The sequence below is a fragment of the Sphingomonas eleionomae genome, assembly GCF_049889035.1.
Classification (GTDB): Bacteria; Pseudomonadota; Alphaproteobacteria; order Sphingomonadales; family Sphingomonadaceae; genus Sphingomonas.
Window position 1 is genome coordinate 114334 of sequence record NZ_JBLTWP010000001.1, and the last position, 115343, is coordinate 229676.

At 65.6% G+C, this 115343-nt stretch carries 96 protein-coding genes and 2 tRNA genes (2 of these 98 only partly in view); 38 read left to right on the forward strand and 60 right to left on the reverse strand.

Translation table 11 applies throughout. The features are described from left to right. The 3 genes from ACNI3Q_RS00525 to ACNI3Q_RS00535 form a co-directional block, all read right to left on the reverse strand. Positions 1-28 carry the 5' portion of a helix-turn-helix transcriptional regulator gene (locus ACNI3Q_RS00525; RefSeq protein WP_426273247.1) on the reverse strand. Its footprint begins 728 nt before the window's first position, so only the first 28 of its 756 coding nucleotides appear in the window; it begins with the start codon at positions 26-28; its stop codon lies off the left edge, out of view. Between the two features lie 266 nt (positions 29-294). Next, positions 295-1512 carry a tyrosine-type recombinase/integrase gene (locus tag ACNI3Q_RS00530; RefSeq protein WP_426273249.1) on the reverse strand — a complete coding sequence of 406 codons (1218 nt, stop codon included), beginning with the start codon at positions 1510-1512 and terminating at the stop codon, positions 295-297. A gap of 151 nt (positions 1513-1663) precedes the next feature. Beyond that, a tRNA-Thr gene (locus ACNI3Q_RS00535) sits at positions 1664-1739 on the reverse strand. Between the two features lie 174 nt (positions 1740-1913). On the opposite strand from ACNI3Q_RS00535, the gene ACNI3Q_RS00540 reads away from it, so the two are divergent. Both ACNI3Q_RS00540 and ACNI3Q_RS00545 read left to right on the forward strand, forming a co-directional pair. After that, positions 1914-3197, forward strand: coding sequence for a PAS domain-containing protein (locus ACNI3Q_RS00540; RefSeq protein ID WP_426273251.1), 1284 nt, complete (start codon positions 1914-1916; stop codon positions 3195-3197). Positions 3198-3285: 88 nt separating this feature from the next. Beyond that, the gene (locus ACNI3Q_RS00545) at positions 3286-7920 is read left to right on the forward strand and encodes an NAD-glutamate dehydrogenase (RefSeq protein WP_426273253.1); all 4635 of its coding nucleotides are present in this window, start codon (positions 3286-3288) and stop codon (positions 7918-7920) included. Positions 7921-7980: 60 nt separating this feature from the next. On the opposite strand, the gene ACNI3Q_RS00550 is transcribed toward ACNI3Q_RS00545, so the two are convergent. Genes ACNI3Q_RS00550 through ACNI3Q_RS00560 form a run of 3 tightly spaced genes read right to left on the reverse strand, consistent with a single transcriptional unit; the run spans position 7981 to position 12026 of the window. Beyond that, complete coding sequence (locus tag ACNI3Q_RS00550; RefSeq protein ID WP_426273255.1) at positions 7981-9132, reverse strand: PepSY-associated TM helix domain-containing protein; 1152 nt, start codon at positions 9130-9132, stop codon at positions 7981-7983. A gap of 11 nt (positions 9133-9143) precedes the next feature. Further along, a complete protein-coding gene (locus ACNI3Q_RS00555; RefSeq protein WP_426273257.1) occupies positions 9144-9827 on the reverse strand; it encodes a Fe2+-dependent dioxygenase in 684 nt (227 codons plus the stop codon). A gap of 9 nt (positions 9828-9836) precedes the next feature. Further along, positions 9837-12026 carry a TonB-dependent receptor gene (locus tag ACNI3Q_RS00560; RefSeq protein ID WP_426273259.1) on the reverse strand — a complete coding sequence of 730 codons (2190 nt, stop codon included), beginning with the start codon at positions 12024-12026 and terminating at the stop codon, positions 9837-9839. Positions 12027-12136: 110 nt separating this feature from the next. Here ACNI3Q_RS00560 and ACNI3Q_RS00565 point away from each other — a divergent pair, with 110 nt between their 5' ends. Further along, complete coding sequence (locus tag ACNI3Q_RS00565) at positions 12137-12856, forward strand: c-type cytochrome (RefSeq protein ID WP_426273261.1); 720 nt, start codon at positions 12137-12139, stop codon at positions 12854-12856. 333 nt (positions 12857-13189) lie between these two features. On the opposite strand, the gene hemA is transcribed toward ACNI3Q_RS00565, so the two are convergent. The 14 genes from hemA to bchF are packed head-to-tail and all read right to left on the reverse strand — an operon-like array spanning position 13190 to position 28425. Beyond that, positions 13190-14410: a 5-aminolevulinate synthase gene (gene hemA / locus ACNI3Q_RS00570; protein WP_426273262.1), complete on the reverse strand. Its 1221-nt coding sequence runs from the start codon at positions 14408-14410 to the stop codon at positions 13190-13192. Beyond that, positions 14410-15213, reverse strand: a complete 804-nt coding sequence (puhE, locus tag ACNI3Q_RS00575) for a putative photosynthetic complex assembly protein PuhE (RefSeq protein ID WP_426273264.1) — start codon at positions 15211-15213, stop codon at positions 14410-14412. The genes hemA and puhE overlap by 1 nt, the downstream gene beginning before the upstream one ends. Then, positions 15207-16283: a magnesium-protoporphyrin IX monomethyl ester (oxidative) cyclase gene (gene acsF, locus ACNI3Q_RS00580; protein ID WP_426273266.1), complete on the reverse strand. Its 1077-nt coding sequence runs from the start codon at positions 16281-16283 to the stop codon at positions 15207-15209. Before acsF ends, puhE begins: the two co-directional genes overlap by 7 nt. Further along, the gene (locus tag ACNI3Q_RS00585; RefSeq protein WP_260019893.1) at positions 16280-16579 is read right to left on the reverse strand and encodes a hypothetical protein; all 300 of its coding nucleotides are present in this window, start codon (positions 16577-16579) and stop codon (positions 16280-16282) included. The genes acsF and ACNI3Q_RS00585 overlap by 4 nt, the downstream gene beginning before the upstream one ends. Further along, a complete protein-coding gene (puhC, locus tag ACNI3Q_RS00590; RefSeq protein WP_426273268.1) occupies positions 16576-17055 on the reverse strand; it encodes a photosynthetic complex assembly protein PuhC in 480 nt (159 codons plus the stop codon). The genes ACNI3Q_RS00585 and puhC overlap by 4 nt, the downstream gene beginning before the upstream one ends. Further along, the gene (gene puhB, locus ACNI3Q_RS00595; RefSeq protein WP_426273269.1) at positions 17052-17669 is read right to left on the reverse strand and encodes a photosynthetic complex putative assembly protein PuhB; all 618 of its coding nucleotides are present in this window, start codon (positions 17667-17669) and stop codon (positions 17052-17054) included. Before puhB ends, puhC begins: the two co-directional genes overlap by 4 nt. Next, positions 17666-18436 (reverse strand): photosynthetic reaction center subunit H, encoded by a 771-nt coding sequence (gene puhA, locus ACNI3Q_RS00600; protein ID WP_260019890.1) that lies wholly within the window; start codon positions 18434-18436, stop codon positions 17666-17668. The genes puhB and puhA overlap by 4 nt, the downstream gene beginning before the upstream one ends. Before the next feature lie 20 nt (positions 18437-18456). Next, the gene (locus tag ACNI3Q_RS00605) at positions 18457-19887 is read right to left on the reverse strand and encodes a BCD family MFS transporter (RefSeq protein WP_426273271.1); all 1431 of its coding nucleotides are present in this window, start codon (positions 19885-19887) and stop codon (positions 18457-18459) included. After that, positions 19887-20582: a magnesium protoporphyrin IX methyltransferase gene (bchM, locus tag ACNI3Q_RS00610; protein ID WP_426273273.1), complete on the reverse strand. Its 696-nt coding sequence runs from the start codon at positions 20580-20582 to the stop codon at positions 19887-19889. Before bchM ends, ACNI3Q_RS00605 begins: the two co-directional genes overlap by 1 nt. After that, the gene (gene bchL / locus ACNI3Q_RS00615) at positions 20579-21475 is read right to left on the reverse strand and encodes a ferredoxin:protochlorophyllide reductase (ATP-dependent) iron-sulfur ATP-binding protein (RefSeq protein WP_426273275.1); all 897 of its coding nucleotides are present in this window, start codon (positions 21473-21475) and stop codon (positions 20579-20581) included. The genes bchM and bchL overlap by 4 nt, the downstream gene beginning before the upstream one ends. Before the next feature lie 13 nt (positions 21476-21488). Then, entirely contained in the window at positions 21489-25085 is a 3597-nt protein-coding gene (locus ACNI3Q_RS00620) for a magnesium chelatase subunit H (protein ID WP_426273277.1), read from the reverse strand. Further along, entirely contained in the window at positions 25075-26610 is a 1536-nt protein-coding gene (bchB, locus tag ACNI3Q_RS00625) for a ferredoxin:protochlorophyllide reductase (ATP-dependent) subunit B (protein WP_426273279.1), read from the reverse strand. The genes ACNI3Q_RS00620 and bchB overlap by 11 nt, the downstream gene beginning before the upstream one ends. A 4-nt stretch (positions 26611-26614) precedes the next feature. Then, positions 26615-27904, reverse strand: coding sequence for a ferredoxin:protochlorophyllide reductase (ATP-dependent) subunit N (locus ACNI3Q_RS00630; RefSeq protein ID WP_426273281.1), 1290 nt, complete (start codon positions 27902-27904; stop codon positions 26615-26617). Further along, positions 27901-28425, reverse strand: a complete 525-nt coding sequence (bchF, locus tag ACNI3Q_RS00635; protein WP_426274157.1) for a 2-vinyl bacteriochlorophyllide hydratase — start codon at positions 28423-28425, stop codon at positions 27901-27903. Before bchF ends, ACNI3Q_RS00630 begins: the two co-directional genes overlap by 4 nt. 217 nt (positions 28426-28642) lie before the next feature. Between bchF and ACNI3Q_RS00640 the strand changes: the two genes are divergently transcribed. The 7 genes from ACNI3Q_RS00640 (at position 28643) to ACNI3Q_RS00670 (ending at position 35290) form a co-directional block, all read left to right on the forward strand. Then, positions 28643-29590: a cobalamin B12-binding domain-containing protein gene (locus tag ACNI3Q_RS00640; RefSeq protein WP_426273283.1), complete on the forward strand. Its 948-nt coding sequence runs from the start codon at positions 28643-28645 to the stop codon at positions 29588-29590. Between the two features lie 16 nt (positions 29591-29606). Further along, a complete protein-coding gene (gene ppsR, locus ACNI3Q_RS00645; protein WP_426273285.1) occupies positions 29607-31022 on the forward strand; it encodes a transcriptional regulator PpsR in 1416 nt (471 codons plus the stop codon). 84 nt (positions 31023-31106) lie between these two features. Continuing rightward, positions 31107-32009 carry a chlorophyll synthase ChlG gene (gene chlG, locus ACNI3Q_RS00650; RefSeq protein WP_426273286.1) on the forward strand — a complete coding sequence of 301 codons (903 nt, stop codon included), beginning with the start codon at positions 31107-31109 and terminating at the stop codon, positions 32007-32009. Next, positions 32009-33328 carry a BCD family MFS transporter gene (locus ACNI3Q_RS00655; RefSeq protein ID WP_426273288.1) on the forward strand — a complete coding sequence of 440 codons (1320 nt, stop codon included), beginning with the start codon at positions 32009-32011 and terminating at the stop codon, positions 33326-33328. The genes chlG and ACNI3Q_RS00655 overlap by 1 nt, the downstream gene beginning before the upstream one ends. Then, positions 33325-34527 (forward strand): geranylgeranyl diphosphate reductase, encoded by a 1203-nt coding sequence (locus tag ACNI3Q_RS00660; protein WP_426273290.1) that lies wholly within the window; start codon positions 33325-33327, stop codon positions 34525-34527. Before ACNI3Q_RS00655 ends, ACNI3Q_RS00660 begins: the two co-directional genes overlap by 4 nt. Positions 34528-34533: 6 nt before the next feature. Further along, positions 34534-35016, forward strand: coding sequence for a TspO/MBR family protein (locus tag ACNI3Q_RS00665; RefSeq protein ID WP_426273292.1), 483 nt, complete (start codon positions 34534-34536; stop codon positions 35014-35016). Further along, on the forward strand, positions 35009-35290 hold the full coding sequence (locus tag ACNI3Q_RS00670; protein WP_426273294.1) for a hypothetical protein: 282 nt from the start codon (positions 35009-35011) through the stop codon (positions 35288-35290). Before ACNI3Q_RS00665 ends, ACNI3Q_RS00670 begins: the two co-directional genes overlap by 8 nt. A gap of 133 nt (positions 35291-35423) precedes the next feature. On the opposite strand, the gene pufM is transcribed toward ACNI3Q_RS00670, so the two are convergent. The 9 genes from pufM to ACNI3Q_RS00715 form a co-directional block, all read right to left on the reverse strand. Continuing rightward, the gene (pufM, locus tag ACNI3Q_RS00675) at positions 35424-36350 is read right to left on the reverse strand and encodes a photosynthetic reaction center subunit M (protein ID WP_426273296.1); all 927 of its coding nucleotides are present in this window, start codon (positions 36348-36350) and stop codon (positions 35424-35426) included. A gap of 16 nt (positions 36351-36366) precedes the next feature. Further along, complete coding sequence (gene pufL / locus ACNI3Q_RS00680; protein WP_426273298.1) at positions 36367-37191, reverse strand: photosynthetic reaction center subunit L; 825 nt, start codon at positions 37189-37191, stop codon at positions 36367-36369. Between the two features lie 108 nt (positions 37192-37299). Beyond that, a complete protein-coding gene (gene pufA / locus ACNI3Q_RS00685; protein ID WP_260019874.1) occupies positions 37300-37473 on the reverse strand; it encodes a light-harvesting antenna LH1, alpha subunit in 174 nt (57 codons plus the stop codon). A 14-nt stretch (positions 37474-37487) separates the two neighbouring features. Beyond that, positions 37488-37715 carry a light-harvesting antenna LH1, beta subunit gene (gene pufB / locus ACNI3Q_RS00690; RefSeq protein ID WP_260019873.1) on the reverse strand — a complete coding sequence of 76 codons (228 nt, stop codon included), beginning with the start codon at positions 37713-37715 and terminating at the stop codon, positions 37488-37490. Between the two features lie 142 nt (positions 37716-37857). Beyond that, positions 37858-39303 (reverse strand): chlorophyllide a reductase subunit Z, encoded by a 1446-nt coding sequence (gene bchZ / locus ACNI3Q_RS00695; RefSeq protein WP_426273301.1) that lies wholly within the window; start codon positions 39301-39303, stop codon positions 37858-37860. Further along, positions 39300-40808 carry a chlorophyllide a reductase subunit Y gene (gene bchY / locus ACNI3Q_RS00700; RefSeq protein ID WP_426273302.1) on the reverse strand — a complete coding sequence of 503 codons (1509 nt, stop codon included), beginning with the start codon at positions 40806-40808 and terminating at the stop codon, positions 39300-39302. The genes bchZ and bchY overlap by 4 nt, the downstream gene beginning before the upstream one ends. A 3-nt stretch (positions 40809-40811) precedes the next feature. After that, positions 40812-41789 (reverse strand): chlorophyllide a reductase iron protein subunit X, encoded by a 978-nt coding sequence (locus tag ACNI3Q_RS00705; protein ID WP_426274159.1) that lies wholly within the window; start codon positions 41787-41789, stop codon positions 40812-40814. A gap of 2 nt (positions 41790-41791) precedes the next feature. Then, positions 41792-42727, reverse strand: a complete 936-nt coding sequence (gene bchC, locus ACNI3Q_RS00710) for a chlorophyll synthesis pathway protein BchC (RefSeq protein WP_426273304.1) — start codon at positions 42725-42727, stop codon at positions 41792-41794. Positions 42728-42836: 109 nt separating this feature from the next. Beyond that, entirely contained in the window at positions 42837-43964 is a 1128-nt protein-coding gene (locus ACNI3Q_RS00715; RefSeq protein WP_426273306.1) for a methyltransferase, read from the reverse strand. Positions 43965-44042: 78 nt separating this feature from the next. Here ACNI3Q_RS00715 and crtD point away from each other — a divergent pair, with 78 nt between their 5' ends. Further along, entirely contained in the window at positions 44043-45605 is a 1563-nt protein-coding gene (crtD, locus tag ACNI3Q_RS00720) for a 1-hydroxycarotenoid 3,4-desaturase CrtD (RefSeq protein ID WP_426273308.1), read from the forward strand. After that, the gene (locus ACNI3Q_RS00725; protein ID WP_426273310.1) at positions 45536-46444 is read left to right on the forward strand and encodes a hypothetical protein; all 909 of its coding nucleotides are present in this window, start codon (positions 45536-45538) and stop codon (positions 46442-46444) included. Before crtD ends, ACNI3Q_RS00725 begins: the two co-directional genes overlap by 70 nt. A gap of 3 nt (positions 46445-46447) precedes the next feature. Here the strand turns inward: ACNI3Q_RS00725 and ACNI3Q_RS00730 are convergent, their stop codons facing one another. From ACNI3Q_RS00730 to bchI, 4 genes are read right to left on the reverse strand one after another with little or no spacing between them, the layout of a single operon-like run. Next, on the reverse strand, positions 46448-46600 hold the full coding sequence (locus ACNI3Q_RS00730; protein WP_426273312.1) for a hypothetical protein: 153 nt from the start codon (positions 46598-46600) through the stop codon (positions 46448-46450). Positions 46601-46626: 26 nt separating this feature from the next. After that, positions 46627-47511 carry an alpha/beta fold hydrolase BchO gene (gene bchO, locus ACNI3Q_RS00735; protein WP_426273314.1) on the reverse strand — a complete coding sequence of 295 codons (885 nt, stop codon included), beginning with the start codon at positions 47509-47511 and terminating at the stop codon, positions 46627-46629. Beyond that, positions 47508-49238 carry a VWA domain-containing protein gene (locus tag ACNI3Q_RS00740; protein WP_426273316.1) on the reverse strand — a complete coding sequence of 577 codons (1731 nt, stop codon included), beginning with the start codon at positions 49236-49238 and terminating at the stop codon, positions 47508-47510. Before ACNI3Q_RS00740 ends, bchO begins: the two co-directional genes overlap by 4 nt. Beyond that, on the reverse strand, positions 49235-50236 hold the full coding sequence (gene bchI, locus ACNI3Q_RS00745; protein ID WP_426273317.1) for a magnesium chelatase ATPase subunit I: 1002 nt from the start codon (positions 50234-50236) through the stop codon (positions 49235-49237). The genes ACNI3Q_RS00740 and bchI overlap by 4 nt, the downstream gene beginning before the upstream one ends. Before the next feature lie 181 nt (positions 50237-50417). On the opposite strand from bchI, the gene ACNI3Q_RS00750 reads away from it, so the two are divergent. Then, positions 50418-51776, forward strand: a complete 1359-nt coding sequence (locus ACNI3Q_RS00750) for an amino acid permease (RefSeq protein WP_426273319.1) — start codon at positions 50418-50420, stop codon at positions 51774-51776. Here the strand turns inward: ACNI3Q_RS00750 and purL are convergent, their stop codons facing one another. Further along, the gene (gene purL, locus ACNI3Q_RS00755) at positions 51777-53981 is read right to left on the reverse strand and encodes a phosphoribosylformylglycinamidine synthase subunit PurL (RefSeq protein WP_426273321.1); all 2205 of its coding nucleotides are present in this window, start codon (positions 53979-53981) and stop codon (positions 51777-51779) included. Between the two features lie 152 nt (positions 53982-54133). Here purL and ACNI3Q_RS00760 point away from each other — a divergent pair, with 152 nt between their 5' ends. After that, positions 54134-54520 (forward strand): PAS domain-containing protein, encoded by a 387-nt coding sequence (locus ACNI3Q_RS00760; protein ID WP_426273323.1) that lies wholly within the window; start codon positions 54134-54136, stop codon positions 54518-54520. Here the strand turns inward: ACNI3Q_RS00760 and ACNI3Q_RS00765 are convergent. The 7 genes from ACNI3Q_RS00765 to aroQ form a co-directional block, all read right to left on the reverse strand. Continuing rightward, complete coding sequence (locus ACNI3Q_RS00765) at positions 54459-55964, reverse strand: phospholipase D-like domain-containing protein (RefSeq protein ID WP_426273325.1); 1506 nt, start codon at positions 55962-55964, stop codon at positions 54459-54461. The genes ACNI3Q_RS00760 and ACNI3Q_RS00765 overlap by 62 nt on opposite strands. A gap of 10 nt (positions 55965-55974) precedes the next feature. Continuing rightward, on the reverse strand, positions 55975-56331 hold the full coding sequence (gene arsC / locus ACNI3Q_RS00770; RefSeq protein ID WP_426273327.1) for an arsenate reductase (glutaredoxin): 357 nt from the start codon (positions 56329-56331) through the stop codon (positions 55975-55977). Beyond that, positions 56328-58304, reverse strand: coding sequence for a S9 family peptidase (locus tag ACNI3Q_RS00775; RefSeq protein ID WP_426273329.1), 1977 nt, complete (start codon positions 58302-58304; stop codon positions 56328-56330). The genes arsC and ACNI3Q_RS00775 overlap by 4 nt, the downstream gene beginning before the upstream one ends. 87 nt (positions 58305-58391) lie before the next feature. After that, positions 58392-58688 (reverse strand): TM2 domain-containing protein, encoded by a 297-nt coding sequence (locus ACNI3Q_RS00780; RefSeq protein WP_426273331.1) that lies wholly within the window; start codon positions 58686-58688, stop codon positions 58392-58394. Between the two features lie 64 nt (positions 58689-58752). Beyond that, positions 58753-60105 (reverse strand): acetyl-CoA carboxylase biotin carboxylase subunit, encoded by a 1353-nt coding sequence (gene accC, locus ACNI3Q_RS00785; RefSeq protein ID WP_426273333.1) that lies wholly within the window; start codon positions 60103-60105, stop codon positions 58753-58755. 4 nt (positions 60106-60109) lie between these two features. Further along, complete coding sequence (accB, locus tag ACNI3Q_RS00790) at positions 60110-60592, reverse strand: acetyl-CoA carboxylase biotin carboxyl carrier protein (RefSeq protein ID WP_426273335.1); 483 nt, start codon at positions 60590-60592, stop codon at positions 60110-60112. A 44-nt stretch (positions 60593-60636) separates the two neighbouring features. Beyond that, entirely contained in the window at positions 60637-61071 is a 435-nt protein-coding gene (gene aroQ, locus ACNI3Q_RS00795; RefSeq protein ID WP_426273337.1) for a type II 3-dehydroquinate dehydratase, read from the reverse strand. A 201-nt stretch (positions 61072-61272) separates the two neighbouring features. Here aroQ and thiS point away from each other — a divergent pair, with 201 nt between their 5' ends. Beyond that, positions 61273-62277: a sulfur carrier protein ThiS gene (thiS, locus tag ACNI3Q_RS00800; protein ID WP_426273339.1), complete on the forward strand. Its 1005-nt coding sequence runs from the start codon at positions 61273-61275 to the stop codon at positions 62275-62277. Positions 62278-62394: 117 nt separating this feature from the next. Then, entirely contained in the window at positions 62395-63270 is an 876-nt protein-coding gene (locus ACNI3Q_RS00805; protein WP_426273341.1) for a UTP--glucose-1-phosphate uridylyltransferase, read from the forward strand. A gap of 136 nt (positions 63271-63406) precedes the next feature. Here the strand turns inward: ACNI3Q_RS00805 and ACNI3Q_RS00810 are convergent, their stop codons facing one another. Both ACNI3Q_RS00810 and map read right to left on the reverse strand, forming a co-directional pair. After that, positions 63407-64192 (reverse strand): metallophosphoesterase family protein, encoded by a 786-nt coding sequence (locus ACNI3Q_RS00810; protein ID WP_426273343.1) that lies wholly within the window; start codon positions 64190-64192, stop codon positions 63407-63409. Positions 64193-64213: 21 nt separating this feature from the next. Beyond that, positions 64214-65038, reverse strand: a complete 825-nt coding sequence (gene map / locus ACNI3Q_RS00815) for a type I methionyl aminopeptidase (protein ID WP_426273345.1) — start codon at positions 65036-65038, stop codon at positions 64214-64216. 65 nt (positions 65039-65103) lie between these two features. On the opposite strand from map, the gene ACNI3Q_RS00820 reads away from it, so the two are divergent. The 3 genes from ACNI3Q_RS00820 (at position 65104) to ACNI3Q_RS00830 (ending at position 70505) form a co-directional block, all read left to right on the forward strand. Further along, positions 65104-65859, forward strand: a complete 756-nt coding sequence (locus ACNI3Q_RS00820) for a competence/damage-inducible protein A (RefSeq protein ID WP_426273347.1) — start codon at positions 65104-65106, stop codon at positions 65857-65859. 5 nt (positions 65860-65864) lie between these two features. Further along, positions 65865-67046 (forward strand): FAD-binding domain-containing protein, encoded by a 1182-nt coding sequence (locus ACNI3Q_RS00825; RefSeq protein WP_426273349.1) that lies wholly within the window; start codon positions 65865-65867, stop codon positions 67044-67046. A 387-nt stretch (positions 67047-67433) separates the two neighbouring features. Continuing rightward, positions 67434-70505 carry a TonB-dependent receptor plug domain-containing protein gene (locus ACNI3Q_RS00830; RefSeq protein ID WP_426273351.1) on the forward strand — a complete coding sequence of 1024 codons (3072 nt, stop codon included), beginning with the start codon at positions 67434-67436 and terminating at the stop codon, positions 70503-70505. A gap of 333 nt (positions 70506-70838) precedes the next feature. Here the strand turns inward: ACNI3Q_RS00830 and ACNI3Q_RS00835 are convergent. Beyond that, positions 70839-70912: transfer RNA gene (locus tag ACNI3Q_RS00835), tRNA-Gly, on the reverse strand. A gap of 146 nt (positions 70913-71058) precedes the next feature. Between ACNI3Q_RS00835 and ACNI3Q_RS00840 the strand changes: the two genes are divergently transcribed. Next, positions 71059-73701, forward strand: a complete 2643-nt coding sequence (locus ACNI3Q_RS00840) for a M14 family zinc carboxypeptidase (RefSeq protein WP_426273353.1) — start codon at positions 71059-71061, stop codon at positions 73699-73701. Positions 73702-73823: 122 nt separating this feature from the next. On the opposite strand, the gene ACNI3Q_RS00845 is transcribed toward ACNI3Q_RS00840, so the two are convergent. After that, positions 73824-74891, reverse strand: a complete 1068-nt coding sequence (locus tag ACNI3Q_RS00845; protein ID WP_426273355.1) for a phytase — start codon at positions 74889-74891, stop codon at positions 73824-73826. 66 nt (positions 74892-74957) lie between these two features. Between ACNI3Q_RS00845 and ACNI3Q_RS00850 the strand changes: the two genes are divergently transcribed. After that, the gene (locus ACNI3Q_RS00850) at positions 74958-77210 is read left to right on the forward strand and encodes a TonB-dependent receptor plug domain-containing protein (protein WP_426273357.1); all 2253 of its coding nucleotides are present in this window, start codon (positions 74958-74960) and stop codon (positions 77208-77210) included. A 244-nt stretch (positions 77211-77454) separates the two neighbouring features. Here the strand turns inward: ACNI3Q_RS00850 and ACNI3Q_RS00855 are convergent, their stop codons facing one another. Then, positions 77455-77664, reverse strand: a complete 210-nt coding sequence (locus ACNI3Q_RS00855) for a hypothetical protein (RefSeq protein WP_260019812.1) — start codon at positions 77662-77664, stop codon at positions 77455-77457. A gap of 136 nt (positions 77665-77800) precedes the next feature. Further along, complete coding sequence (locus ACNI3Q_RS00860) at positions 77801-79171, reverse strand: M28 family peptidase (protein WP_426273359.1); 1371 nt, start codon at positions 79169-79171, stop codon at positions 77801-77803. A 107-nt stretch (positions 79172-79278) separates the two neighbouring features. On the opposite strand from ACNI3Q_RS00860, the gene ettA reads away from it, so the two are divergent. Together ettA and ACNI3Q_RS00870 are read left to right on the forward strand one after the other, a co-directional pair. Next, on the forward strand, positions 79279-80958 hold the full coding sequence (ettA, locus tag ACNI3Q_RS00865) for an energy-dependent translational throttle protein EttA (RefSeq protein ID WP_426273361.1): 1680 nt from the start codon (positions 79279-79281) through the stop codon (positions 80956-80958). Between the two features lie 4 nt (positions 80959-80962). Continuing rightward, a complete protein-coding gene (locus ACNI3Q_RS00870) occupies positions 80963-81403 on the forward strand; it encodes a ribose-phosphate pyrophosphokinase (protein ID WP_426273363.1) in 441 nt (146 codons plus the stop codon). A gap of 213 nt (positions 81404-81616) precedes the next feature. On the opposite strand, the gene ACNI3Q_RS00875 is transcribed toward ACNI3Q_RS00870, so the two are convergent. From ACNI3Q_RS00875 to ACNI3Q_RS00900, 6 genes are all read right to left on the reverse strand, one after another. After that, positions 81617-82777 (reverse strand): pyridoxal phosphate-dependent aminotransferase, encoded by a 1161-nt coding sequence (locus tag ACNI3Q_RS00875; protein ID WP_426273364.1) that lies wholly within the window; start codon positions 82775-82777, stop codon positions 81617-81619. A gap of 223 nt (positions 82778-83000) precedes the next feature. Further along, positions 83001-84491, reverse strand: coding sequence for a M48 family metalloprotease (locus ACNI3Q_RS00880; RefSeq protein ID WP_426273366.1), 1491 nt, complete (start codon positions 84489-84491; stop codon positions 83001-83003). A gap of 87 nt (positions 84492-84578) precedes the next feature. Next, a complete protein-coding gene (locus tag ACNI3Q_RS00885) occupies positions 84579-84854 on the reverse strand; it encodes an acylphosphatase (protein ID WP_426273368.1) in 276 nt (91 codons plus the stop codon). A gap of 2 nt (positions 84855-84856) precedes the next feature. Further along, positions 84857-85591, reverse strand: coding sequence for an NYN domain-containing protein (locus ACNI3Q_RS00890; protein WP_426273370.1), 735 nt, complete (start codon positions 85589-85591; stop codon positions 84857-84859). Between the two features lie 94 nt (positions 85592-85685). Continuing rightward, positions 85686-86174, reverse strand: a complete 489-nt coding sequence (gene greB, locus ACNI3Q_RS00895; protein ID WP_426273372.1) for a transcription elongation factor GreB — start codon at positions 86172-86174, stop codon at positions 85686-85688. Positions 86175-86228: 54 nt separating this feature from the next. After that, positions 86229-88211 carry a lytic transglycosylase domain-containing protein gene (locus ACNI3Q_RS00900; RefSeq protein ID WP_426273373.1) on the reverse strand — a complete coding sequence of 661 codons (1983 nt, stop codon included), beginning with the start codon at positions 88209-88211 and terminating at the stop codon, positions 86229-86231. Positions 88212-88280: 69 nt separating this feature from the next. Here ACNI3Q_RS00900 and dapA point away from each other — a divergent pair, with 69 nt between their 5' ends. The 11 genes from dapA to alaS all read left to right on the forward strand — a co-directional run bounded on the left by dapA (position 88281) and on the right by alaS (position 103728). Then, the gene (gene dapA, locus ACNI3Q_RS00905) at positions 88281-89162 is read left to right on the forward strand and encodes a 4-hydroxy-tetrahydrodipicolinate synthase (protein WP_426273375.1); all 882 of its coding nucleotides are present in this window, start codon (positions 88281-88283) and stop codon (positions 89160-89162) included. Between the two features lie 235 nt (positions 89163-89397). Continuing rightward, the gene (gene smpB, locus ACNI3Q_RS00910; protein WP_260019802.1) at positions 89398-89880 is read left to right on the forward strand and encodes an SsrA-binding protein SmpB; all 483 of its coding nucleotides are present in this window, start codon (positions 89398-89400) and stop codon (positions 89878-89880) included. A gap of 4 nt (positions 89881-89884) precedes the next feature. After that, positions 89885-90463 (forward strand): DUF2062 domain-containing protein, encoded by a 579-nt coding sequence (locus ACNI3Q_RS00915; protein WP_426273377.1) that lies wholly within the window; start codon positions 89885-89887, stop codon positions 90461-90463. A 58-nt stretch (positions 90464-90521) separates the two neighbouring features. Then, entirely contained in the window at positions 90522-92588 is a 2067-nt protein-coding gene (locus ACNI3Q_RS00920; RefSeq protein WP_426273379.1) for a M13 family metallopeptidase, read from the forward strand. 98 nt (positions 92589-92686) lie between these two features. Beyond that, on the forward strand, positions 92687-95134 hold the full coding sequence (locus tag ACNI3Q_RS00925) for a hybrid sensor histidine kinase/response regulator (RefSeq protein ID WP_426273381.1): 2448 nt from the start codon (positions 92687-92689) through the stop codon (positions 95132-95134). A gap of 39 nt (positions 95135-95173) precedes the next feature. Then, positions 95174-95533 carry a response regulator gene (locus ACNI3Q_RS00930; protein WP_426273383.1) on the forward strand — a complete coding sequence of 120 codons (360 nt, stop codon included), beginning with the start codon at positions 95174-95176 and terminating at the stop codon, positions 95531-95533. A 139-nt stretch (positions 95534-95672) separates the two neighbouring features. Next, positions 95673-96752, forward strand: coding sequence for a recombinase RecA (recA, locus tag ACNI3Q_RS00935; RefSeq protein ID WP_279338667.1), 1080 nt, complete (start codon positions 95673-95675; stop codon positions 96750-96752). Between the two features lie 178 nt (positions 96753-96930). Beyond that, positions 96931-97557, forward strand: a complete 627-nt coding sequence (locus ACNI3Q_RS00940; protein WP_426273385.1) for a glutathione S-transferase family protein — start codon at positions 96931-96933, stop codon at positions 97555-97557. Between the two features lie 251 nt (positions 97558-97808). Further along, entirely contained in the window at positions 97809-99119 is a 1311-nt protein-coding gene (locus tag ACNI3Q_RS00945; protein ID WP_426273387.1) for a dicarboxylate/amino acid:cation symporter, read from the forward strand. A 106-nt stretch (positions 99120-99225) separates the two neighbouring features. Further along, on the forward strand, positions 99226-100482 hold the full coding sequence (locus ACNI3Q_RS00950) for a M24 family metallopeptidase (RefSeq protein WP_426273390.1): 1257 nt from the start codon (positions 99226-99228) through the stop codon (positions 100480-100482). 585 nt (positions 100483-101067) lie between these two features. After that, entirely contained in the window at positions 101068-103728 is a 2661-nt protein-coding gene (alaS, locus tag ACNI3Q_RS00955) for an alanine--tRNA ligase (RefSeq protein WP_426273391.1), read from the forward strand. 9 nt (positions 103729-103737) lie between these two features. On the opposite strand, the gene ACNI3Q_RS00960 is transcribed toward alaS, so the two are convergent. The 5 genes from ACNI3Q_RS00960 to ACNI3Q_RS00980 are packed head-to-tail and all read right to left on the reverse strand — an operon-like array spanning position 103738 to position 109479. Then, a complete protein-coding gene (locus tag ACNI3Q_RS00960) occupies positions 103738-104136 on the reverse strand; it encodes a DUF4174 domain-containing protein (protein WP_426273393.1) in 399 nt (132 codons plus the stop codon). A 15-nt stretch (positions 104137-104151) separates the two neighbouring features. Continuing rightward, positions 104152-105054 carry an acyl-CoA thioesterase gene (locus ACNI3Q_RS00965; RefSeq protein WP_426273395.1) on the reverse strand — a complete coding sequence of 301 codons (903 nt, stop codon included), beginning with the start codon at positions 105052-105054 and terminating at the stop codon, positions 104152-104154. 13 nt (positions 105055-105067) lie between these two features. Next, positions 105068-106180: an acyl-CoA dehydrogenase family protein gene (locus ACNI3Q_RS00970; protein ID WP_426273396.1), complete on the reverse strand. Its 1113-nt coding sequence runs from the start codon at positions 106178-106180 to the stop codon at positions 105068-105070. A gap of 31 nt (positions 106181-106211) precedes the next feature. After that, complete coding sequence (locus ACNI3Q_RS00975) at positions 106212-107396, reverse strand: acyl-CoA dehydrogenase family protein (RefSeq protein WP_426273398.1); 1185 nt, start codon at positions 107394-107396, stop codon at positions 106212-106214. A 43-nt stretch (positions 107397-107439) separates the two neighbouring features. Continuing rightward, entirely contained in the window at positions 107440-109479 is a 2040-nt protein-coding gene (locus ACNI3Q_RS00980; protein WP_426273400.1) for a 3-hydroxyacyl-CoA dehydrogenase NAD-binding domain-containing protein, read from the reverse strand. Between the two features lie 237 nt (positions 109480-109716). Here ACNI3Q_RS00980 and ACNI3Q_RS00985 point away from each other — a divergent pair, with 237 nt between their 5' ends. Next, on the forward strand, positions 109717-111417 hold the full coding sequence (locus ACNI3Q_RS00985; protein ID WP_426274161.1) for a class I adenylate-forming enzyme family protein: 1701 nt from the start codon (positions 109717-109719) through the stop codon (positions 111415-111417). Here the strand turns inward: ACNI3Q_RS00985 and ACNI3Q_RS00990 are convergent. Together ACNI3Q_RS00990 and ACNI3Q_RS00995 are read right to left on the reverse strand one after the other, a co-directional pair. After that, positions 111414-113468 (reverse strand): TonB-dependent receptor, encoded by a 2055-nt coding sequence (locus ACNI3Q_RS00990; protein ID WP_426273402.1) that lies wholly within the window; start codon positions 113466-113468, stop codon positions 111414-111416. The two genes, ACNI3Q_RS00985 and ACNI3Q_RS00990, sit on opposite strands and share 4 nt — an antisense overlap. A 98-nt stretch (positions 113469-113566) precedes the next feature. Continuing rightward, complete coding sequence (locus ACNI3Q_RS00995) at positions 113567-114097, reverse strand: cytochrome b (protein WP_426274163.1); 531 nt, start codon at positions 114095-114097, stop codon at positions 113567-113569. An 82-nt stretch (positions 114098-114179) separates the two neighbouring features. Between ACNI3Q_RS00995 and ACNI3Q_RS01000 the strand changes: the two genes are divergently transcribed. From ACNI3Q_RS01000 to ACNI3Q_RS01010, 3 genes are all read left to right on the forward strand, one after another. Further along, on the forward strand, positions 114180-114623 hold the full coding sequence (locus ACNI3Q_RS01000; RefSeq protein ID WP_426273404.1) for a hypothetical protein: 444 nt from the start codon (positions 114180-114182) through the stop codon (positions 114621-114623). Positions 114624-114683: 60 nt separating this feature from the next. Beyond that, a complete protein-coding gene (locus tag ACNI3Q_RS01005) occupies positions 114684-115034 on the forward strand; it encodes an arsenate reductase (RefSeq protein WP_426273406.1) in 351 nt (116 codons plus the stop codon). Between the two features lie 79 nt (positions 115035-115113). Continuing rightward, positions 115114-115343: the 5' portion of a sugar transporter gene (locus tag ACNI3Q_RS01010; protein ID WP_426273408.1), read on the forward strand. 208 nt of this gene lie beyond the right edge of the window; only the first 230 of its 438 coding nucleotides appear in the window; its start codon is at positions 115114-115116; the stop codon falls past the right edge of the window.

The window sequence follows — 115343 nt, forward strand, 5'->3', positions numbered from 1 at the left end:
CGAGCTGCTCAATGTGCTTTAAACGCATGCAGGTTAGCACGCTTTCGCAGACGCCGTGCCCAGCCGACGCCTGCGAAAGTCCCAGCCATCGGAAAGCCGCGCCGCTCTCACGCCTGGCGCGACTCTCCATTTCAGGGATGTTGCCAGCGGCATGCACCGCTCGGGCTTGATTTAGGTGCCTGGAGGAGCGGCATGCACTCCTCGATCAAACGGTCTGGCTTGCATCCGTAACGATTGAGCGAGAGAGAGCCGTCCCAGTCGATTGCCCTTGGGGTGCAAGGATTGCCGGATGTCTCAGGCTCGCCGCTTGAACCGGGCCTTGATCACCTTCCCGCCCATCTTCAGCTGGTCGAGATAATCCGACCACCATTGCGCCATCCGGACACGCTCCTGCCAATGGGTGCCGCGATGATATGCTGCTCGCACCTTGTTTGGTTCACCATGGGCCAAGGCCCGTTCGATGGCATCCGGGTGCCAGAGCCCGGATTCATTGAGAAGGGTACTGGCAATTGCCCGGAACCCATGACTGGTCATTTCGTCGGGACCATAGCCCATCCGGCGAAGCGCGGTGTTCAACGTGTTCTCGCACATCGGTCTGTGCGTCGTGTGAAGCGAGGGGAACAGGAACTCGCTGGTGCGCGCCTGAAGCCTCAGCTGTTGCAGAAGGAACAGGGACTGTTTTGACAAAGGCACCGTGTGAGGCTGCTTCATCTTCATGCGTTCTGCCGGCACCTTCCAGACCTTCTCGGCAAAATCGATTTCGCTCCATTTCGCCTGGCGCAGTTCCCCCGGTCGTAGAAAGACATGCGGCGCCAGTTTCAGGGCAAACTGGGTTTCCGGCCGACCGCTATAATCGTCGATCGCTCGCATAAGTGCCCCGACCTGCACAGGGTCGAGAATTGCCGCATGATGTTTCACAACCGGCGTGATCAGGGCGCCGCGCAGGATATCCGCAGGATTGGTTTCGGTGCGAAGCGTTGCAAAGGCATAGCGGAATACCCGGCCAGCGAATGCCCGAAGCCTGCCGGCAGTTTCATGATGACCGCGGCGCTCAATCCGTTTCAGATTGTCGAGCAGCTCGTGCGGGGTGATCGCAGCAATCGGTCGTTTTGCGATGGGCTCAAGCAGTTCGAGGAACCATTCGGCCTTCTTCAACGTGGCGGGCGATTTTCCCTCCGCCCGCATCTTGGCGATATATTCGGTGGCGACCAGCGCAAAGGTTGTCTGAGCCGATTGTTCGGCAGCGAGCCGGCGCTGACGCTTTTGCTCAACCGGATCGATCCCGTCCTCAAGCTGTGCCCTCACGGCATCGCGTTTTTTCCGAGCTTCAGCCAGCGTGATCTTGGGGAAGGCTCCCAGCGAAAGCTTTCGTTCCTGGCCGAGGATTTTGTACCGGTACCGCCACAGCAGCGCTCCAGATGGCTGCACCAGGAGAAACAGACCGTCCGAATCGGCAACTTTGTAGGGCCGGTCTTTCGGACGGAGCGATTTGATGCCGACGACTGAAAGCATGGTGGACCACGACCTCTCGAAAACACGTGGTCCACCGTTTCGTGGTCCACTTTCGATGGGTCTTGGCGGAACATAACGAGAAAATATGAGACCCAACACCCTCAATATATCGCAGATTTCTGCGGTTTTCTAGGCTGTTCTCTTTATGTACTGGTGCCGCCTACAGGACTCGAACCTGTGACCCCCGCATTACGAATGCGATGCTCTACCAACTGAGCTAAGGCGGCGTGGCGCTGATGCGCTGCCAATGCGGCGGCGCTTAACAGGATGACGCATGGCTGGCAAGCATTGACGAAGGGTTGAGCGACGATCCTTTGTCGGCTTCCTTTACCCGCTGTTTACCACAGCCGGCGCACACATGGGTCATCAGGGTTCACAGGCCCGTGCTTGAGGATGATTCCATGGACACCGTTCGCGGTACCGAAGACCGGATCGAGGAACATGACGGCGTCGAGGACGCTGCCCATGCCGCCAACGCCCAAATCGGGACGGACGAGCGCCGCATGCACGTGCGCGCCTATAATTACTGGGTGTCGCTGCTGAACGGCCGGGCCTATCCGTCGATCGAGGACCTGGATCCGCAAAGCCTTGCCGATTTTGGGCCGCACAGCGTACTTCTGGATTTTTCCAGCGGCATCGACGATCCGTCCATCCGGTTCCTGGGCGACCGCCTGAGCGCCGAATGCGGCGTTTCCAGGGATATCGCCAGCATTGCCGAAGTTCCCGGCCGGTCGCTGCTCTCGCGGCTGACCGACCATTATCTGCAGATCATCGCCAATCGCGCGCCAATCGGGTTCGAGGCGGAATTTGTCAGCCATCGGGGGCTGAACACCCTGTATCGCGGCATTCTGATGCCCTTTTCCTCGGGTAGCGATTCGATTGATTACATTTACGGCGTCATCAACTGGAAGGAGATGGTCGACAGCGACACTCAGGCACGCCTGAATGCCGAGATCGAGGCCGCGCGCCGTGCAGCGCCGCCGCCGCCGCCGACCGAGCCGGTCTGGGCCGATGGCCCCAGCGGCGATGTGGCGTCGCCGTCGATCGCGGTAGAGGCGGCCGATGTGGATGAGGCTGCGCCACCACCGCCCGCCTTGCCCGGCACGCTGAGCGAGCGACTGATGCTGGCCCGCGAGAGCGCCGCTGCGGTCCGCGCCGCCGATACGCGCAGCCGTGCTGCCCTCTATCGTGCGCTGGGCCGCGCCTATGACGTGGCGCTGGCGGCCGGGGCGGATCAGGAACGCTATGCCAGGTTGCTGGCCGAAAGCGGCATCAAGGAACAGGCACGTGCCCCGATGACGCCGGTCGTGAAGCTGGTGTTCGGAAGCGACTATGACAAGGCGCGCGTGACCGAGTTTGCGGCGGTGCTGTCGCAGGCACGGCGGATGGACGTTGCGGCGGGCGGCCTGGCCGATCTGCTGGAGCGGACTGAAGGCGGCATCAAGGCGCTGGTCAAGGCGGAGCGCAGTGCGCGTGCCCCGGCGCCGCGCCCGGATCGCTACAGCAGCGCGCTCAAGTCATTGCGCAGCGCACCGGCACTGGGATCGCTGAACATCGATCCGGCGGGTGAGGAGTTCGTCCTGCTGGTCGCGCGGGCGACGGGCAAGGATCAGGTCGAGGTTGTCGGACAGGTGGGCAATGCGCCGGCACTGGTCCGCCAGGCGGTTGTGCGCGCTATCATGTGACGATTGCGGCCAAACCGGGCATGAAATCCGGTTTTTGCATTGCCACAAGCCTTGAGCCTGTCATCCGGGCGGCGCATAGCCGGTTGTCATGACGACACAGATCGAACCCTCGCTGGTCGAGGTGCTTGCCAGCCGTCTCACTGAAGGCGCGCTACCCGGAGAGACTGAAGGATTTGACGACGCCGCGCGGGCCGATGCCGCGCGATTCGTGGCGGAGGCGGCGCTGAGCCGACCCGGCACCGGCGCCGCCATCCGGATCGAGCCGATGGCGGGGGAGGGGCAGTCCGGGATGCGGATTGCCATCATCAACCCCGACATGCCGTTCATCATCGATTCGGTGGCCGGGGCCATTGCGGCGCACGACATCGCCATTGATCGCATCATCCACCCCGTGTTGCCGGTCGTCCGCGACGAAAGCGGCCGGATGACCGCAATCCGCGCCGGTGGTGCGCCGGAATCGATGGTCTATGTCGAAACCGAACGGGCCGAGGCAAAGGTACGCCGCGCGATTGAGGCGGAGCTGGCCCGCGTCCTTGACCATGTTCGCCATGCCGTTGCCGCATGGGGGCCGTTGCAGGCCGCGATGCTGGACGATGCCAAGCGGATTGCCGATCCGGAGGGCGCGGCGCTGCTGCGCTGGTTCGTCGATCGCAACCTGACGCTGCTGGCCCATGAAAGCTGGGACCGGGATGGCGGCACGCAATCCGCGCTGGGCATTGCGCGCGGCAAGCTGGACTGTTCGCTGCTGGCCGAGGCGTCGCGCCGCCGCGCGGTGGAATGGTTCGAGGCAGGCAACAAGCCGCCGCTTCTGCTGAAATCGAACTGCATGTCGCCCGTGCATCGGCGCGTGCCGCTGGACCTTGTGCTGGTTCCGATCATGTCGGGCGACCGGATCACGGGTCTGTCCATCCATGCCGGATTGTGGACCAGCGCCGCATTGTCGGCCGCGCCGGGCGACGTGCCGGTGCTGCGCCGGTCGATGGTCCAGCTGCAGGAAAAGTTCGGGTTCGATCCCAAGGGGCATACCGGCAAGGCGCTGGCCCATGCGCTGACGCAGATGCCCTATGACCTGACCATCGCATTTGCGCCCGACGATCTGGAAACGGTCGCGCTGACCGCAATGTCGATTGCGGATCGGCCGCGTTCGCGCCTGGTGCTGGTGAAAAGCCCGCTGGGCCGTCACCTGTTCGCCTTTGTCTGGCTGCCGCGCGACGAGGTGTCGACGCTGCGCCGGACGGCGATCGGGCGGATGCTGGAAGAGGCGGCTAATGCCAATGTCCTAAGCTGGTCGATCGAGCTGGAGGACGGGGTGGCGGCGCTGATCCGCTTTACGCTGGACCTGCGCGCCGACGGGCGAATGCCGGATTCCGATGACCTCAACGAACGCATCCGGCGGATGGTGCGCGGCTGGCGCCCGGCCGTTGCGGCCGCGCTGGAGGAGCGGGTGGGCAACCGCGCGACCCGGCTGGCGCTGCGCTGGGGCAATGCCTTTCCCGCCGCCTATCGCAGCCTGCATGAACCGGAAGAGGCGGCCGACGATATCGTCGCGCTGGCTGATCTGGAGGACGAACGCGGCCGGGCCGTACGCATCATTCCGGGCGATCCGGATGGCGACGGGCTGCTGCAGCTCAAGGTCTATCACGTCGGCGGCCCGTTGCCGCTGTCCGAAGTGGTGCCGGTGCTGGAAAATTTCGGCCTGACCGTCATCGAGGAACGGCCGACCGAACTGGACGACGAAAGACGCCTCTACATTCACGACTTTCAGGTCGCGCTGGCGTCCGGTTCGCCCGCCAACGCACCATTCGAACCCGCCGTGGCAGAGGCCGCGATCCAGGCGGTGCTGGAGGGGCGTGCTGAAAATGACCGGTTCAACCGCCTGATCATGGAGGTCGGGCTGGCCCCCGCGTCGGTCGTCCTGCTGCGTGCCTGGTTCGCCTATCTGCACCAGACGGGCATGAACTATTCCAAGGCGACGGTGGTCGATGCCCTGACCCGCGCGCCGCAGATCGGCCAGGCGCTGATCGAGCGGTTCTATGCGCTGCACGACCCGCAGCGTCGCAGGGTGCCGGAAACCGGCGACCAGGCGGCAGCCGCGGCGCTGGAGGTGATCGAGGCGGGGCTGGCCAAGGTGGCGGCGATCGACGATGACCGCATCCTGCGCGCCTATCGCGGCGTGATCGACGCGACGCTGCGCACCAATGCCTTTGCCCCCGCAGCCGAAGAGGCGCTGGCGTTCAAGCTGGACAGCGCCCGTGTGCCCGGCCTGCCCAAGCCGCTGCCGTGGCGCGAAATCTTTGTCTATTCCCCGCGGGTGGAGGGTATTCACCTGCGCGCCGGGCCGGTGGCGCGCGGCGGCCTTCGCTGGTCCGACCGGCGCGACGATTTCCGTACCGAAATCCTGGGCCTGATGAAGGCGCAGCGGGTGAAGAACGCGGTCATCGTGCCGACTGGCGCGAAAGGCGGTTTCTATCCAAAGCAGCTGCCGGCCCCGTCCAACCGAGAGGCGTGGCTGACCGAGGGGACGGAAAGCTATCGCATCTTCATCCGCACGTTGTTGTCGGTCACGGACAATATCGTCGACGGCGCAGTGGTGCATCCCGAAGGCGTGGTGATCCATGACGGAGAGGACCCGTATTTCGTGGTCGCCGCCGACAAGGGCACGGCGACGTTCAGCGATGTCGCCAATGCCATCGCGCTCGAACGCGGCTTCTGGCTGGGCGACGCGTTCGCCAGCGGCGGGTCCAACGGATATGACCACAAGGCGATGGGCATCACCGCGCGCGGCGGATGGGTGTCGGTTCAGCGGCACTTCCTGGAAATGGGCGTCGATGTGCAGACCGACCCGGTCCGCGTCGTCGGGTGCGGCGACATGTCCGGCGACGTGTTCGGCAACGGGATGCTCTTGTCCAAGTCGCTGAAACTGGTTGCCGCGTTCGATCACCGGCACATCTTCCTTGATCCCGACCCCGATCCCGCGGCCAGCTGGACGGAGCGTCTGCGGCTGTTCAACCTGTCCCGGTCAAGCTGGGACGATTATGACAAGTCGCTGATTTCGGCCGGCGGTGGCGTGTTCCCCCGCACCGAAAAGTCGATCCCGCTGTCGCCGGAGGTTCGCGCCGCGCTGGACGTGACGGTAGAGGCGATGGAGCCATCGGAACTGATCACCGCCATCCTGAAGGCACCGGTGGACCTGATCTGGTTCGGCGGCATCGGCACCTATCTGAAGGCGGCGGCGGAGAGCAATCTGGACGTTGGCGATCCGGCGAATGATCGCAACCGCGTCAATGCCGAACAGCTGCGCGCGAAAGTGGTGGGCGAGGGGGCCAATCTGGGCGTGACCCAGGCGGCGCGCATCGCCTTTGCCGCGCGGGGCGGGCGGATCAACACCGATTTCATCGACAATTCGGCGGGCGTCGATTGTTCGGATAACGAGGTGAACATCAAGATCGCCCTGAATGGCGAGATGACGTCCGGGCGGCTGGCGCTGGCCGATCGCAACGTCCTGCTGGCCGAGATGACCGACGATGTCGGGCATCTGGTGCTGGAGGATAACCGGCTGCAGACGCTGGCGCTGTCGTTGATGGAGGCGGATGGCCCGCTTGCGCTGCCCAGCTATGTCCGGACCATCGAGATTCTGGAGGCATCCGGTCGCCTGGACCGGGCGGTCGAGGGGCTGGCCCCGAACGACGAACTGCTGCGCCGGGCGCAGGACGGGCGGGGGCTGACCCGGCCGGAACTGGCCGTGTTGCTGGCGACGGCAAAGCTGGCCATGCAGGATGCGATTGAGACGCGCGGACTGGGGCATGACGCGGCCCTGACGCCTGACCTGTTCGCGGCATTCCCGGCCGCGATGCGCGAGCGGTTTGCCGATGCGATTAAGGGGCATCGCCTGCGCGGCGAAATCGTGGCGACCAAGATCGCCAACCGCATCGTCAACCGGCTGGGCGTGTTGCACCCGTTCGAACTGGCGGAGGAAGAGGGCGCATCGCTGGGCGACATCGCCGCGATGTTCGTGGCGGCAGAACAGTTGTTCGGCGTCCCCGCCCTGTGGCAGGCGATCGAGACCGAGGCGATGCCGGAGGCGGCGCGCCTTGCCCTGCTGGACGAGGTGGCGGTTGCCGTCCGGTCGCAGATCGCCGACCTGCTGCGCGTCAGCCGGTCGGGCGATTCCCCCGCGACCATCGTCGAGCGGTTGCGCCCCGGCATCGTGGCGCTGGACGAACAGACCAAGGCGCTGTTGCTGGCCGAGGCGCAGGCACAAAGCGACCGGATCAGCACGCGGCTGGCCGAATCCGGTGCGCCGAGCGGTCTGATCGAGCGGGTCGTTCGCCTGTTCCAGATGGACGGTGCGGTCGGCCTGGCCGAACTGGGCCAGAAGCGCGGTATTGACGAGGTGGTGCTGACCCGCGCCTTTACCCGATTGGGTCAGCAGCTTGGGCTGGATTGGGCACAGGCCAATGCAGCGCGCATCACCGCGGGCGATCCATGGGAACGGCTGCTGATCGCCGGGCTGGCCCGGGATTTCCAGCAGCTGCGGCTTGATTTCCTGACGCGGACCAGCGGCGACGATCCGCAGGTGGCGGTCGATGCCTGGCTGGCGGAAAACCGGGCGCGGGTGGATCAGTTCAATGCGCTGGTCGCCCGCGCGCGGCAGGCACCACAGCCCAGCGCCGCCATGCTTGCCCAGATTGCGGGCCAGGCGCGCGTCCTGCTGGGACGGTAATCGTCGCGCAGCCGTAAAAATGGGGGGCGCCGGAACGGACCGGCGCCCCCCTTTTTTTGCTTATTCGGCCGGGGCGAGCCGGGCGCGCTGACGCTGGGCCAGCTGCTTGCGCCACTTGCGTGCCCGCGCCCACATGATGATCCCCGTCACCGCCAGGATCGCGGGCAGCACGCCGCCCAGGAACACGATGACCTGCCACCAGAAGGGCATGCCCGAACCATCATGGATCTGGCGCATCAGCCGCGCGGTAGTCGGCTGGGGCTGACCTGCGCCGGGGCCGCGTGCTGCATCGATTGCCGCCTGGCCGGTTGCATCGGTGACCTTGACCGTGGCGGGTCGGCCACCCGGCGGTGACATCTGCACTGTCCATTCCGGCTGGATGTCCGTCGGCCACTGAACCGACGCAATGCTGCCGGGGGCAACCGTGCTGGCCGCGTCAATCGCTGCGGTCAGCGGGGTTGCCGGGGCGGGCAGCGGCTTTGCCCGCATCAGCGCGGCGCGATCCGGACCCTTCGGCCGGGACTGGGCCTGAGCCGGCTTTGCATCAAAGCTGCTGAACACCGACGGAAAGCTGATCCACACGCCGGTCAGGGACAGCACCGCCAGCGGTACTGCGATCCAGAACCCAAGCAGATTGTGCAGGTTGTAATCGGTATTCTTCGGATGCCGTTTCCAGCGCAGCCCGCGCACGAAGCCGCCCACCGTCGGCCACCACAGCCAGATGCCGGTCAGCGCGGACACCAGCATGGCAACGCCGATCCAGCCGACAATCTGTCGCCCGACCTCCGGGATGAACAGCGATCCGTGCAGGACGTGCATGAACCGGATCGCACCACCATCGCTGGCCGATACCTCGATCACCCGCGCATCGGCCGGGTCCAGATAGACGAGCGTGCGCACCGGCCGGCCCTTGCTGCCGCCGGGCCGGGCCGCCGAAACCTCGACCGGCTCGCCGCTTTCGGTGGGCAGTGCGATGCGCGCAATGCGTTCCCCGGGGGCCAGCCGGGCAGCGGCGGCATCGGCATAGGCGGCGACGGGCAGCTTGGCCGTCCCCGTCACCGCATATCGGTCGGGATGCAGCCAGCGTTCCAGCCCGTCATGCCACACCAGCGCCGCGCCAGTGACCGAAATGGGAATGATTGCCACGGCCAGCAGCAATCCGATCCATTTGTGGAATTGCAGCCACAGGTTGCGCCATTGTCCCCGCGTCATTCGTCTTGCCCCTAAACGTCCGCCCAGCGGCGGATCAGATTGTGATAAAGCCCGGTCAGTTCGATGACCGAGCGGTCGTCCTGGCCCAGCTGACCGCCCAGCCGCTGAACCGATTGATCGAGATCGAACAGCATCCGGCGCGCAGCATCGTCGCGCACCATCGATTGCAGCCAGAAAAAGCTGGCGATGCGGACGCCGCGCGTCACCGGTTCCACCCGGTGGATGCTGCTGGCCGGATACAGGACCATGTGCCCGGCGGGCAGCTTGATCCGCTGTTCCCCGAACCGTTCCTCGATCACCAGTTCGCCGCCGTCATAGGCATCGGGATCTTCGAGGAAGAGGGTGCAGGACAGGTCGCTGCGAATGCGGAAATCGGTCCCGCGCCGCATCCGGATGGCATTGTCGATATGCGCGCCAAATGCCTGGCCCCGGCCATAGCGGTTGAACAGCGGGGGAAAGATGCGGGCGGGCAGGGCGGCGGCGATGAACAGCGGTGAACGGCCCAGCGCCTCCAGCACCATTGCACCCGCCGTCCGTGCCGCCTCGCTTGCCTCGTCCAGCTGCTCGTTGCGCTTGGCAAGCGCGGATTGCGCGCCAGAGGTTGCGTTGCCGTCCACCCATGATCCGGCATCAACCGTGGCGCGCACCCGCGCCACGGTCGCTTTGTCCAGAACATCGGGAATGATGATCAGCATTGCCGCAATTTACATCCGCACACGCAGGGTGGCCATGACCGTGCGGCCCTCGCCCGGCACAGCAATGACATAGCTGTCGTTCGCGCGGATGCGGTTGATATAGGCCGCATCCAGGATGTTGTTCGCATTCACCTGAACCGAAATGCGCGGGCTGAATTCATAGGCGACCATCGCATTGGCCAGGACATAATCGTCCAGTGCCCAGGCATCCTGTGCCGCGGTCGAATTGCGGGTTACTCGCTCGCCCATGTAATTGACGCCGCCGCCGATCTGGAACGGCCCCGTCTTGTAACTGGTCCACAGCGTGCCGGAATGATTGGGGGTCAGCGCCAGCACCTCGCCCAGCGTCAGTTCGCTGCCCGTCGCCGCGCGCAGGATTTCGCTGTCGAGATAGGCATAGGCCGCAAACAGCTGCCATCCCGTCGCCAGCTGACCGGTCGCGCTGAGTTCGACGCCCTGCACCCGCTGACGCCCGGCCAGCAGCACATCGGGGCCGACCGTGATCGGCTGATTGACCCGCTCGGTCCGGAACAGCGCGGCGGTCAGGCTGAGCTTTTCGGCCAGCACGTCCCACTTTGCGCCGATCTCGTAATTCTCGTTCTTCAGCGCGGGCAGGGCCAGGTTGGCCGTGGTGACGGCGCCGGTCGATGTTGCGGACAGCGCCTGGGGCTGCTTCGCGTTGGAGTAGGTGAAGTAAATCGAGGCAGTCTCGCTGGGCTTGGCAACCAGCCCGGCCTGCCAGCTGAACAGGTTTTCGGCATAGCTGCGATCGGCAAGCGCGGCATAGGCGGTGCCGCCCAGCTCGACCTCGAACCGTTCGTAGCGGCCGCCGACATTCAGCTGAACCGCATCGCCCAGCAGCTTCAGCGTGTCGAACGCCGACAGGGCGTACCGCGTTGCCGAGGTATCATATTGGCCGGTCGTCACCGTCTGGCTGAATGGACCGGTGAAATCCGGGGTGGGGGCAAACAGGTTGCGGGCCGTGCCTGCGATGCCGGTGGTGGTGATCGTGTTGCGCTGAAAATCCTCGCGGCTCACTTCGCCGCCGATGACCAGCGTGTTGCCGATGCCGCCATCCGTGGCTGGCAGATCGACGGTCAGTGCGGTGCGATTGGTCAGCACCGTGTTGCTTGCCACGCGGCCCAGCCCCTGCGGACCGCCGACGATATAGTTGCCATCCTGCGGCCGTCCCGCCGCAATCGCTGCCGCCGCAGCGTTCAGCGATGGGGCGTCGATCGGGCGGGGGGTGGACCACACCGCGGTGCGATCAACCTTACCCCAGCGGGTGGCATTGAGCAGCTGAACCCGGTCGCTGAACTCATGCTCGATCTGAAGCGTGGCGAGCATGACCGTCTGATCCTCCCGGTCGATGTTGCGCCAGCCATAGTAATTGCGGATCGGCGCCGGACGAACCCCGGTGGTAAGAAGCGGAATGCCGTAATCGGGCAGGTTTTCATCCTGTTGCCAGAACAGGCTGACTGTCGCACGGGTCGGGCCGTTCATGCCGATCGAAAAGGACGGGGCAACGCCGAACCGGGTCTGCGTGATCTGATCCCGCCGGGCCACATCCTGATCATGCGCCATCAGGTTGAGGCGGAATGCAGAGCCGCCCAGCGCCGCCTGCTGCACATTGGCGTCGAGCGTCAGCCGCTTCCATTCGCGATTGCCAAGGCTGGCATCGACATTGAGGAACGACGCCATCTGGGGTGCCTTGCTGACCAGGTTGATCTGGCCCGCCGCACCGCCCGCGCCGGACAGCGCGGTATTCGGCCCCTTGTAAACCTCGATCTGTTCGACGTTGAACACGTCGGAACGGCTGTACTGCAACCGGTCGGCAAAACCGTCGATGGCGATGTCGTTGCTGGCATCGAACCCGCGCAGGTTGATGAAATCGCCAGAGCCTGCACCGCCCTCGCCCTGGCCCAGGGTGATGCCGGGCACGTTGCGCAGCGCGTCCGAAAACGTGACCGCGCCGGTGTCGGCCAGGAACTGCTTGTCCAGCACGGTGACCGTACGCGGGGTGTCGCGGGGTTTTTCGGTCAGCGCCGGATTGGTCGGCTTCTTGTTCTGCGCGCCTTCGACGACGATGGTCTGCGCATCTTCGCCGATCGGCTCTTCCCCGGCATAGGCCGGAGCCGTCATCAAAAACCCGACCGCCGACAGCGCCAGATACGCCGGTGCGCCAATTCCTTCACTCACTGAACTCGCCCCTTGTATTGCGAACCATTTGCATCCGCTTATTGCGAGCGATTTGCAGAGTCAACGCTTTTGAGAATGATTTTCAACATTGTCGCAAGGGGCGAAACGGCGTGGGCGACGCCAACGGCTCGACGCTGAAAAAGGACGGATTGCCGGGGAATGGAACGGCCGCAATAATCGCAGCGGAACCAATGGTCTGCGCTTTCATTTCCAGTTCATCTCCGTTACAAGCGTGGCTGGAGGGGACCGTTTCTCTGAGGCCATTGCGGCGATTTTGGATTGGAGTGGACATGAAGGCAGCTGGAACTTTTGCGAGTGTGATCGTGCTTTCTACCCTGCTTGCTGCGTGCGGCGGCGGCGGATCGGAACCCAAGAAGACTGAAACTGCGGCGGCCCCGGCCGCTGAAGCGCCCGCCGCCCCGGCACCCGCTGCGGCCCCGGCTGCTGCGCCCGCGGCTGCTCCGGCCGGTGCGCCCCCTGCGGCCGATACCGCGACCGTCGACGGCACGCAGTTCGCCAGCTTCACCGGCACGGCCGCGGCCGGCAAGACCGTGTTTGCTCAGTGCCAGACCTGCCACGCCGTGCAGGATGGCGTGAACAAGGTCGGCCCTTCGCTGCACAAGATCGTCGGCCGCGCCGCCGGCACGGTCGCAGGCTACAACTATTCGAACGCCAACAAGAACAGCGGCATCACCTGGACCAAGGAAAAGCTGTTCCAGTATCTGGAAAAGCCGCAGCGCGTGGTTCCCGGCACCAAGATGGCGTTTGGCGGCATCGCCGACGCGCAGAAGCGCGCCGACCTGATCGCGTATCTCGAAAATCCGAGCTGATCGGATCGGACAGATCGAAAGGACAAAAGGCCGGGGGAAACCCCGGCCTTTTTCTTGTGCGCTGCCGCTGTGAAGGCATGTTGCCTAGTGACGTGTGGATCGGTGCATCCGGACCTGCATCAGCGGGGCGATCGTTAACGCGTGACCCCGCCCAGCCGAACAGGCTCGCGCAACAAGCCTAGTGGATTGCCAACATTCCTTTGCACGGCGGGGAGGGCGTCAGCCTGATCGGTCATCGAGGTGCCAGGCAGCGATGCCCGATTTCACGCGCATCGCTGCCTCGCTCCGGCCTTTTGCGGGAAGCGGCTGTGGTTGGCGCACCGCCGCGCCGGATCAGGCGGCCATTTCGCGCCGTGCCAGTTCGCAATGCGACCAGATTTCGCTGAGCGCGGTCAGCAGCCGGTCGATATCCGCATCGCTGTGCACGGGCGACGGGGTGATGCGCAGCCGTTCCGTCCCGCGCGGCACGGTGGGGTAATTGATCGGCTGAACATAAATGCCGTGATGTTCCATCAGCCAGTCGCTGATCAGTTTGCACTTGCGTGCATCGCCGACCATCACCGGGATGATGTGGCTGGGGTTGGGCAGGTGGGGGATGCCCATCCGGTCCAAGGCGCCGCGTACGCGGGCCACGCGATCCTGCTGGCGCTCGCGTTCGGCATCGCTGTCCTTCAGGTGCCGGATGCTGGCGCACGCGCCCGCCGCGACGGCGGGGGGCAGGGCGGTGGTGAAGATGAAGCCGCTGGCAAAGGTGCGCACGAAATCGCACAGGTCGCGCGATGCGGCAATATATCCGCCCATCACGCCATAGGCCTTGCCCAGCGTACCTTCGATCACCGTGATCCGGTCCATCAATCCTTCGCGTTCGGCCACGCCGCCGCCGCGCGGACCATACAGGCCGACGGCATGAACCTCGTCGATATAGGACAGGGCGTTATGCTTCTCGCACACCTCCACGATCTCAGCGATCGGGGCGATGTCGCCGTCCATCGAATAGACGCTTTCGAACGCAACCAGCTTGGCCCGGTCGGGGTCGAGGTCGGACAGCTTGCGGTCCAGATCCTCGGGCGAGTTGTGTTCAAAGATCATCCGGTCGGCGCGGCTGTGGCGAATCCCCTCGATCATCGATGCGTGATTCAGCGCGTCGGACAGCACCATGCAGTTGGGCAGCATCCCCGCCAGCGTGCCCAGCGCCGCCCAGTTGGAAACATAGCCGGAGGTGAACAGCAGGGCATCTTCCTTGGCATGCAGGTCGGCCAGTTCCGCCTCCAGCAGGACATGGTGGTGATTGGTGCCCGAAATGTTGCGCGTGCCGCCCGCACCCGCGCCGCATTCGTCAAGGACGCGGTGCATGGCGTCCAGCACCTTGGGATGCTGGCCCATGCCCAGATAGTCGTTGGAACACCACACGGTGATGTCGCTGATCTGGCCGTCGACATGGCGGGTCGCCCTGGGGAATGCGCCAGCCTGGCGTTCGATCTCGGCAAAGACGCGATAGCGCCCTTCCTGCCGGACGGCGGCCAGCTGATCGCCGAAATATGTTGCGTAATCCATCACGCCTTCCCCTCTTCAATCGTCGTCTTCTTGTGTGCGGTGCGCCGCTCAAGCGCCCATGCCCAAAGCGCGCTGTCGCGAAAGGGCATGGCGAGAAACAGATGCTCCAGCGCCGCCAGCAGGCTGAGGCAGCAGAGCAGGGCGGATTGGACCGCGGTGCCGGGATCGCTGGTGGCAATCGCCATCCAGGCAAGCCAGGCGGCCAGGCCCAGCATGGCCAGGATCGACAGCGGCAGCATCGGCAGCAACCGACGCGGTCCGAAATAGCTTTTCAGGTAATCCAGATGCCGCGGCAACAATTCGTCGCTCAGGTTCGGCACGCCCCAATAGATGTTCAGTTTCGATGACAGGCGGAACACGAACAACAGCGTGAAGGCATAGGCCCCGGTCGGATTGGCGGTCGCCGCAGCGAGTGACAGCATCAGGCCCGCCGTCATCGCCAGCGCAACTTCGTGATGGATCAGCGCCAGCGTCGCCTGTGAAAAGCGTTGCCAGCCGCGCGCGCCATCGGGGCATGGCTCGCTGTGCGTACCCGCGACCGCGCCGGTCAGGAACGCGATCTCGTGCCAGCTCCAGATCAGCAGGCCGCCCAGGAACGACAGATAGGATGCCCAGATCGCCGTGGAATGGGCGCTGGCGATCACCAGGCCCAGACCGGCAAAGGCACAGACACAGGCGATGATCAGCGCGCGCGGCATCGTGGCGCGCAGCCGGTGGTTCATCATCGCCACCAGGCCGGTGCTGACGAACCACAACAGGATGACCGCCGCAAAGGGCAGGGCCAGGCTGCCCGCAATCACCATGCAGGCTGAAGCCGGATGGAACGGGGCAGTTCGTTGGCCCGCGGCTTCATCAGGTACAGCCGGGCAAAGGCAAAGCCTGCCCGCGCCATATTGGCCGCGCGTCCCGCCAATCCCGACACGCCGCCACGCGCCTTGGCCGCCTCGATCGCGACAGAGGCAAGGCGAAGCTGCTCCAGCGTCCGGCGAAAGGCGGGATCGTCCGTATCCAGCTCTACCGGGAATACCTGCCGGCTGATCTCGGTGCAGATCGAAAAGACTTCATACCCGTAATCGGCGGGGTGCACGCCCAGCGCCTTGTGGAACACCGGCCGGTTGTGGTCGCGCACATACATGGTGGCATAGACCGACAGCAGGAAAAACCGGATCCACAGCTTGTTCATGCCGGTCAGCAGCTTGGGATCGGCCCGCAGCATCATCGCGAACGCCTCGCCATGACGGAACTCGTCATTGCACCAGTCGTGGAACCAGTCGAAAATCGGATGGAACTTGTTCTGCGGATTGCGCGCCAGGTGGCGGTAGATGGTGATGTACCGCGCATATCCGATCTTTTCCGACAGATAGACGGCATAGAAAATGAACTTCGGTTTGAAGAAGGTGTATTTCTTCGTCTTGGTCAGAAAGCTGAGGTCGATGCCGATCCCGGCGCCCTTCAGCGTTTCGTTGATGAAGCCCGCATGGCGGCTTTCATCGCGCGCCAGCAGCTTGAAGATCCGTTTCATGTCCGGATTCTTCGTCCGCTTGGCGATTTCCGCATAGAGGATGCAGCCGGAAAATTCGGAGGTCAGCGAACTGGCCAGGAAATCGATGAACTCGGCCTGCAGCGCCGGTTCCAGCCCCTCGATCACCCCGTCAAAGGCATCCGTCTTGCGGAAATGCCGCTTGTTGTGGTCGTCCTCCATCTCGGTCATCAGCGCCTCCCATTCGGCGCGGACGGGGGACACGTCGATGCGGTCCATCGCATCGTAATCGGTAGTGTAGAACCGCGGCGACAGCACCGTTTCCTGGCGTGCGATTTCCATCGTGTCATGCTGGGCCGCCAGCGATGCTTCGATCCGTGCAGGCGCGTTCATCCTAGCCTCCCAGGCGTAAAGCTGACTTCATACAGCTCGGTGATCTCGAAATTGCTGGCAAAGCGGGTCCAGGCGCGGCGGATCAGGCCAGCGGGCTGAACCGTGGCGCGGCGTTCGAACACGCGCCGCTCGCCAAACCCGACCATGATCGGCGCGCCATGCACGCGCACCCGGTCGCCCGGCCGGATGTCGATATCGCCGTCCAGTTCGACATGGGCATGGAAATGCTCGGGGCTCTGCTCCACCTCGATCCGGCACTGTGTGTCGAACGGGGGCGGCGAAAACAGCGCGATCATGCGCCCGTTCCCGGCAGCATATTGGCAAAGGTGCGGCTGTGGTCGGGGCCAAAGCCGTGCAGTTCGGCATCCTTGCCGGTCTGAGGATCGACCAGCGACAGCGCGCCGTTCGCCCATCGCGTCAGGCGAAAGGGCGGCTCCGAACCGATGCCGGCGGCCATCCGCGCCTTGGCCAGCCGACGCATCTGGGCGCGCACGAAACCGCCCTGACCGCTGGGGATGACCGTGATCTGTTCGCCGGTCACCGCATCGGTGACGATGACGGCGCCATCGGCCCGGTCGGCGAAACGCAGGTCCCGCTGCTGGGCGGGGGCCACATGATCGCGGGTCCGTTCGGCCATCGGATCGGCGGCGCGCGGGATCAGGCCAAAGCTGGTCGCCCCGGTCAGCGCCAGTGCCGTGGCAATCAGCACCCCCGCCCCGATCAGCGCCCGGGGCGGGACGGTTGGATCATGATGGGGGTGCGAATGGCTCATGCGCCGGCTCCGGCATAGGGGCCGGTCGCGACCGGCGTGTTGGATGCGTCCTTCACCGTCACAGGCTGAATCTGCTGAACGGCGCGGAACAGGGTGCGGGCCACGCCGGCAGCATCCGGGATCGCACGCAGCATCGGCTGGGGCCGGACGATGCGGAGCGAGCGGGCGTGCGGCCACAGCATCGGATAGCCAAGCCGCGGTGCACCCTTCAACGACAGGACGATGCTGCCATGCCCGCCGCCCATCGCCTTCAGATCAGCGGATTCGATCTGGCTCAGCGGCAGGTTGACGCATTTGTTCAGGGCAACCCCGATGCGCAGCACCAGCCGCCGGTTGGTCAGCGTATAGATGCTGGTGCGCGCCGCTGCCCAGGCAAAGGCAATGAACAGGGCGATTGCGGCGACGCCCATCGCCGCAACGACCAGTGCCGCGCCGCCATCGCCGCGCACCACCAGCCATGCGATGATCGCGGCGAAATAGAGCAGGGTCAGCCGGATATGCCACGCATTGGCGACCATGTGCCGGAAATCGGGCGAACCCTGCCACAGGATGCGCTCGCCCTCCGGCGGAACCCCGGGCAGGCCGGGGATCGGCTCAAGCTCATATTCGCTCATATCAGCGGATCCTGACGAGCGGCGTTGGCATAGAGATAGCCGCCGCCATAATAGGCCATGACCCGCTCTTCCTCGTAAAAGGTGATGCGGTCCGGTGCGGCCAGGCCGGGCACGCCGGCAAAGTCTGCGGCGTTGATCGCGTCGATCACCACCAGGCTTCTGCGCGCCTGAACGGCGGCGGTGCCCATCGGCGCCAGTACCTTGGCAGAGCCGGTGTCGACCTCAAGGTACCGGATGACGTGTTCGGCCCGGTCGACCCAGATGTCGCTGATCTTGCCAGCCACCTGACCGTCCGCGGCGATCACGCTGTACCCGCGCGGATCGGGATCGCGCGGATTGATCGTGATGTGCGGGGCCAGTGCGATCGGCACGATGCGGTTATGCCCTTCGGCATCCAGATCGGGGTGATTGGCGCGGTCGGCCCACGCCGCCGGCCCAAGGCCGTCGACCAGCGGGTTGCCCGTGGGGACATAGGGCGCGCCAGCCGCGCGGAACGTCCGGGTTGCGGGCAGTTCGACGCGCTCGCGGCCCTTGGTGGGCGTGCTGACGATGCCGCGTCCGTGCGGCATCAGGAACGTCTTCGGCCCGGCATCGAGCAGTACGCCGCCCGGCGTGTCCAGCCGGCCGGTGGTTTCATCCTCCAGCGGATAGCCCTCGCGCCGGTCCTCGCGGCGCAGATACACCACCAGCCCGAAGAAGAACAAAACAAAGGTCAGAAACACCAGTTCGGTCACATCGAGTGTGCCCACAAGTTTAATATCGTCCATCATCCACCTCCTGCCGGCCCTCAGGTCGGAAACTCGCTCAAACCAAAGCGTTCACGCGTCACTCCAAGATCGCGGCCCACGCCGACCACTGGCCCCAGCACGACCAGCGCGAGCAGCAACAAGGCGATCTCGATCAGATAAACCGTGCCGAACCCCGTCGCGCGGTCGGCCAAGGTCGTGCCCAGCACATCGTGCAGCGCCAGCATGGCCACGCCATCGCGTATGGCCCCGCCCAGCGCGACGCCCAGCCCGGCTCCGCTTGCCTGCACCGCGCCCCATGCGCCCAGCGCAAGGCCAGCGGCATGATTGCGGGCCAGCGCCATCGCGGCGATCATCGTGCCGACGGAAAACAGGCCGTTGCCAAATCCGATGGCGGCGGCGGCAGCGAACAGCAGCGGCACGGAATGAAACGGTGCGGCAAAGATCGCCATCAGAAAGGCGCAGATGCCGATGACCGCGCCCAGGCCCGACAGGCGGAGCGGATCGGCGCCGTGCGCCAGCCGCCGCCCGCTATGAGCAAAGGCGATCAGCGCGCCCAACGCCCATGCCCCGGTCAGCGCGGTCGTCGCGCCCACCGACATGGACAGGATTTCGCCGCCATAAGGCTCCAGCAGCGCATCCTGCATGGAAAAGGCCATGGCCCCGACGCCGATTGCGGTCAGCAGCCTTGCGGCGCTGGGTTGCGCGACAAAACTTGCCCACAGGGCGGAAAAGGCCGGCTGCGCCTCGACCGGTGCAGCAGTGCCGCGCCGCCGTGCTTCCTGCTTCCACAGCGCGATGATGTTCATCACGATGGTCAGCAGTGCCGCGCCCTGGACCACCTGGATCAGCTTGGTCGCGGTAAAGTCGAGCAGGATGTTGCCGATGGCGAACGATGCCAGCATCATGCCGACCAGCAGCATGACATAGAGCAGGGCGACGACGCGCGGCCGGGTATCCTCTGGCGCGATGTCGGTGGCGAGCGCCAGGCCCGCCGTCTGGGTGATGTGCATCCCCCCGCCGGTCAGCAGGAACGACAGGCACGAGGCCGCAACGCCCATCGCAAAGGTGTCGGGGCGGGTCAGCAGGATCAGCGCAAACGGCATGATGGCCAGCCCGCCGAACTGCGCCAGCGACCCGAACCAGATATAGGGCACCCGGCGCCAGCCCAGCACCGAGCGGTGGGTATCCGACCGGTGGCCGATCAGCGCGCGAAACGGGGCGATGGCCAGCGGAATGGCGATCATCAGCGCCACCATCCATGCAGGCGCGTTAAGTTCGACGATCAGCACGCGGTTCAGCGTGCCGTTCAACAGGACGGCGGCAATCCCCACGCTCACCTGAAACAGCGCCAGCCGCAACAGGCGGCCCAGCGGCAGATCCGTGCTGGCGGCATCGGCGAACGGCAGGAACCGCATCGCGATGGCCTGCCACGCAGAAGAAGCAGAGGAGGGGCGATCCGCCGGCTGCATCAGCTGCTGATCCCCATCGCCTGGGACTTGTAGAACCCGCTGGAGACGCGCTCGCAGAAATCGATGCGCCATCCGGGCAGATTGCCGGCAATGTCCGCCGTCAACCGCCCGGCGCTGACCGGCCGGATCGCGGGCGAGCGGTCGCTGCGCGGAAATGCCTTTCCGGCGATATGCATGGCACGCAGCAGCGGCGTTGCGGGGGCAAAGGTATAAGCGATGTGCCCGGTGCGCTGCGCCCATGCCTTCAGCACGCCGATCAGGTCGGTGCGGTCGTAATGGATCAGCGAATCCATCGCCACGACATGATCGAACAGGCCCAGCGTGTTGCTGCGCATGTCGCCCACACGCCAGTCGATCGACAGGTCGCGGCCGGCGCGTTCGCATGCCACGGCGATCAGGCCCTGCGACACGTCGATCGCCACCACCTGTGCCCCGCGGCGTGCAGCCTCGATCGCCAGCGCGCCGGTGCCGCATCCGGCATCCAGCAGCCGCTGGCCACGCATGTCTGCGGGCAGGGCGGACAGCAACAGGTCGCGCATCGCATCCCGCCCGGCGCGCACGGTGGCGCGGATGCCGCTGACCGGCACGTCGGACGTCAGATCCTCCCACGCCTTGCGCGCGGTCCGGTCGAAATAGGTTTCCAGCCGTTGCCGGCTTTCCTGATATCGGGTGGATGCGATGCCGGCGTCCATCATTCGAACCCCAGAAAGTCGAAGATTTCCCGATCCTTCATCGGCCGCGCTTCCAGGGGATCGACCCCGGCCCACAAGGTGCGGGCAAGGTTCAGATATTCCTCGCGCGCGGCAACGACTTCCGGGCTGTCCGGCATTTCGAACAGCGTGCACTTTTTCAGCCGCGACCGGCGGATCGCATCGACATCGCCGAAATGGGCAAGCCGCCGCATCCCCGTTTCCGCGCCGAACCGGTCGATTTCGTCCGTCGCGGCCGACCGGTTCGCGACCATGCCGGCCAGCCGGACCTTGTAGTTCTTGGCCTTGGCATTGATGGCCGCCATGATGCGGTTCATGGCAAAGATGCTGTCGAAATCATTGGCGGCAACGACGATCGCCTGATCCGCGTGCTGCAGCGGGGCGGCGAAACCGCCGCACACCACATCGCCCAGCACGTCGAAAATCACGACATCGGTATCGTCGAGCAGGTGATGCTGTTTCAGCAGCTTGACCGTCTGGCCCACCACATACCCGCCACAGCCGGTGCCCGCGGGCGGCCCGCCGGCCTCGACGCACATCACGCCGTTATAACCGGGGAACATGAAATCCTCTACCCGAAGCTCCTCGGCATGGAAGTCGACGGTTTCCAGGATGTCGATGACGGTCGGCACCATCCGCCCGGTCAGGGTAAAGGTGCTGTCATGCTTTGGATCGCAGCCGATCTGCAGCACCCGGTGGCCCAGCTTGGAAAAGGCGGCTGACAGGTTGGACGAGGTGGTCGATTTGCCGATCCCGCCCTTGCCATAGACGGCAAAGACCTTTGCCCCCCGGATTTCGTCGCGCGGGTCCAGCGCAACCTGCACGCTGCCCTCGCCATCGGGCGGTGCACCTTGGGTATCGAGAAGGTTGAGTGTCATTGCATGGTTCCCATCATTCTGCCGCGATCAGCCCTTCCAGCCGATCCTCAAGATCGTCGCTCGCCGCCTTCAGCGCCGCGAGGGTGGACGCATCCGGTGTCCACAACTGCCGCTCGCACGCCTCCAGCAGCCGGTCGGCCACGCGCGCCGACGCCTTGGCGTTCAGCGCAGAGAGCCGGGCGCGCATTTCGGCGTCCAGGACAAAGGTTTCGCTGATCTTCTGATAGACCCAGGGGCTGACCTGTCCGGTCGTGGCGGACCAGCCCATGGCGGTCGTCACATGCGCCTCGATCTGGCGCACCCCTTCGAACCCGTGCTGCAGCATCCCTTCATACCATTTGGGATTGAGGATGCGGGTGCGCGCCTCCAGGTCGATCTGTTCGCCCAGCGTGCGCACCTTTGCCGGTCCCTGCGTCGCATCGACGATATAGACCGGCGCGGCACTGCCCCGGGCGCGATCGACCGCGCGGCTCATGCCGCCCAGGCCGTCGACATACTGATCGATGTCGGTGACGCCCAGCTCGACCGATTCCAGGTTCTGATAGGTCAGATCGACGCCGGCCAGCTCGCTTTCGAACAGCTTGCGATGCTGCACCGGTGCACCCTTGCGGCCATAGGCATAGCCCTTGTGCTGTTCGAACATGTCGGCCAGCTCTTCGGGATCGGTCCATGCGCCGCCGTCGATCATCTGATTGACGTTCGCGCCATAGGCGCCCTGACGGTTGGAAAAGACGCGGAGCGCAGCCGTTTCCATGTCGCAGCCAAGCGATGCCTGATGCGCCAGGCTGTGCTTGCGCACAAAGTTCATCTCGACCGGCTCGTCGGCCATCGCCGCCAGCCAGCTCGCTTCTGCGATCATGCGCGTCTGAAGCGGCAAAAGGTCGCGGAAAATGCCCGACAGGGTGATGACCACATCGATGCGCGGACGGCCCAGCGCCTCCAGCGGGATCAGCTCCGCGCCCGCCAGCCGGCCATAATCGTCGAACCGCGGCCGCGCCCCGATCAGCGCCATCGCCTGGGCGATCTGCGTCCCTTCGCTTTTCAGATTGTCGGTGCCCCACAGCACCATGGCGATGCTTTCGGGCAGCCGTCCGCCATCCGCCAGATGCCGCGCGATCAGCTGGTCCGCCTGATCCCGCCCCTGCGCACAGGCATAGCTGCCGGGGATGCGGAAGGGATCAAAGCCGTGGATATTGCGCCCCGTGGGCAGCACTTCGGCATTGCGGACCAGGTCGCCGCCGGGCGCGGGGCGGACATAGCCGCCGTCCAGGGCGTGGATCAGGGCACCCAGTTCGTCATTGGCGTCGATCCGCGCACCCAGATCGGCCACGTCCATGTCCGGTGAGGCGCCGGCGATGGCGTCGATCATCGACTGACGCTGTGCGGCGTCCATCGTGGCGCCGAACACGTGCAGCCCGTGCGGGATCAGGGCGCGCTCCATCTCGTACAGCCGGCCGGGCAGGTCGGTCAGGTCGCCGGCGTCCAGGTCCAGGACGGCGCACTGATCGCGGATCATCTGTTCAAGGTCGCGGCGCTCATCGCCATCGTCCTGTACCGAGCGATACCGGTCGAGCAGGGCCTTCAGGTCGCCCAGCCCCTGATACAACCCTGCTTCTGCCAGTGGCGGCGTCAGATAGCTGATCAGCGTCGCACCGGACCGGCGCTTGGCAATCATCCCTTCCGACGGGTTGTTCGAAGCATAGAGATAATAGTTCGGCATTGCGCCGATCAGCCGGTCGGGCCAGCAATCGCCGCTAAGGCCCGACTGCTTGCCGGGCATGAATTCCAGCGCGCCATGCGTTCCGAAATGCAGCACGGCATGGGCACCGAAATCTTCGCGCAGATACCGGTAAAAGGCGGAAAAGGCATGGGTCGGGGCGAAATCGCCCTCGAACATCAGGCGCATCGGATCGCCTTCATAGCCAAAGGCGGGCTGAACCCCGACCAACACATTGCCGAATTGTGCGCCCAGCACATGGATGGACTGACCATCGCTTTGCTGGCGACCGGGGGCGGGGCCCCATTGCGCCTCGATCGCGGCAAGATGCGCCTCACGCCGGACATGATCGTCGGCGGAAATCCGGACCGCGACATTGGCGTCCGCGCCATGCTGCGCAGCATTGCCGATGGTGATTGCGGCGCGCAGGGCATCGACGCTGTCCGGCACGTCCACCGAATATCCCTCAGCCGACAGGCGGCGAAGCGTCGCGTGGAGGGATTCGAAAACGGCAAGATGCGCGGCCGATCCGGTCGCCCCGGCATTGGGCGGAAAGTTGAACAGCACGATCGCCAGCTTGCGGCTGGCCCGTTCGCTGCGGCGCAGGCGGATGAGCGCGGCGACCCGCGCAGACAGCGCCGCCGCCCGCTCCGGACAAGCCTGCATCGGTCGGACATGCTCGCTCAGCGTGAAGTGGCAGTTGCGGGCGCAGCCGGTGCAGCCTTCCGCCGACCCATCGGCGCGGCCGCCGAACACGGTGGGCAGGATGGATCCGTCCAGTTCGGGGATCGCCAGCATCATCGTGGTTTCAAGGGGGAGCAGGCCGGCACTGCTGGCACCCCATTGTTCCAGCGATTGAAACTCGATGGGGTGGGCCGCGATATAGGGCACATCCAGAGCGCCCAGCGTCGTCACGGCGGCGTCGACGTCGTTATAGGCCGGGCCACCGACCAACGAGAAACCGGTCAGGTTGACGATGGCATCGACGCGCGCGCCGTCCGGTCCGGTAAAATAGCGTTCGATTGCCGGCCGGGCATCCAGCCCGCTGGCAAAGGCGGGCACGACGGTCATCCCCTGCGCCTCAAGCGCGGCGATCATCCCGTCATAATGGCCGGTATCCTTGCCCAGCAGATAGGACCGCAGCATCAGCACGCCGACCGTACCGGCATCGCCCGCGACCCCGGCCGATCGGGCCAGTCGTACCGCATCCTGGCCGATCCGGCCGGGCAGGGCGGGGTGATACAGCCCGACGTCCGGGTATTCGCGTGGGGGCTTGGCCGGCATCCGCCCCTTCAGCGCGGCGCGCGGGCCGCTGGCGTACCGGTCGATCAGGCCGCGGACCATGTCGATCAGATTGTCGTCCGATCCGGCCAGCCAGTATTGCATGGTCAGGAAATAATGCCGGACATCCTGTGCCGGGCCGGGGATGTAGCGCAGGATCTTGGGCAACCGGCGCAGCATCTTCATCTGCCCCGCGCCGGAACTGCCGCCCGGCTTGCCCGAACCGCGCAGCTTTTTCAGCAGCGCCATCGGGCCCTTGGCCGGCTTGTCCATCCGGTAATTGCCAAGGCGGGTCAGCTTGACCACATCGGCCGCCGACATCAGGCCGACGATGGCGTCGCAGGAGTCCCGCCGCGCCAGCATCGCAGGGTGAATGGCGCGGACATGATCGTCCAGGAACAGCATCGTCGCGATGATGATGTCCGATTGCGCCACATCCGCCTTTGCGCGATCCAGCAGCGCCGGATCGTGATCCCAGTCCGATGCCGCGTGCAGATCGATATGGATGCCGTCCGCCGCCATCTGGCGATTGGCGCGCTCGACCGCAGCCGCCAGATGATTGTCCAGCGTCACGATGGTCACCCGGACGGGGGGAGGGGCATTACCGGGCATAATGCGCCTTTGCCTCGTACAGCGTGGCCAGCTCGATCGTGTCGATGCCCTGTTCCTGGGCGAACAGTTCGGTATTCCGCCGTGCCTTGCCCCGCACGAAGAACGGGATTTTCTTCAGTTCCCGCTCGGCATCCGCGCTCCATGCGGCGGCTGTGTCTACAGCGGCGATGACGGGCGCTTCGGCCGGCGCGGCATGGCCGGGGCCAAGATGCGATGCGCCCGCGCCATCGTGGAACTCGAAATCGTCGCGGAACATCGTTAACAGATGTTCCTCAAGCCCCATGACCAGCGGATGGACCCAGGTGTCGAAAATCACGTTCGCGCCCTCGAACCCCATCTGGGGCGAATGGCGCGCCGGGAAATCCTGAACATGGACCGGCGCGGAGATGACGGCGCACGGAATGGCGAAACGCTTGGCGATGTGGCGTTCCATCTGCGTGCCCAGCACCAGTTCCGGCTGAGCGTCCTTGATCGCCTGTTCCACGACCAGATGGTCGTCGGTGATCAGCGGCTCCAGCCCCAGCTGGCGGGCGGCGGCGCGCACATCCCGGGCGGTTTCGCGGTTGTAGCAGCCAAGGCCGACGACCTTGAACCCCAGCTCTTCGCTGGCGATGCGCGCGGCGGCAACGGCATGGGTGCCATCGCCAAAGATGAAGACACGCTTACCGGTCAGATAGGTGGAATCGATGGACCGGCTCCACCACGACATGCGCGACCGCGCCCGGTCGAGCATCAGGGCAGAATCGACCCCCGCCAGCCCGGCGACCTCCGCGATGAATTCCATCGTCGCATTGACGCCGATCGGCACGGTCCGCGTGTACGGCTGACGGAATTCGCGTTCCAGCCACCGGGCGGCGGCCTCGCCGGTTTCGGGATAGAGGACGATGTTGAAATCCGCCTCGCCCAGGCTGGCGATCTGATCCACCGATGCGCCGAGCGGAGCGACGACGTGCACGTCGATGCCCAGTTCGGACAACAGGGCCGTCACCTCGACAATGTCGTCCCGGTGACGAAAGCCGAGCGCGGTCGGGCCAAGCAGGTTTGCCCGTGCCCGGCGCCCCGAGCGATCCGGCGCGCGCCGCCGCTTGTCGGTCAGCGTCCGGACGATCTGATAGAATGTTTCCGACGCGCCCCAATGTTCCTTGCGCTGATAGCTGGGCAGGTCGAGCGGGATGACCGGCAGGCCAAGGCCCATTTTCTCGACCAGTCCGGCCGGATCGTCCTGAATCAGCTCCGCAGTGCAGGATGCACCGACCAGCAGCGCGTCGGGCGCGTGCCGGGCGATCACGTCATGCGCCGCGGTCTGGAACAGCTCCGACGTATCCTTGCCCAGGTCGCGCGCCTGAAACGTGGTGTAGGTGACGGGCGGGCGGTGGTCCCGCCGCTCGATCATCGTGAACAACAGGTCGGCATAGGTATCGCCCTGCGGCGAATGCAGCAGGTAATGGACGCCGCGCATGCCCGTGGCGACGCGCATTGCCCCGATGTGCGGCGGTCCTTCATAGGTCCAGACGGAAAGCTGCATCGCCCTATACCTTCAACACGTCGCGGCGGCGCAGTGGCCGGGCGAACAGTTCGGCCAGGTCGCCCGCCTGATCGAAGCCATGGATGGGTGAAAAGACGAGTTCGATCGCCCATTTGGTGGACAGGCCCTGCGCCTCCAGCGGATTGGCAAGGCCAAGGCCGCACACGGTCAGGTCCGGCCGGATTGCCCGAACCCGGTCCAGCTGGCGGTCGACATCCTGACCTTCGCTGATCTGCACCCCGGGGGGCAGGGCGGCCAGTTCAGCCGCCAGATGATGGCGGTGCAGGTATGGCGTGCCGATTTCGGTCAGCACCATGCCCAGTTCATTGGCCAGGAACCGGGCCAGCGGAATTTCAAGCTGCGAATCCGGCATGAAAAAGATCGACCGCCCCGCCAGCCGGTCGCGGTGATGCGCAATCGCCTGTGCCGCCCGTGCCTGATAGGGGGCGAGCACCGCCGCCACGCGGTCGGCCGGAATGCCGAATGCTGCTGCGGCGGCGTGGAACCATGCCGTCGTCCCTTCGACCCCGAACGGGAACAGCGCATCGATCCGGGTTGCGCCGCGGCCATCGAGTCGCTGTCCGGTTTCGCCCAGAAAGGGCTGGGCCAGCAGATAGCGGGTGTTGGGACCGATGCCCGGCGTGTCGGCCAGCGTCCGCGCGGGCAGGCAGGCGACAGGGCCGATGCCCAGTTCGTCAAAGATCCGCCGGAACTGATCCTCGACAATATCGGGCAGCGATCCGGCGATGACCAGATTGGCGGGCGCGTCCGTATCGAGGACAGGCATTTCCGGGACCAGCGCCGCAAGGCACGCGTCCTCGCCCTCGGTAAACGTGGTTTCGATGCCGCTGCCCGAATAGTTGAGGATGCGGACATGGGGGGCATAGGCCGCACCCAGCCGCTCGGCCGCGCGGGCAAGGTCCAGCTTGATGACTTCCGACGGGCAACTGCCGACCAGGAACAGCGTGCGGATTTCCGGGCGGCGTTCGATCAACTGGCGGACGATCCGGTCCAGTTCCTCATTGGCATCGGCAAGGCCGGCCAGGTCGCGCTCTTCCATGATCGCGGTGGCGAAGCGCGGCTCGGCGAAAATCATCACCCCGGCTGCGGATTGCAGCAGATGGGCACAGGTGCGCGATCCGACGACCAGGAAAAACGCATCCTGCATCTTGCGATGCAGCCAGACGATGCCGGTCAGGCCGCAAAATACCTCTCGCTGGCCCCGTTCGCGCAGGACGGGCAGCGCGCCGTCATCGACCGGGGCATGGGGCGGGGCGAGCACCGGGGCGTTCATGCCGCCACCGCCATGCCCTGTGCGCCCTGCAACCGGGCGACACGCAGTTTCCAAAGGAACTGGGCCGCGTTGATGACATAGGCGGCATAGCCTGCCAGCGCGACGGCCATCTGCTGTTGCGGGGTGCCATGGCCGCCGAACAGCATCACCAGATAGGCGGTGTGCAGCGCAAGCACCGCCATGCTGAAGACGTCTTCCCAGAAAAACGGGCGGGCAAACAGCCATTCGTCGAACACGACCTTTTCCCAGATCGATCCGGTGACCATGATGGCGTAGAGCGCGCCCGTTTTGGCCAGGATGGACAGCTCGGCCGCCTCGCGCCCGTCACCGGTCAGCAGAAAACGGCAGACGAGAAAAACGCTGATCAGAAAGATGACGAACTGAACGGGGGCCAGGATGCCCTGGATCAACGTCCAGACCGATTCGTCGCGGCGCTGACGCTGTTCGGGCGTGTAGAGCGGCCGGGCCGCATCCGGCGCGGCATCGGCGGTGCGTGCGTTCCGCCAACCTTGAGCCTCGATGTTCCGGTGCCCATTCACGGCACACTCTCCTTATTCAGCCCATCGACTAGACGGCTAAACGGATCGAGTGTCAAGTAAATTGGACATCTATAAAAATTGACAGATGGGATTTGCTCGGGATGCTTTTGTCCTGTAGGATGGGCTCCGACGGGAACTCTGTTGCGTTCCCCGGGCCGACGTTCTTCACGCCGACCAGACTTTGCAGGAGAGTCTGAAAATGGCTTTGGTGTTCGGCCTGAGCGATCTCAAATCCCGATTGACCGCCTGGCGATGGGATCGTCGCAGCAGTGACCGGCGATCGGGTCGTTCGGCCAAGGCGTTGCCGCCCGGCTATGGCCCGGAGGGAGGGGATCCCGGCATCTCGTTCATGATCGAGCACCAGGTTATCCCGCTGCTGGTGCACGCCTGTTACGACCCCGGTGCCACGACCATGGCGGAATCGGCGGATTCAGGCGGCGGGGATGGCGATGGCAACGGCGCGCAACCGCCGCTGGATGCGGACGTCGAACCCTTTGCCATGCTGGCATTGCAGGCCGAGGCGCCAGAGCTGGTGGCCTTTGTCGAGCGGCGGCTGGACGAGGGGCATTCGGTCGAGACGCTGTTTGTCGGACTGATGGCCCCCGCCGCCCGGTTGCTGGGCGAATATTGGGAAGATGACAGCCGCGATTTCCTGGATGTCACCATGGGGCTGTGGCGCATTCAGCAGGCGCTGCGCCAGCTGGCCGAGCGGACCATGCCGCCGATGCGCAGCGGCCATGGGCGCCATTCGGTGCTGATGTCCGCCATGCCGGGCGACCAGCACGGGTTCGGGACACAGATGGTTGCGGAATGCTTCTCCCGCGCCGGGTGGAACACCGATCTGCTGATCCAGCCGTCCAGCTCTGAACTGCATCAGAAACTGGCCGAGTTTCACTACGATATCCTAGGATTGACCGTCAGTTGCGACTGTTCTACGGCGACGATCCGCAATTTGGTCACTGCGGCTCGGTCTGTGTCGCGCAACCGCGATATCCGGATCCTGATCGGTGGACGGGTGGTGAACGACCATCCCGACCTGGTGGTCGCGTGCGGTGCCGACGGTACGGCGGCCGATGCAGTGTCGGCGGTTGCGACCGCTACGCGTCTTATCCCGAACGTCAGGAACCATCCTGATGATCTGATATAGGATCTGGCCTTTTTCGATGCACAAACCCACGCCTCGCGGATTAGCAATCACGTTCAGTGATCCCGAGGTGCTGGCCGAGGGATTTTCGAAGCGGGACATTTTCGATCTTGCCTGTTCGGCGGGCGATATCGTGCTTGCGATCGACCAGAACCGCATCATCCGCGACATTGCGGCCAGTTCCATGGATTACGTCTTTGCCAACCGCTGGATCGGTCGCCGCTGGACCGACACCGTGACGGTGGAAAGCCGGGACAAGATCGACGCCATGCTGGACGGCCGGGACGAGGGCGGCAATGGCTGGCGCCAGCTCAACCACCTTGGCGATGGCGAGGAAGTACCGGTCAGCTATCGCGTGATCGAATCCCCCGCCACAGGCTGGTTCATCGCCATCGGGCGCGATCTGCGCAGCGTCGCGGCGCTCCAGCAGCGGGTGCTGAAGGCGCAGCAGGCGATGGAGCGCGATTATCTGAACCTGCGTCAGGCAGAAACGCGCTATCGCCTGTTGTTCGACACCATCGCCAACCCGGTGGTCATCGCCGACGGCGAGACGCATCAGATTCAGCAGGCGAACCAGGCATTCTATCTGGCTGTCGGTGCTGCGCCGGGTTCGCTGGAGGGCAAGACGCTGCTTGCCCGGATCGATCCGGAGGATCGGGATGCCGTCGTCGCCTATCTTGGCGCGGCGCTGGTCAACCCCGGGATCGCAGCCGTGTCGGCCCGCTTTGCCGGACAACAGGACGCGCGGCAGCTGTCGGCGACCGCGTTTCGTCAGGGCGGCCGGCAATATTGGCTGGTCAGCGTGATCGAGGGCGCGCAGCACGTCAGTGCAAATCAGGCCGATCGCGACATGCTCGAAATGGTCGAGCGGATGCCGGACGCGTTCGTCCTGTCGGATCACAAGCATCGCATCATCGTGGCCAACCGCGCCTTTGCCGATCTGGTCCAGGCCGGATCGGTCGAACAGCTGCGCGGCATGTCGCTGGCCGGAATGATCGGGCGGCGCGACATTGACCTTGCCCTGCTGCGCAAGCAGCTGGCGTCCGACCATGTCGTGCGCAATTTCGGGTCAATCGTCCACGACCTGAACGGCGGGGAAGAGGCGGTGGAGATTTCCGCCGTGATGATCGAGCGGGATCAGCCGATCTATGGCTATTCCGTCCGCAATGTCAGCCGCCGGGAACGCGATCTGCCCCCGGATGCTCAGGACGCCCCGCGCTCTGTCGAGCAGCTCACCAGTCTGGTCGGGCGAAAGACGCTGAAGGCGATCGTGCGGGAAAGTACCGATCTGATCGAACGGATGTGCATCGAGGCGGCGTTGGTCCACACCGCGGACAATCGCGCCTCCGCCGCCGAGATCCTGGGGCTGAGCCGCCAGAGCCTGTATGCCAAGCTGCATCGGCATGGCCTTGGCAATCTGACCGACCGCGAATGACAGTTCGGGGTTGTCAGTTCGTTCGGACGGAATGAATGTCCAATTAAATTGACACTGGCAGGGACGAGGCATAGCCTGCCGGCCATGTCAGACTCCGCCTTCGCATCGGGATATCCCCGCATTCCCGCCTGGCGCGACGTCGTCGAGCTGGGCAAGCCGGTTACCTGGTTCCCGCCGATGTGGGCATTCATGTGCGGCGTCGTTTCCGCCGGCGTGTCGCTGATCGATCACTGGCCGTTTCTGCTGGCGGGCATCGCGCTGACCGGGCCGTTGGTCTGCGGCACCAGTCAGGTGATCAACGACTGGTGCGACCGTCATGTCGACGCGATCAACGAACCGGGTCGGCCGATCCCGTCGGGCCGCGTGCCCGGCCAATGGCCGATCGCGATTGCCAGCATTGGCGCGCTGATCTCCCTGCTTGTCGGGGCAGCGCTGGGTCCATGGGTGCTGGCGGCCACCGCGGTCGCTCTGTTCTGCGGATGGAGCTACAGCGCGCGGCCGTTCCGGTTCAAGCGCAGCGGCTGGCTTGGCCCGCTGGTGTGCGCGTTCAGCTATGAGGGGCTGTCCTGGTTCACCGGGGTCAGCGTGATGCAGGGCGGCTTGCCGGCCGCCCCCGTGCTCATCGTGCTGTCGCTGTACAGCCTGGGCGCATTCGGGATCATGACGCTGAACGATTTCAAGGCGGTGACCGGCGACCGCGCGACCGGCATCCGGTCGCTGCCCGTCGTGCTGGGCGTGGGGGGGGCGGCACTGCTCGCCTGCGCGGTGATGGCGGCGGCGCAACTGTTCGTCGTGGCGCAGCTGGCGGTGCTCGGCCTTTGGATTTCGACGGCGCTGGTGTCGCTGTCGCTGCTGATCCAGCTGGGGCTGATGGCGCGGATGGTGGGCGATCCTGCGCGGCTGGCCCCATGGTACAACGCCACGGGCGTGTCGCTGTACGTGCTGGGGATGCTGGCCGCGGCCCTTGGGCTGGGGGGATATCTGTAATGGCTTCGCGCGCGTCAGACGCGGGGATCGGCTGGCTGTCGATCGTCCGGCTGGGCCTGGTTCAGGCTGCGATCGGCGCGATGGTGATGGTGGCCACGTCCATGCTGAACCGTGTCATGGTCGTCGAATATGGCGTCGTGGCGGCGATTCCGGCCGGGCTGGTCGCATGGCATTATGCGGTTCAGCTGACCCGCCCGATCTGGGGACATCGCAGCGACCGGTCCGCGCGGCGTACGCCATGGATCATGATGGGCCTGGGCATTCAGGCGCTGGGCACGGTGATCGCGGTCGATGCGACGATCCTGATCCCGCAATGGTATGGCCCTGCGCTGGTGCTGGCCATTGTCGGCTTCACGCTGATCGGCATTGGCGTCGGCATGGCGGGCACGGCGTTGCTCGCCCTGATCGCGTCGCGCGTTTCGGTGGCGCGCAAGCCCGCTGCGGCTGCGCTGACCTGGACCATGATGATTGCCGGGATCGTCGTTGCGGCGGGGGTATCGGGCAAATATCTCGATCCGTTCGCGGCGGACCGGCTGGCGATCGTTGCCAGCATGGTCGTGCTGTGCGCATTTTCCATCGCGCTGCTCGCCCTTCGCGGGCTGGAAGCGCGCAGCCTGTCCGTATCCGCGCCAAGGGGCGAGGGGGATGATGCATCCTTTGGTCAGGTGCTGGCCGAAATCCGGGCCGATCCACGCGCGTGGCGCTTTACGTGGTTCGTGTTCATCTCGATGGTTGCCTACAGCATCCAGGATCTGGTGCTGGAACCGTTCGCTGGCCTGGTTTTCGACATGACGCCGGGTCAGTCGACCCAGCTGGCCGGGCTGCAGCATGGCGGCATCCTGATGGGCATGCTGATTGCCGGGGCGGGCGGTACCCTTCACGCCCGGCGCTATGGCCGCAACCCTACCTTGTGGATCGTGCTGGGCTGCACGGGCTCTGCCGTGATGCTGGCCGGGCTGGCGCTGGGGGCGCTGACCGGCGGGGCATGGCCGCTGACGGCCAATATCTTCTGCCTGGGCGTTGCCAATGGCGTGTTCGCCGTGGCGGCCGTCGGCGCGATGCTGAGCATGGCGAGCGATGGCAGGACAGCGGGTGAGGGCGCGCGGATGGGCGTTTGGGGCGCGGCACAGGCCATCGCCTTTGGCACCGGCGGGCTGCTGGGCGCGCTGCTGCTCGATCTGATGCGGACCATGGGCGCGGACAACGCCGCCTTTGCCACCGTGTTTGCCGTTGAAGGCGTGATGTTCATCGCCGCCGCGCTGGTCGCGGTCGGCATCCGGTTAAGGGGCGCCTCGACGCCGAAGGGAGCGTTCACATGACCAAGACAAGCTATGATTTCGACGTGATCGTGGTCGGTGGCGGCCCGTCGGGCGCAACGGCGGCGCATGAACTGGCACGGGCCGGGCACCGGGTGATGCTGCTCGACAAGGCGGGCCGGACCAAGCCGTGCGGCGGCGCGATCCCGCCCCGGCTGCTCGCCGATTTCGACATTCCCCATTCGCTGATGGTCGCCCGCGCGCGATCGGCCCGCATCATCGCGCCGTCCGAAACCAGCGTCGACATGCCGTGTGGCGGGGACGGTTATGTCGGGATGGTCGACCGCGACGTGTTCGACGAATGGCTGCGCGAGCGTGCGGCGGCGGCCGGTGCGGTGCGCGTGACCGGCCTGTGCGAGGATGTGGACGACAGCGCCGGGATTGCGCGCCTGCGCTATCGCGCCGACCGGCGGGCGGAACCCAAAACCGTGACCGCGCGCGCGGTGATCGGTGCCGATGGCGCGCGATCCGCGGTGGCGCGCCAATGCATTCCCGGCGGCGGGGACGTCGCCTGCGTCTTTGCCTATCACGAGATTGTCGAGGTGCCCGATCGCATCGTCGAGGATTATGATCCGTCCCGCTGCGACGTGTATTATCAGGGGCATCTGTCCCCCGATTTCTATGCATGGATCTTTCCGCACGGCAAGACGGCGAGCATCGGCCTGGGCAGCGCGAACAAGGGCTTTGGCCTGCGGGCGGCAACGCGCGTGCTGCGCGAACAGACCGGCCTGTCCGAATGGAAGACATTGCGCGAAGAGGGCGCGCCCATCCCGATGAAGCCGCTGAAACGGTGGGACAATGGGCGCAATGCGCTGGTCGTCGGCGATGCCGCCGGTGTCGTCGCCCCTTCGTCGGGCGAGGGCATCTATTACGCGATGACCGCCGGCCGGATGGGGGCCGATGCCGTGCATCGGTTCCTGGAAACCGGCGACGCGCGGATGCTCCGTGGTGCCCGGCGCACCTTCATGAAGGCCCATGGCCGGGTGTTCTGGATCCTGGGGATCATGCAGTATTTCTGGTACCGCAACGACAAGCGCCGCGAACGCTTCGTCAAGATGTGCGCCGATCCCGATGTCCAGCGCTTGACATGGGAAGCCTATATGAACAAGCAATTGGTCCGTCGGGATCCGCTCGCGCATGTCCGCGTGTTCTTTAAGGATCTTGGCCATCTGTTCGGCTTGAGGGCCATCGAGGAACGCTAGGTTGGCATGAGCAGGGCAGCCCTTTTTCCGATCGTCATCGCCGGATCGCTCGCCCTGGTTACCGCCCTTGTCGGGGGCACGCTGACCGTTCTCGATGAATGGTACTACGCGCTGCGGCAACCGGAATGGGCGCCGCCCGGTTATGCGTTCGGCATCATCTGGACCGCGATCTTTGCCATGATCGCGCTGGCCGGCGTGCGGATGTGGCAGACCGCCCCGACGCGCCGCGATGCAGAGGTCGCCATCGGCCTGTTCGCGCTGAACGGCTTTCTCAATCTGGGCTGGAGCTTCCTGTTCTTTCGGATGCACCGCCCCGATCTGGCGCTTTACGAACTGGCGGCGCTGTGGCTGTCGATCCTGGCGCTGATCCTCTTCTGCGGCCGCTTTTCGAAAGGGGCGGCGGCATTGCTGGTCCCCTACCTGATCTGGGTGACGATTGCCGGCGCCCTCAATTATCAGGTGGTCCAGCTCAACGGTCCCTTTGCCTGATCGCACCATGCAGGCGTTGTTCACCAGCGGCCATGCGGTCGACATCGTTCTGGCAGTGCTGGCGTTCGAGGCGGTGTGGCTGCGGCTGCGCGGCCAGCGGCTGGCCGATATCCTGCCCGCGCTGCTTCCTGCCGTGCTGATGATGCTGGGTCTGCGCGCGGCGCTGACCGGATGGGCCTGGCCATGGATCGCGGTGCCGCTGGCGCTCGCTTTTCCGGTCCATCTGATCGACCTTCGCCGCCGCGGGATGCTCAGGCGCCGGATGCAGGGCTGATCGTCCTTCGCCAGACAGATGCGGGGGGCTGGCCGCTGCCTCTATCCCTCAGACAGCGAAAAGCCCGGCCGTTTCCGACCGGGCTTCCCGGGAAAGGTCGCCAACGTGGCGACCGGGGGGACTTCGTTCGCGATCAGTATTCCGGCGCGTAGCCGTGCTCGATCGCCCACAGATACCAGTTGTCGACCACGGTACCGGTCAACAGGATGCCGATGCCGCCCGTGACGGTCGTCAGCACCGCAAACCACCAGGCCCAGCGATGGATCGATTCCATCGTGGCGTTGAACCCCATGGTCCAGCGCCAGAACAGGCCGGCGCGTTCCGATGCCGTGCCGCGATCCGTGATCTGTTCCAGCTCGCGCTCGCCGCCATACCGGCCGACCGCCAGGATGGTCGCGCCGTGCATGGCGAACAGCAGGGCCGAGCCATAGAGGAACACGATCGAGAGGGCGTGGAAGGGATTGTAGAACAGGTTCCCGTATTGCAGCGAGAAGTTGTTCGTCCATTCCAGGTGCGGAAAGATCCCGAACGGCACTGCTTCGGCCCAGCTGCCCAGGAAAAACGGGCGAATGAACCCCAGCACCAGATACAGCCAGATCGCACCAGCAAAGGCCCAGGCGACGTGGGTGCCCATGCCAAGCGCCTTTGCCCGGCGATAGCTGCGCGCCCACCACAGCAGGATGGAGATGGTCAGGAAAAAGCCCGCCAGGATCCACCAGCCGCCCTTGTCCAGCGGGACAAAGGGAGTGAAGCCATATTCGGCTGTCGGCGGGGCAAGGCCCAGCCAGAAGAACTGCCGGACGAACTCCAGCGGATCCCAGTTGACCGACGCGGCCATGTTGAAGCCGATGATCTCGATGGCCAGAAAGCCGAACAGTAGCGAGGCAAGGCCAAGCCAGCCCAGATAGATCGGGCCGATCTGCGCCTGACCGAACTTGCCCATCCAGTAGCTCGCGCCGGTCATCGCCACCCGCGGCTCGTCGCCGGGGGGCAGGTGCATGCCCATTTCCGGGGGGCTGGTCAGCTGGATTTGCGTGAAGATGTTTTGATAACGCGGCATGGCCGTATCCTCCCCCTTAAGACCAGATCGGAATGTTGCGCCACCATTCCCACCATTCGGGCCAGCTGCCCGCATAGAGCGGCCCGGCGATCACGATGCAGACCGCGCTCCAGAACCCGGCGCTGAGCGCCAGGAACAGGCCGACGCGGTGGATGCCGATGGTGCCAACCGAATAGCCGATGAAATCGCGGAAGAACGTGTCTTCATATTCCGGCGTCTTGACCGGCGTGCCCTTGGCAGGGTTCACCGCCGACAGGATCAGCGATCCGTGCAGCGCCAGCGCAAGGCAGGTCGTGAAGAAGAACGACACCGCGATCATGTGCGCCGGATTGTAATGGAAATTCACATAGGCATAGCCCGTGTTCGACACCCAGTTCAGATGGCTGAAAATGCCGTAGGGAAAGCCGTATCCCCATGCGCCCATCAGCACGGGCCGCACGATGACGAGCGTAACATACGCCAGAACCGCAACGCCGAACGCGATGGGCACATGATAGCCCATGCCCAGCTTTCGACAGATTTCCACCTCGCGCAGCGCCCAGGAAACAAACGCCCCCGTCGCGCACATCGTGATGATCTGCCAGAAACCGCCCTTGTTCAGCGGCGCAAAGCCCAGGCCATAATCAATGGCCGGCGGCTCGATGGAAATAAGCCACGGGTTCCAGGTATTGCCCTGCGAAGCCGCGTACAGGATCAGCGCCGTACCGAGGATTGAAAAAATCGCGGTAGTGACGCCGAAAAAGCCGACATAAAACGGTCCGACCCAGAAGTCGAACAGATCCCCGCCGACCAGTGTACCGCCGCGAACGCGGTACTTTCTTTCGAAGCTAAGCAGTGCCATCGCACACCCCTGCCATCCATCCTGATGGCCATCCTGAGGAAATCGCTGTCATGCCCATCCCGGGGCCGGGGCGCATGGCGCCGCCTTCCCCGGGCGGGTTCGCGCAAGTCAGGTCGCCGCCGGAGCGGTCGCCACTGCCTGTGCGGTCTTCGGTCCTTCGATCCAGTTGAAGCGATCGGTGCTCAACAGGATGAAATGGATCAGCAGCGCAAGCACGAAGAGGAAGATCGCCAGAGCGACCAGGGTCCTGCGCGGATCGAAAATGAGCCAAAGTCTCCACATGATATCGTCTCCCTTTATGCCAGCATGGACGTGAGGGCGACGCTGGCGACCTGGGTCGCGTCATGCAGCATCGCATAGCCGTTGACACTCGGCAGCCAGGGCCGCCACGACCACACCAGCACGTGGGCGATGATCGCCACGACGGTGAAGCCGATAAAGCTGCTCACGAAGATCTTGTGAAATTCTTTTGCTTCTTCCGGAGTGAGATACGCCCCGGGTCCAAAGCGTTCAGTTTCGCTCATGATTCATCCTCCAACCTTGCCCCAACGAGCTGCAACACGCGGCTCTCCCGGGCGGCCCCTCCAGCAGCGTCCAAATGCTGCAAAAGGATCGTGACATCCGGCAATGCGCCGGATGAATGGCGTGCGGCGGGGGCGGCGCGGATCATCGGCCAGCCCCTTCCAGCATCGTTGCGGCCAGCCGGTCGGCCGACACATGATCTTCGCCGGCGCGCCGGGCGGACCGTTCGGCCGCATCGCGCAGGTTCTTTGCCGCGGAAATGCGGACCAGCACGGGCTGCGCCTCGACGATCGCATCCAGCTTTGCCTTGGCCTCGCCGTCCCAGCGCAGCGTAGCCTCGCGCCGGGCGGGCGTCGCCGTGCCCGCATCCATGCGGGTGGACAGGGGCAGGATGTGGAACAGCGCGTCGAACAGCGCATTGCACACTTCCTGAACCAGATAGGTCGCGCCGGAATAGCCCATGAAGGGCGTGCCGGTGTGGCGCCGGATTGCCGCGCCCGGAAAGCTGGCCGGGATGAACACGCCGGGCGTTCCTGCCTCGGCCATGTACATCCGCTCGTTATAGCTGCCGAACACGATCAGCGGGGGATTGGCGGCAATCGCGTCGCGGACGGCCTGATTGTCCGGCTTCACGCCCGCCTTGCGGCCGAATGCGAACGAACAGGGCAGGCCCATATCGTCCTCAAGGAACTTGCGGATGCCGCGGGCATAGGTGTCGGTGGCAACGATGCCAAAGCTGGCCGTGCCAAAGAAATCCTGCGTGACCGAACGCCACAGGTCCCATAGCGGCTTGATCGTCGTATGCTTTTCCCGCTCGATGAACGGTTCCGGGTCCAGTCCGGTCAATTCGCCCAGCTGGCGCAGGAACCGAGTGGTGGAATCCAGCCCGATCGGCGCCTGCAGATACGGCCGGTCCAGCATTTCGCACAGATTTCGGCCATATTCTCGGTACATGCAGATATTGACCGCGCCCAGCGGCAGGCGATGGATATCGGCGAGGTGCGTGCCCAGCGGGAACACCATGTTGACCTCGCATCCGATCCCTTCGACCAGGCGGCGGATTTCGGCCAGATCGCTGGGCATGTTGAATGCGCCATAGGCCGGGCCGATGATGTTGACGCGCGGCCGCTCGCCTTCCTTGGGCTCGGCCGGCTTGGGCAGCTTTTTCGGCCCGAACTCGGTCCACAGCCAGGACAGCGCCCGGTCGGCGGCCTGCCACTGATCCTCGTCGATCGTGCGCGGCAGGAACCGGCGGATGTTCGTGCCCTGGGGCGTCACCCCGCCGCCGATCATCTCGGAAATCGATCCGGTCACGACCACGGCGGGCAGATCGGGGTCCAGCGTTTTCCAGGCGCGTTTCATCGCGGCCTCGGTGCCGGTCTTGCCCAGTTCTTCCTCGCCCAGCCCAGTGACGACGATGGGCAATTCATGCGGCGGCAGGCCGTCGGTATAATGCAGCACCGACGTGACGGGCAGGTTTTCGCAGCCGACCGGGCCGTCGATAATCACCTGCAAGCCCTTGACCGCGGTAAAGGCGTAAACCGCGCCCCAGTAACCGCCCGCGCGGTCATGATCGAGGATCAGCGTCATGACCCAATGGCCTCCGCTGCCCTGGCGGCGGCCGCATTGCGTGCGGCGTTCATCGCCTTGAACTTCGGCCGGTCGGTCGGGGTTTCCGTCCAGATCCCGGTAGCATGGCCCGTGCCGACGCCATCGAAGAAATCGCGCATCCGGTCGAACCGCGCCTGATTACCGATGGCGGCATTGATGACGGTGGCCAGGCTGCCCGCACCGGCAACGCCCATCAGCGGCCGGGCGGAAATCAGGTTTGTGAAATACAGCGCTGGGATGGCGCGCGCCTTGGCGTGCTGAACGACGGGTGTCGTGCCGATGGCAAGATCGGGGTGGAACTCTTCGACCGCAGCAATGTCCTGTTCCAGGCTGGCGCGATAGACGATGCGGGTGCCGCGCGCCTCCAGCCACTGACGGTCCGCCTCGGACCAGGGCGTGCGCGGACAGGCGGTGCCGACATAGGGCACTTCGGCGCCGCTTTCGGTGAGCAGCCGGGCGACCAGCAGTTCGGACCCTTCATAGCCGGAAACGGTAATCCGGCCCCGGATCGGCGTTGCGGCCAAAGCCGCCGCAATGGCGGGCAGGAAGCGGTTCTTGGCCGCATCCGTCGCGCTTTGCGCCACGCCGCACGCGGCGCCGACCGCATCCAGCCAGGCGGCCGTGCCGTCGACACCGACGGGGGCAGAGCCGATCACGGTGCGGCCCGCAGCCTGAAACTCGCGGATGCTGGCTGTGTAAAACGGGTGGATGGCGGCAATCGCTGCGCCGTCCAGCGCGGCATACAGCTCCCGCCATTCGCGCACCGGCACCACAGGCCCGGCAGCCAGGCCCATCGGTTCCAGCATCAGGCCGATTCCCATCGGATCGGCCGGAAACATCTCGCCAAGCAAGGGGATGCTGGGCCGGTCGGGCAGGGCATGGGGCGCGGCAACCGGCCCTTGCTCTGCCTCCAGCCGGGCATAGCGCAGCATCGCGCCGGACAGGACGTCCTTGGCCTCGGCATGGGTAGGCACGCCGAAACCGGGCACGTCGATGCCGATGACCCGCACGCCATTGATCGAATCCGGCAACAGCCGCAGCGGCACGCCGCTGGCGGTGGGAACGCACAGATTGGTGACGATGATCGTGTCGAGCTTTTCGGGATCGGCGAGCTGTTCGACCGCTTCCTTGATGTCTTCGAACAGTTTGCCCGTCACCAGCGTTTCGGAACTGAACGGAACATAGCCGACGCTGCGCCGCGCGCCATAGAAATGGGCAGTAAAGGTCAGGCCATAGACGCAGCAGGCCGAACCCGACAGCACAGTCGCCGTGCGCCGCATGCGCAGGCCGACGCGCAGCGATCCGAATGCAGGGCACATGGATTGCGGCTGGTCATGGGGACCCACCGGATAATCGGCGGCATATTGATCGAGCACATCGCTCTTGCCCGCCGCGCGCGCGGCCTCGCGCAGCGTGTCGCTGCTTGAACAGCCGCCCAGATCGATGCGATCGGGCGCGCGGTCGGTGGTTGCCGGGCCGGTCATGCCTTACACCGCGTCATAAATGACCTCCAGCGATGGCTTGGTGGCATAGGTGCCGCCGCGCATATCGGCCTGGGTCGCCGGGACCAGCTGTACCGATCCGCCGACATCGTCGGGCGAGAACAGGCCGAGCAGGCCGTCCTGATCCAGCGGCCTCGGCTGAAGCGGCGGCGCGGTGGCCACATTTTCGGCCAGCTGTTCGAACAGCGAACCCCATTCGCCACTGGGCATTCCGATGATCTGGTAATTTGCCGATTTGCGGCGGATATCCTCGTTCGCCGGGATCGCCGTCAGCACGGGGATGCCGACCGCTTCGGCAAAGGCGTTTGCCTCGCCCGTGCCGTCATCCTTGTTCAGGATCATGCCGGCCACGCCGACATTGCCGCCCATGCGACGGAAATATTCCACCGCCTTGCAGACATTGTTAGCCACGTAGAGCGATTGCAGGTCGTTGGAGGCGACCACGATCACCTTCTGGCACATGTCGCGGGCAATCGGCAGGCCGAAGCCGCCACAGACCACGTCGCCCAGGAAATCGAGCAGGACATAGTCAAAGCCCCATTCGTGGAAGCCCAGCTTTTCCAGCGTTTCAAAGCCATGGATGATGCCGCGCCCGCCGCAGCCGCGGCCAACCTCCGGCCCGCCCAGCTCCATGGCGAACACGCCGTCGCGCTGGAAACAGACATCCTCGATGCCGATTTCCTCGCCCGCCAGCTTCTTCGCGCTTGACGTCTCGATGATCGAGGGGGTCGATTTGCCGCCGAACAACAGGCTGGTGGTATCGGATTTGGGATCGCAGCCGATCAGCAGGACGCGCTTGCCCTGCTGCGCCATCATGTAGCTGAGGTTGGCGAGCGCAAAGGATTTGCCGCTGCCGCCCTTGCCATAGATGGCGATGATCTGCGTTTCCTTTTTCACCTCGCCGGTGTGGACCGGATCGGGCTCATGGGCCGCTTCGTCGCGCAGTGCGTTCAGGTCGAGCATCGTCACGCGCAATCCCTCCAGTCGAGAAGCATTTTCAGGCACGACGGGTCGTCAAATGCCTGGGGATAGGCGGTCTGCGCCTGTCCGGCCGGTTCGATCCGGTTGATGAGGCCGCCAAGGTCGAGCGCCCCGCTGCCAACGAGCGCCCGCACCGATGCCAGATCCTCGGGCTGCCATTCGGCGGCGACGCTGATCCGCGCTTCGCGCTGAAAGGCGGGAGCAAAGGCAAAGGCGATGGGCTGATTGTAGAAGCCGGCAAGGATCAGCTCGCCGCCACGCACCAGCCGACGGATGAACCCGTCAATCGATGCCGCGTCGCCGCTGACATCATAAATGGCACGATAATCGTGCCGGTCGTCATCGTCGGGATGCACGACGGCATATCCGGCCGCGCCGCCCGAGCGGTCTGCGCTGGTTTCCCAGACGACCGGCGCGGGCGCGCCGGATGCGATGGTCAGACGGGCGAGCAGGCGGCCAAGCACGCCATGCCCGATGATCAGTTCAGGTGCCGCGCCGCGCCCCATGGCATGAAGCGCCGTTGCGGCCAGTGCGAACAGCACGCCTTCCTGACCCAGCGACCGGGGGACCGGCAGGGCGCGGGCGCCGGGCACGATCAGGGTGCGGCACGCGCCGCCGAACAGGCCGCGCGCATCGCGATAACAGCTGGCGCCCGGTACAAAGACCCATTCGCCAATCCGGTCGCGGTGGTCCGCCCCGGCATCCACGATTTCGCCGACCGACTCGTAACCGGGGACCAGCGGATACCCCATGCCGGGGAAGGTCGGCATGGTGCCGTTCCACAGCAGCTTTTCGGTACCGGTGCTGACACCGCTGAATTCGGTGCGGACCATCACATCGCCGCTTTCCAGCGGGCTGAGCGCGGTTTTCCGAACGGTGAGCTGGCCCGGCGCTTCGATAATGATGGCGGAACCGTGCACGCTGCCCTCGTCCTTCCTGCGGACCGCCATTCCAGAGTGAAGGCTGTCCCGCAGTTGTCACCTTATCGTTACGAGCATCATTGTCAATTTTAATTGACAGTCGACGTCGTCAACGCGTGGCAACAATTGCGCTGGTGATCAGCGGCAGTGCAGTGGGCACGGATTGCACGGAGGCAAAGCCGGAAGCCGTCAGCATCGCGGTCAATTCCCGCTCGGAACGCGGCCTTCCCTGGCCCATCGCCCACAGGTACAGGCCGAAATAGGCATCGCCCATGCGTTCGGCACTGGCCACGCGCGCCATCGGCTCGACGATCAGCAGCCGGCCCCCGGGGGGCAGTGCCGCATGAATTTTGCTGAACAATGCGGCCACCACCGAATCGTCATGATCATGCGCGATGCGGATCAGCGTGATCAGGTCATACCCGTGCGGCAGGGCGTCGTCGCGGAAACTACCTGGGTGGATGCTGAACCGGTCGGCTTGGGGCAGGGCGGCGATTCGCGCCTGTGCCAGGGCGGCGACGGGGGGCAGGTCAAAGATGCCGAGCATCAGCGCGGGTGCGGCATCCGCCACCGCCAGGGCAAAGCTGCCCGACCCGCCGCCGATATCCAGCATCCGCCGGTGCCGGGAAAAGGGATAGGCGGCCAGCGCCTGTTCCGCGATCATCGCCTGGGTCGCGGCCATCAGCTCGGAATAATCCGCCGCATCGCCCGTCTGACCGGCGCCGTCCTTGGCGGCATAAGACCAGAAGGCGGACAGGGCGGTCTCCTTCGTCCGGTCGGCCCGCAACAGGGCCATGGGATCGGCGAGGTCCCGATAAAGGATGCGGTGGTGGCGGATCATCGCCATCGCCCCGGCATTGGCCGATAACGGCGCCCCTTCCTCGCCCAGCACCCACAGGCCGGGTTGCGGCTCCTCGACCAGCTTCAATGCCCGGCATCCGCGCAGCAACCGGTCGGTCGCCGCTGCGCCCAGGCCAAGCCGGGATGCGATGGCGTCCCCGGTCAGCGCCGTGCCGCGAAGCAGGTCGATCAGCCCGGATTCGACGCTGGCGGCAAGCAGTTGCGAATAGACAAAGCCTGCGACCAGATCGAACTGTGCCGCCGCCCGTCGCCGGGCCACGGCCCTGACAATCGGTACCCGCGCTGCCCATCGCTGAAAGCCAAGGCTGCCCAGCACCGCATTGCGGCGCAAGGCCCAGCGGGTGCGCCAGTTCAATGTGTATGGCTGGCTTGACATTAGCATATGTCTATCTGGATGAACTTCTGTTAGCCTCCGGTCAAATCCATTCGTTCGGATGGATGAAAGGCAGGCAGGATGGAGCACGAACCCATCATCGTCATCGGAGCCGGGATCGGCGGCCTTGTCTCTGCGCTGCTGCTTGCGGCGCGGGGCGAGCAGGTGACGGTCATCGAGCAGGCGGCCGGCCCGGGGGGCAAGGTGCGCCAGCTGCCCGTGGGCGATGTCGGCACTGCCGCCGTCGATGCCGGGCCGACGGTGTTCACCCTGCGCTCCGTATTCGATGCGATCTTTGCCGATTCGGGCGAGCGGGTGGAGGATTACCTGACGCTGCGCCGCGCCGACATTCTGGCACGCCATGCGTGGAACGATGCCGAAACCCTTGATCTTCATGCCGATTTCGAGGCGAGCTGCGATGCCGTCGGCCGCTTTGCGGGCCGCGCGGCCGAGGCCGGGTTTCGCAGTTTTTCGGCCGAGGCGCGCCGCATTTTTCAGATCGTCGATGCGCCGTTCATGCGCGCCGCAAAGCCGCTGCCGCCGCAGCTGATGTGGCGGATCGGCCTGTGGCGGGTCGGCGCATTGCTGGCGATCCGTCCGTACGAAAGCCTGTGGAAGGTGCTGGGCGAGCATTTTAGCGATCCCCGGCTGGTCCAGCTGTTCGGCCGATACAGCACCTATTGCGGATCATCGCCGTTCCGCACCCCAGCCACGCTGATGCTGATCGCGGATGTGGAGGCACAGGGCGTCTGGGCAATCGATGGCGGGATCAGCGCCCTTGCTGCGGCGCTTGAGCGGCTGGCCCGGGCGCGCGGCGTCACATTCCATTACGGTCGGTCGGTCAGCCGGATCACGGTGGCGCGTCGGCGGGTGTCCGGCGTCGAACTGGCCGATGGTCAGCACCTGTCCGCCAGCGCCATCGTCTTTAACGGCGATCCGGCGGCGCTGGGTCAGGGGCTGCTGGGTCCGGCGGTGCGACGGGCAACGCGGCCCATGCGCGAAAGGGCGCGCTCGCTTTCCGCGATGGTCTGGCTGGCGGAAGCGCGCACCAGCGGATTTGACCTTGCGCATCACAACGTCTTCTTTTCGGACGATTATCCGGCCGAGTTTGCCGATATCGCCGCCGGAAGGCCACCCCGCCGCCCCACCGCCTATGTCTGCGCGCTCGATCGGGGCGGCGGGCGGGTGCCGGACGGGCCGGAACGGTTTCAGGTCATCGTCAATGCCCCCGCCAATGGCGACCGGCACAGCTATTCAGATGCGGAGAAGGACCAATGCACGTCGACCATGCTCGAACGGCTCAGCGCCTGCGGCCTGACGCTGGCGGATCCGCTGCCGCACCGGCTGCTGACGCCAACGGATTTCTCGACACGCTTTCCGGGGACGGGTGGAGCCCTTTATGGACGGGCCTCGCACGGGTGGGCGGCAAGCTTCCTCCGGCCGGGCAGCCGGACAGCGATCCATGGGCTTTATTGCGCGGGCGGGGCGACGCATCCTGGCGCGGGCGTCCCGATGGCCGCCTTGTCGGGGAGGCTGGCGAGCGAGGCAGTGCTGGCCGACCGGCCTTTGACGCAGTGGTTCCACCGCAGGGCTATCGATGGTGGTATGTCGACGCGATCAGCGATGACGGGCGCTTCGGGCTGACCATCATCGGGTTTATCGGCAGCGTCTTTTCCCCCTATTATCGCAGCTCCGGCCGCCATTTGCCGCTGAATCACAGCTGCCTGAACATCGCGCTTTATGGCCCCGGCGCGCGCTGGGTGATGACGGAACGGGGGGCGGGCGATACCGTGCAGCATCGCGATGCCCTGACCATCGGGCCAAGCGCGATGCGGTGGGACGGCGACCGGCTGGTCATTGATATCGAGGAACGCGATGTCCGGCTGGGCATCCCCTGGCGGCGGCGGGTGCGCGGACAGGTGGAGCTGCACCCCGAAATCCTGGTCGGGCAGAGCTTTCGGCTGGACGCGGCCGGCACGCATCACTGGCACGCCATTGCGCCGCGCGCGCGGGTGGAGGTGCGGATGCAGGATCCGGCGATTACCTGGTCCGGCAGCGGCTATCTGGATGGCAATGACGGGCGCGAACCGCTGGAGGCGGGGTTCAAGAGCTGGCACTGGTCGCGCGCCCATCTGGGCCGGGACGTCGCCGTCATTTATGAAGGACAGCGGCGCGACGGCAGCCATTTTGGCAGCGCATTGCGGTTCGGCCCGGACGGTACGCCCGAAGAGGCCGAATTGCCGCTGGTCGCGCCATTGCCGCCCAGCGGATGGCTGCTGGGGCGGCAGACACGTGCCGATCGGGGATTGGCGTCAGTCATCCGCACCTGGGAAGATGCGCCCTTTTATGCACGGTCGACCCTCCGCACCCAGCTGTTCGGGGAAAATGTGACGGCGGTGCAGGAAAGTATCTCGCTCGACCGGCTGATCCATCCGGTGGTGCAGTTCATGCTGCCCTACAAGATGCCGCGCGAGGCGGGGTAGGCGCTATTCCTGCGGCGGCTTGTCGCGAGCGGCCTGTTCCTTGTCGCGCGCAATGTCGCGGTTCACTGACCATAGCTGCCAGAAGCCGAAGCCCAGCGCCACGACCGCCACAAAGATCACCTCGATAAATCCGTAATTGTCGAACGAACCGGACACGTCTGTGCTCCTGTTGATTTCCGCCGCTATGCAACGCCGTGCCGACGCGCAAATGCGTCGATCAGCGCGACGGCCCGCGCCGGGTCTTCCTCATGCGCCAGATGGCCGAGATCGCGCATCTCGGTCGTCTCGCACCCGGGGATCAACGCCGCCGCGGCTGTCACTGCCGATAAAGGTACGGCGGTATCGCGCGATGGATGCACCAGCATCACCCGACCGGCCAGCGCGCCGATCCGCTGGCCCAGCGGCTCCAGCCGCCAGTTCGCCATCATCCGGATCGCCCCGTCGCAATGCCCGGACGTGCTGAACAACCGCGTGTACAGCGCCTCGCCCCGCGCATCGATGGTGGATCCGGTCGACCGGCGCAGGAACTTGGCGGCCTCCCCCGGCGATCGGGCCATGCGCGAAAAGATGATGGACACGACGGGATTGCTGAACATCAGCGTCGCCAGCTGCGGAAACAGGCGCGCGGCAAGGCCGGGAAAGGGCATCAGCGCGGGGGCCAGCCCCATCAATGGCGCGTTCCATCCCCGGTCGATCAGCATCTGCGCCCCGATCGCCGCGCCCGCCGAATGACCGACGACCAGCGCCGGCGGCGCCGCCAGCGTGTCGAGCAGTGCCGCCACCGCTTCCGCCATCGCCTCCAGCGTCGGGCGCTTGCCCGGTACGAACCGGGTAAAGCCATGGCCGGGCAGGTCCATGGCGATCACGCTGTATCGTTCGGCCAGCAGGGGCATGACGTCGCGCCAGCTATGCGTTGCGGCACCCGTCCCGTGGATCAGGACACATACCGGGCCGCTGCCCATCCGCTGCACGTGCCAGCGATAGCCGCCTGCCTGGACAAAGCTGCTGGCGGCGCTGTTCGGCCAGTCGCGTCCTTCGGTCGCCCAGTCGGGATACCGGTCCGTCATGCCGCATTCTCCCGCCCGATGCTGTCGATTGCCGCCACCATCGCCGCGCTGCCCGCATGGGGCAAGGGCAGGTATCGGCCCCGCACCATTGCCGCCAGTTCCGATGCCTCGGCTCGCGGGCGCGGGGAAATGTCGATGACGATCGCCGGGATGCCCGCCCGCGCGATGGATGCCGCCGCCGTTGCCGTTTCCGCCATTGCGGCCGCGCGGTTGGCGGTGCCATCCAGGGCCACATTGCCCTTGCCATCGGTCAGCAGCGCGATGATCGGCGATTGCCCGCGCTTGATCGCCGCCTCGGCCAGTTGCTCCGCCGCGATCAGGCCGGCCGCCAGCGGGGTGCCGCCGCCACCGGGCAGCCCCGCCAGCGCCCGCCGCGCCCGGGTCAGGCTGCGCGTCGGCGGCAGCAGCACCTCCGCGCCGTGATGGCGAAACGCGATCAGCGCGACCTGCGCCCGCTTCACATAGGCTTCAGCCAGCATCATCTCGACCGCGCCCTTGGCCTCGGCCAGCCGGGCGAGCGCCGAGGAGCCGGATGCGTCCACCGCAAAGATGGTCAGGCTTTCCTGCCGCTCCTGAAAGGCGCGGACACGAAGATCGGATTTGCGCAGATGCACCAGCCGCCCGTCGCCGGGCCGCGCGGCATCGCGCCGCAGCCTTTGCCACGGGATCGCGGCACGCAGTGTTTCGATCAGCGCCAGCCGCCGTCCGTCACCCGGCATCCCGGCGCGCGCACCCAGCGGCCGCCCGCGCCGCGCGGATTTCAGCGCCTTTCCGGCTCGCCCGCCGCGACCCTTGCCCCGGATGCGAAGCCTGCCCGCATCCTGATCCAGCACATGGCGGGGCAGGGCCGCGGCCGCGGCGGCGAGCAGGATTTCCTCCAGATCGCGGTCGGTCGGCATCGGCGGTTCGTTGTCCGTCTCACCGTCCGCATCGGGCGAACCGTCTGGCTGGGGATCGGCGGGCGGGGCATCGGCAGGCGGCGGCGCTTCACCGGCATCCGGCTCGCCCGCCGGCGCGTTGAGGGCGCGGGGGGCCAGCACCAGCCGCACCGCTGCCGTCAGATCATCGTCCTCCACTTCCGTCCGGCCGTGCAGCGCGGCATGGGCGATGGCGGCGGATTGGGCGAACAGCATGGGGCGGGCCGAGGTGATGCCAAGCGCCAGCGACAGGCCGGCCAGCGCCGCCCGCTGCGCATCGCTGGGCGGCATGACCCGGTCGGCGGCGATCCGGTCCGGCCAGACATCGACCGCGCAATGGCTGCGCACATCGTCCAGCCGGCAATGGAACGGAATACGCTCGGTCAGCATCGCCGGGGGCGCTTCGTCGGCATCCATGCCGTCATCCAGCAGCATTGCCGCCAGGCCGCCGCCATCCATCGCCTGAGCGATCGGGGCGGCGATATCGGGCAGGGCGCGTTCCGCCATGGGCAGGATCACCGTACCGCCCGCCGCCTCGCGCAGCAGGCCCGGCTGATGCACCCCGTGTCCGGCGGCCAGCGTGGCGGCAAGGTCAAGCCCGCCCAACAGGCGGTCCCGGTCGATGGACGCTGGCACGCGTCGCACCGGGCCTCGGGCGGCCAGCTGTGCCTCAGCAGACGCCATGATCGCATCGCGCACCGGCCCGCCGCCGGTCAGCACCACGCCGGGCAGCGCCGATGGCAGGGTCAGGAACAGCTGGATTGCCAGCTCCGCGTCGCTGGGCGCGGCGGATCCGGCGGGCGGGATCACCCGAACAGCTCGGTCAGCGCACGTTCGATCCGCACCGTCGATCCTGTTTCATCGAGCACGTTGCGGCGCAGCCGGTGGCGCAGCGCCAGCGGCGCGATTTCGCGGACATGGGCACGGGTCACGGCCTTCGCCCCGGCCAGTGCGGCCAGGGCGCGGCTGCCCCGCATCACAGTCAGTTCGCCGCGCAGGCCGTCCGCGCCCACAGCCTGACACAATCCGGCAATGTCGGACAGCACGGCCTCGGGCATCTCGACCGTCGCCAGCGCGGTCTTGGCCTTGGCAATCCGGCGCAGGATCTTGGCATCGCCCGCTTTCCATTGTTCGGCAAAACCCGCCGGATCGCGTTCCTGCGCGTCGCATCGGCGCATGATTTCAACCCGTTCGTCGATCGAGGTCGGCGTGCGCACCTCCACCGACAGGCCGAACCGGTCGAGCAGCTGCGGTCGCAATTCGCCCTCTTCCGGATTGCCGCTGCCGATCAGGACGAAACGGGCCGGATGCCGGATGCTCAGGCCATCGCGCTCGACCCGGTTCTCCCCCGATGCCGCCACGTCGAGCAGCAGGTCGACGACATGATCCTCAAGCAGGTTGATCTCGTCGATATACAGGAACCCGCGATGCGCCTTGGCCAGCAGGCCCGGTTCGAACTGCCGTTCGCCATGCGCCAGCGCGCGTTCCAGATCGATGGTGCCGACCACGCGGTCCTCGGTCGATCCCAGCGGCAGGTCGACAAAGGGCACCGGCACCTTGCGCACCTTTTTCCCGGCGCAATCCTCCGGACAATCGGCCGGATGGTCGGGATCGCAGTTGAAGCGCGATCCGTCGACCACGCGGATCAGGGGCAATGCCGCCGCCAGCGCCCGCGCCGCCGTCGATTTGCCGGTGCCGCGATCGCCAAAGATCATTACTCCGCCGATGCGTGCGTCAACTGCCGCGATCAGCAAGGCCCGCTTCATCTCGTCCTGTCCGACGATCGCGCTGAAAGGATATCCGCCCATCACTCCCCTGCCGACGGCGCGGCTCCAAACGCAGCAACCGTCAAGCCGCCTTGTCGCCGATGAATGTCCAGGTGGCAATCACTTTGGCATCCGGCGCGGCCGAAATGGGTACGGTACTGGACAATCGCCGCCGGCTGGTTGCAGGGTCGCGTTCCTTGTCGACCAGTCCACGGAGCGTCCCTTGACCCAATCGCCGCAAGCTCTTCCCCGTTCGCTTGGCTGGCCGCACCTGCTGGCACTGGGGGTGGGCTCGATCGTCGGTACGGGCATTCTGACGCTGATCGGTGTCGGGGCGGATCGTGCTGGCCCTGCGGTGCTGCTGTCCTTTGCCATTGCCGGTGCGATCTGCGCCTGCGCCGCGCTGGCCTATGCCGAACTGTCGACGATGATGCCGCAAGCGGGCAGCGCCTATAGCTATACGCGCCGCGTGCTCGGCACTCTGGTCGCGTGGGTCGTGGGGTGGAGCCTGATCCTGGAATATTCGCTGGTCGTATCGACCGTTGCGGTCGGCTGGTCGGGCTATGCCGCGCCGCTTTTGACCGCCATCGGCTTTCCGGCCGGGTTGACGGAGGGGCCGGAACAGGGCGGTATCATCAACCTGCCCGCCATTTTCATCATCGCGGTTGTCGCCGGGATGCTGATGCTCGGCACGCGGGAAAGCGCCCGGCTGAATTCAGTGCTGGTGCTGGTCAAGATCGCGACGCTGGCGCTGTTCGTCGCCGTTGCGCTGCCCGCCTTCGACGCCGCCAATCTTGAGCCGTTCATGCCGTTCGGCTTTGCCAAATCGATGGGGCCTGACGGGGTGGAACGCGGCGTCATGGCCGCCGCCGCCATCATCTTCTTTGCCTTTTACGGCTTTGACGCCATTTCGACAGCGGCAGAGGAGGCGAAGAATCCCGATCGCGATCTGGCGATCGGCATCATCGGATCGCTGATCGTCTGCACGCTGATCTATGTGCTGGTCGCCGCCGCTGCGATTGGTGCCATGTCGTTCACCCGCTTTGCCGACAGCCCGGAGCCGCTGGCCCTGATCCTGCGCGAAATGGGGCAGGGGGGCGTTGCGCGCATCGTGGCGATTGCCGCCGTCATCGCGCTGCCGACCGTGCTGCTGGGGTTCCTGTACGGTCAGAGCCGCATCTTCCTTGCGATGGCGCGCGATGGCTATCTGCCGCTGTCGCTGGCGACGATTTCCGGTCGGGGGACGCCCGCGCGGATCATCGTGGTGACGGCGGTGCTGGTCGCGATCCTGGCGGGGATCATGCCGATCGATCAGATTGCGGCGCTGGCGAATGCCGGCACGCTGATCGCCTTTGCTGCGGTCGGGCTGTGCCTGATCGTCTTGCGCCGGCGCGAACCGGATGCGCCGCGCCCGTTCCGCACCCCGCTGTTCTGGCTGGTCGGGCTGGGCGCGATCGGCGGCTGTGCCTATCTGTTCATCAGCCTGCCGGCCAAGACGATCCTGTATTGCCTGATCTGGAACGCAATCGGGCTGGTCGTCTATTTCCTCTATGGCCGGGCGCGGGTCGCCCGGCCCGGTTGATCAGTTGGCCATCAGCTTCGGGAAAAAGCCCTCATGCGCCGATCGCAGGTCGGCCAGCGGCACGATCCAGTCGCCTTCGTCCAGTTCGAACACGATCCGGTCCTTGATCGTCCGGCCCAGCGGATCGGCCGGCACGTCTGCCTTGTGCGCGGCGGCCATGAAATCGGCCAGGCACGTGTCACAGATGGTGACCAGGTACAGGCCCTGATCCTCGCCAAAGAAACTGCCGGCCACACCGAACGGCTGCGGTTCGTTGACCAGCACACCGATGTTCGATGCCAGCGCCATTTCAGCCAGCGCTACGGCAACGCCGCCATCCGACACATCATGGCACGCGGTGATCCAGCCCTGTTCGATACAGGCGCGGATGAAATCGCCGGTCCGCTTTTCGGCCTTCAGGTCGACGGGCGGCGGCGGCCCTTCCTCGCGGCCGTGAATGTCGCGCAGCCAGACCGACTGGCCCAGATGGCCGCCGCGCTCGCCCACGGCCAGCACGATATCGCCCGTCTTCTTGAACCCGATGGTCACCGATTGCGACCAGTCGGCCAGGATGCCGACGCCGCCGATCGCGGGCGTCGGCAGGATGGCCGAACCGCCGCCCGTCGCCTTTGATTCATTGTACAGCGACACATTGCCCGACACGATCGGGAAATCGAGCGCGCGGCACGCCTCGCCCATGCCTTCCAGACAGCCGACGATCTGGCCCATGATTTCGGGCCGCTGCGGATTGGCAAAGTTCAGGCAGTTGGTCACGGCCAGCGGGCGCGCACCCACGGCGGTCAGGTTGCGCCACGCCTCGGCAATCGCCTGTTTCCCGCCCTCGACCGGATCGGCAAAGCAGTAACGCGGTGTGCAGTCCGTGGTCATCGCCAGCGCCTTTTGCGTGCCGTGGACGCGCAACACCGCTGCATCGCCGCCGGGGCGCTGAACGGTGTCGGCGCCGACCATGTGGTCATATTGTTCCCAGATCCAGCGGCGGCTGGCGATATCGGGCGATCCCATCAGGCGGATGAGGTCGATGCCGATATGCTGACATTCCGGCACATTGGCCAGTTCCGCCGGGGGCGGGGTGGGCACGTGCGGACGATCATAAAGCGGCGCTTCGTCGGCCAGTGGGGCCAGCGGAATGTCCGCCACCGATTCGCCCTGCCATTTCAGGACCATGCGCCCGGTATCGGTCACCGTGCCGATCACGGCGAAATCCAGTTCCCATTTGCGGAAAATCGCCTCCGCCTCGGCCTCACGGCCCGGCTTCAGCACCATCAGCATCCGTTCCTGCGATTCCGACAGCATCATTTCATAGGGCGTCATGCCCGTTTCGCGCTGCGGCACCGCGTCCATGATCAATTCGATGCCGACCCCGCCCTTGGACGCCATCTCGACGCTGGAGGAGGTGAGGCCGGCCGCGCCCATGTCCTGAATGGCGACGATCGCGTCCGACGCCATCAGTTCCAGGCACGCCTCGATCAGCAGCTTTTCGGTGAACGGATCGCCGACCTGAACCGTCGGGCGCTTTTCGTCGGAATGTTCGTCGAAATCGGCGCTGGCCATGGTGGCGCCATGGATGCCGTCGCGCCCCGTCTTGCTGCCGACATAGACGACCGGATTCCCGATCCCGGCGGCGGCGGAATAGAAGATCTTGTCCTGTGCCGCGACGCCGACGGTCATCGCGTTGACTAGGATGTTGCCGTCATACGCCTTGTGAAAATTCACCTCGCCGCCAACGGTCGGCACGCCGACGCAATTGCCGTATCCGCCAATGCCATGCACGACCCCGGCGATCAGGTGCTTCATCTTCGGATGATCGGGCCGGCCAAAGCGCAGGGCGTTCATGTTGGCGATGGGCCGCGCGCCCATGGTGAACACATCGCGCAGGATGCCGCCAACGCCCGTCGCCGCGCCCTGATAGGGTTCGATATAGCTGGGGTGGTTGTGGCTCTCCATCTTGAAGATCGCCGCCTGTCCGTCGCCGATATCGATGACGCCCGCATTCTCGCCAGGGCCGCAAATCACCCAGGGCGCCGTGGTCGGCAGCTTTTTCAGGTGGATGCGGCTGGACTTGTAACTGCAGTGCTCCGACCACATCACCGAAAAGATGCCAAGTTCCGTCAGGTTCGGTTCCCGGCCCAGCGCGTGCAGCACGCGCTCATATTCTTCTGGGGACAGGCCGTGTTCGGCGACGATTTCGGGCGTGATCTGGGGCATGGCCCGTGCCTTTAGCGGGGCGGAACGTCGCCCGCTAGCCCGGTATTGACCCAAAAATCCTTTGCGATCGGGGTCGCGGGTTAACCGGCTGTTGATTCAACGGGTGCAGCATCGGTACGGCCATGCTGATGTCTCGCGTTCTTGCTCCCCCCATGCCTCGACCAACGGCGCTCAACCGGCCGAAGGACGGGCCGCTCCTTCCGCTGCCGGTGCGGTGGCAATGCGACCTGGCCGATGACCGGCTGACCTGGGCGCTTGGCGTGTTCGATCTATTCGGAATGGATCGCGCGGTGCGCCCCGTGCGCGGCGACGTGCTGGCGCGCTATCTGCCGGAATCGCGCGATGCGCTCGAACAGCTGCGGGCCGATGCGATCCGTTTGGGGCAAAGTTTCGTGCTGGATACCCGCATCGTTCGCCCCGATGGCGACATCCGCTGGATGCGCATCACCGCCGATGTCCTGATCCGCGACGGGCGGATCACGCACCTTTACGGGCAAAAACAGGATAGGACGGACGCTTTCGCGACAGACGGCGCTTGATCCTGCCGACCAGGCCGCGCCGCATGCCCAGCGGCTCGAACATCGCACCCGGTCCTTCGGGATCCAGGATCTGGTTTTCCGCCAGCCATTGCGACGCTCCGCTCATGTCGGGCAATTCGAACGGCACGATCCGGCGGCCATTGGTCGATTGCAGCGATTCCATCGCGTGGATCAGCGATCCGTGAGTCTGGATGGCCTCGGCAACCGTGGCCGCGTCCGTGCCGCAATGTTCGGCGATCAGGTCGTTTCGCACACTGGCGATGGTTTCGAACTCATCCTCGTTGCCGCTGCGCCGGGCGTCGATCGTGATATCGCATTCGCTGTCCAGCCGCAGCGACCGGTTGTTGAAATTGGACGATCCGACGCGCAGCACCGCATCATCGATCACCAACACCTTGGCATGGACATAGATGGGCTGACCGCCGCTCGTCATCGGGTGATACAGCCGGAACCGGCCATGGCGATCGGCGCGAAGCAGCGCCTCGACGATCAGGGCGCGGGCGCTGTCCATTGCAATGGGTTCCAGCCAGCCTTCGGCAGTGACCGGGTTCAGGATCACGAATTCCGGGCCGTCCGGTTCCTCCAGCCGCTTGGCGATGGCTTCGGCCACGACGCGCGATGCGAAATACTGGCTTTCGGCATAGACGAACCGCTTTGCCGACTGGATCAGGTCGACATAAAGCTGCTCGATCTCATGCACCCCGGGCTCTTCTCCCAGTTCGGGGATGGTGCGCGATATGGCCAGTTCGACATCCGTGAACTGCACCGGCAGGCCGTCCAGCCAGGCAGGGCCACTGGCCGGCGGCGCGCTGATCCGGTGCCCGCCGGCCCGGTGCCAGCGTCCACGCGCCAGATCGCCCAGTGCAGCCGCAGCATCGCCCGACAAGGCGGTCGTCACGTCATGCCACGGGCCATAGGGCTTGCCATTGGGTTCCAGCCGCAGCGGCTGATCGTCCAGATGCTCGCGCGTGTCCCACCGGTCGGCGGTCATGTCGATGCCGCCGCAAAAGGCGATGCGGTCATCCACAATCACGATCTTCTGGTGATGTGATCCGGCCGGGGGATGGGCATGATCCAGCTTCAGATGGATGCGCGGATGCCGCCACCAGCGTGCGATCGTCATCATCGTGGTCGGTTGAAACAGGCTTTTGATCGCGCCGGTATCCCAGCGCAGGATGTGGACGTGCAGATGCGGCTTTCGCTGCACCAGCCAGTCGATCAGCGCGCCGATTGCCGCCGGGGCGCCATCCTGCGTTTCGGGCACCAGCTGGATCCGCGCATCGAAATCCCATCCGATCAACAGGATCTGGTGCTCTGCCTGCATCATCGCCTGGCGTGCCCGGTCGAAATACCCCTCTGCATCGACGATGACGGTCGCCTGGTGCGCTTTGGACAGTCGCCAGCAATTGCGGCCGGGCTCAAGGGTCAGGGGCGAATCGGCCATGGGCGTTGCCCTACAGGATTTCCCGCACGACGTCCTGTGGACGACACAGGCGGACGCCCTTTTCCGTTTCGACGAGCGGCCGTTCGATCAGCACGGGGTGGGCCATCATCGCACCCAGAACCGCGTCATCGCCCGCATCCAAAAGGTTCAGTTCGGCGCACAGGTCGGCCGCCGGGCTGTTTTTCGTGCGCAGCCCCTGTCGCGGCGTCATGCCCGCACGGGCGTAAAGGGCCATCAGTTGCTCGCGCGTCGGCGGTGTTTTCAGATATTCGACCACCGTCACCTCGACGCCCGGCGTCTCCTGAAGGATCGCCAGCGTCTTGCGCGACGTGCCGCAGGCGGGGTTGTGCCAGATCGTCGCCTTCACTGGCTGGCCCCCGCTGCGGTCCCGGCGCTGCCGCCCTTCAGATAGGTGTCGAACCAGTCGATCGTGCGCTTCAGGCTGTCGATCTGGTTCTCGCGCTTGGCAAAGCCGTGGCCCTCGGCGGGATAGAACACCACGTCGTTGGGCGTCCCCTTGGCCTTCAGGATGTCGGCAACCTCCTTAGCCTGGCCGCGCGGCACGCGGATGTCGTTTTCGCCCTGCAGCGACAGCAGCGGCGCCTTGATATCCTTGATGAACGTCATCGGCGAAGTCGCTGTATAAACGCCCTTATCCTTGACCGGATCGCCCAGCAGGGAAACGATATACTCCTTCAGCAGCGGGTCGGCCTGTTCATACATGCTGAACCAGTTGATGATGCCGAACAGCTGCACGCCGGCGGCGAATTCGTCTGGCGTCTTTGCCACCGCCATCAGCGTCATGAACCCGCCATAGGAGCCGCCGGTGATCCCGACCTTTTTTGGGTCCACATAGCCGCTGGCGACCAGGAACTGCTTGCCCGCGATGACATCCTTCAGGTCGCCGCCACCCAGATCCTGGTAATTGGCGGTCTGGAATGCCTGACCATAGCCGGTGGAGCCGCGAACATTGGGCTGCATCACGATATAGCCGCGGCTGGCCAGCGCGGTTGCCGTGCGATTGAACCCGTCCTGGCTCTGACCGGTGGGGCCGCCATGGGGCAGCAGGATCGCCGGGTTGCTGCCGTCGCGCTTCAGGTTGAACGGAACGGTCACGATCGCACTGACCAGCGTGCCGTCAAAGCTCTTGTAGGTCACGACCTGCGACTTGGGCAGGTTGGCCGGCGTCAGGCTGGCCAGACCCAGTGCGGTGACCGGGCTGGGCTGGCCGCTGGCCACATCCACGATGTGCAGATCAGCGGTCGTGTCCGCGCCCGAATGACTGGCCAGCAGCCGCCGCCCGTCGGGCGAAAAACTGGTTTCCCCGCCGCTCAGCGAATTGAGGCCGGGGGGCAGGGCAAGCGGCCGCTCCATAAGGCTTGCCACATCGACCAGCGCGACGGTGGACCGGCCATCCTCGATGGTGCGGATGGTGAAGCTGCGCCCATCGGGGCTGAACCCGCCCGCCGATTGCGCCCATGGCGTCGGCTTCAGCGCCCGCCACCGCCCGGCGGCGATATCATACAGCGCCGCGCGAAGCTGGCCCGTGCCCTCATTCGTGGTGACCGCGATCAGCCTGCCGTCGGGCGACACATCCGACGCCTCGTAAATCGTCTTGGCCTTGCCCAGGATCAGCGTCGCCTTGCCGCTGGGCACTTCGACGCGCCAGATTTCGGCGACGGTGGAATCGCTGTTCTCGCGCACCGCGATGATCGCCTTGCCGCCATCGATCCACGCGGTCGGCGACCAGCGCAGCTGCGGGTCGCTTTCCTTGACCAGCGGCGTCGTCTTGCCCGTGCCAAGGTCGAACAGGGCCAGATTGACCTGACCTTCGGTCTTGAGCTTTGTCGACATCACCGCTGTCTTGCCGTCCGGCCCGATCAGCGGCGTCGTTTCGCGCAGTTCGGGCGTGTTGGTCAGGTTGCGGACTGCGCCGCCCTGGGTTGGCACGGCATAGACGTCATATTGCTCGTTTCCGCCCTGATCCTGCAGGAAATAGAGGAGCTTGCCATCGGGCGAGGGGATCAGGCCGGATTGCGAATCGTCCGACCGGGTGAGTTGAACCGGCCAGCCGCCGCTCGCCGGGATTTTCCAGATATTGTTGCGGCCGGTCAGGCTGGTGACGAGATAGATTTCCTTGCCATCCCGGCTCCACGACGTCGCGCCCAGCGTGCGGGAATAGGCAAGGTCCTCGACCGGCACCGGCTGGGCATCGGCATTGGCCGGGCTGTCGATCGACCGCGGATCGGTCACCGCCCGCTGGGGCGATGCGACCTGCGCCGAAACGGGTGCCGCGCCGAACAAGAACGCGGCCGACGCCGCCAATATGGATCGACGCATGACTTCCCCCTGAAATCCATCCGGATATGAAGGGTATGACACGCGCCCTAATGGTTAGGAAGCAATTTAATCCTGTGGAAAACGCACTTAGCTGACCTGCCGGTGATCTGATGCCATCTGCAGTGCAAGCCGCTGCCGGATTTCGTTCCGCTTATCTCTGATCATGCCAGGGATCAAAAAAGCATCAATCAAAGCCCAAACAAGTCCGATGAGAATAAGGTAGGACAATATCTGTAATATGGCAGTGCCAGGTCGCCCGAGGTAGAACCGATGAGCACTCACAAACCAAAGGAAAAACCAAAACAGATAGGCAACGCCTGTGCTCGGGCCATCATTCGTCACTCGCTGCTCGATCAGCGTCAATTCGCCCGTTGTCAGTGCCATAAGTTACCCCTCTCGGAGACAATAGCGCGATAAAGGTCAACGAGACAACAAAAATTCCCCGAGATCAGCCTTCATCACGCTCCAGCCATTGTTCCAGCCATTTGATCGTATAATCGCCCGACTGGAATTCGGGGTCCTCAATCAACGCCTGATGCAGCGGAATGGTGGTCTTGATCCCCTCGACCACAAACTCTTCCAGCGCGCGCTTCAGCCGCATGATGCACCCCTCGCGCGTGCGGCCATACACGATCAGCTTGGCGATCATGCTGTCGTAATAGGGGGGCATCCGGTATCCGGCATACAGGCCGCTGTCGACGCGGACGTGCATCCCGCCCGGCGCGTGGAAATTGCTGACCAGACCCGGCGACGGCACGAAGGTGCGCGCATCCTCTGCATTGATCCGGCATTCGATGGCGTGGCCGCGAAACTCCAGCGATTCCTGGGTCACGGACAGCGGATGGCCCTCGGCCACGCGGATCTGTTCGCGGATCAGGTCGACCCCGGTGATCGCCTCGGTCACCGGATGCTCCACCTGGATCCGGGTGTTCATCTCGATGAAGTAGAACTCGCCATTTTCCCACAGGAACTCGATGGTGCCCGCACCGCGATAGCCCATATCGGCCATCGCCTTGGCACAGATCGCGCCCATCCGTTCCCGGTCCGCCTGGCTGAGCACGGGGGAGGGGGCTTCTTCCAGCACCTTCTGGTGGCGGCGCTGCAGCGAACAGTCGCGCTCGCCCAGATGGATGGCGTTGCCATTGCCGTCGCCGAACACCTGAAACTCGATGTGGCGCGGGTTGCCCAGATATTTCTCGATATAGACGGTGGCATCGCCGAACGCGGCTTTTGCCTCGCTGCCGGCCTGCTGCATCAGCGTCTCGAGGCTGTCCTCGCTCTCGCACACCTTCATGCCCCGGCCACCGCCGCCGGACGCGGCCTTGATGATCACCGGATATCCTGCCGCGGCCGCGATCGCGCGCGCTTCGGCAACATCGCTGACCGCGCCGTCCGAACCCGGCACCAGCGGCAGGCCCAGCGCCTTGGCGGTGCGTTTGGCTTCGATCTTGTCGCCCATCACCCGGATATGTTCGGGCTTGGGGCCAACGAAGATCAGGTTATGCAGCTCGACGATTTCCGCAAACTTGGCATTTTCGGACAGAAAGCCATAGCCGGGATGGATCGCATCCGCGCCCGAAACCTCGGCCGCCGAAATGATGTTGGGGATGTTGAGATAACTGTCCTTGGCCGCGGGGGGGCCGATGCAGATCGCCTCGTCCGCCAGCCGCACGTGCATGGCGTCGGCATCGGCGGTGGAATGCACCGCGACCGTCTTGATCCCCATTTCATGGCACGCGCGATGGATGCGCAGCGCGATTTCGCCGCGATTGGCGATCAGCAGTTTGTTGATCTTGCCCATGGGATCACTCGATGACGACGAGTGGCTGGTCGAACTCGACCGGCTGGCCGCTTTCGACCAGAATCGCCTTCACGGTGCCGCTGTTCGGGGCGGAGATGCGATTCATCACCTTCATCGCCTCGATGATCAGGATGGTGTCGCCCGCGCTCACCGTCTGGCCCACCGCGATGAACGGCTTGGCGCCCGGTTCCGCGGTCAGATAGGCAGTGCCGACCATCGGCGACTTCACCGCATTGGCGGCAGCAGCTGCCGGCGCGGCAGCGCCCTCGGCGGCGGGCGCAGCCACCGGTGCTGCCACCGGCGCGGCGGCCATCGGCATGGCGACGGCGGCGGGCGCGGCCTGAACCTGGCGGGCAACGCGCACCTTGCGGTCGCCGTCCTCCACCTCGATCTCGGTCAGGCCGGTATCGTCCAGCACGGTCGCGAGGGCGCGCACCAGATCGACATCGACCTGCATCGCGCCACCATGTTTCTTGTCTTCGCTCATCGACCCCTCAACGCATTCGTTGCAAAAATATGGCAGTGCCTCTGTCAGAATCGGGCTGCGGCTTCAAGCGCCAGCAGATAGGAAAGCGGACCAAAGCCCGCGATCGTCCCCCTGGCTGCCTGTCCCGCCAGGCTGACATGGCGAAAGGATTCCCGCTTGTGCGGGTTGGACAGATGCACCTCGATCACCGGCGTGCGGATGCCCTTGATCGCATCGTGCAGCGCGACCGAGGTGTGGGTCAGCGCGCCGGCGTTCAGCAGCACCGCCCGCGCATCCGATGCCTGCGCCTCGTGCAGCCAGTCGACCAGGTGCCCTTCGTGATTCGACTGGCGCAAATCGACCGACAGGCCCAGTTCGCGCCCGCGATCCTCCAGCATCCCGGCAATATCGTCCAACGTGTCCGAGCCATAGATTTCCGGCTCGCGCGTGCCGAGCAGGTTGAGGTTCGGTCCATTCAGCACATAGACGATCTGGCTCATGATGACAGGCTTTCCAGATGGGCTGCGACGCCATGACGCGGGCGACAGCGCTTCACAAGGCTATAGTCAAAACCTATCGACCGACCGGCAGTTTTGCCTATCGCCCAATGGCGCGACCCGATTGATGGCGCTTCGCCTACACGAAGCCGCTGGACATCGCCAGCCGCGTTCCTAAGTGCCTGACCGACAGCGAGGACAGACATGACGCATACCGACGGCACCGTGACCATCACCCTGAATGGCGAGCATCGCCGCGTGCGCGCGGGCATCAGCATCGCCGAACTGGCGGCCGAGATCGGCCTGGTGCCGGAAAAGGTAGCGGTGGAACGCAATCTGGAAATCGTGCCCCGTTCGACGCTGGGCGATGTGCGCATCGCGGATGGCGATGAACTGGAAATCGTGCATTTCGTCGGCGGCGGCGATCATCAGCCGGCGGGCGACGATAGCTGGACCGTGGCGGGCCGCACCTTTGGATCGCGGCTGATCGTCGGCACCGGGAAATACAAGGATTTTGCCCAGAATGCCGCCGCGGTCGAGGCGTCGGGCGCGGAAATCGTTACAGTGGCGGTGCGCCGGGTGAACGTGTCCGATCCCAAGGCGCCGATGCTGACCGATTATATCGACCCGAAAAAGGTTACGTACCTGCCCAACACCGCCGGATGTTTCGACGCCGACAGCGCGATCCGGACGCTGCGACTGGCGCGAGAGGCGGGCGGCTGGGACCTGGTGAAGCTGGAGGTGCTGGGCGAGGCGCGCACCCTGTATCCCAACATGGTCGAAACGCTGCGGGCAACCGAGGTGCTGGCCAAGGAGGGGTTCCTGCCGATGGTTTATTGCACCGACGATCCCATCGCCGCCCAGCAGCTGGAAAATGCCGGTGCCGTCGCGATCATGCCGCTTGGCGCGCCGATCGGGTCGGGCCTTGGCATCCAGAACCGCGTGACCATCCGCCTGATCGTCGAGGGGGCAAAGGTGCCCGTTCTGGTGGATGCGGGCGTCGGCACCGCGTCGGATGCGGCGGTGGCGATGGAATTGGGCTGTGCCGGCGTGTTGATGAACACCGCCATTGCCGAGGCGAAGGATCCGATCCAGATGGCCCGCGCCATGAAGCTCGCCGTGGAAAGCGGGCGGCTTGCCTATCGCGCGGGACGCATGGGCCAGCGCCGCTATGCCGATCCGTCCAGCCCGCTTGCCGGTCTGATCTGAAATTCTGCAGTTCTGCGGGGCCGCGCCGGGTTCCCTGCGGCAGCCGACCCGGCCATGCGGCGGATTGCATTGCAGCATGAAAAACGTCATTGCACCCCCGAACTGGAGGGATCGACCATGAGCTTCAAGCCTATCCGCAAGGCCGTGTTTCCCGTTGCCGGCCTTGGCACGCGTTTCCTGCCCGCCACAAAGGCGATGCCCAAGGAGATGCTGACCGTCGTCGATCGCCCGCTGATCCAGTATGTCGTCGATGAAGCGCGCGAAGCGGGGATCGAGGAGCTGATCTTCGTCACCGGGCGCGGCAAGGGCAGCCTGGACGATTATTTCGACGTGGGGTTCGAGCTGGAAACCACCATGTCGGCGCGCGGCAAGTCGCTGGACGTGCTGGCCCCGACGCGCGTCAAGCACGGCAATCTGGTGTCGATCCGCCAGCAGGAGCCGCTGGGCCTGGGCCATGCCGTATGGTGCGCCCGTCATGTCGTGGGCGACGAACCCTTTGCCGTCCTGTTGCCCGACGAACTGATGATCGGTCAGCCGGGCTGTCTGGCCCAGATGGTCGAGGCGTATCACAAGGTCGGCGGCAACCTGGTCGCCGCGCTGGAAGTGCCGGCAAGCGAAACCCACAAATATGGCGTGATCGACCCCGGGACGACCGACGGCCCGCTGACCGAGATCAAGGGGCTGGTGGAAAAGCCGGCTGCGGGGACCGCGCCGTCCAACCTGATGCTGCCCGGCCGCTACATCCTTCAGCCCGAGGTGATGCAGGCGCTGGAGGCGCATGAAAAGGGGGCGGGCGGCGAAATTCAGCTGACTGACGCCATGGCCAAGATGATCGGTGTCCAGCCGTTCCACGGCTTTACCTTTCAGGGCGTGCGCCACGATTGCGGCGACAAGGCCGGATGGCTTCAGGCGAATATCGCGCTTGGCTTTGACCGAGCGGATATCGGTGCACAGGTCCGCGCCTATGCCGCCGACCTGCTCGCGCAGGGCTGATTACCAGCACTGTTCCCGATCCCGCTCATGCTGAGCTGGTCAAAGTATCGACCCTGCCGCCCGATCACGGCTGCGTCCTTCGACAGGCTCAGGACGGGCGGAGAGTGGGGCAGCCGTCGAACGTGACGGCTGCGCCTTACCGCCCCTCGGACGGCGCGCCCTCCACATCGACGATCCAGCGTTCGTCGCCCTCGATCGCCAGCGCGCTCAGCCTGCCGCTGGCATAGGCGCCGGTGTCCACGCCGATCCGGCCGGTCATCCATTCGACGCCGTCCGTGATCGTGTGCCCGTGCACGACGATGCGGGGCAGGGCGGCCCGGTGGGTCAGGAACGGTTCCCGGATCCAGCGAAGGTCGGCGACCTTCTGCTGCGCCAGCGGCACGTCGGGGTGGATCCCCGCATGGACAAAGGCATAATCGCCGATTTCGATCAGGTCCTCGCCCGATTTCAGGAACGCCAGATGTTCCGGGGGCACTGCGGCCTGAAAGGCGGCGGCCAGTTCGTCCCAGTCCGCTGCCATGATCTCCGCCTCCGACACGCCATAGCTGTGCATGGTCGGCCGCCCGCCGATGCGGTGGAACAGGCGCAGCGCCTCGCGCTTGCCCTCCAACGCAGAGATCATCACTTCCTCGTGATTGCCGATCAGCAGGCGGACCCTGGGGTCGGCCTGTGCCAACCGCATCACCCGGTCGATCACGCCGGCTGAATCCGGCCCGCGATCCATCAGGTCGCCCAGAAAGACGAGGTGCCGCTCAGCCGGGCCGCGCGCCGCATCCTCGGCATCGATCCGGGCGAGCAGCGCATCGAGCAGGTCGAGCCGCCCGTGAACATCGCCAATGGCATAGACGCGCATCCCGTCGGGAATGCGGCCCGGAACGGTTTTCGGCAGCGCGGCGGAGCGCCGGAACAGACGCGACAACATGATGACTGGCCTTTGCCGGGCTCAATAGGGCGGTTTGTGCAGGCCCCGGGGGCTGATCGTGAAAATCTCGCACCCCGTTTCGGTAATACCGATCGAATGTTCGAACTGTGCCGACAGCGACCGGTCGCGCGTCACCGCCGTCCAGCCATCGTCGAGCAGCTTCACGTCCGGGCGGCCGATATTGATCATCGGTTCGATCGTGAAAAACATGCCGGGGCGCAGTTCCGGCCCGGTGCCGGGGCGGCCGACATGGACCACTTCGGGCGCGTCATGGAACAGGCGGCCGACGCCATGGCCACAGAAATCGCGGACGACGCCGTACCGATGCGCCTCGGCATGGCGCTGGATCGCATGGGCGACATCGCCCATGGTGTTGCCGGGCCGCGCCTGTTCGATGCCCAGCATCAGGCATTCGTGCGTCACCTCGACCAGCCGCCGGGCCTTCAGCGGTACGTCCCCGACCAGATACATCCGGCTCGTATCGCCGTGCCAGCCGTCCAGCAGCGGGGTGACATCGATGTTCACGATGTCCCCGTCCTTCAGCACCCGGTCGCCCGGAATGCCGTGGCACACGACATGGTTGATCGAAATGCAGCAACTGTGCGTATAGCCGCGATAGCCCAGCGTCGCGGGCACCGATCCACCGTTCAGCATCGCGCGGCGCACCATGTCGTCCAGCTCGCCCGTCGACACGCCGGGCACCACATGCGGCACCAGCATGTCCAGGATTTCCGCCGCCAGCCGCCCAGCCGCGCGCATCCCGGCAAATCCGGCTTCGTCATGCAGCTTGATGGCGTTGCTGCGCGTCAGCGGCTGATCGATCGATGCGGTTACATATTCGGTCATGCCGGGCATATAGCGGCCTGGGGCGGTATTTGCGAGGGGGGAGGGTTGCGCTATGCCGCCGCCCCATGAACGAACGCATCTGGACCGCCGGGCTGGCCGTAATCGGCGACGAAATCCTGTCGGGCCGTACCCAGGACCGCAATATCGCGCAGATCGCGGGCTGGCTGAATGCGCAGGGCATCCGGATGGCCGAGGTGCGCGTGGTCGCCGATCGGCAGGAAGCGATCGTGGCGGCGGTCGATGCCCTGCGGACGGGCTATGACTATTGCTTTACCACCGGCGGCATCGGGCCGACGCATGACGACATCACGGTCGATGCGATTGCGGCGGCGCTGGGCGTGTCCGTCGTGATCCATCCACAGGCAGAGGCGATGCTGGCGGACTATTACGCGACGCGCGGCGGCCTTACCGAAGCGCGGCTGCGCATGGCGCGCGTGCCGGACGGGGCGGACCTGATCGTCAACCGGATGTCGGGCGCGCCGGGTATCCGGCACGGCAATGTCTTTATCCTGGCCGGGGTGCCGCACATTGCGGCGGGGATGCTGGATGCGCTGTCGGGCACGCTGGAGGGTGGTCGCCCGCTGGTCAGCGGCACGATCGGCTGCTGGGTCGCCGAAAGCGAGGTGGCGGACCTGCTCGCCCGGACCGAGCGCGCGCATGACGGCGTGTCGATCGGCAGCTACCCGCTGTTCCGCGACGGCCGCGTCGGGGCCAATTTCGTGGTGCGGGCTACCGATCCGGCACTGGTCGATCAATGCATTGCCGCGCTGACCCGCGATCTGGAATCCGGCGGCTGGCCGGTGGTTTCCGAAGGGATATAGGCGCAATGACGGGTCCTTTCGAACCAGGCGAGGCTGCCGGCCTTGCCCGGATGCAGGCGTTTCAGCCGCGCATGGGCCGCGCCTATGCCGCCGGGCGCAACCGCGACGAAGGACCCCCAACCCGCGCGGATGCGCCGCTGCGCCGCGATGTTTCCGCCCTGTCGCCCTGGCTGCGCCATCGGCTGATCACCGAACAGGCGGCGATTGCGGCCGCCGCGCCGCATGGCGAACATGCCGCCAAGTTCGTATCCGAAGTGCTGTGGCGCGGCTATTTCAAGGGCTGGCTGGAACATCGGCCACAGGTCTGGAGCAACTATTGCGCGGGCCGCGATGCCGCGCTGGCCGCGGTTCAGGGCAATGCCGGCCTGTCCCGCGCCTATGCCGAGGCGGTGGAGGGGCGGACGGGCATCGACTGTTTCGATGCCTGGGCCCGCGAACTCGTCGAATGGAACTGGCTGCACAACCATGCCCGGATGTGGTTTGCCAGCATCTGGATCTTCACGCTGCGGCTGCCATGGGAACTGGGTGCAGACTTTTTTCTGCGGCATCTGATGGACGGGGATCCCGCGTCGAACACGCTCAGCTGGCGCTGGGTCGGCGGGCTGCACACGCGTGGCAAGCATTATCTGGCGCGGCGTGAGAATATCGTGCGGTACACCGATGGACGCTTCGATCCGGCTGGCCTGAACGAAACGGCAGAGCCGCTGCCACTGGATGACGAGCCTGCGCGGCGTCCGCTGCCGCCGTCCGATCCGTGGCCCGGCGGCGACTTTGCGCTGCTGCTGCATCCGGAGGATTGCGCCTTTTCGACGCTCGATCTGCCGCGTGCCCCCGTGCGGATCATCGGCGTGACCCCGCCCGACCGGCGGGCGGCGTCGGTGGCACCGGCAGTGACCGCCTTTTCCGCACGCGCCGTTGCCGATGCCGCAGCGCGTGCGGGCGAGCATTTCGGCTGTCCCGTCGATCTGGTCAGCGACTGGCCGGACGCCGAAGCCCTGCCGCTGGTCGCACCATGGATGCCGACCGGGTGGTGGCGCGACACCGTGCCCGCCCATTCCAGCATCGCGTGGCGGCGTCAGCCCTATGACGACGCCATCTGGCCGCTCGCCACCGCGGGGTTCTTCAAGGTGAAGGCAGGCGCCGGCCGCGCCCTGGGCCGGCTTGGCCTCGACCTGCCGCCGCTTTAACCGGCGCTGATCCGCTCATCTGTTCGCTGTTGTTTCTTCCGAACTGCCGGAACCCGCCTTTGCGTGATCGTGATACAGTCCATGTATAGTTCGGGTACTGGATGACCTCAGCTTGGCCGATTTATCCAGTTCGCGCACTCATCAAGTGATCGTTGCGACAAACGCGGCCCTGCCGGGGACTAAAATCACTGCTTCGATTAGCAGGATGGGCGAATGTTCGCCCTATTTTTGCATCTTGCGGAAAATACGTGATGCAAATGGGCAACAGGGGCGCCGCGAACGCAACTTCCGCAATAAAGTTCCATTGTTGATTGCCGATTTCGCTCGCATAGCACGCGTATGGTGCACGGATTGTGCGACCAAGCTATCGAGTATGGGGGTATGCTTATGAAAATTTCCGCCGCTCGGCGCAGTCATTGGATTGCGTCGCTGTTTATCGGCACGTCCTTGTTCGCCTTCCCGGCGCACGCACAGGATGCCGCTGCGACCGAAGAGCCCAGCGACGACATCGTCGTGACCGGATCGCGCATCGTCAACCCGGCCCTGGAACAGTCCAGCCCCGTCGCGGTGATCGGCGAGGACGAACTGAATTTCCGTCAGCCCGTCAGCGTCGAGGAAGTGCTGCGCGAACTGCCCGGCGTCCGTCCGTCGATCGGCCCGGGCGTGAACAATGGTTCCGACGGTTCGGCCACGGTCGACCTGCGCGGCATCGGCACGAACCGCACGCTGGTCCTGATGGACGGCCGCCGCATCGTGCCGTTCGGCCTGGATGGCCTGACCGACACCAACAACATCCCCGTCGCGCTGCTGCAGCGGGTCGACATCACGACCGGCGGTGCCTCCACCGTGTACGGTGCTGATGCCGTTGCCGGCGTCGTCAACTTCATCACGCGCCGCGATTTCGAAGGCATTGTCGCCAACGCCCAGTATCGCATTTCCGAGCGCGGCGATGCCGCCCGCTTCCGTGCCGACGTCACCGTCGGTGGCAACTTCGCCGATGGTCGCGGCAACGCCGTGCTGAGCGTCGGCTATACCAAGGCCGATCCGCTGCTGCACACGCAGCGTTCGATCAGCGAAGTGCCGATCAGCTCGGCCAACGGCCTGTTCTCCGGCGCGACCGCCGCTCAGGTGACGATCTTTGGGTCGCCGAACAACGCCGCGCTCGGCCTTCCCGCCAGCATCTTCGGCGCGGTCGTCAATCCGGCCACCGGCCGTCTGCAGGCGGCAACGCCGGCCGACACGTACAACACCAATATCGGCACCTATTTCCAGACGCCGCTCGACCGCATCAATGTGTATGCCAAGGCGGATTACGAGATTGCCGACGGCATCGAATTCTATTCGACCGCCTTTTACAACCGCAACGAAGTGCGGCTGCAGCTGGCCTCGTCGGGCACGTTCGGCAACACCTATCGCCTGTCGCTGAACAACGCCTATCTGCCGGCCGGTGTCCGCAACCAGCTGTGCGCCGGTTTCGACACCAACTCGGCCGTCAGCGGCATCCAGCCGATCAGCCAGGCGGATTGCGATGCGGCCGCGGCTGTTCGCGGCGGCCCGGGCACGCCCGGCTATCTTGAAATCCCGGTGGTGGCGCAGCGTCGCTTCACCGAATACGGCCCGCGCGGTAACCCGATCGTGTCGCAGGTGTTTCAGGTGCAGGGCGGTTTCCGCGGCAACATCACGCCGTCGCTGACCTATGACGTCAGCGCGCAGTTCGGCGAAACCCGCCAGAACCAGACCCGCGAAAACTGGGGTTCGTTCAGCAAGGTGCAGCAGGCGCTGCGGTCGTTCCGTACCGTTGGCGGCACCCCGGTCTGCGTCGACACGACGAACAACTGCGTCCCGCTGAACCTGTTCGGCCAGAACGGCACGATCACGCCGGAAATGCTGTCGTTCATCGATCTGGACGCGCTGATCAACCGCGTGACGCGCCAGACGGTCATCACCGGCAGCATCGCCGGCGACCTGTTCGGCCTTGCCTCGCCCTTTGCCGAAAACGCCATCGGTTTCGCCGTCGGCGCGGAATATCGCAAGATTTCGGCCGCCAGCCAGCCGGACGGTGCGTCGCAGATCCAGGGCGAAGTGCTCGGCACCGGCGCGCGTACGCCGCCGGATGCGGGTGAATACAGCGTCAAGGAAGTGTTCGGCGAAATCATCGTCCCGCTGGTCGAAGACAAGCCGTTCTTCTATCGCCTGACTGCGGAAGGCGGCATCCGCTATTCCGACTACACGACCACGGGTGGCAGCACGACGTGGAAGGCGGGCGGTTCGTGGGAGCCGTATCGCGGCTTCAAGTTCCGCGGCATGTACCAGATCGCGGTGCGTTCGCCGAACATCCAGGAACTGTTCCAGTCGCCGGTTCAGGGTCTGGGCAACCTGACCACCGACCCGTGTCAGGGCGCCAACCCGACGGCCAGCGCCGGTCTGACCGCGCTGTGCGTTGCAACCGGTGCGCCTGCGGGCACCATCGGCGGCATCCCGGCGCCGACGTCCGGTCAGATCAACGTCACCACCGCGGGTAACGCCACGCTGGATGTCGAAGAAGCCCGGACCTACACCCTGGGCGGCGTGTTCACCCCGGAATTCATGCCGGGCTTTGCGCTGACCGTCGATTACTTCAACATCCGCGTCGACAACGCCATCACCCAGCCGTTGCAGGCCGACATCCTGAACGGATGCTATTCGGCTGCGCTGAACCCGACGTTCGAAAACAACTCGTTCTGCGGTTTCATCCGTCGCAACCCGCTGACGGGCAGCCTGAACGGCGCCGGCGAAACGCCCGGCGTCATCCTCAGCTCGTCCAACCTGGGTGTGATCCAGACTGCCGGTATCGATTTCGGCGTGACCCAGCGCGTGCCGCTGGATCAGCTCGGCTTCAACACCGACAATTCGATCACTGTGTCGTTCAATGGTACCTGGCTGGATTATTATCACTTCCAGGCAACGCCGAACGCGATCAACCGCGACTGCACCGGCTATTACAGCCCGTCGGGATGCACCAATCCGCGTGCGGAATGGCGCTATAACGGCCGTCTGACCTATTCGGGCAAGAACTACGACATCTCGATGTTGTGGAACCACATGAGCGCGGTGCAGCTGGAGCCGTTCCTGGCTACTCGTCTGCCCGGCAACACGCCGCAGCCCGGCGGTCCGAACCCGGCGCCGACCAACCTGCAGAGCTTTGTCCTGAACGGCATTCAGTACACCAACGTGCCGACCGGTGGCATTGCGCCGCAGTTCCGCCAGATCGGTGCCTATGACCTGTTCGACCTCGCGCTGCGCGTGCAGCCGACCGACGAACTGGAACTGACCCTGACCGTCGACAACCTGTTCGACCGCCAGCCGCCGCTGGTCGGTTCGGGCGTGGGTGGCACGGCGTTCAACAGCGGGAACACCTTCCCGACGCTGTATGATCCGATCGGCCGCTCGTTCACCATGGGCGCTCGCCTGCGGTTCTGATCGACCGGGCGGTAACGCCGGACGAACATCGGGGGGCGGCAGGGCAATCCTGCCGCCCCCTTTTTTGTGCCTGCCACGGCCCTCGCCGGTGCCCGCGCCCGTCAGGGCCGGCCCACGCGATGCTGGACCCGCATCATCGCCGGGCGCACCGATCCGATGCCGAATGGCTATGTCGAAGGTTTCAGCGAAGCGGACGCGGAAAACCGGCGCGAGGGGCCAGTTCCGGCCGGGGGCAAGGTGACGGGGAACATCCCCGCGCCAGCCATTGGGCGCAGCCGGACCCACCGGGAAATCGCCCCGTGGTGTTCAGCATATGGCCGGTATGGCATGAAGTGGAGCGGGTGAGGGGAATCGAACCCCCGTCTTAAGCTTGGGAAGCTTCTGCTCTACCATTGAGCTACACCCGCGTGCAGGGCGTCGTTGCTACATCCGGCTGCGCGCGTCAACGGTCCGTTGGCCGTTGCGCCCGTCGTGCCATGCGTTAGCAAGGGTCCTTCACTTCATGGCCGGGGGCAAGATGCGGAAATTCGTGCGGGATTTGCTGGGAACGACGATGGCGGTCCTGCTGGTGGCGGGTGGCGCGGCGCCGGTCGCGGCAGAGGGGTTGATCAAGGCGGAATATGACAGCGCGGTGCCGACGCTGGAAACCGTGGTCGGCCATGCCACGGGTGCGCGGATCACCCGGCCGGAGGATCTGGTCCGCTATCTGGAGGCGCTGGCCGCCGCCGCGCCGGACCGCACGCGCCTGGTCACCTATGCCCGCAGCTGGGAAGGGCGGCCGCTCGTCTATCTGGTCATCGGCAGCGCGGCGAACATCGCCCGGCTGGACGCGATCAAGGCGGATACCGCGCGGCTGGCAGAGGGGCGGGCGCTGGCCCCGGCGGATCGTGCCGCGATCCTTGCCCGCACGCCGGCCGTTGCCTGGTACGGCGCGGGCATTCACGGGAACGAGATCACGCCGCCCGAAAGCGCGCTGGCGCTGGCCCACCACCTGCTTGCGGCGCGCGGCGATGCGCTGGTCGACCGGATCCTCGCCGAAACCGTCGTCATCATCGACCCCAGTCAGAATCCCGACGGCCGCGCCCGGTTCGTCAACAATTTTGAATCGGCCCTGGGGCTGGAGGCGCAGGGCGACCGATATACCGCTGAACATGACGAACCCTGGCCCGGCGGGCGCACCAATCATTATCTGTTCGACATGAACCGCGACTGGTTTGCCGCGACGCAGCCGGAAACGCGCGGGCGGCTGGCGGCGTTCCGGGAATGGAACCCGGCGGTGTTCGTCGATTCGCACGAGATGAGCGGCGACGACAGCTATTATTTCGGGCCGCCCGCCGATCCGGTGAACCCCCTGATCACCCCGCGCCAGAATCAGGCACAGATCGAATTCGGCAAGGGGCGGGGCGCCTGGTTCGACCGGTACGGCATCCCCTATTTCACGCGGGAGGTGTATGACGCCTTCTATCCCGGCTATGGCGACATGTGGCCGACGCTGAACGGCAGCATCGCCTCTACCTTCGAACAGGGGTCGCCCCGCGGCCTGACCTTTACCCGCCGCAATGGCGATACGCTGACCTATCGTGACGGCACGTTCAACAATTTCATCGCCGCGCTGTCGACGCTGGAAACGCTGGCCAATGGGCGCGAGCGCATCCTCAGCGACTATGCCGATTTCCGCCGGTCGGCGGTGGTGGAGGGCGAGCGCGCGGCCGACCGCTATGTGGTGATCGACCGCAGCGTGCGGCGGGGCCAGGCGGAGCGGCTGGCCGCGACCCTGGCGGGACAGGGGATCGCCGTCGCCCGGATGGCGCCGGACACGCTGTGCGGGCGCAGCTATCCCGACGGCGCGCTGATCATCGACAAGGCACAGCCCAATGGCCGCCTGATCCGTGCGCTGCTCGATCCCGATGTCGCCCTGCCGCAAAAGTTCATGGCGGAGCAGGAGCGGCGGCGAAAGGCGGGGCTGCCCCATATGCTGTACGATGTCACGGCATGGACGCTGCCGTTGATGGAAGGGATTACGGCCAGCCGGTGCGGCAACATTGGCGGCGCATCGCTGTCGCCCGTTGCGGCTGACGGCCCGCCGCCTGCCAAGGCGGAGATTGGCGAGGGCTTTGGCTATGCCGTGCCCTGGTCGGATGCGGGTCAGGCGCGGTTCGTCATTGCCGCGCTGCGCGATGGCTTGACCGGATCGGTGACCGACGAACCGTTCGTGGTTCAGGGGCGCCGTTATGGCAAGGGGACGGTGGTGTTCCCGGTCAAGGGCAACCCGGCGGATCTGCCCCAGCGCCTGTCAACGCTGGCGCAGCAGCATGGTGCAGAGGTCGCGACGCTGACCAGCAGCTGGGTGGACGAAGGGCCGAATTTCGGCAGTGACGCCTTTGCCCGGCTGAAACTGCCCAAAATCGCCATGGCGTGGGACGAGGGCACGGACGGGGGCGAGGCGGGGGCCGCGCGCTATGTCCTGGAACGCAAGCTGGGCCTGGCCGTCGCGCCCATTCGGGTGCGCACGCTGGGCGGGGCCAGGCTGACCGATTACGACGTCCTGCTGCTGCCCGAAACCACCGGCCGGTTCGGCGGCGCGCTGGGCGGGCGCGGCGCGGCGGCGATCAAGGCGTTCGTCGAACAGGGCGGCGTGGTCGTGGCGCTGGGTTCGGCCACAGAGGCGCTGGCCGGGGACAGTCTGAAGCTGCTGGCCACCACCGCCGAACAGGCATTCCAGCCGGAGGACAAGGAAAAGCCCGCCGATCCCAGCGCGGGAACGCGCATCGCGGGCGACGATGCCTATCAGCGGATAATTGCCGATCCCAAGGCTTCGCCGGACGAGGTGCCCGGCACGCTGGTCCGCGTTGATGCCGATCCCGATCACTGGCTGGCATCCGGCTATGCCGATACCGGTGCGACGGCGCTGGTCACCGGTGCTGCCATCTACAAACCGCTGAATGCCGCGAACGGGGTCAATGTGTTCCGGTTCAAACCCGCCGATACGCTGGTCGCCAGCGGCTATCTGTGGGAGGAAAACCGGCTTCAGCTGGCGTACAAGCCGTTCCTGATGAGCGAGGCCCGGGGCCAGGGCCTGGTCGTCGCCTTTTCGCAAAGCCCGGTGACGCGCGGCTATCTGGGCGGCCTCGACCTGCTGGTCGCCAATGCCGTGCTGCTGGCACCCGCTCGGGTAGAGGCGGGCACGGCGCGGTAGGCGGGCCAGCAAAACCCTTACCCTTCCGGCGCTGACGCGCCTCCCCCCTCTCCCGTTTACGGGAGGGGGAAGGGGCCCGCCGCGAAGCGGTGGGAAGGGTGAGGGTTTCTCCCTTAAGCCGCTTATTCGATGCCCAGCGCCGCCTTGACAGCCCGCCAGTCGACCAGCTTGAAATTCTGCGGCCCGCCGGTGTTGATATCGTCCTGAATGGCCAGCAGCCCCTGCGGATAATTGCCGATGGGGCCGCTCCAAGCGTCCAGCCCGTCGGTGCCGCTGACGCCGTCCACGCTGCCGGATGCGGCGACGCGGAACCGGCCGACATAGCGGGGGCCGGCGTCTTCCAGCGCAAATACGGCAAAGGCGCTGTCGCCCTGGCTCGATCCGATCAGCCAGGCGCGCCCGCCTTCGCGGATGATCGTCTGTCCCTCCACATCCGGCACGAAATGCTGGTCGGCGATCATCGACACCGGCGTCCGTGCGGTATCGGCCGGGTCCACCGAATAGCGCCACAGGCCAGTCATTTCCTCGCCGATATACAGCGCGCCGGTGCGATCATCGATCACGCATCCTTCGGACTGGGTGCCGACGGCAAAGCGCTTTTCCTCGACGCCGGTCACGGTGCTGCCGTCATCGCTCAGCCGGTATTGCCGCGTCTCCCCATCCTTGGCGATCAGCACGGCAAGCAGCGCATCGCCGCGCTTGCCCATGCAAAAGCCATAGGGTTCAATGACGTCCGACTGGATGAACCCGGCCGGGACCAACGGGCCGCTGCCGGTATAGCGGTACATCGCAATGCCCATCCGGCCCCGGTCCGATGCGCCCGCGATGAACCCGTCGCCCACCGGACGCAGGTCGACATTATTGAGCAGCCCGTCGGGCAGGAACTGAAGCGATCCGCCGCCCAGCGCATAGACGTAAAGCCCCGCCTTCTTGTCGGTTCCCAGGATGATGCCCGGCTCTGCCTTGCCCGCAAAGGACAGGGGGCGGCCATCCGTCCGCGCAAAGATCGCGGGGTCGTCCGCCGCATCGGCATTGGGCGTCGCCACCGGTACGGTTTCGGCCGCCGCTGGCACCTCCACCGTCGGCAATGGCGATGGCGGCATCGGCTTTTCCCCCTGCCATCCCGCGCATCCGGACAGAAAAGCGGCGGCTGTCATCGAAATGACCCGGATTTGTCCTGCTAGCTTCATCGAAGTCCTCTTTGGCCCCCCAGACGGTGATCGGCGACGCACTACGTCGCCAAAAGGGGGATTTTTATGACAGTTTCGAAATTTGCGGGGGGCGTCTGTCTGGCTGCAATCGCCCTGATGGCCATGCCGGCGGCGGCGCAGGATCAGCGGGAAACGCAGGACAGCGGCACAGCGACCGCCGAAACCCAGGATCAGGACGCGCGCGCCAGCGATATCATCGTCAATGGCGACATCGTGTTCCGCAACCGGACCAGCGATCCCAACCCCGTGCTTGCCTATGACCTGGAATATTTCCAGCGGTTCGAACCGGTATCGGTCGGCGAGATGCTGAAACGGGTGCCCGGCACCACCTTTACCTCCGACGTGCTGGAATATGATCAGGTGCAGTTTCGCGGCTTGCCGCCCGGCTTTACCCAGGTGCTGATCAACGGTCGCCGCGCGCCGGGCGGAGAGGCGGATCGCAGCTTCTTCGTCGATCGCATCCCGGCCGAACTGGTCGAGCGGATCGAGATCGTCCGCGCCCCCCGTGCCGACCAGCCGAGCGAGGGCGTGGCGGGCACGCTGAACATCGTGACCAAGGAATCGACCGCGTTCGAGGGCGGGTTCGTCAAGGCTGCGGCGCTGATCAATGCCGATGGCGGCGTGCGCCCCTCTGCCGCGATCGCCTATGCCGGCCGCCTGGGCGCCGACACCGATTTCTGGGCCGCGCTCAACTATCAGAAGCGCCGCAATCCCAAGCGCAAGGTGTCGTTCCGCTTTGGCGACGAACCGACGACCGGCGAGCCGTATAACGAAGACCCGGAGTTCAGCGATTTCGAGGCGCAGGACGATACCCGCGACGGCAGCGACCTGTCGGGCAGCGCGGAAATCGTTCACCGGTTCGGCGATGGCGGGCGCTTCCGCATCGGCGGCTTCTTTGTCGACACCGACCGCAAGGAAAGCGAGGTATCCTCGACGTTCGAGGATGCCGAGCTGGATTTCGACGAGGTCGAGATTCAGGAAGAAGACATTAATCAGCAGACCTATTCCGTCACCAGCGATGCGGTCATCCCGCTGGGCGCGGTGGAACTGGGCCTTGCCGGGGGCTGGTCTGCCTATCGCGAGGATACGGCGGTTCAGGTGTTCGTCGGCGACAACGAGGATGATTTCACCGATGTCGAGCTGGACGATGAAGAAACGCTCGACATCAAGGATGACGAGTTCAATTTCACCGCCTTCCTCCGCTATGGCAACGACACCCCGGTTCAGCTGAAGACGGGGATCGACCTGCTGTTCAAGAAGCGGACGGGCCGCAACATCGGCGATTTCATCGAGGATGATTTCCCGTTTGAGGTCAAGGAAGACCGGTACGACCCCTATGTCCGCCTGACGTTCGAACCGTCATCGGATTTCACCATCGACGCCGGCCTGCGCTATGAAATCACCAAGCGCAGCGTGACGGCGGACGGCGATGTCGCCGATTACGACACCGATCAGCTCAACCCGTCGCTTCACCTGCGCTATGCGCCGACCGATGCGGATCAGTTCCGCGCCTCGGTCGCGCGGACGGTGCGCCGACCCAACTACAATTTCATCTCGCCCTATCTTCAGGAAGAATCGCCGGGCGATGATGACGAGACGATCGGCAACCCCGCGCTGCGCAACGAAAGTGCCTGGGGCCTCGATGTCGGCTATGAGCGGCGGCTGGGCCGGAACGGCATTTTCGGCGTCAACGTCTTCTACCGCGACATTTCCGACCTGACCGAACTGGTCGCGATCGGCGATTCGTCGAACGGGCTGGGGCAACTGTTCACGCCGCGCAACATCGGCGATGGCCAGACCTGGGGATTCGAGGCGGATTTCTCTGCCCCGCTCGACGTGATCGGCCTGCCCGATACCGGCCTGTTCGCCAACTATACCTATCTGGACAGCCGCACGACCGACCCGTTCACGGGGGAAAAGCGCCAGTTCAACAACCAGCCGCATCACCTTTACAATATCGGGTTCATTCAGACCCTGCGTGCCGCCGACGCCAGCTTTGGCGCGACGATTTCGGGCCGCAGCCGGGCCACCGAATCCAATTTCGATGAGGTCGTCGACCTGCGCTACGATCCCGACCTGGAGGCGTTTGTCGAAAAGCGGCTGGGTGGCCAGTTCGTGCTGCGCTTCACCGTCCAGAACATCCTCAATCGCCGCAAGAAAGAGGATTTCCGCAAATATGACGGCGATTCGTTCGAGGAGATCCTGGAAAACCGCGCTGCCGGCGATCTGGATGAATATGAGATCGAGCGCGAACGCTCCGGCCAGCTGTTTCAGGTGACGCTGCGCGCCGCCTTCTGACCCTTGCGATCCTGTCAGGCCCCTGTTCCCGGTTCATGCCGGGGGCAGGGGTTTTTGTTGTCCCCCTCCAGCCGCCCCGAACCTGAGCATCGGGTGCCGGGTCACGGGGCCGATGCTGCCCGCGCCATCGCGCGCCGCCGGTCGCTGTCATCCCGACCTGCAACGAAAAAGGGCGCCGCCATCGCTGGCTGCGCCCTTTCCCTAATCCGTCCGGTCTTGCGACCGGCGAAGCAACTGGCTGAAATCAGCCGGCGTTGCCCATGGCGTCAACGGCGTTGTCGACGGAGTTGCCCATGGCGTCCATCTCGTTGCCCATTTCGGTCATGGTGTCGTTCGCCATCGCCTCGATGTTGCCCATCGTGTCTTCCACGTTGGCTTCCGGCGCTTCAGGCGAGGTGCACGCGGCCAGGGTCATCAGGCCGGCGGCAGCAGCGACAAGAACGATCTTCTTCATTCGAATGCTCCCAAGCAATTCATATTCGCGGCCGGCCCGAATGCCGTCGCGAAGCCTTGGCAATAACGTCCGCTGCGGTTGCGTCAATCGGTAATTCATAGTCGCCATGGGGTTTAATCGACGAAACCCACGCGAATCAGGGGGTCACAGCCGGAATTTCCTCTGCGGAATCGGCCGTTACGGCCAGCATTGCGGTCCATGCGGCGACATTTTGCCGCAACTGCTCAGGGTCGATCTTGTCCAGCGTATCGTCCGGCGTGTGGTGCAGGTCGAAATAGCGGCTGCCATCCTGTTGCAGATCGATGATCGCGACATTGTTCGACCGGGCGATCGCGCCGATGTCGGCCCCGCCGCCGGGGCGCGACTCACGCCCGCGGGTGATGCCCAGCGGCGCCAGCGCGGCCGCCAGGCGGTCGGCCACCGGGGCGGCCGTGCCGATCAGGCTGGAATCGAATTTCCAGATGCGGTCGGCACCGAAATCGGATTCGGCGGCCAGTACGTGCCGCTCGCCCTTGTGCGCATCGCCATAGGCGCGGCCGCCGAACACGCCGACTTCCTCTGCGCCTGCAAACAGTACGCGGATCGTCCGCCGCGCGCCGCCCGCATCCAGGATGCGCTTGGCCGCCGCCGCCACGATGCCGCACCCTGCGCCGTCATCGAACGCGCCGGTGCCAAGGTCCCAGCTGTCCAGATGGCACGCCACCAGCACGATGCCCGCCGCCGGATCGCGGCCAGGCACTTCGGCAATGACATTGCCCGATTCGTGCATCCCCGTCTGACGCGGCGTCATGGTCAGCCGCACGCGCACCGGCTTGCCGCGCTTCAGCACGCGTTCCAGCTGGTCCGCATCGGGCAGGGCCAGCGCGCCCGCCGGGATCGGCTTCACCCCGTCGGGAAAGTTCATGACGCCGGTGTGCGGGTTGCGATGATGGTCGGTGCCGATCGACCGGATCAGGATCGCCGCCGCGCCCTTTTGCGACGCGATGCCCGGTCCCTGACGCCGTGCCCCGCCAAAGGCGCCGTAATGCGATCCGTCCTGCGTCGCGCGCATGGCATGGCTGACATAAACGATCTTGCCCTTCACCGCGCTGGCCGGCGCGGTCTGCAGATCGGCCAGGGTGGGATAGAACACGATCTCGCCCTCAATCCCCTTGTCCCCGGTGCTGCCCGAATTGCCCAGCGCGGTGACGGCCAGCGGCTGGGGAAAGGGCGCGGTGATGAACGCCTTTTCCTCGCCGCGTACCCATACCGGCATCTGGAACGGTTCGGCGCGGACATTGCTGAACCCCAGCGCGGACAGCTTGGCCACGGCCCAATCGCGCGCCCGCGCCTCTGCCGCCGTTCCGGCAAGACGGGGGCCGACTTCGGTCGTCAGGCTCTCGGTCAGGTCATAGGCGATCTCGTCCTTCAGCGCGGCATCGCGCAGCGCGGCTGCGTCCAGTGTCTGTGCCGTAGCGGGAAAGGAGAGGGCGAGGGCGGCGACAGCGCCGAGCAGGATCGTTTTCATGGACTGCGACGCTATAGCGTACCCATGCGTTTGCCAACGGCCCGCCCGGCCGCTACATGGCGCGCGACCTTTTCCTGCCCCGAATATTCTTTGACGGAGACCGCCACGTGGCCGCCCAATACGCCTTTGTGATGAAGGACATGACCAAGACCTTCCCCGGCGCGCAAAAGCCGGTGCTGTCCAACATCAACCTGCAATTCTATCAGGGTGCCAAAATCGGCATCGTCGGCCCCAACGGCGCCGGCAAGTCGACGCTGATGAAGATCATGGCCGGCGTGGACAAGGATTTCACCGGAGAGGCATGGCCGGGCGAAAACATCACTGTCGGCTATCTGGAGCAGGAGCCGCAGCTCGACCCGAACAAGACCGTGCTGGAAAACGTCAAGGACGGCGCGCGCGAAACCGCCGATCTGGTCGAGCGGTTCAACGCCATCTCCGCCGAAATGGGCGATCCCAAGGACGACACCGATTTCGACGCCCTGATGGAAGAGATGGGCGATCTTCAGGCAAAGATCGACGCGGTCGATGGCTGGACGCTGGACAATCAGCTCGAGGTGGCGATGGAGGCCCTGCGCTGCCCGCCCGGCGACTGGTCGGTCGAAAACCTGTCCGGCGGTGAAAAGCGCCGCGTCGCGCTGACCCGTCTGCTGATTCAAAAGCCGTCGATCCTGCTGCTCGACGAACCGACCAACCACCTGGACGCCGAAAGCGTCAACTGGCTGGAAAACCACCTCAAGGAATATGCCGGCGCGGTGCTGATGATCACCCACGACCGCTATTTCCTGGACAATGTCGTCGGCTGGATCCTGGAAATCGACCGCGGCAAGTATTTCCCGTACGAGGGCAATTATTCCACCTATCTGGAAAAGAAGTCCAAGCGACTGGAGCAGGAGGATCGCGAGGCGACCGGCCGGCAAAAGGCGATCAAGGACGAGCTGGAATGGATCCGCGCCGGCGTGAAGGGCCGGCAGACCAAGTCCAAGGCGCGTATCGCCAAGTTCGAACAGCTGGTCGAGGCGCAGGAAAACCGCACCCCCGGCAAGGCGCAGATCGTCATTCAGGTGCCGGAACGTCTGGGCGGCAAGGTTATCGAGGTGGAGAATGTCTCCAAGGCTTATGGCGACAAGCTGTTGTTCGAAAACCTGTCCTTCACCCTGCCGGCCGGCGGCATCGTCGGCGTCATCGGCCCGAACGGCGCGGGCAAGTCCACGCTGTTCAAGCTGATCACCGGTCAGGAACAGCCCGACAGCGGCAAGGTGGATATCGGCACCACCGTCCGCCTCGGCTATGTCGATCAGAGCCGCGATCACCTCGACCCGTCAAAGAATGTCTGGGAGGAAATCTCAGACGGTCTCGATTACATGAAGGTCAACGGCCACGATCAGTCGACGCGCGCCTATGTCGGTGCCTTCAACTTCAAGGGCCAGGATCAGCAGAAGAATGTCGGCAAGCTGTCCGGCGGTGAGCGCAACCGCGTCAACATCGCCAAGATGCTGAAGCGCGGCGGCAATGTGCTGCTGCTTGACGAACCGACCAACGACCTCGACGTCGAAACGCTGGGCGCGCTGGAAGAAGCCATCGAGAATTTCGCCGGTTGCGCCGTGGTCATCAGCCACGACCGCTTCTTCCTCGACCGTCTGGCCACGCACATCCTGGCGTTCGAGGGCAACAGCCATGTCGAATGGTTCGAGGGCAATTTCGAAGCCTATGAGGAAGACAAGCGCCGTCGCTTGGGCGATGCCGCCGATCGCCCGACGCGGCTGGCCTATAAAAAGCTGACCCGCTGATCCCATGGCCGGGGCGCGCCGCGACGGCTCGCTTGCCGAATGGCTGGAGGCAGAGGGGTTCGCGCCCGATGCCTCCATCCCCGGTTCCGGCGATGCCAGCGCCATCGCCGATGTGCCCCGTGTCCGCGCGATCCTTATCGCCGCGGCGCGGGAGGGGCGGGCAATCAGCTATTCTGAGGCGCTGGGCCAGCTTGGCCTGCGTTTCACCCGGCCAAAAATGCGGGCGCTGTGCCGGACGCTAGACGCCATCGACCGCGACGAACTGGCCGCAGCGCGCCCGGCGCTGGCGGTGCTGGTGGTCCGCGAAAGCGACGGCTTGCCGGGGCAGGGGTGGTGGACCGGCTCCGACGCGCGCGGCTATGCCGGCGCATGGACGGGGCCAGAGGCGATGGCCCATGTCCGTGCCCTGCAGCAACGCGCGTTCGATTACTGGACTGATCGCTGACCCCTGCATTCGCCGGGGAACGGGAGGGGTGGGCGCCTCTGACGATCGGCCAAAGCACGGGCGATGCGTCCTTCGACAGGGTCAGGACGAGCGAAGCTTTGCCGCTATTGCCTTATCCCGCACATCCAGAGCCTGTCGAGGGATGCGGCGAAACGGAGCAATGCCGGGCAAGGAGTGCGGACCGCCGCCGGTCCCCGCCCGACACCGCGTGCGTCACGCCTTTGCCGCCCTGTCCACCGCCGCGATGAACGCCGCCATTTCGGCGGGCGAACCGATCGTTACGCGGCTGACCGTCGGCCAGATTTCCCAGTTGCGACCGATCTGAACCTTTTGCGCCAGCAGGGCGGCCTGCATCTCCTTGGCCGGGCGGGTTTTCCAATCGACCATGATCATGTTGCCCGCACTGCCGCCATGCACCGCAATACCGCGCTTTTCCAGTGCGGCCACGGTCATTGCCCGCGTCGCGTTCATCTCCTCGCGCCGCGCCTTGATCGCGTCCGCCATGGGATAGGCCGCCGTGCCACAGGCCAGCGCCGTGATCGGCAGCACGCCCGACACCTGAAACCCGTCATAGCGCATCATCCGCTTGTGCAGGTCGGGATGCGCCAACGTCAGGCCCAGCCGGATGCCCGCCATCCCGAACAGCTTGGAAAAGGTGCGCATGACGATCACGTCGTCGCGCGCTGCGGCCAGCGGCGCTGCGGTTGGGCCGTCATGGAAATGGATATACGCCTCGTCCACCAGCAGCACCGACCCCTTGGGCTTGTTCGCGGCCAGCCACTCAATGTCCGCCATCGGCGTCACCGTTCCGGTCGGGTTGTTCGGCGAACAGACATAATAAAGGCCCGCATCGGGATTGGCGGCCAGCATCGCGCGCACGTCCGCGCCCTTGCCGGGCTGCAACGGTACCCGGGCCAGCGGCGCCTTCAGCCAGGCGGCGGCGCGCCATGCGGCCTCGAACGTCGGGTCGGCGGTCACCAGCCCCTTTTCCGGCGAGCAGAAGGAAATGACGGACCGGACCAGCGGATCGCCCGAACCCGGCCAGGGCAGGATATGGCTTTCCGGCACCTTGTCGACCGCTGCCGCCGTCTGGATCAGCTGTCCGCGCGCATTGGCGGGATCATAACGGTTGCCCATCGCAATGATCTTTGCCGCTGCCTCCGCAGCTTCCGGAAACGGGCCGGTCCAGCATTCGTTTGCGCCGATCTGCACCGCGCCCTCGACGGCGCGGGCCGCCTGGCTCTGGGCGAATGCGGGTGCGGCCAGCGATGGCCCCAGCGCCGCGCCGGCCCCCATCAGGGCAAAGACCCGGCCCAGATCGCGGCGGGAATAACCGCGCTCGATCAAATCCTGCTTGGCGTCGATATCGAACATGAAGACCCCCATCTGCCGTCAAATGTCATTGGCCCGAAACCGCATCGGCTTCGGGGACAGTCACTCATGCGGGGGCGACAGGCTCTATTCCGCCGGAAATCCGGCGCACGGCTTGTCTGGTGCCATCATGTTGCAGCGCGGGGGCAGGGGCAAATGCAATTATGACAAGTGCGCGGCCCGGCCGGGTGCACGGTTTGCATCCCGGCCGGGCGCGAATGTCGGTTCAGTAGGTGACGATCTTGACCCGGTCGCCCGCCCGCACCGCTGCGTTGCTGGCCAGGCCGTTCAGCACCAGGAACCGTTCGACCTTGTAATCGTCGAACGCCATGCGCCCTGCCAGCGACTGCACCGTGTCGTTTGCACGAACCGTGACGACGCGAACGTAGCGCGGCTTGATCTGCGCCGCCTGCGCCGCGGTCAGCGTGCGGAACGACTGGACCAGCGTGCTCGCCCCGCCAATGCCCTGACCCGCCGGGGCCAGAATGGCAAAGTGGAACGCGCGGTCCGGCGCGGTCTGATAGGCAAAGATCGTCACGTCCAGCTGGCGATTTTCCGCCGTGGTCCGCACCGTCAGATAGGCGGCGGGCGTACCGTTCACCGTCGTGCGCTGCACGGCCGTCTGCGGCACCTGTCCGTTCTGACCCAACAGGTCGCCCAGCGCGGCGCGGGCATAGCTGTCCAGGCTGCCGGTAAAGGCGCGGGTGGTGAACTGCGCCTGCACATTGCCGCCGGTGATCGAAACGGCCTGGGTGCCGTTCGACATGGTAAAGCCCTGCGGCGCGGTAAAGGCGATGCGCAGATCCGGGTGCAGGAACTCGCGGCCCTGAATCACGCCCTGACGCGGATTGTCGCCATACATCAGGCCATCGATGGCGGTCAGGAACGCGTCGCGATTGCGCGGATACTGCGTGCCGCCGACCTTGGTCGCGTCATTCAGCGCGGTACGCACGCGCGCCTGCGGGTCCGGATGGGTGCTGGCAAAGGCGGGGACGGACCGGGTCTGGCCGCTGATCTGGCCGTTCAGGGTGTTTTGCGCGGCCAGGCTGGCCAGCATCGATGACAAGGCATCGGTGTCCATCCGCGCACCGTTCAGATAGCGGACGCCCAGCTGGTCGGCCTGCGTTTCCTGTCCCCGCGAATAGCCCAGCGTCGCCAGCTGTGCGCCGGTGCTGATGCCGCGGTTCAGGAGCTGGCCCAACTGGCTGTCACCCGCAACCGCGCCGACAAGGACCTGGCCCAGCACGCCCAGGATGGAATTGCGCGTCGCCGTCCGTTGCCGGCTCTGCGAATGGCGGGCGGCGACATGGCCGACCTCGTGCCCCAGCACGCCGGCCAGTTCCGCCTCGTCGTTCATCAGCGCCAAGAGGCCGCGCGTGACATAGATATAGCCGCCGGGCGTCGCAAAGGCGTTGTCGACCGGACTGTCCAGCACCGTGACGGTGAAATCCGACGGGGATGCCGACAGGCCGGACTGAACGGCGATGGTCCGTGCGACCCGCGTGACATAGGGGACCTGCGGCCCCGTCCATGCGCCGCCGAACTGCTGGATCAGTTCCTGGCTGATCTGCTGCCCCTGCTGGCGCTCTGCCGCCGTGATCGGCTGGGCCGGCGCGACCTGCGATCCGGCAGGCCGGGTCTGCGCCGCACCCGGTACGGCGGCTGCCGCGATCAGGGCGACGGCGGTGCCGGCGGTGAACATCTGCCTCATGGCCATGGCGATCCCCTTCCTTCTGTTCCTTGAACCTAGAAGGGCAAAATGGTCATGTCCGTCAATCGTTCCCATGCCGTGACGATGGCGTCGTTATGCCGTCAGCCGCTTGGTGAACCCCTTTTCGCCGGAATAATCGGCTGGACTTGCCTCGACATGATCCACCCGGCCACGGCCCGGCCCCTCCCGGCACGCCTCCAGCAGGACGCCCAGGGCAGCATCGTCGCCCGTCGCCAGAATCTCCACGCTGCCGTCCGCACGGTTGCGCACCCAGCCGACCAGGCCGTGCTGCCGCGCGATCCGCACTACAAAGTCCCTGAAGCCGACCCGCTGGACCAGCCCCGTTACCAGCATTCGCTGTGTCGCCATTGCTACCTTACACGTTTCACGAACACGCGGCCCCCATCGCGCCGCTCGATCTGGAAATTGGGGACGGCCTCCATCAGGTCGGAAAGCCGCGCATAGCCGAAATTGCGGGTGTCGAAACTGGACCGGTTGCCGGCCCGCTGGCCGACATCGGTCAGGCTGGCAAACCCGCGCTCGTCGCGCTTGGCCGAATTATAGGCATCGATCAACAATTTGATGAGTTCGGCGTCATCGACCGGCGCGGCCTTTGCCGGATGGGCGGGGGCGGGGCTGCCATCCTTGTCGGTCAGCGCGGTCACGTCGATGAACCGGGTGCACGCCTCGCGGAACCCCTCCGGCGTCCGGTCCGTGCCAAAGCCATAGACGGGCAGGCCGTCCTGGCGGATGCGCATGGCCAGCGGCATGAAATCGCTGTCCGAACTCATAATGCCGAACCCCGTCACCCGGCCCCGGTGCAACAGGTCCATGGCATCGATCGTCATCCGCATGTCGGTGGCGTTCTTGCCCTTGGTGATGTCGAACTGCTGATACGGCTCCAGCCCGTGGCGCAGCGACTGGTCCTGCCACCCCTTCAGCGCGGGTTTCTTCCAGTTGCCATAGACGCGGCGGATATTGACCGTGCCAAGCTCGGCCAGCACGGTCAGCACCGGATCGAGCGAATTGGGTGAGGCATTGTCGGCATCGATCAGCAGCGCGACATTGCCCCCGGATGGGCTGCCATTGCCGTTCGTCGTGCTCATGGTGCCAACTCTAGCCGGGATTGACGCGCCGGGCCACGCTATCCTGCTCCGGCTGGCGCGGGTTTAGAGGCATTCCGGCGCGAAATACGGCTCGTTACGCTGCGTCGGGATAGGTGATCGCCGTCACCTCATATTCCTTCTCGCCCGCCGGCAGCGTCACGCGGCGCAGGTCGCCGACCGCCGCCCCGCGCAATGCCCGCGCGATCGGGGCGTTCCATCCCACCCGTCCGCTGCCCGCATCCGCCTCGTCATCCCCGGTCAGGGTCAGGACGCGCTCGCGATCCTCCTCGTCCACGATGGTCACCGTCGCGCCGAACCACACCTTGCTGCGATCCTGCTGCCGGGCAGGATCGACGATCTGCGCTGCCTTCATCCGCTTGGCCAGCCAGCCCAGCCGCCGGTCGATCTCGCGCAGCCGTTTGCGACCATAGATATAGTCGCCGTTTTCCGACCGGTCGCCATTGCCCGCGGCCCAGGAAATCACCTCGACCAGCTTTGGCCGTTCGTCCCCGAACAACTGGTCATATTCCGCCTTCAGCGCGGCATAGCCGGCGGGCGTGATGAAATTCGGGCGCTGTTCCATGGCCGGGGGGCATAGCGCGACAACCGGCCACCAGTCATCCGGCTTGTCGGATATTCAGCCCGGCTGCCGCTTCCCCAGATACCAGCTCACATGATGCGGCCCGCGCGACCGTGCCCGTTGCGGGTGCATCAGGTCATAGACGACGGCGTTTTCCAGCACGCGCTGAACATAGTTTTTCGTCTCGAAAATCGGGATCGCCTCGACCCAGCGGACCATGTCGATGCTGCCGGTGCGCGGATCGCCATTGGCGCGCAGCCATTTGTTCACATTGCCCGGCCCGGCATTGTACGCCGCCACGGCCAGCGGATAGCTGCCGCCATAATAATCCAGCATCCGCTGGAAATAGCCGCTGCCCAGCTGGATGTTGTATCCGATGTCGCGGGTCAGCGCCGATGCGTCATAGCTGAGGCCCAGCTTGCCCGCCTGTTCCCGCGCCGTGCCGGGCATCAGCTGCATCATGCCGCGCGCACCGGCATGGCTGATCGCTTCCCGGTCGAACTGGCTTTCCTGCCGCGCGATGGCGTGGATCATCGTCCAGTGCTGATCCTGACCCATCGGCACCGCGATGGAGGGATAGCCGGCGGCTGTATAGTCGGACAGGCCGTTCAGCAGCGCCGACCGGCCCACCATGACGCCCAGGTCCGGCCGGCCCAGCGTGCCCGCCAGCTCGGCGGCCAGCGCGTGATCGGTATCGCTGGTCGCGTCATTGGCGATCTGGCGCACGAACAGTGTCTGTTCCTTGCGCTGGCCCGTCGCGCCCAGATAGCGGGCGGCACGCACCACCTCCCGGTTCATGAACGTGCGGCGGGCATCGTCGGCGACCATGATCGGGCTCTGCCCCGGCGCGCGATAGGATTGGCCCAGCCGCTCCAGCGCCAGCTGCCCGTAATACAGGTCGGGATAGCCGCCGGCCCGCGCATACCATTGCTGCGCGCCCGCCCGGTCGCCCGCGGCCTCCGCCGCGCGGCCTGCCCAGTAATAGCCCTTTGACCGGGTCTGCGGCGTGCGCGACCCGTTGCCATAGCGGCTGAACATCCCCACCGCGTCCGCCGGCCGCGCCAGCCGGTCCATCGCCGTCGTGCCGGCCAGCCAGACCAGGCTGGTATAATCGTCCCGCTCGCCCAGCGATTTCACGCTGACATCGGTGCCCGCCGGATAGGCGTCATCGACCTGCGACGCGATCTGCCAGGCGACCAGATACTGACCGTCCGCCGCCGCCGCGCGGGCATTGGTCAACAGCACCTCGAACCATTTTTCCGCATCTGCGGGCAGGGTGGTCAACCGGCGCGGCTGCGCCAGCAGCGCGCGGGCGGCAATGCTCTGATTGTTGTTGCGCAGCCAGCTTGCCCGGTCCGCGATCAGGCCGGGGTCGCTCCGCCCCAGATCGGGCGACAGCAGCGCGGCATCGGCGGCATTGGTGCGATAGGAAAGGCGCGCGGCAAAGATCGGCCGCATGGCGGGCGAGGTATAGCCCAGCTGGCGCTGCGCGGTGCTGGTCGCGTTCTGCCAGAGCAGGCGATCCATGCGCGCATCGTGATCGGCCGGGGTCAGCGCGGCGCCAAACCGCATCAGGATCAACGTTTCGTCCTGCGGGCGCAGGCTGCCTGCCCGCCACGCACGCTGCGCGGCGGCGCTTGCCTCTGCCGTGCGGCCCAGCGCGGCCAGCGCCTCGGCATGACGGGCATGGCCCGCCCCGGTCAGCGGTGGAAAACGGGCAAAGAACCGGTCGGCAAGCGCCGGGTCCCCGATCCCCGACAGGCTGGTTTCCGCCGCCGCCCGGCGGCTGCGCTCGCCGGGCCAGCCTGGATGGGCCAGCATGAAATTGGCATATTCGGAAAAGGACAGATTGTCGGATTGCTGCAACCGCCGCCACCCGTCGATCGTCGTGGCAATGGGGTCATAGGGGACGGGGGCTGTCCCGCCGCCACCCGGCACCGGCTGGACGATTTCCTGGGGCGCGATGACGGCCGCGGTTCCGGCGAACAGGCCAGTGCCGCTGGCGATCCAGGCGATACTCTGCCAAAACCAGTGCTGCATACTGGACATCATACGGAATCCCGCCCTATTGGCCAGCCGCAATCGTCGCGGGAAAAGGGTTTTTCGTCCATGTCGCTCTCCGGTTCGATCCCCGCGCTCGTCACCCCTTTCGTCGACGGCGCGTTTGTGGAGAGCATCTACCGCGATTTTGTTGAATGGCAGATTGCCGAGGGCTCATCGGCGCTCGTCCCCTGCGGCACGACCGGAGAGGCGGCGACGCTGACGGCGGAGGAGCATTTCCGCATCGTCCGGGTCTGCGTCGAACAGGCCGCCGGGCGCGTGCCGGTGATCGCGGGCGCGGGATCGAACGATACCCGCGTCGCCATCGCCAATATCCGCGCGGCACAGGACATGGGCGCCGACTATGCGCTGATGGTCCCGCCCTATTACAACCGCCCCAATCAGGAGGGGATTTTCCGGCATTTCGAGGCGATCGTGAACGCCTGCGACCTGCCGATCATCCTGTACAATGTGCCTGGCCGGACGGTCACCGATTTCGCCGTCGCCACCATCGGGCGGCTGGCCCATGCGTTTCCGACCATTGTCGGCATCAAGGACGCGACCGGCGCCATCGCCCGCGTCTCGGCCCAGCGCGCGGCGGCGGGGGCGGATTTCGTCCAGCTGTCGGGCAATGACGACATGGCCCTGGCGTTCAACGCGATGGGCGGGGTGGGGTGCATCTCCGTCACCGCCAATGTCGCCCCGCGCCTGTGCGCCGAGTTTCAGGCCGCGTGCCAGTCCGGCGATTATGCCGCCGCCCTTGCGCTTCAGGACAAGCTCTGGCCGCTGCACGACGCGCTGTTCACCGACGCCTCGCCCGGCCCGGTGAAATACGCGCTTGGCCGCGTCCGCACGGGCTTCCCCACCGAACTGCGCCTGCCGATGACCCCGCCCGGCGAAGCCAGCCGCGCTGCCGTCGACGCCGCGCTGGCGCATGCGGGGCTGATCTAGCACCCCCTGCGACGGCGGCGGCCCGTCCGCAACCGATGTCGAACTGCCCCCACTCACTGTCGCCCCGTGCCCGACACGGGTCCACGGTGGAGGATGTTGCAACTTCTCACCCACAGCCTGCCATCACGCACCCCAGCCAAAAACCGCCGCCTCGGACGCTTCGGCCCGATGCGATCCGCTCACCTCGCGCTTCCCGCTTCCCTTTCGTGTCCGGCCTCCCTACATCGCGCGCTCCATGGCCCGCCCGCGTCCCGCCCTGTTCGAAAAAGCCAAGACCGTCGCCGAGAACCGGCGCGCCCGGTTCGATTACGCGATCGAGACGGTGTACGAGGCCGGGATCGCGCTGACCGGGACAGAGGTGAAGAGCCTCCGCTTTGGCGAGGGGTCGATCGTCGAATCCTATGCCGAGGTAAAGGATGGCCAGGTGTGGCTGGTCAATTCGACCATCCCGGAATTCAGCCATGGCAACCGGTATAATCACGAACCCAAGCGCCCGCGTAAACTGCTCCTTCATGAGCGTGAGATAAGGAAGCTGCACGGCGCGGTGGCGCGCGAGGGGATGACCCTGGTGCCGCTGTCCGTTTATTTCAACGGGCGCGGCCGGGCCAAGGTCGAGCTGGCACTGGCCAAGGGCAAGAAGGCGCATGACAAGCGCGAGACCATCAAGGAACGCGACTGGAAGCGGGAGCAGCAGCGCCTGCTGCGCGACCGTGGCTGATCCGGTGGCCGGCCGTCGCCTGATCGACCGCTTTCTGGCGGCCATGCCGACCCGCGAACAGCTGGCCGATCACCGGCTGACCCGCCCCTTTGCCAATCGCGTGCTGGCCCCGGCGCTGTGGCGCTTTACCCGCCGGTCGGTGCCGCGCGGCGTCGCGCTGGGCGTCGTGACTGGCATCATGGTGCCCGTGGCGCAGATTCCGGCGACCGCGCTGCTCGCCCTGCCGCTTCGCGCGAATATTCCGGCGGCGGCGGCGACCACGTTCATCACCAATCCCTTTACCACGCCGCCCATCTGGGTTGCCGCCTATGTCGTCGGCAAATGGATGCTGCGGCTGGATGAAAAGCTGCCCGGCAATCCGATCAGCGCGGGTGCCGCCGCCGCCAATCGCGGCTGGCTCGACTGGCTGTTCGTCGAAGCGGGACCGGCGACGCTGACCGGGCTTGTCCTGTTTTCCATCCTTGGTGCGATCATCGCCTATTTCGGCACGGCGCTTGGCTGGCGCTGGTGGATCGGCCGCAAATGGCGGCGCTCGCGCGGCACCGGGGCATCGGGCGTTCGAAACCAGCGTCCGACCGGTTGACCGGGCGTTTCAGCGGACTAAGACAGCGCATCCTCATTCTTGTGTGAAGGAAGCGTCCATGCGGTTGTCCGCTCTCACCCTGTCTCTTCTTGCCAGCGCGACCATGATCGGTGCCTGCGCGCCCACAGCGACCACGACCCCGGCGGAAACCGCCTCGGCCCCGTCCGAAGCGCCTGCGGCAAAGGCGCCGCCCACCTATGGCAGCTTCGGTTTCGACACGGCCGGCATGGACCGCAGCATCGCGCCGGGCGACAATTTCTACGCCTTTGCCAACGACGCCTGGTCAAAGGCGACGCCGATCCCGGCCGACAAGTCGAATTACGGCATGTTCACCGCGCTGGACGACCTGTCGAGCAAGCGGACGCGCGAAATCCTGGAAGCGACCAAGGGCGATACGAACAGCAAGATCGGCACCGCCTATGCCGCCTATCTCGATACTGCCGCCATCAACGCGGCCGGCCTTGCGCCCATTCAGCCCTGGCTGGGCCAGATCAAGGCGCTGAAGGACAAGGCGGGCTATCCAGCGCTGGTGGCCGACGCGCAGAAGAACGGCGTCGGCGGCCCCTTCGGCGCCTATGTCAACAATGACGACAAGAACCCCAATGTCTATGCCGTGACGATGGTGCAGAGCGGCCTCGGCATGCCTGACCGCGACTATTACCTGTCGGCCGAACCGCGGCAGGTAAAGGTGCGCGAGGCGTATCTTGGCTATCTGACCAAGATGATGACGCTGGCGGGCGAACCCAATGCGGATGCGCGGGCCAAGGCGCTGCTCGATTTCGAAACGGCCATCGCCAAGGTCCACTGGACCCGGACCGAAAGCCGCGACGCGGAAAAGACCTATAACAAGCGCACGCTGGCCCAGCTGTCGCGTGAGGCACCCGGGTTCGACTTCGCGACCTATTTCCGCGGGCTGGGCGCCAATGTCGACAGCGTCATCGTGGCTCAGCCGAGCGCGATCACCGGCATCACCAAACTGATCGCCGCAACGCCGGTGTCGGTGCTGAAGGATCAGTTGCTGATCCGCTCGCTCAGCGGCTTTGCCGATGTGCTGCCAGAACAGTTCGACCGCGAACAGTTCGCATTTTACGGCACCACCCTGTCCGGCACCCCGGAACAGGAGCCGCGCTGGAAGCGCGCGGTCAACTTCACCACCGGCGCGCTGTCGGATGACGTCAGCAAGCTCTATGTCGCCAAATATTTCCCGCCGGAAACCAAGGCGGCGATGGACGAGCTCGTCCGCAACGTGACCGAGGCGATGGGCCGCCGCATCGACGCGCTGACCTGGATGGCCCCGGAAACCAAGGCAAAGGCACGGGCAAAGCTCGCGTCCTTCACGCCAAAGATCGGCTATCCCGACCGCTGGCAGGATTATTCCGACCTGGAAATCCGCGCAGGGGACGCGCTCGGCAACAATCTGCGCGCCAATCAGTGGGCGCACCGCGACAATTTCAGCAAGCTGGGCCAGCCCATCCGCAAATGGGAATGGGGCATGACGCCGATGACGGTGAATGCCTATGCCAACCCGGTGATGAACGAGATCGTGTTCCCCGCCGCGATCCTTCAGCCGCCCTTCTTTGATCCCAACGCCGATCCGGCGGTGAACTATGGCGGCATCGGCGCGGTGATCGGCCATGAAATCAGCCATCACTTCGACGATCAGGGCCGCAAGTACGATCCCAATGGCGCGCTGACCGACTGGTGGACGGCCGAGGATGTGAAGCGGTTCGATGCGCTGACCGCGCAGCTGGTCAAGCAGTATGACGGCTATGAACCGCTGCCGGGTGGCAAGGTGAACGGCAGCCTGACCCTGGGCGAAAACATCGCCGATCTGGCCGGTCTGACCGTCGCATGGGATGCGTATCAGCATTCGCTGAACGGCAAGGCCGCGCCCGTGCTGGACGGCTTCGGGCCGGAACAGCGGTTCTACCTTGGCTGGGCGCAAATCTGGCGGCGCAACTATCGCGAGGCGAACCTGCGTCAGCGGCTGCTGACCGATCCGCACTCGCCGTCGGAACAGCGCGGCTGGGTCGTGCGCAACCTTGATCCCTGGTATGCGGGCTTCAATCCGCAACCGACGAACAAGCTGTATCTGGCGCCGGATCAGCGCGTCCGGATCTGGTAAGATCGGCGTTCCTGCGGCCGGGCGTTCTGATGCCCGGCCGCACTGTTTTGCGTGGCGCTTGACCGGGGCCCGGGGGGATCGGACAACCGGGGGATATCATGGCCAGTTCTCCCGTTCGCCCTGCCGATTCACTGCCCGCGCCGGCCGGTCCCGTACCGGCCGTGCTTGCTGCCGTCGCTGTTCTCGTGGCGGCGGGCCTCATCCTCTGGTTCGTGCGCGATCCGCGCTTTGCCGCCGGCTTTGCGGCGGTTGCCCTTGTGGCAGTTGCCTGTGCCGCCCTGATCGCCCGGCGCAGCGCCGCGCCGGTTTCGGATGCCGATGCGGTCGAACCGGACTGGGCAATGGCCCGTGCGCTTGCCGATGCGCTGGACGACCCGGCGGCCGTCACCGATCGCGCAGGCCGGCTGGTGTTCGTCAACGCTGCCTATGCCGAACGCTTTCCGGCATTGCCCGCACCCCCGCTGATGCCGATGAACGATCAGGACATTGCGAGCCTGACCATGGCGGCGCGCACGGCATGGACGGGCGGGTCGGGACAGGCCGATGACCTGATCCTCGACGGCCTGCCGGTGACGGCGCGGATCACGCGCGGCGGGGCACAGGGGCTGATCTGGCGCTTTACCCTGTCGGATGAGGCAACGCGGCTGTCGGCGCTGCCCGACCTGTTGTCCGGCGTGCTGGGCGACCGGCTGGGGCGGGCGGGGGTCATGGCCGTTCTGGTTCAGGGCGACGGGCGGATGGTGGCCGCATCCCGCGCGTTCCGTCAGCGCGCGCTGGGCGACGCGGCCGCGCCGGTTGCCGGGCGCGACATGACCCCCCTGATCGCGCCGGTCGATGACGATGTCAGCCGCTTTCGCCTGTCGCGAGAGGGGGAGGGCGGCGGCCTTCTCCGCTTTTTTCAGGTGCCGCTGGACGATGCCGATCATCCCGATGACGAAACCCCCATCCTGCTGGCGATGGTGGACGAGGAAGATCGTCCCGGCCCCGATTTCACCCATGCCGATGCCGGATCGTGGCTGGAATCGATGATCGAACTGTTGCCGGGCGGCGTCGCGCTGCTCGACGAACAGGGGCGGCTGGCCTGCGTCAATCACGGTTTCTATCGCGCCACGCGTACCACCGCTGCCACGCGGCCCACCTGGCCCGGCGATCTGGTGGTGCGGGAGGACAAGGCCGCGCTTGCCGATGCCATCCACCGCGTTGCCCGGCCGGGATCGCGGGCCACCGACCTGCCCGTGCGGATGCGCGATCGGCCCGATGAGCCGGTGTCGCTGCGCATCACCGGTCTGGGCACGATCGCGCGCGGCCGCGTGATGCTGGCGTTCAAGGATACGGGCGAGGAGCAGGAACTGAAGCGTCAGGTGGCGCAGGCGATCAAGATGCAGGCGGTGGGTCAGCTCGCCGGCGGCGTTGCGCACGATTTCAACAACATCCTGACCGCAATCCTCGGGCATTGCGACCTGATGCTGATGCGCCACGATCCCGGCGACGGCGATCATGACGATATTCAGCAGATCCGGTCCAACGCCAATCGCGCCGCCAGCCTGACGCGTCAGCTGCTCGCCTTTTCGCGGCAACAGACGCTGCGGCCGCAGGTGCTTCAGCTGCCGGACGTGATTTCCGAGGTATCGGCCCTGCTCAAGCGGCTGCTTGGCGAAACCGTCGATCTGGTGGTCCAGCACGGGCGCGGCCTTGGCCCCGTCCGCGCCGATCCGGGTCAGCTGGAACAGGTGGTCGTCAATCTGGCGGTCAATGCGCGCGATGCGATGCTGGCCAAGCATCCCAATGGCGGCGGCGTGCTACGCATCGAAACGCTGTCGGTGACGGCCGCCGATATCCGCAGGCGCGGCGACGGCGTGCTGCCAGAGGGCGACTATACCGCCCTGCGCGTGTCCGACACCGGATCGGGCATCCCGCCGGAGATTCAGGCAAAGATCTTCGAACCCTTTTTCACGACCAAGGAAACCGGCAAGGGTACCGGCCTTGGCCTGTCCACCGTCTATGGCATCGTCAAGCAGTCGGGCGGCTATATCTTTGCCGATTCGGAACCGGGACACGGATCGACCTTCACCATCTATCTGCCCGTCCACCGCGCCACGGCGCCGACGGCGCGGCCCGTTCGCGGCCCGTCCGCTGCTGCCGCCCGGGCGGAGGGGGCCACTGCGCCGCCCGACCTGTGGGGCACCGGCACCATCCTGCTGGTCGAGGATGAGGATATGGTCCGCGCCGTCGCCGAACGCGCGCTGTCGCGACAGGGCTATACCGTGCTGACCGCCGAAAATGGCGAGGTTGCGATGCAGATGCTGGGCGACGGTGTGCGCCCGGACCTGCTCATCACCGATGTCGTCATGCCGGTGATGGACGGCCCGACCCTGGTCGGCCATGTCCGGGAAGCGTTCCCCGCAATGCCCATCCTGTTCATGTCCGGATATGCCGAGGAACAGGCGCGCAAGCAGATTACCATCGACAATGTTGCGTTTTTGCCAAAACCCTTTTCGGTACAACAACTTGCACAAGCTGCGCGAGACGTTATGACGGCGCAATGAACGCTGGCGAAGCGCCGCCCGCGCCGATAGGATGGTTGCATGAGCGTTTCGCCCGCCCGGATCCTCGTCATTGAGGACGAGCCCCTCATTGCCATGATGATCGAGGATTTTCTGGATCTCCTCGGACACAGCATGGCCGGACAGGCGGATAGCGTCGATCAGGCGCTGGCCATGGTCGATGCGCGCGGGTTCGATGCGGCGATTGTCGACGTCAATCTGCGCGGCGGCGAACAGTCCTGGCCCGTGTCCGATGCGCTGGCGGCGGCGAACATCCCCTTTGCGCTGGCAACGGGCAGCGGCGGCGACGATATCCGTGCCGAACATCATGGCCGCCCGATCCTCGCCAAACCCTTTACCCTCGATCAGGTCGAACGGACGCTGGCGCAGCTAATCGGCTGATCCCCGCTGGTTCCGGCCAATCCGCCGGCGCGGGCGGGTTCATTTTCGTTCCCCACTTGTTCCCATGGAACAAATGCGATACATGACGTTCAATTCGATTGAACGCATGACGCATTTCTTCTAGCGACGGGGACGAACAATGGCCGCGAAACTGAAGGTGATCGACACCGATATGGCGACTTCCACGGATCGGCAAAAGGCGCTCGACGCCGCCCTGGCGCAGATTGACCGCGCGTTCGGCAAGGGCTCGGCGATGAAGCTGGGGCAAAAGGAAACGATGCAGGTGGAGGCGATCTCCACCGGCTCGCTCGGCCTTGATATCGCGCTTGGCGTCGGCGGCCTCCCGCGCGGCCGCGTGATCGAGGTGTATGGCCCGGAAAGCTCGGGCAAGACCACGCTTGCCCTGCACGTGATTGCTGAGGCGCAGAAGGCGGGCGGCACCGCTGCCTTCGTCGATGCCGAACACGCGCTCGATCCCGTCTATGCCAAGAAACTGGGCGTCAATATCGACGAACTGATCGTGTCTCAGCCGGATACCGGTGAACAGGCGCTCGAAATCACCGACACGCTGGTCCGGTCGAACGCGATCGACGTGCTGGTGGTCGATTCGGTCGCCGCGCTGGTGCCGCGTGCGGAAATCGAGGGCGAGATGGGCGACAGCCATGTCGGCCTTCAGGCCCGCCTGATGAGCCAGAGCTTGCGCAAGCTGACCGGTTCGATCAGCCGGTCGCGCTGCATGGTGATCTTCATCAATCAGCTGCGCATGAAAATCGGCGTGATGTACGGCAACCCGGAAACCACGACCGGCGGCAACGCGCTGAAATTCTATGCCTCGGTCCGGCTCGACATCCGCCGCACCGGCCAGATCAAGGACCGCGACGACATCATCGGCAACGCCACGCGCGTAAAGGTGGTGAAGAACAAGGTCGCCCCGCCGTTCAAGCAGGTCGAATTCGACATCATGTATGGTGAGGGCATCTCGAAGATCGGCGAGATCCTGGACCTTGGCGTCAAGGCCGGCCTGGTCGAAAAATCGGGCGCCTGGTTCAGCTATGACAGCGTCCGCATCGGTCAGGGCCGCGAAAACGCCAAGACGTTCCTTAAGGAAAATACCGAACTGTGCGCCAAGCTGGAAGCAGCGATCCGTGCGCGTACAGAGAAGGTTGCCGAGGAAATGATGACCGGCCCCGATGCCGAGGATGATGTCGACGACATGTAATCGCCTGCTGCTGCGGCAAGGATAAGGATCGGCGCGGCCCGGTGGAACGTCCACCGGGCCGCGCTCGTTTTGCGGTTCGTCTCGTTCCGTCCCGCCGATTGACACCCGGCGGCGAAACCGGTCCAACATTGCTGCAACGGTCAGTCCGCACTGGCCGCCGCTTCACGGAGCCACCGCCATGACCCTTCGCGTCCATCACCTCGAAAACTCCCGGTCGCAGCGCATCCTGTGGATGCTCGAGGAGCTTGGCCTGCCCTATGAGGTGATCCGCTATCAGCGGGACAAGGTCACGATGCTTGCCCCGCCGGAGCTCAAGCGGGTTCATCCGCTTGGCAAGTCGCCGGTGATCGAGGATCATGGCCGCGTCGTCGCGGAAACCGGCGCGATCATTGACTATCTGGTCCATCATGCCGATGGCCGCCTTGGCCCGCCGTCGCACCGCGACGATGCGCTGCGCTGGACCTTCTTCATGCACTATGCCGAAGGGTCGCTGATGCCGCCGCTGCTGGTCAAGCTGGTCCTGTCCAAGGTGCCGCTGCTCGGCGGCGTCGCTCAGAAAAAGCTTCAGCCGATGATCGACGTACATCTCGATTATGTCGAGGCGGAACTGGCCAGTCGCCCCTGGTTCGCCGGGCAATCCTTCACCGCCGCCGACATCATGATGAGCTTCCCGCTGGAGGCCGCCCGGTCCCGCGCCGGGCTCGACGGCCGCTACCCCGCGACCACGGCCTGGCTCGACACCATCCACGCCCGCCCCGCCTATCAGGCCGCGCTCGCCGCCGGCGGCCCCTATGCCTATGCCTGATGGCGCGGCATTGCCCGCACTTAACGGGTTGGCATAGGCGGCGATCCGATCGAGCCTGGTGCCGACGGCTGGTTGCCCGCCGATGCACAGCGGATGGCGACATTTCCCACGGAACCAGGTCAGCGACCCCCCGCCACTGCAACCCCATCCTCGCCGCAGCGCAGCGTTTTTTGTGGCGCCCGTCTCGACTTGTGCCCGACCCCCCGGCTAGGCTGGCGGCGCTACGGCAGGACACAGGGGACGCATACGGCATGACGACAGCGACGGTAACGGGCGAGGGGGGACGCGGCCTGTCGCTGCAATGGCAGATGGGGATCGGCTTTGCCGCCGGCCTGCTGATCGGCCTGGCGGTGCATTACGGCGCCGGCGACGCGTCCTGGGTCAAGACGCTCACCACCTATGTCACCGCGCCGCTGGGTCAGCTGTTCCTGCGCCTCCTGTTCATGCTCGTCATTCCGCTCCTGTTCTCGGCGCTGGTCGTCGGCATTGCGGAGATGGGCGAGATCCGCTCGCTGCGGCGCATCGGCCTGAAAACGCTGGGCTGGACCATCGTCGCATCGACCATCGCCGTTATCGTCAGCCTGGTTCTGGTCAACCTGTTGCAACCGGGCAGCGGCGTCGATCCCGACGTCGCGCGCCAGATGCTGGCCGATGGCAAGGGCGCGGCCGGATCGATCCTCGAACGCACCGCCACGACGCCCAGCGGCATGGACGCGCTGCTCGCGATCGTGCCGACCAACATCGTCACCGCCATGGCGAATAACGACATCTTGGCCGTGATGTTCTTTGCCCTGTTCTTCGGCATCGGGCTGGTGCTGGTGGACCGGCCGGAAACGGAATCGATCAAGCGCGCGATGCAGGGCCTGTTCGAAATCTCCATGCGCCTGATCGGCGTCGTCATCCGGCTGGCCCCGATTGCCGTGTTCTGCTTCATGTTCAATCTGGCCGCGCTGTTCGGATGGGACCTGCTTGTTCGCCTGTCCGCCTATGTCGGCGTGGTCGTGCTGGCGCTTGGCGTGCAGATGTTCGTCATCTTTCCCGCCCTCCTGATGATCGTCGCCAAACGCTCGCCCATTCAGTTTTTCCGCGATGTGCAGGAAGCGATGGTGATGGCCTTTTCCACCGCCAGCTCGAACGCCAGCCTGCCCACCGCGCTGCGCGTGGCGGATGAAAAGCTGCGCCTGCCGGCAAAGGTCGGTCGCTTCGTCCTCACCATCGGGGCCACCGCGAACCAGAACGGCACGGCCATGTTCGAAGGGGTGACGGTCATCTTCCTCGCCCAGTTCTTCGGCGTCGATCTGTCGCTGTGGCAACAGGTGACGGTGATGCTGATCTGCATCCTGGGCGGCATCGGCACGGCCGGCGTCCCTGCCGGATCGCTGCCGGTCGTCGCGCTGATTCTGGGCATGGTCGGTGTCCCGCCAGAGGGGATCGGCCTGGTCCTCGGTGTCGACCGCTTCCTCGATATGTGCCGCACCACGCTGAACGTGACGGGTGACCTTGCGCTCGCCACCCTGGTCGCCGCTGGCGAGGACGGCGCGGACGAGCCGCTGCCCGCATGAATAGGACATACATCGTCACCCCGGCCTTAAGCCGGGGTCCAGATTTCAGACCGCTGCCAGAAGAAGCTAGACCCCGGCCCAAGGCCGGGGTGACGGGGAATTGCTGATGCGCTTGACCCGCCGTAACCTGATCCGCACGGCCGCGCTCGCCCCGCTGGGGGTCAGCGCGGTTGCGCGCGCGATGGAGCCGGACCTGTCGGCGCTTTCGCCCATCACCGGTTCGGCCCGGCCCATTGGCGCGCTGGAGCGCCGCGCCCGTCTGTCCCGCGCGCAATCGCTGATGAAGGCGGCGGGCATCGGCGCGGTGCTGATCGAACCGGGCGCCAGCCTCGTCTATTTCACCGGCGTCCGCTGGGGGCGCAGCGAACGGCTGACCGCCGCCGTGCTGCCGGTGGAGGGCGATCCCCTGATCGTCACCCCGTTTTTCGAGGAACCGTCGGTCCGCGAAACGCTGGGTATCCCCGCCGATGTGCGGGTCTGGCAGGAGCATGAGGATCCGCTGGCCCTGGTCGCCGGATGGCTGCGCGAACGCCGCCTTGCCGGTCGCCGGATCGGGATCGAGGAAACGGCCCGCTATTTCGCGGTCGACGGCCTTGCCCGCGCGCTGGGCGACGCGCGCCTGATCGTGTCCGCCAATCCGGTCGTGCGCGGCTGTCGCATGATCAAGACGCCCGCCGAAATCGCGCTGATGCAGGCCGCGTCCGATGTCACCATGGCCGCCTATCGCTGGACGCATCCGCGGATCGATGCGGGCATGGCCCCGCGCGACATCGCCGCGATGATGAGCGCCGCGACGGTGAAACTCGGCGGCGAAGTTGCCTTCAACCTCATCCTGCTGGGTGAGGCATCGGCCTATCCGCACGGCACGCGAAAGCCGCAACGGGTGACGCCGGGCGAAGTGGTGCTGATGGACTGCGGCGCGGTGGTCCATGACTATGAAAGTGATATCAGCCGCACCTTCGTCCACGGCACGCCCACGCCGGAACAGCGCAAGGTGTGGGGCGAAATGCGCCGGGGGCAGGACGTGGCCCTGGCCGCCGCCCGCATCGGTGCGCCTGCGGGCAGCGTGGACGATGCCGTCCGCGCCTATTACGCCTCGCTCGGCTATGGCCCGGATTATCGGCTGCCCGGCCTGCCGCACCGTACCGGCCATGGCATCGGCATGGACGGGCATGAACCGATCAACCTCGTTCGCGGCGAATCGACACCGCTCGCGCCCGGCATGTGCTTTTCCAACGAACCCGGCATCTACCTGCCCGGCAAGTTCGGCATCCGGCTTGAGGATTGCTTCTACATGACCGAAGCGGGTCCGAAATGGTTCAGCCAGCCCGCCCGCTCGATCGACGAGCCGATGGGGGCCTAGCCAAGCCCTCGCCCTACCGCGGCCGCCGCCGCTCTCTCTCCCTCTCCCGCGGGCGGGAGAGGGAAGGGGCCCGCCGCCTCAGGCGGTGGGAAGGGTGAGGGTACCTTTCTAAAGATAAAGCCCGAAGCTCAAATGCTGCCGTCACCCCGGCCTGTGCCGGGGTCCAGCGCGCCACTCGCAATGACCTCTTACCTCGTGATTCGACCCTTGCTTCCGGCTGGACCCCGGCCTGCGCCGGGGTCACACGTGGGGAATAAGCATCGACCGCAACTGCTGACGCCGCCGCCCCCTTCACAAGTAGGATTTCGCCTGCTTCAGGTATCCTGTGAAGGTTCGGCAACGCCACACCAGCCCCCATCCGTCACCCCGGCGAAGGCCGGGGTCCATCGTGCCACGTGCGACGGCGTTGACGGTGGCCCCGCATGCCGACCCGTGCCCGTCGCATTCCCGTCGCCAGGCTGTCGCCTCCCGGTCGCTTCCGCCCGAAAAACCCGTTCAATGTGTTCAAACTGTCAACCGCGCCCCGCTCACCCTGATCGAACCGTTTCGCTTGAGCGAACGCCCTCACGCCACTAAGTCGGCAGCATGACCTCGACGAACGATATCCGCCGCTCCTTCCTCGACTATTTCGAGGGTCAGGGCCATGCCCGCGTCCAGTCGGCCCCGCTGGTGCCGCACAACGATCCGACGCTGATGTTCGTCAATGCCGGGATGGTGCCGTTCAAGAATGTGTTCACCGGTCTTGAAACCCGGCCCTATTCCACCGCCACCTCGTCGCAGAAATGCGTCCGGGCCGGGGGCAAGCACAATGATCTTGACAATGTCGGCTATACCGCCCGGCACCACACCTTCTTTGAAATGCTGGGCAATTTCAGCTTTGGCGATTATTTCAAGGAACAGGCGATCCTGCATGCCTGGACGCTGCTGACCCGCGAATGGGGCCTTCCGCGCGAAAAGCTGACCGCCACCGTCTATCACACCGACGATCAGGCATTCGACCTGTGGAAAAAGATCGCCGGCCTTCCCGAAGAACGCATCATCCGCATCCCGACCAAGGATAATTTCTGGGCGATGGGCGCGGATGGCCCCTGCGGCCCGTGCTCGGAAATCTTCTACGATCATGGCGACCATATCTGGGGCGGCCCGCCCGGATCGCCGGAAGAGGATGGCGACCGCTTCGTCGAAATCTGGAACCTCGTCTTCATGCAGCATCTGCAGGAAGCGGATCAGATCGTCAGCGACCTGCCAAAGCCCAGCATCGACACCGGCATGGGGCTAGAGCGGGTCGCTGCGGTGCTTCAGGGCGTGCACGACAATTACGATACCGACACGTTCAAGGCGCTGATCGCCGCCAGCGGTGCGCTGACCGGCTCTGCCACCACGGGCGATAATCAGGCGAGCCACCGCGTCATCGCCGATCACCTGCGTTCCGCCGGTTTCCTGGTCGCCGATGGTGTGCTGCCCGCCAATGAAGGGCGCGGCTATGTGCTCCGCCGCATCATGCGCCGGGCCATGCGCCACGCCCATCTGCTGGGCGCAAAGGATCCGCTGATGCACCGGCTGGTGCCCGAACTGGTATCCGAAATGGGCGCGGCCTATCCCGAACTGGTGCGCGCCCAGCCGCTGATCGAAGCGACGCTGCTGCAGGAGGAAACCCGGTTCCGCCAGACGCTGGCCAATGGCCTGAAGCTGCTGGACGAAGCGACGGCGGGGATGGGAGAAGGCGATACCCTGCCCGGCGAAACCGCGTTCAAGCTCTACGACACCTATGGCTTTCCCTATGATCTGACCGAGGACGCGCTGCGCCCGGCGGGGATGAGCGTCGACCGCGCCGGGTTCGATGCCGCGATGAAGCGTCAGAAAGACGCTGCCCGCGCCGCATGGAAGGGGTCGGGGGCCAAGGCCAGCGACGATGTCTGGTTCGACATTGCGGAGGAACAGGGCGGCACGGAGTTTACCGGCTATGTCTCGACCGAGGGGGAGGGACAGGTGGTGGCCCTCGTCAAGGACGGTGCCCGCGTCGACCGCGCGGCTCCGGGCGACAGCGTGATCGTCCTGACCAACCAGACGCCATTCTATGGCGAAAGCGGTGGCCAGACCGGCGATGCCGGGATCATCAGCAATGACAAGGGCTTGCGCGTCATTGTTGACGACACGTCTAAGCCGCTGGGTCGCCTGCACGCCCATCAGGCCCGCGTCGAAAGTGGTGAGATTGCGGTCGGCGACACAGTAAAGCTCGCCATTGATGTCGAGCGCCGCGACGCCATCCGCGCCAATCACTCGGCCACGCATCTGCTGCACGCTGCGCTCCGCAACCGGCTGGGCGGTCATGTCACCCAAAAGGGCTCGCTGGTCGCCGCCGATCGCCTGCGCTTCGACTTCTCCCACCCCTCGGCGCTCAGCCCGCAGGAAATTGCGCTGATCGAGGCGGATGTGAATGCCGAAATCCGCGCCAACGAAACGGTCAGCACCCGGCTGATGACCCCCGACGACGCCATCGCCGCCGGTGCCATGGCACTGTTCGGTGAGAAATATGGCGACGAGGTCCGCGTGCTGTCCATGGGCCGCCTGACCGACAGGCATTATTCGGTCGAGCTGTGCGGTGGCACCCATGTCCGCGCCACGGGCGACATTGCGGTGTTCAAGATCGTCAGCGAAAGCGCGGTTTCCTCTGGGGTCCGCCGGATCGAGGCGCTGACCGGGGAGGGCGCTCGCCTCTGGCTCGCCGACCGCGATGCCAAGCTGCGTGAGGCTGCGGCTGCGCTGAAGGCCGCGCCGGACGAGGTGCCCGCCCGCGTCGTCAGCCTGATGGAGGAGCGCAAGCGGCTTGAGCGCGAGCTTGCCGAGGCCAAGAAGGCGCTGGCGCTGGGCGGTGGCGGTGCGGCTGCGCCTGCCGGACCCGAACAGGTTGCCGGTACCAGCTTCATCGGTCAGGTGCTCGACGGCCTGGATCCCAAGGCGCTGCGCGGTGCGGTGGACGAGGCGAAGGCACGGGTCGGCAGCGGTGTCGTCGCGCTGGTCGCGGTCAATGACGGCCGCGCCTCCATCGCGGTTGGCGTCACGGACGATCTGGTCGGCCGGTTGAGCGCCGTCGATCTGGTCAAGGCGGGCGTGGCTGCGCTTGGCGGTCAGGGTGGCGGTGGCCGTCCCGACATGGCTCAGGGCGGCGGACCCGACGGGACCAGGGGCGCGGATGCGCTGGTGGCGGTGAAGTCCGCGATGGAGGGGGTCGCCGCTGCGGCCTGATCCGCCGGGTTAGAACGGGCTCTGGCGGGCCTTTCCTTCGCTGGCCCGCATCGGCATGGCATCGACTGTCTCGAACAGTCGGCGTGCGCTGACCGGCTCGCCCGAACGCAGCTTCACGCCGCCATCCTTGCCGATCAGGATCAGGGTGAACGGCGTCTCCGGTTTCAACCGGCGGCGCAGATCGCCCGCCGGCGTGCTGGTCCCGCTGACCCGATCACCGATCACTTCGATCAGGTGCAGGTCACGCTCTGCCATCCCCATCCGGTCGCTCAGCATCGCCCGCTGCCGCGCCGCGCTGTCTTCGCTGTCGGCGAACAGGACAATGACCCGCTTCTCCCACCGCATCGCCTCCAGCGTCGGAGCGGATTGCAGGGCGAGCGCGGCGATCAGGGCGGGAAGCGCGGTCATGGCAGCTTGAACGCCTCAGCCCGGCTGAGGCTCCGCACTGCGCATCCGCATCAGCCCTTCCTGGCTGACGCTGGCCACCATCCGTCCGTCGCGGGTGAAAATCTGCCCCCGGTTGAACCCCCGCGCCGCGCCTGCCCATGGGCTGTCGCAATCATAAAGCAGCCAGTCATCGGCGCGAAACGACTGATGAAACCACAGGGCGTGGTCCAGGCTTGCGGTCTGAAACCCCTGCGTCATCCAGTTGACCCCGTGCGGCAGGGTACAGGTGCCCAGCAGCGTCATGTCGCTGGCATAGGCCAGGATCGCCCGGTGCAGCGCCGGATCGTCGGGCAGCGCAGTCGCGGTCTTCAGCCAGCTTGCCTGACGCGGCGGTCTGGGATCGGGACGGAACCAGTCGCGCGGCTCGCACGGGCGGATCTCGATCGGCCGGGCACGCAGGAAAAAGCGGCGCAGCTTTTCCGGCACCTGCGCCTCGATCTCGGCGCGCAATTCTCGCTCGGATCGCAGCGCCTCCGGCATCGGCACGTCGGGCATCGCATCCTGATGCGCCATGCCCGCTTCCTCGGTCTGAAAGGATGCGATCATGTTCAGGATCGGCTGCCCGCCCTGCGATGCGATCACCCGGCGATTGGCGAAGCTGCGCCCTTCGAAATCGCGGACGACGCGATAGATGATCGGGTGCCGCTCGTCGCCGGGCCGCATGAAATAGGCGTGGAGGGAATGGCAGACCTTGTCCTCCACCGATCGCTGGCCGGCCTGCAAGGCCTGCGCGATCACCTGCCCGCCAAACACGCGGCCGACGCCCTCGGGCTGGCGCGCACCCCGATACAGGTCGGTGTCGATCCGTTCGACATCGAGCAGCGCGATCAGCTGGGCGACCAGCCCCTCGGCCGTATCGGCGCGCCGTTGGTCCGTCATGTCCGGTCCATGTTCAATATCCCTCAGCCTCGGCAAGGGCATTGGCATGGAAATTCGCATCGCCGAACAATTCGGCCAGCACACGGGCGCGCTTCATGAAAAAGCCGACATCATATTCGTCGGTCATGCCAATGCCGCCATGCATCTGAACCGCCTCCTGCACCGACAGGGTGGTTGCCATGCCGGTCATTGCCTTGGCAACGGCGATGGCGTTTTCCGCCTCGTCCGACCCGGTGTCGAGCAGCTGCTGCGCTTTCAGCACCGCGGCCCGCGCTACTTCCATTTCGGCGTAAAGATGGGCAGCGCGGTGCTGAAGCGCCTGAAAACTGCCGATCAGGGCGCCGAACTGCTTGCGCTGCTTCAGATAGTCGACAGTCATGTCCATCGCCCCTCCGCCCACACCGATCAGCTCGGCAGAGGCACCGGCGCGGCCGGCGGCGAGCAGGCGACGCAGCGGTCGATCGTCATCCACTTCGCCCACCACCGCGTCCGCATCCACCTCTACCCCGTCCAGCGTCAGCCGGCTGGCCAGGCTGGCATCGGCAAGCCGTTGGGGGTCGATGGTCAGTCCCGCCACCTTTGGATCGACCACGAACAGCGTCGGGGCTGCCCCTTCCGCCGTGGTAGCGGCGATCAGCAACAGGTCGGCGGCATGGGCATGGTGGACGAACTGCTTGGTACCGCTCAGGCGAAAGCCGTTGCCGGATCGCTCCGCCCGCATCGCCACCCGGCCGGTGAACTTTGCCCCTTCGTCCACGGCGATGGCAGCCACCGTCTCCCCCGCCACGATGCCCGGAAACCAGCGATCCGCGTGCGCCGTGCCTTTCATCGCCTCGACCGCAGCAACCGCAGTGGTCAGAAAGGGGGAGGGGGTCAGGTTGCGCCCGATTTCCTCAAGCACCACGCCCGCCTCGACATGGCCCAGGCCCAATCCGCCCTGCGCCTCCGGCACCAGCATCCCGGCAAAGCCCATCTCGCCGAACTGCCGCCACAGGTCGCGGGAAAAGCCGGTCGCATCCTTTGCGTCGCGCAGCGCCCGAAGGTGACTGACCGGCGCGGTTTCGCCAACGAACTGGCGTGCGGTATCGGCGAGCATCGCCTGTTCTTCGTTCAGAAACAACGGCATGGATCAGTTCCCGTACATCCCGTCGCCCGGATCAGGCGCCGGGCAATTCCAGTATCCGCTTGGCAACGATGTTGAGCTGAATTTCGCTGGTGCCGCCCTCGATCGAATTGGCCTTGCTGCGCAGCCAGCTACGCGCCTTCGCGCCGCCTGCCGATCGCTCGCTTTCCCATTCCAGCGCGTCGCTGCCGCCCGCCGCCATCACCAGCTCCTGCCGCCGCTTGTTCAACTCGGTGCCGACATATTTCATCATGCTGGGCTGGGCAGGGTGGGCGCGCCCCGCCTTCAGTTCGTCGATGAAGCGTTCCGACATGGTGGAAAAGGCATGGGTCCGCACCCGGAACTCGGCGATGGCAGCGCGGAGCAGCGGATCGGCGAGCCGCCCGCGATCGTCCAGCCCGATGGTCGCGATCGCCCCGGCGATCAGGGGATCGTCGCCACCCGACTGGCCCAGGCCCATGCCGGAAATCATCTCCCGCTCATGGCCCAGCAGATATTTGGCGACATCCCATCCCTTGTTCAGCTCACCAACCAGATTGATCTTTGGCACCCGCACATTGTCGAAAAAGGTTTCGCAGAATGGCGAATTGCCGCTGATCAGCAGGATGGGTTTGGTCGAAACGCCCGGCGTTTCCATGTCGAACAGGACGAAACTGATGCCGCCCTGCTTGCTGTCGCGTGACGTGCGGACCAGGCAGAAGATCCAGTCCGCCTGATCGGCATAGCTCGTCCACACCTTTTGCCCGTTGACGATGAAATGATCGCCCGCATCCTCCGCGCTGGTGGCAAGCCCGGCAAGGTCGCTGCCTGCGTTCGGCTCCGAATAGCCCTGGCACCACCGGATTTCACCGCGCGCGATTTTGGGCAGGTGCTCCAGCTTTTGCGCCTCGGTCCCGTATTTCAGCAATGCCGGGCCAAGCATGGATATGCCGAAACTGCGCAGCGGCTGGCGGCAGTTGAGCGCAGCCATTTCCTCGCGCAGCACCTTGGCCTCTGCAGGCGACAGGCCTCCGCCGCCATATTCGACCGGCCAGTCCGGCACGGTCCAGCCGCGCGCGCCCATGGCATCCAGCCATTCCCGCTGACCCGGCTGATAAACCGCGCGGCGGCCGCCCCAACAGATATCCTTTTCGGATCGCACGGGCGCACGCATTTCCGCCGGGCAATTCGCCTCAAGCCAGGCGCGGGTATCGGCGCGGAACTGGGTCAGGTCGGTCATGGACAGTCTCCCGGTCATTTCCTGCGGGGGGATGGGCGATACCTCACCGGTTGAACCGCTCGCCCTTTTCCGCCTTCTCGCGCAACAGCGGGGCGATCTCGAAGCCGTGCTTTTCCATGCCGGCGACGATCTTTTTCGCGCCCTCAAGATCGGCCCAGAACATCGGTCCGCCGCGATAGGGGGGCCAGCCATAGCCATAGACCCAGACCACATCGATGTCCGACGCCCGCTGCGCCTTGCCCTCGGCCAGGATCAGCGCGCCCTCGTTCACCATTGGATACAGCGTGCGCTCGACAATCTCCTCATCGGTCACTTCGTGCTGCGGCGTGCCGGTCTTGTCGCGCCATTCTTGAATGATTTCGGCAACGCGCGGGCTGGGCGACGGATTGCGCTTGTCGTCATAGTCGTAGAACCCGGCGCCCTTTTTCTGGCCCCAGCGTTCCTCGGCGCACAACTGGTCGCGAATATCCTCGATCCGGGTCGGGTCGCGGTGCCAGCCGATATCCACGCCGGCCAGGTCGGCCATCTGAAACGGCCCCATCGGCATCCCGAATTCGACATGGACCCGGTCGATCTGTTCCGGCGTCGCGCCTTCCAGCAGCAGGCGGTTGGCCTCGATCTGGCGGGGCATCAGCATCCGGTTGCCGATAAAGCCGTGACAGACACCGGCGACGACCGCGACCTTGCGGATCTTCTTGGCCACCGCCATCGCCGTTGCCAGCACATCGTCCGCCGTCTTGTCGCCGCGAACGACCTCCAGCAGCTTCATGATGTTGGCGGGTGAAAAGAAGTGCAGGCCCAGCACATCCTGCGGCCGCGACGTGCTGGCCGCGATCTCGTTGATGTCCAGATAGCTGGTGTTGCTGGCCAGGATCGCGCCCGGCTTGGCGATCCGGTCCAGCTTGCCGAAAATGTCCTTCTTCACGTCCATGTTTTCATACACGGCCTCGATGATCAGGTCGCAATCGGCGAGGTCTTCCAGCGACAGGCTTGGTTTGAGCAGGCTCATCGCGCCTTCCACCTGTTCGGCGGTCATCCGGCCCTTGGCGGCGGTCGCCTCGTAATTCTTGCGCATCGTGCCCGTGCCACGATCCAGCGCGTCCTGCTGCATCTCGACAATGGTCACCGGGATGCCGGCGGACAGGAAGTTCATCGAAATGCCGCCGCCCATCGTGCCAGCGCCGATCACGCCGACGCGGTTCACCGGGCGCAGGGCGATATCCTCGGCAATGCCGTCGATCTTCGATGCCTTGCGCTCGGCAAAGAAGATGTGGCGCAGCGCCGCCGACTGAACACCGAACATCAGCCTCATGAACGACTGGCGCTCGATCTGCACACCCTCGGCATAGGGCATTTTGGTCGCCGCCTCGACACAGGCGATGTTCGCCTCTGGCGCATCCAGACCGCGGAAGCGCCGGGCATTGGCCTTGCGAAACCCTTCGAACACCGCCGGATCGTGCGCCAGCGGCTTTTCGGAAACCCGCGGGATCGGGCGTACGTCCTTGACCTCATTGGCCAGCGCCAGGGCATCGGCGATCAGGCTGTCCGCACCCGCCAGTCGATCGACAAGCCCCGCCTTGTGCGCGTCGCCGGCCGAAATCGGATCGCCCTTCGTCACCATTTCCAGCGCAAGCTCGACGCCAGCCGCACGCGGTAGCCGCTGCGTGCCGCCGGCACCGGGCAACAGGCCCAGCTTGACCTCGGGCGTGCCCAGCTTGGCCGAAGGGACGGCGATCCGGTAATGACTGGCCAGAGCAACTTCGCAGCCGCCGCCAAGCGCCGTTCCGTGGATGGCCGCGATGACCGGCTTGTCCAGCGCTTCGATCCGGTCGACCAGCTCGGGCAGCAGCGGCTGGACCGGCGGCTTGGTGAATTCGGTGATGTCGGCACCGGCGAAAAACGTCTTGCCGCGACAGGCGATGATCACAGCCTTCACCCCGTCGTCGGCCGCCGCCGCCTCGATCCCTTCAGCCAGGCCGATCCGCACCGCTGCGCCAAGGGCGTTCACAGGCGGATTGTCGGACCACAGTACCAGCACATCGCCATGCCGTTCCTGGGTGATGGGGGATGATTCGGTGGTCATGCACGCTCTCCGGTCAAAGGTTCCGCAGTCCGTAGCGTCAGCATACCCCGATTTCGAAAGGGCGTGTCGCGCCAACTGCGAATTTGCATCATCTATCGCCTTGAGCTTGCCTAAAATCAACACTAGCCTCGGGTTGATAGGGCGAAAACGCCCATCGGCCCGATGGACTGGCAATGAAGTGGAGAGCGTGCCGTGCATTCCGAAACGCCGATTGCGATTCCCGATGGCTGGCCCCGCATGTCGCTGGATCAGGTCCGCGCACTGCTGACTGCGCCGGGTCAGAAGTTCGAGATGGCAACCGAAACGATCCGGGGCATCGAAACGCGGGTGTGGAAACAATGCCCGCCGTCGCTGCGGATGCTGCTGCATTTTTCGCGCAGCCATGGCGCGCGGGAATGTGCGATCCTGAATGACGAACGCGTTACCTATGACGCGATGTTCCGCGCCTCTGCCCATCTGGCCACGCATTTGAAGGCGATGGGCGTGGAAAAGGGCGATCGCGTCGCCTTTGTCATGCGCAACCTGCCCGAATGGATCGCCATCTTCTTTGCCGTGACGGCCATTGGCGGCGTCGCTGTGCCGCTCAATGCGTGGTGGACGGGGGCCGAGCTGGAATATGGCCTGACGGACTGCGGGGCAAAGGTTGCCATTACGGACGGTCGCCGGCACCGCGTGCTGGCCCCGCACTATGCCCACTGCCCGGATCTGACCCACGTCATCGTCACCCGTGCCAAGGATCCGCTGGTCAACGGCGAACTGGCGATGGAAACCCTGATCGGTGCGCCGAACGACTGGGCGGCGCTGCCCGATATTCCGCTGCCGATGGCCGAGCTTCACCCCGATGACGACGCCACCATCTTTTACACCAGCGGTACCACCGGCGCGCCAAAGGGGGCGCTGGGCACGCATCGCAACATCCTGACCAACATCCATTCCACCTTTTATTCGGCGGCGCGCGCGATGCTGCGCCGGGGCGAAGTGCCGCCGCCGGTGCCGGAGCCAAAGACCGGCCTGCTCGTCATCCCGCTATTCCATGTCACCGCCTGTTCGGCGTTCCTGATGGCGAACATGGCACTGGGCGGCACCATTGTGATGATGCGCAAATGGGATGCGAGCGAGGCGCTGGCGCTGATCGAGCGGGAGCGGATCCACGCGACGGGCGGCGTGCCGACCATCGCCTGGCAGCTGCTGGAACACCCCGACCGCGACAGATACGATCTGTCGAGCCTTGAGGGCATTTCCTATGGTGGTGCGCCTGCTGCACCGGAACTGGTCCGCCGCATCCATGCCGAATTCGGCGCGCTGCCCGGCAATGGCTGGGGCATGACCGAAACGATGGCGACGGTGACCAACCATCAGGGCGAGGATTATCTGGCCCGGCCGGACAGCTGCGGCCTGCCGGTTGCTGTCGCCGACCTCAAGATCATGGCGCCGGACGGCAGCGCCGAACTGCCGGTGGGCGAGGTTGGCGAGCTGTGGGCGCGTGGCCCGATGATCGTCAAGGGATATTGGAACAAGCCGGAGGCGACGGCCGAAACCTTTGTCGATGGCTGGGTGCGCACCGGCGATCTTGCCCGGCTGGATGCCGACGGGTTCTGCTACATCGTGGACCGGGCCAAGGATATCGTCATCCGGGGCGGTGAGAACATCTATTCGACGGAGGTCGAGAGCGTGCTTTATGCCCATCCGGCCGTCACCGACTGCGCGCTGGTCGGCGTGCCGCACCGGACGCTTGGCGAGGAACCGGCAGCGGTGGTGCATTTGTGCCCCGGATGCACGGCAAGCGAGGCGGAGCTTCAGGCCTGGGTGCGTCAGCATCTGGCCGGGTTCAAGGTGCCGGTGGCGATCCGCTTCGTCGACGATGTCCTGCCCCGCAATGCGCAGGGCAAGATCCTGAAAACCGAACTGCGCAGCCTGTTTACGCCGGCTGCCGCCTAAAGCCGTGCGGTAAATCCGGCCCAGAGCTGGCGGGGCCGCGCCCGTTCCAGCGCCGCGCCGCTAAAGCCGGTCGGCACCAGCGCGTCGAACAGGTTCTCGCCCCGCAGCCTCAGGGTCAGGCTGGACAGCAGCGGCACGTCGACCACCGCGTCCACCGTCGTTGCCGCGTCAAGCGTGCGGTTGTTCTGATCGTCCTCGAACGCCGCTGCAACATGGCGCAGCGTTGTCGACACCATCGCCCCGCCGCGCTGCCAGCTGATCGTGCCGCTGAACTGATGCGGTGGCACCTGTGCCGGGGCCAGGCCATCAAGCGGCGCCGACAGGTCCGCCCCGCGCACCTCCGCATCGACATAGGCATAGGAGAGCCGCGCGCCGAATGCGCCGAACCGGGCGCTGGCATCCACCTCCACGCCCCGGCTTTCGATCGCGTCCAGATTGTCGCGGCGGCGATAAAAACCGGCTGCCGACACGAACCCGACGCCCGGGAAATTGCCTGGCCCGCGCGCTACCGTCACATTCGCAATGGCATTGTCGAGCCGGTTGGAAAAGGCGGTGGCGGACAAGGTCACCCCCGCTGCCGGGCGAAGGTCGATCCCGGCTTCCACGCCCTCCAGCACTTCGGGATCGAGCAGCGCGTTGGCTGCCGTCGCGTCGGCACCCGCACGAAACGGGCGATACAGCTCGTTCGGCGTCGGCAAGCGCCAGGCGCGATAGGCCGCAGTGCGCAGCGTGACCGCATCGGCCGGCAGCCAGGCAAGGCCGATCCGGCCCGTCGTCTGCGTGCCCGACCGGTCGGCGAACCGCGTGTCGGTCAGCGCCGGGCCGGTTGCGCCCAGCGTACGTTCGGTCAGCCGCCCGTTTTCGATCCACCAGCCATCAATGCGGGCATCGCCCTCGATTCGGACCGGGCCAAGGCGCGCGCCCAGCGTGACGAAACCGCCCAGCGTCTGCGTCCGCCCGCCCGCAACGCGGCGGCGCGTTGGCGACCCGGCGACATAGGTGAACAATTCCTGCGTCTCGCCCTCGATCGAGCGGACATCGGCGCCCAGCGCCAGCGTCACTGCCTCGCCCAGCGGGGGCAGGATTTCGATCCGCCCGCCAACGCCGATGGCCGGCGTATTCGCCTGATCCAGCGTCTGCGTCACGGTGGTGCGCGCATCATTGACGCTGGCAAACTCGCTGGAAAAGCGCCGCGTCTGCAGATAGGCGAGCGCGGACCAGCGCCATGCACCCCGGCCGACCAGGCGCAGGCTGGCATCGGCCCCGTCGCTGCCGATTGCGGTGAAATCCAGTCCCCGGTCGCGCCGGTCGGTAAATGCCTGAACCGTGCTTTGCAGTTCGATGGATGGCGCAACGGCAATCACGCCGCGCAGCGCGACGCTGGCCTGTTCGAACGGCGCGGCCCGGTCAACCGGCCCACGCTGATCCTCGACAATCGGGATAAAGCCGTCCCCGCGCGCATAGGCGGCGGACAGGGTGGCAAAGCTGCTCTCGCCGCGCAGCAATGCGCTGGCGCTCGCGTCCACGGCATTGCGCTCGCCATAGGCGATGTCGGCGGTCAGGGTCGAAAGCTGATCGGGCGCCGCGCTTTCCATCTCGATCACGCCGCCGATCGCACCGGAGCCCCAGGTGCCGCTTCCCCCGCCGCGGGTCACCCGGATCGTGCCAATCCGGTCGCTGGCATAGGCGGGAAAGGCGATCCAGCCACCGAACGGGTCGGCCTGCGGCACGCCGTCCAGGATCAGCAGCGCCCGGCTGGCCGCATTGCCGCCAAGCCCGCGCAGGGTGATGCCCTGTGCCGTCGGATTGGCCGAGCGCGAATCGGCGCGGCGAAAGGATTGCAGCCCGGCAATATCGGCCAGCGCATCCTCCAGCCGGCCGCTAGCCGTCGCCTCGATCCGGTCGCGGTCGATGGTCGTTTCCGCATCGCTATCGCGTTCGTCGAGGCGCAGGCCGCGCCCGGTGACGACGATATCCTGATCTGCGGGCGGCGGTGCAGCCTCCGGCGAACCGATCGCCAGGGCAGGGGCGGTAAGAAGCAGGGTAAGCATGACGGGGCCTGTTCGATGCCGCACGGGGCGGGGCTGGGACGGAATGCCCCATGGATTGCGCGGCGTCGGTTTGGCAAGCGCCAACCGGCGCTATCGGGTCAACCGATCATGCGGCGAAGCACGCCATCCTTCAGAATGAAATGATGACGCAGCGCCGCCAGGATATGGCCGATGGCCAGCGCACCCAGCGCCAGGCCCAGGATCTCGTGCCCCTCATGTGACAATTCGTACAACAGGGTGTCGCGAGTGACGGGCAGCTTGGCGACCGGGAACAGGCCGAACCAGTCGAGCGGTCGATTGCCCGCCGACGACATGGCATAACCGGTCAGCGGCACCAGGATCATCAGCGCATACAGCGCCCAGTGAATGATGGGGGCAACGCGGCGCTCCAGCGCGCCCATGCCGGCAGGTTCGGGCGGGGCAGGATGACCCAGCCGCCAGACCAGCCGCGCAATGCTGAGCGCCAGCACGGTCAGGCCGATCGACTTGTGCGTCGGCATCACCGGCCCGGTCACCTGCTGGATCGCATCGCCGAACAGGCCGAGCGGCAGGTTAATAAGGATCGCCACGGCAATCGCCCAGTGAAAGGCGCGGGCGACGGAACCATAACGGGCAGCGGCGATCGTCATTGGGCGATGATGCACGGTCGCGTGGTCCGGGTAAAGCACTGACGCGGTGGTCATGGCCCGGCTTGGTCGTTAAAGGGGGACCATGCGTATCCTTGCTCTTTACGCCGCCCTGATCCTGCCGCTTGGCGGTTGTGACAGCGGAAAGCCGCCCGTTGACAACGCGGCCGCGCCCGCTGCCAATGATGCGACACCCGCGCCGCCGGCAGCTACGGCCCTGTCGCCGGAGATTCCCGATGCCTTTCAGGGGCGGTGGGACAGCGATGCCCGCGCCTGTGCACAGGATGTCAGCGAAATGCGCCTGACCATCGCGGCAGACGGGCTGCGCTTTTACGAAAGCGTGGCCAAGGTCGATGCGGTCGGCCAGCCCGATCCCGACCGGATCGAGGTGGATGCCGCGGTGGAGGCAGAGGGCATGACGCAGGGACGGCATTTCACGCTTGAACTGCGCGGCGACAACCGGCTGGCCACCACCATCGACGGTGCGACGGCAATACGTGTGCGCTGCGACGACGGCGAACCGGAGTAAGGGCAGCGCGGCCGCTTTAACAATCATCCGCCACCCGGGCGAAAGGGCCTGTATCCAACGATGACTGACATCACCCTTTATGGCATCCCCAACTGCGACACCGTCAAAAAGGCGCGGGCGACGCTGAGCGCGCAGGGCACTGCCCATGACTTTCACGATTACAAGAAAGCCGGCGTTCCTGAGGATCATCTGCGGCAATGGGTCGCGGCCAGGGGCTGGGAAACGCTGCTGAACCGCGCGGGCACGACCTTTCGCAAGCTGCCGGACGCGGAGCGCGAAGGGCTGGATGCCGAGCGCGCCATCGCGATCATGCTTGCTCATCCTTCCACCATCAAGCGGCCGGTGATCGAGCATCCCGGCGGCCTGATCGTGGGGTTCGACGCGGCGGCAATCGCCGCGCTGAAGGGCTGACGACCGATCCATTCCCCTCGGCAACGCGCCGCCGTGCGGTTATGCTGCGCGCTGGGGAATGGAGAGGGGAGAATGCAGCATGGTCACAGCCGCATCGCGGGCACCGGCCTGGTTCTGGCTGACAGCAGCAATCCTGCTGGTCTGGAATCTGTTCGGCGTCATGGCCTTTTACATGGATATCACCGTCGGTCCGGAGGGAAGGGCGGCCATGCCTGATTATGACCGGATGCTGATGGATGCACTGCCGGCATGGCAGCTCTGGGCCTATGGCATCGCGGTATGGGGCGGGTCGTTCGGCGCCGTGGCGCT

Coding starts and splice junctions, on each gene's coding strand:
- ACNI3Q_RS00810 (WP_426273343.1), bottom strand. CDS start 64,192: ATGTTGTCGCGTCTGTTCCGGCGCTCCGCCGCGCTGCCGAAAACCGTT.
- ACNI3Q_RS00870 (WP_426273363.1), top strand. CDS start 80,963: ATGGCCGGGGCGCGCCGCGACGGCTCGCTTGCCGAATGGCTGGAGGCA.
- ACNI3Q_RS00545 (WP_426273253.1), top strand. CDS start 3,286: ATGACGACACAGATCGAACCCTCGCTGGTCGAGGTGCTTGCCAGCCGT.
- ACNI3Q_RS01005 (WP_426273406.1), top strand. CDS start 114,684: ATGACTGACATCACCCTTTATGGCATCCCCAACTGCGACACCGTCAAA.
- ACNI3Q_RS00845 (WP_426273355.1), bottom strand. CDS start 74,891: ATGAAGCTAGCAGGACAAATCCGGGTCATTTCGATGACAGCCGCCGCT.
- bchB (WP_426273279.1), bottom strand. CDS start 26,610: ATGCAGCTTTCCGTCTGGACCTATGAAGGACCGCCGCACATCGGGGCA.
- ACNI3Q_RS00630 (WP_426273281.1), bottom strand. CDS start 27,904: ATGAACGCCCCGGTGCTCGCCCCGCCCCATGCCCCGGTCGATGACGGC.
- ACNI3Q_RS01000 (WP_426273404.1), top strand. CDS start 114,180: ATGCGTATCCTTGCTCTTTACGCCGCCCTGATCCTGCCGCTTGGCGGT.
- puhB (WP_426273269.1), bottom strand. CDS start 17,669: ATGAGCGAATATGAGCTTGAGCCGATCCCCGGCCTGCCCGGGGTTCCG.
- ACNI3Q_RS00965 (WP_426273395.1), bottom strand. CDS start 105,054: ATGACGGACCAACGGCGCGCCGATACGGCCGAGGGGCTGGTCGCCCAG.
- ACNI3Q_RS00780 (WP_426273331.1), bottom strand. CDS start 58,688: ATGGCACTGACAACGGGCGAATTGACGCTGATCGAGCAGCGAGTGACG.
- ACNI3Q_RS00775 (WP_426273329.1), bottom strand. CDS start 58,304: ATGCGTCGATCCATATTGGCGGCGTCGGCCGCGTTCTTGTTCGGCGCG.
- map (WP_426273345.1), bottom strand. CDS start 65,038: ATGACCGAATATGTAACCGCATCGATCGATCAGCCGCTGACGCGCAGC.
- ACNI3Q_RS00620 (WP_426273277.1), bottom strand. CDS start 25,085: ATGCCCGGTAATGCCCCTCCCCCCGTCCGGGTGACCATCGTGACGCTG.
- ACNI3Q_RS00830 (WP_426273351.1), top strand. CDS start 67,434: ATGAAAATTTCCGCCGCTCGGCGCAGTCATTGGATTGCGTCGCTGTTT.
- ACNI3Q_RS00990 (WP_426273402.1), bottom strand. CDS start 113,468: ATGCTTACCCTGCTTCTTACCGCCCCTGCCCTGGCGATCGGTTCGCCG.
- ACNI3Q_RS00655 (WP_426273288.1), top strand. CDS start 32,009: ATGGCTTCGCGCGCGTCAGACGCGGGGATCGGCTGGCTGTCGATCGTC.
- ACNI3Q_RS00640 (WP_426273283.1), top strand. CDS start 28,643: ATGGCTTTGGTGTTCGGCCTGAGCGATCTCAAATCCCGATTGACCGCC.
- puhE (WP_426273264.1), bottom strand. CDS start 15,213: ATGGTGATTGCGGGCAGCCTGGCCCTGCCCTTTGCGGCGGTCATCCTG.
- bchZ (WP_426273301.1), bottom strand. CDS start 39,303: ATGACGCTGATCCTCGATCATGACCGCGCGGGCGGTTACTGGGGCGCG.
- ACNI3Q_RS00885 (WP_426273368.1), bottom strand. CDS start 84,854: ATGGCGACACAGCGAATGCTGGTAACGGGGCTGGTCCAGCGGGTCGGC.
- ACNI3Q_RS00540 (WP_426273251.1), top strand. CDS start 1,914: ATGGACACCGTTCGCGGTACCGAAGACCGGATCGAGGAACATGACGGC.
- crtD (WP_426273308.1), top strand. CDS start 44,043: ATGGAGCACGAACCCATCATCGTCATCGGAGCCGGGATCGGCGGCCTT.
- ACNI3Q_RS00940 (WP_426273385.1), top strand. CDS start 96,931: ATGACCCTTCGCGTCCATCACCTCGAAAACTCCCGGTCGCAGCGCATC.
- recA (WP_279338667.1), top strand. CDS start 95,673: ATGGCCGCGAAACTGAAGGTGATCGACACCGATATGGCGACTTCCACG.
- ACNI3Q_RS00890 (WP_426273370.1), bottom strand. CDS start 85,591: ATGAGCACGACGAACGGCAATGGCAGCCCATCCGGGGGCAATGTCGCG.
- ACNI3Q_RS00530 (WP_426273249.1), bottom strand. CDS start 1,512: ATGCTTTCAGTCGTCGGCATCAAATCGCTCCGTCCGAAAGACCGGCCC.
- ACNI3Q_RS00850 (WP_426273357.1), top strand. CDS start 74,958: ATGACAGTTTCGAAATTTGCGGGGGGCGTCTGTCTGGCTGCAATCGCC.
- ACNI3Q_RS00920 (WP_426273379.1), top strand. CDS start 90,522: ATGCGGTTGTCCGCTCTCACCCTGTCTCTTCTTGCCAGCGCGACCATG.
- thiS (WP_426273339.1), top strand. CDS start 61,273: ATGACGCATACCGACGGCACCGTGACCATCACCCTGAATGGCGAGCAT.
- ACNI3Q_RS00840 (WP_426273353.1), top strand. CDS start 71,059: ATGGCGGTCCTGCTGGTGGCGGGTGGCGCGGCGCCGGTCGCGGCAGAG.
- greB (WP_426273372.1), bottom strand. CDS start 86,174: ATGGAACAGCGCCCGAATTTCATCACGCCCGCCGGCTATGCCGCGCTG.
- ACNI3Q_RS00585 (WP_260019893.1), bottom strand. CDS start 16,579: ATGATCGCGCTGTTTTCGCCGCCCCCGTTCGACACACAGTGCCGGATC.
- ACNI3Q_RS00975 (WP_426273398.1), bottom strand. CDS start 107,396: ATGACCGACCTGACCCAGTTCCGCGCCGATACCCGCGCCTGGCTTGAG.
- bchY (WP_426273302.1), bottom strand. CDS start 40,808: ATGACCGGCCCGGCAACCACCGACCGCGCGCCCGATCGCATCGATCTG.
- ACNI3Q_RS00715 (WP_426273306.1), bottom strand. CDS start 43,964: ATGTCAAGCCAGCCATACACATTGAACTGGCGCACCCGCTGGGCCTTG.
- pufB (WP_260019873.1), bottom strand. CDS start 37,715: ATGAGCGAAACTGAACGCTTTGGACCCGGGGCGTATCTCACTCCGGAA.
- ACNI3Q_RS00855 (WP_260019812.1), bottom strand. CDS start 77,664: ATGAAGAAGATCGTTCTTGTCGCTGCTGCCGCCGGCCTGATGACCCTG.
- ACNI3Q_RS00985 (WP_426274161.1), top strand. CDS start 109,717: ATGTCGCTGGATCAGGTCCGCGCACTGCTGACTGCGCCGGGTCAGAAG.
- accC (WP_426273333.1), bottom strand. CDS start 60,105: ATGGGCAAGATCAACAAACTGCTGATCGCCAATCGCGGCGAAATCGCG.
- pufM (WP_426273296.1), bottom strand. CDS start 36,350: ATGCCGCGTTATCAAAACATCTTCACGCAAATCCAGCTGACCAGCCCC.
- ACNI3Q_RS00980 (WP_426273400.1), bottom strand. CDS start 109,479: ATGACCACCGAATCATCCCCCATCACCCAGGAACGGCATGGCGATGTG.
- smpB (WP_260019802.1), top strand. CDS start 89,398: ATGGCCCGCCCGCGTCCCGCCCTGTTCGAAAAAGCCAAGACCGTCGCC.
- ACNI3Q_RS00760 (WP_426273323.1), top strand. CDS start 54,134: ATGCCTCGACCAACGGCGCTCAACCGGCCGAAGGACGGGCCGCTCCTT.
- ACNI3Q_RS00960 (WP_426273393.1), bottom strand. CDS start 104,136: ATGACCGCGCTTCCCGCCCTGATCGCCGCGCTCGCCCTGCAATCCGCT.
- acsF (WP_426273266.1), bottom strand. CDS start 16,283: ATGAACGCGCCTGCACGGATCGAAGCATCGCTGGCGGCCCAGCATGAC.
- bchI (WP_426273317.1), bottom strand. CDS start 50,236: ATGGGCGGATATCCTTTCAGCGCGATCGTCGGACAGGACGAGATGAAG.
- ACNI3Q_RS00765 (WP_426273325.1), bottom strand. CDS start 55,964: ATGGCCGATTCGCCCCTGACCCTTGAGCCCGGCCGCAATTGCTGGCGA.
- ACNI3Q_RS00945 (WP_426273387.1), top strand. CDS start 97,809: ATGACGACAGCGACGGTAACGGGCGAGGGGGGACGCGGCCTGTCGCTG.
- ppsR (WP_426273285.1), top strand. CDS start 29,607: ATGCACAAACCCACGCCTCGCGGATTAGCAATCACGTTCAGTGATCCC.
- aroQ (WP_426273337.1), bottom strand. CDS start 61,071: ATGAGCCAGATCGTCTATGTGCTGAATGGACCGAACCTCAACCTGCTC.
- bchL (WP_426273275.1), bottom strand. CDS start 21,475: ATGACACTCAACCTTCTCGATACCCAAGGTGCACCGCCCGATGGCGAG.
- puhA (WP_260019890.1), bottom strand. CDS start 18,436: ATGGACGATATTAAACTTGTGGGCACACTCGATGTGACCGAACTGGTG.
- ACNI3Q_RS00950 (WP_426273390.1), top strand. CDS start 99,226: ATGCGCTTGACCCGCCGTAACCTGATCCGCACGGCCGCGCTCGCCCCG.
- ACNI3Q_RS00860 (WP_426273359.1), bottom strand. CDS start 79,171: ATGAAAACGATCCTGCTCGGCGCTGTCGCCGCCCTCGCCCTCTCCTTT.
- ACNI3Q_RS00900 (WP_426273373.1), bottom strand. CDS start 88,211: ATGCAGCACTGGTTTTGGCAGAGTATCGCCTGGATCGCCAGCGGCACT.
- ACNI3Q_RS00875 (WP_426273364.1), bottom strand. CDS start 82,777: ATGTTCGATATCGACGCCAAGCAGGATTTGATCGAGCGCGGTTATTCC.
- ACNI3Q_RS00555 (WP_426273257.1), bottom strand. CDS start 9,827: ATGCTGATCATCATTCCCGATGTTCTGGACAAAGCGACCGTGGCGCGG.
- bchM (WP_426273273.1), bottom strand. CDS start 20,582: ATGATGGACGCCGGCATCGCATCCACCCGATATCAGGAAAGCCGGCAA.
- accB (WP_426273335.1), bottom strand. CDS start 60,592: ATGAGCGAAGACAAGAAACATGGTGGCGCGATGCAGGTCGATGTCGAT.
- ACNI3Q_RS00930 (WP_426273383.1), top strand. CDS start 95,174: ATGAGCGTTTCGCCCGCCCGGATCCTCGTCATTGAGGACGAGCCCCTC.
- hemA (WP_426273262.1), bottom strand. CDS start 14,410: ATGGATTACGCAACATATTTCGGCGATCAGCTGGCCGCCGTCCGGCAG.
- ACNI3Q_RS00995 (WP_426274163.1), bottom strand. CDS start 114,097: ATGACGATCGCCGCTGCCCGTTATGGTTCCGTCGCCCGCGCCTTTCAC.
- ACNI3Q_RS00970 (WP_426273396.1), bottom strand. CDS start 106,180: ATGCCGTTGTTTCTGAACGAAGAACAGGCGATGCTCGCCGATACCGCA.
- bchO (WP_426273314.1), bottom strand. CDS start 47,511: ATGACGGACCGGTATCCCGACTGGGCGACCGAAGGACGCGACTGGCCG.
- ACNI3Q_RS00820 (WP_426273347.1), top strand. CDS start 65,104: ATGAACGAACGCATCTGGACCGCCGGGCTGGCCGTAATCGGCGACGAA.
- ACNI3Q_RS00605 (WP_426273271.1), bottom strand. CDS start 19,887: ATGCAGCCGGCGGATCGCCCCTCCTCTGCTTCTTCTGCGTGGCAGGCC.
- ACNI3Q_RS00550 (WP_426273255.1), bottom strand. CDS start 9,132: ATGACGCGGGGACAATGGCGCAACCTGTGGCTGCAATTCCACAAATGG.
- chlG (WP_426273286.1), top strand. CDS start 31,107: ATGTCAGACTCCGCCTTCGCATCGGGATATCCCCGCATTCCCGCCTGG.
- pufL (WP_426273298.1), bottom strand. CDS start 37,191: ATGGCACTGCTTAGCTTCGAAAGAAAGTACCGCGTTCGCGGCGGTACA.
- pufA (WP_260019874.1), bottom strand. CDS start 37,473: ATGTGGAGACTTTGGCTCATTTTCGATCCGCGCAGGACCCTGGTCGCT.
- alaS (WP_426273391.1), top strand. CDS start 101,068: ATGACCTCGACGAACGATATCCGCCGCTCCTTCCTCGACTATTTCGAG.
- ACNI3Q_RS00660 (WP_426273290.1), top strand. CDS start 33,325: ATGACCAAGACAAGCTATGATTTCGACGTGATCGTGGTCGGTGGCGGC.
- puhC (WP_426273268.1), bottom strand. CDS start 17,055: ATGAGCCATTCGCACCCCCATCATGATCCAACCGTCCCGCCCCGGGCG.
- ACNI3Q_RS00880 (WP_426273366.1), bottom strand. CDS start 84,491: ATGGCCATGAGGCAGATGTTCACCGCCGGCACCGCCGTCGCCCTGATC.
- ACNI3Q_RS00825 (WP_426273349.1), top strand. CDS start 65,865: ATGACGGGTCCTTTCGAACCAGGCGAGGCTGCCGGCCTTGCCCGGATG.
- ACNI3Q_RS00925 (WP_426273381.1), top strand. CDS start 92,687: ATGGCCAGTTCTCCCGTTCGCCCTGCCGATTCACTGCCCGCGCCGGCC.
- ACNI3Q_RS00665 (WP_426273292.1), top strand. CDS start 34,534: ATGAGCAGGGCAGCCCTTTTTCCGATCGTCATCGCCGGATCGCTCGCC.
- dapA (WP_426273375.1), top strand. CDS start 88,281: ATGTCGCTCTCCGGTTCGATCCCCGCGCTCGTCACCCCTTTCGTCGAC.
- ACNI3Q_RS00805 (WP_426273341.1), top strand. CDS start 62,395: ATGAGCTTCAAGCCTATCCGCAAGGCCGTGTTTCCCGTTGCCGGCCTT.
- ACNI3Q_RS00705 (WP_426274159.1), bottom strand. CDS start 41,789: ATGCTCGACCTGAACGCACTGCGCGACGAAGCGGCCCATGAGCCCGAT.
- purL (WP_426273321.1), bottom strand. CDS start 53,981: ATGCCCCAGATCACGCCCGAAATCGTCGCCGAACACGGCCTGTCCCCA.